Raw genomic sequence first — 115,343 nt, forward strand, 5'->3', positions numbered from 1 at the left:
GGCACCTCGTGGACGTCGGTCCACACGTCGGTGGCGACCGGCTTGCCGGACAGTGCCGCCCAGGTCGGGGCGCCCACGAAGGCCAGCGCCGCCTCGGTCGGGACGACGGTGACGTCGTGGCCCGACTCGGTGAGACGACGCAGCAGCTCGCAGGCCTTGTAGGCCGCGATGCCGCCGCCGACCCCCAGGACGACGCTCGGACGACGGACGGGCCGCGACCCCGGGGGGGGCGCGGCCTCGTCGTCGGTGGTCGTGCTCAGGCGGCCGATCCGATCACGGGACGAATCACTCGCTGTAGTTGGCCGAGGCGTCGAGCGCGGCCTGCGCGGCGGCGGCCTCCTCGGCGGCGAGCTCGGCGGGGTCGACGTCCTCGCAGGTGAGCTTGTCGTCGGCGATCTCGCGCAGCGCGATCGAGAGCGGCTTCTCCTGGACGTGGGTGTCGACGAGGGGGCCGACGTACTCGAGCAGGCCCTCACCGAGCTGGGAGTAGTAGGCGTTGATCTGCCGGGCGCGCTTGGCGCTGTAGAGGACCAGCTTGTACTTGCTGTCGGTCTTGGTCAGCAGGTCGTCGATGGACGGGTTGGTGACGCCGACGGCATCGATGTTGGGCGCAGACACGCAGAGGCCTCACTGAGTCGGGTAGATGCTGGGTGGAGCACGGTCAGGCGGACGAAGAAGTGCCCGACTCCATCAAGGCTACCAACTCGTCGGCTGCAGCGTGAACTTCGTGGTTGACGATGGTCACGTCGAACTCCCGCTCGGCGGCCAGCTCGGCCCGCGCGGTGTCGAGGCGACGCTCGCGCTCCTCGGCCGTCTCGGTGCCCCGCCCGACCAGCCGGCGGACCAGCTCGTCCCACGACGGCGGCTTGAGGAACACGAAGACCGCCTCCGGCATCGTCTCGCGCACCTGCCGCGCCCCCTGGAGGTCGATCTCCAGCATGGAGGGCCGACCGGCCTCCAGCGACGTCACGACCGGCCCGCGGGGGGTGCCGTAGCGGGCGGCCTTGTGGACCACGGCCCACTCGAGGAGCTCGCCCTCGGCGACGAGCCGGTCGAACTCCACGTCGTCGACGAAGTGGTAGTGGACGCCGTCGACCTCGCCCGGGCGGGCCCGGCGCGTCGTGACCGACACCGAGATCCAGACGTCGGGGTGCTGCTCGCGGACGGCGGCGGCAACGGTGCCCTTGCCGACGGCGGTCGGGCCGGCCAGGACGACGAGGCGGTTGCCGGTCACTGGTCGGGTGCGAACTCGCGCCCGAGCGCCGCGATCTGCTTGGTGCCGAGGCCGCGCACGCGGCGGGACTCGGCGATGCCGAGGCGCTCCATGACCTGGCGCGCGCGGACCTTCCCGAGGCCGGGCATCGACTGCAGCAGGTCGACGACACGCATCTTGCCGATGACCTCGTTGGTCCGTCCCTCGGCGACGACGTCGATGATCGAGGCACCGGAGTTCTTCAGGCGGTTCTTCACCTCGGCCCGCTCGCGTCGGGAGGCCGCGGCCTTCAGGAGCGCCGCCTGGCGTTGCTCGGGTGTCAGTGGGGGCAATGCCACGGGCACGGGTCCTTCGGTCGGGTCGGGCGGCAGGAGGAGCCGCGTCGGGCCAATCTAGTCATGAGGATCGGGCAGCGGCAACGCGCCCTGCGTCGCCGGTGCCGTCATGGCGTCAGCTCGGTCTTGCAGACGTCGCGGGACTGCTGCTCGACGTTCTCCACCGCCTCGCGCAGCGCCTCGCTGCGCACGCTGCCGGCCCCCGACTCGATGGCCTCCAGCTCCTCGGGGGTGACGCCGTCGGGCGGGTCGACCGGGTCGTAGGTCGCGGGGTCGACCCCGGCGGCCTCGAGGGCGTCGGCGAGCGTCGAGAGGCGTTGCACGACGACCGACCAGTCGTCGGCGATGTCGTCGGGGGCGGCCGCCTCGAGGCGCTCGAAGGCGGGCAGCCCCGGGAGCAGGCCGGCGGCGCCGTCGTCGGCGGCCAGCACCCGCCCGAGCTCGGCCTGCTCGTCGACGACGACGTCGCAGTAGCTCTCGAACGCGTCGGGGTCCTCGCCGCAGGCCGTGAGGGGCACGAGGAGACCGGCCAGCAGGCCCAGCGCCCGGCGTCGACGGCGCGGCCTCACACCGACCCGCGCAGCTCGCCGTTGGCCCGGCGCACGGCGGCGCGCATCGCCTCCGGGTCGGGTCCGGCACGGAGCACGTCGCGCGAGGAGCTCGGGGCGACGTGCGGGGTCGCCGCGCCGAAGATCCGGCGGACGTCGGCGGGCGTGCCGCCCTGGGCGCCGAAGCCGGGCGCGAGGATCGGGCCGTTGAAGTCGAGGTCGAAGCCCGGGTCGGCGATGGTGGCGCCGATCACCGCCCCGAACGAGCCGAGCGGCTCGGCGCCCTCGTTGAGCGCTGCGAGGTGGTCGAGCATCCGTCGTCCGACGCTCTCGCCGGTGTCGACGGTGGCGTGCTGGACCTCGGGACCCTCCTTGTTGGAGGTCAGTGCCAGCACGAACAGGCCGGCGTCGTGCCTGCGGGCGGTGTCGACGAACGGCGCCAGCGACCCGAACCCCAGGTAGGGGCTGACCGTCACGGCGTCCGCGGCGAGCGGGCTCGCGGGGTCGAGGTAGGCGTCGGCGTAGGCCTGGGACGTCGAGCCGATGTCGCCGCGCTTCACGTCGAGCAGCACCAGCGCACCGGCGGCGCGGGACTCGGCGACGACCCGCTCGAGCACCGCGATCCCGCGGGAGCCGAAGCGCTCGTAGAACGCCGACTGCGGCTTGACCATCGAGCACAGCGGCGCGACGGCCTCCACCACGGTGAGCGCGAACCGCTCCAGCCCGGCGACGTCGTCGTCGAGGCCCCAGTCGTGCAGCAGCGCGGAGTGCGGGTCGATGCCGACGCAGAACGGACCGCGGTCGGCGAGGGCCGCGTGGAAGCGCGCGCCGAAGCCTGGGGGCGTCGCAGAGGTCGTAGCGGATGTCGTCGCGGAGGTCATCAGGGCATCGTCCTCACCAGGGCGTCGCGGGTCAGGTCCGCGCGGTTCGGGTAGCCGTCGACGGCCATGATCAGGTCGGCCTCGGCCTGCAGCGCCCTGAGCACGTGGACGGCGCCCGGCACGCCGCCGAGGGCGAGCCCGTAGACGTAGGGGCGGCCGACCGCGACCGCGGTGGCGCCGAGGGCCAGGGCCTTGACGACGTCGGCGCCGGAGCGGACGCCGGAGTCGAAGACGACCGGAGCGCCGCCGCCGTGGGCGGCGACGGCGTCGACGACGCCGGGCAGCCAGTCGAGCGCCGCTCCCCCGCCGTTGGCCTGCCGACCGCCGTGGTTGGAGCAGTAGATGCCGTCGACGCCGCCGTCGAGGGCGCGGCGGGCGTCGTCGGGGTGGCAGATGCCCTTGAGCACGATCGGCAGGTCGGTGAGCGAGCGCAGCCACGGGAGGTCGTCCCAGGTCAGCGGGTTGCCGAACTGCCCGACCCAGGTGAGGACCAGGGTGCCCGGGTCGGGATCGGGGCCGGTCATCTCGTTGAACACCGGGTCGGAGGTGTAGTTGGCCAGCGCCTTGCCGCGCAGCTGCGGGAAGTTGCCGCTGGCCAGGTCGCGCGGGCGCCAGCCGGGGACCCACGTGTCGAGGGTGACCACGAGGGCGTCGTAGCCGGCCTTCTCGGCGCGGGAGACGAGGCTGGCCGCGAGCTCGCGGCTCTTCGGCGTGTAGAGCTGGAACCAGGCGGGGGTGTCGCCGGTGGCCGCGACGACGTCCTCGAGCGGGTCGCTCATCAGCGTCGAGCCGATCAGCGGGACGCCGGTCGCCGCCGACACCTCGGCGGCGTGGACGTCGCCGTGCTGGTCGGGCGTGCACAGGCCGACGACGCCGACCGGCGCCATCATCAGCGGGCTGGCCAGGCGGGTCCCGAAGAGCTCGACCGACAGGTCGCGCTCGGCGTGCGCGTTGAGCATCCGCGGCACCAGCGCCCACCGCTCGAACGCCGTCACGTTGGCGCGCTGGGTGGCCTCGTCACCCGCGCCGCCGGCGACGTAGGTGCGCAGCTCCGGCGGCAGCGCGGCGAGCGCGCCGGCCTCCAGCTCGGCGTAGGTGAACGGGTGGGCGGGCAGCACGCCGCCGAGCGCCCCGAGGTACAGGTCGATCTGGTAGTCGCCGAAGCTCACCGCGCCACCCTCGAGCTTGCGAGGGGGTGGATCACGCGGGGAGATTGAGGAGTCGCGCGAGCGACGGAGGAGCTCGCGACCGGCGTCTCGAAATCTGTCATGCGCGCAAGCCTGTCACGACCCGGCGCGGCCAGAGCGGACCTTCGTACACGAACGCCGTGTAGGCCTGCAGCAGGTCGGCGCCGGCGGCCAGCCGCTCGCGAGCGTCGCCCGGTGTGGAGATGCCCCCGACGCCGACCAGGGTGAGGTCGGGTCCGACGCGCCCCCGCAGCAGCCGCACCACCTCGGTGGCCCGGGCCGTGAGCGGCGCTCCGGACAACCCGCCCGCGCCGGCCTCGGCGACCTCGGCGGGGTGGCTGCGCAGCCCGTCGCGGCCGGTGGTGGTGTTGGTGGCGATGATCCCGTCGAGCCCGGTCGCGAGCGCCAGGTCGGCGACGGCGAGGACGTCGTCGTCGGCGAGGTCGGGGGCGATCTTCACCAGCAGCGGCACCCTGCCCCGGCCGGCGGTGGTGACCGAGTCGGCGACCGTGCGCACGTGCCGCAGCAGCGGCTCGAGCCGTTCGACGGCCTGCAGGGTGCGCAGGCCCGGGGTGTTCGGCGAGCTGACGTTGACCACGAGGTAGTCGGCGTGCGGAGCGAGCAGCCGGGTGCTGGTGCCGTAGTCGGCGAGGACGGCGGCCTCGTCGTCCTCCGGGACGACCTTGGTCTTGCCGATGTTGATCCCGAGCACCGGCCCGGCCCCGGACGCCCGGCGACCGCGGGCGGCGAGGCGCCGGGCGACGGCCTCGGCGCCGTCGTTGTTGAAGCCCATCCGGTTGACCACGGCGCGGTCGGCGACCAGCCGGAACATCCGCGGCGCCGGGTTGCCCGGCTGCGCCTGCCCGGTGATCGTGCCGATCTCGACGTGGCCGAAGCCGAGCGCCCCGAGGGCGTCGATGCCGACGCCGTTCTTGTCGAAGCCGGCCGCCAGGCCGAGGGCGTGCGGGAAGGTCAGGCCCATCGCCGCGACCGGCTCCCCGACCGGACCGGGCACCCGGCCGAGCACCGGAGCGCCGACCCGGATCGCCCGGAAGCCGAGGTGGTGGGCCCGCTCGGGGTCGATCCGACGGAAGCCGTGCTCGAAGGCCCGGCGGTAGAGCCCCACGCTCAGGCCCGGCCGGCGGTCATCGACCGCGCCCAGTCCTGCAGGCTCCGGACCCCGACGTCGCCCCGCTTCATCGCCTCGATGCCCTGCACGGCCGCGCCGAGGCCCTGCACCGTGGTGATGCACGGGACGTTGGCGCGGACGGCGGCGGTGCGGATCTCGTAGCCGTCGATGCGGGTGTTGCCGCCGTCGACGGACGCCCCCGCGCCGTACGGCGTGTTGACGATCAGCTGGATCTCGCCGTCGAGGATGAGCTGGACGGTCGTGCGCTCGCCGTTCGGGCCGGGCCCGTCGAAGTGCTTGCGGACGACGCCGCAGGGGACGCCGTTGCGGCGCAGCACCTCCGCCGTGCCCTGGGTCGCGAGGATCTCGAAGCCGAGGTCGGCCAGCACCTTGACAGGGAAGACCATGGAGCGCTTGTCGCGGTTGGCCATCGAGACGAACACCCGGCTCGCGCGGCCGTCGACGACCGGCTGGGGCAGCGGCCCGAACGCCGCGGCCTGCGACTTGCTGAACGCCGTGCCGAAGTCGCGGTCGAGCCCCATCACCTCGCCGGTCGACTTCATCTCGGGCCCGAGGACGGTGTCGACCTGCTGGCCGTCGGGGGTGCGGAACCGGTTGAACGGCATCACCGCCTCCTTGACCGCGATCGGCTGGTCGGGCGGCAGCGCACCTCCGTCGCCGGTGGCCTGGAGCAGGCCGGCCGCACGCAGGTCGGCGATCGACTCGCCGAGCATCACCCGCGCCGCCGCCTTGGCGAGCGGGGTCGCGGTCGCCTTCGACACGAACGGCACGGTGCGCGAGGCGCGCGGGTTGGCCTCGAGCACGTAGAGGATGTCGGAGCCGAGCGCGAACTGGATGTTGATGAGGCCGCGGACGCCGACGCCGCGGGCGATCGCCTCGGTCGCCTCGCGGATCCGGCCGACCTCGCGCTCACCGAGGGTGATCGGCGGCAGGGCACAGCTCGAGTCGCCGGAGTGGATGCCGGCCTCCTCGATGTGCTCCATGACGCCGCCGAGGTAGAGCTGCTCGCCGTCGAACAGCGCGTCGACGTCGACCTCCACCGCGTCGTCGACGAACCGGTCGACGAGCACCGGCGCCTCGCGGCTGATCAGCCCGGCGGCGACGTACTTCTCCAGGTAGGACTGCAGGGCCTCGTCGCCGTAGACGATCTCCATGCCGCGCCCGCCGAGCACGTAGGACGGGCGCACCAGGACGGGGTAGCCGACCTCGGTGGCGATCCGCTGCGCCTCCGGGTAGGACGTCGCGGTGCCGTGCTTCGGGGCGACCAGCCCGGCCTCGGCCAGCACCCGGCCGAAGGCGCCGCGGTCCTCGGCGAGGTCGATCGCGTCGGGCGACGTGCCGACGATCGGGACGCCGTTGGCGGCGAGTCCCTGGGCCAGGCCGAGCGGCGTCTGGCCGCCGAGCTGGCAGATCACGCCGGCGATCGGGCCGGCCTGCCGCTCGGCGTGCACGACCTCCAGGACGTCCTCGAGGGTGAGCGGCTCGAAGTAGAGCCGGTCGGAAGTGTCGTAGTCGGTCGAGACGGTCTCGGGGTTGCAGTTGACCATCACCGTGTCGTAGCCGCCGCCGGGCAGGTCGGGGTCGCTCAGCGCCAGCGAGGCGTGCACGCACGAGTAGTCGAACTCGATGCCCTGGCCGATCCGGTTGGGGCCGGACCCGAGGATGATCACCGCCGGCCGCTCGCGCGGCGCGACCTCGCTCTCCTCGTCGTAGGAGCTGTAGTGGTACGGCGTGCGCGCGGCGAACTCGGCCGCGCAGGTGTCGACGGTCTTGTAGACCGGCCGGATGCCGAGCGCGTGCCGCACGCCGCGGACGACGTCGGCGCTCATGCCGCGGATCTTGCCGACCTGGTCGTCGGAGAAGCCGTGCCGCTTGGCCCGTCGCAGGATCTCGGGCGTCAGCTCGGGAGCCGCGGTGACCTCCTCGGCGATCTCGTTGATCAGCAGCAGCTGGTCGACGAACCACGGGTCGATCCGGGTCGACTCGAAGATCTCCTCGGGCGTCGCGCCGGCGCGCAGGGCGTCCATCACCTTCTTGAGGCGGCCGTCGTGCGGCGTCGCGATCTCCGCGAGCAGCGCGTCCTTGTCGAGGTCGACCCACTCCTGGTGCCAGTCGAAGACGGCGTCCTTGCTCTCCAGCGAGCGCAGCGCCTTCTGCAGCGCCTCGGTGAAGTTGCGCCCGATCGCCATCGCCTCGCCGACGCTCTTCATGTGCGTCGTCAGCGTCGGGTCGGCGCCCGGGAACTTCTCGAACGCGAACCGCGGCACCTTCACCACGACGTAGTCGAGGGTCGGCTCGAAGGCGGCCGGCGTGCTCTGGCCGTCGGGTCGGGCCGTGATGTCGTTGGCGATCTCGTCGAGGGTGTAGCCGATCGCGACCTTCGCGGCGATCTTGGCGATCGGGAAGCCGGTCGCCTTGGAGGCCAGCGCGCTGGAGCGGGAGACCCGGGGGTTCATCTCGATGACGATCACGCGGCCGTCGGCCGGGTTGACGGCGTACTGGATGTTGCAGCCGCCGGTCTCGACGCCGACCTCGCGGATGATGCCGATGGCGAGGTCGCGCAGCTGCTGGTACTCGCGGTCGGTGAGCGTCATCGCCGGGGCCACGGTGATCGAGTCGCCGGTGTGCACGCCCATCGGGTCGACGTTCTCGATCGAGCAGACGATGACGACGTTGTCGGCCTTGTCGCGCATCACCTCGAGCTCGTACTCCTTCCACCCGATGATCGACTCCTCGATCAGCACCTCGGTGGTCGGGCTGGCGTCGAGGCCGGCGCCGGCGATCCGGGCCAGGCCGGCCTCGTCGTAGGCGATGCCGGAGCCGGTGCCGCCCATCGTGAACGACGGCCGGACGACGACCGGGTAGCCGAGCTCGACGGTCGCCTTCTCACACTCCTCGAGCGTGTGGCACACGAAGCTGCGGGCGGTCTCGCCGCCGACCTTGTCGACGATGGCGTTGAACAGCTCGCGGTTCTCGCCGCGGTGGATGGCCTCGAAGCTGGCGCCGATCATCTCGACGCCGTACTTCTCGAGGACGCCGTTCTCGTGCAGCGCGATGGCGGCGTTGAGCGCGGTCTGGCCGCCGAGCGTCGGCAGCAGGACGTCGGGGCGCTCCTGGGCGATGACCATCTCGACGAACTCGGGGGTGATCGGCTCGACGTAGGTGGCGTCGGCGAACTCCGGGTCGGTCATGATCGTGGCCGGGTTGGAGTTCACCAGGATCACCCGCAGGCCCTCGGCCTTGAGCACGCGGCACGCCTGGGTGCCGGAGTAGTCGAACTCGCAGGCCTGGCCGATGACGATCGGGCCGGACCCGATCACCATCACGGACTGGATGTCGGTGCGCTTCGGCATCAGATCGCGTCCTTCCGCTGGTCGCCGGACGCCATGAGGTCGACGAAGCGGTCGAAGAGGTAGCCCGCGTCGTGCGGCCCGGCGGCGGCCTCGGGGTGGTACTGCACCGAGAAGGCCTTGAGGCGCCCGGCGTCGTCGCGCAGCTCGAGGCCCTCGACGACGTCGTCGTTGAGGCAGACGTGGCTCACCGTCGCCTCGCCGTACGGCGTCGTGGTCGAGCCCGTCAGCGGCGCGTCGACGGCGAAGCCGTGGTTGTGCGCGGTCACCTCGACCTTGCCGGTGGTGCGGTCCATCACCGGCTGGTTGATGCCGCGGTGGCCGTAGCGGAGCTTGAAGGTGCCGAACCCGAGGGCGCGACCGAACAGCTGGTTGCCGAAGCAGATCCCGAAGTAGGGCAGGTCGCGCCCCAGCGCCTCCTGCAGCACCTCGACCTGGTGGACGGTGGCGGCCGGGTCGCCGGGGCCGTTGGAGTAGAAGAGGCCGTCGGGCCCCTCGCCACCCTGGTCGGTGCCCACGGCGAGGATGTCGTCGAGCGTCGAGGTCGCCGGCAGCACGTGCACCTCGATACCCCGCTCGGCCATCCGGTGGGGCGTCATCGTCTTGATGCCCAGGTCGAGGGCGGCGACGGTGAACCGCTTCGCACCCCACGGGCCGGGGTGCGCCGCGACGACGTACTTCGCGGCGGTGGAGACCTCGGCGGCCAGCTCGGTGCCGGCCATCTCGCCGGAGGCCCGCACCCGCTCCAGCAGGGCGCCGGCGTCGGTGCCGGTCGAGGAGATCCCGACCCGCATCGCACCGCGCTCGCGCAGGTGGCGGGTCAGCGCGCGGGTGTCGATGCCGGAGATCCCGACGACGCCCTGGTCGCGCAGGTCGTCGTCGAGGCTGCGGCGGCTGCGCCAGCTCGACGGGACCCGGGCGGGGTCGCGGACGACGTACCCGGCGACCCAGATGCGGGCGGACTCGGTGTCGTCGTCGTTCATGCCGGTGTTGCCGACGTGAGGGGCGGTCATCACCACCACCTGACGGTGGTAGGACGGGTCGGTGAGCGTCTCCTGGTAGCCGGTCATGCCGGTGTTGAAGACGGCCTCGCCGAAGGTCTCACCCTCGGCGCCGTAGGCGTCACCGTGGAACGTGCGACCGTCCTCGAGGACCAGGATCGCGGGGGCATGCGTCGGCACGCCGTACCTCCTTCTCCGCCTCACGGGACGGATCGTTAAAGGATGTTCGAGCAGCAGCGATGTTATCAGCGCGCGCGGCGGGCCGGCCCCCTGGACGGTGGCGCGGACAACGGGTCCTCGGGCCAGGCGTGCTTCGGGTAGCGGCCGCGGAGCTCGGCGCGCACCTGGGGGTAGCCGGAGGCCCAGAACGACGCCAGGTCGGCCGTCACGGCGGCCGGACGGCGCGCCGGCGACAGCAGGTGCAGGAGCAGCGGCACCCGCCCGTCGGCCAGCCGCGGCGCCGCCGCCCAGCCGAAGACCTCCTGCAGGCGCACGGCGAGCACCGGCTGGTCGCCGCTGTAGTCGAGGCGCACCTGCGAGCCGCTGGGCACGGTGACCCGCTCGGGCGCGAGCTCGTCGAGTCGGGCGGCCTGCGGCCAGGGCAGCAGCCGCCGCAGCGCCTGCGTCACGTCGAGCCTGGTCACGAGGTGCGGGTCGGTGCCGTCGAGCCACCGGGTGGCAGTCGCCAGCAGCGCGTCGTCGGAGACGTCCGGCCAGGGGTCGCCCAGCGTGCGGTGCAGGAACGCCATCCGCTGCCGCAGCGCGGTGGCGGCCTCGGTCCACCGCAGGACGCCGAGCCCGTCGCGGCGCAGCGCTTCGGCGATGGCGACCGCCACCGCCTCCCGGTCGGGATCGTGGACGGGGGTGGAGGTGAGCTCGATGCCGCCGAGCCGGGTGACCCGGCGCGCGGTGACCCGGCCGGACCGCCAGGTGACGACGTCGTCCTCGGCCCAGAGCGCGGCGGCGGCCTCGAGCGCGGTGTCCTCGTCGATCGGGGCGGCCGAGCGCACCAGCGCGTCGCGCTGCCCGGGACGGCGGTCGGCATCGGCGATCGCGAGCCAGGGCGCGCCGACCAGGGCGGAGCCCGGCGGGAGGACGGCGCCGGTGCCGCCGACGGTGGCGTACACCGTGCCGCCCCCGCTGCCGGACCGGAGCCGGGCGATGCGGGCCGGGTGGGCGAGAGCGACGACCAGCCCGACGGCCTGGTCGTCGGTGAGGCCAGGCTCCCCGCGCGCGTCGGCGACGGCACCGCTCAACCGGCGGACGCCGGCCCGCCAGGTGGCGTCGCGGCCGCGGCGGGCGGCTCGCAGCGCGGCCACCAGGTCGCCACCGGGTGCGCGGACGTCCTCGGAGAGGAGCGCCACGACCTCGGCGGCGCGCTGCGAGCCGACGACGACGGCCCCGTCGAGCAGCGCGCGCGCGAGCCGGGGGTCGGCCGGGACGCGGGCCACCCGACGTCCGCGCTCGGTGACCGCGCCCGCGTCGTCGACGGCGCCGATCGAGCGGAGAACCGCGCGGGCGGCGTCCATGGCAGGTGCGGGTGGGGCGTCGAGGAGGGCGAGGCCCTCGCCGTCCGGGCTCCCCCAGGTCGCCAGCTCCAGCGCGAACGACGTCAGGTCGGCCGTCAGGACCTCGGGGTCCGGGTGGTCGGCGAGGTGGGCGTGGTCGGCCTCCGACCAGCACCGGTACGCAGCGCCCGGGGCCTCGCGCCCGGCGCGCCCGGCGCGCTGGTCGGCGGCGGCCCGGCTGACCCGCACCGTGACGAGGCCGGCCAGGCCGCGGCGGTGGTCGGTCTGCGGGCGGCGCGCCAGCCCGGCGTCCACGACCGAGCGGACGCCGGGCACGGTGAGCGAGGACTCGGCGACGCTGGTGGCCACGACGACGCGGCGGCGGGGTCCGGGGGTCAGGGCGCGGTCCTGCTCGCGGGCGTCGAGCCGGCCGTGCAGCTCGAGGACGTCGACGTCGGCGCCGCCGAGGCGGCGCACGACGTTGCCGACCTCGCCGACGCCGGGCAGGAACACCAGGACGTCGCCCGGCTGCTCGGCGAGCGCCCGGCGCACGGTGGCCGCCACGTGGTCGAGGAAGGCCGGCGTCACGCCCCGCTCGTCGCGCGGCAGCACGCCCGGCGGCGGACCGTGCCAGTGCCGCGACACCGGGTGCAGGGCGCCGGGCACGGTGACGACGGCCGCCGGGCCCGGGCCGCCGGGGCCGCCCAGCAGGGACGCCGTCCGCCCGGCCTCGATGGTGGCCGACATCGCGACGACGACGAGGTCCTCGCGCAGGTGGCGGCGCACGTCGACGAGCAGCGCCAGGGTCAGGTCGGCGTCGACCTGCCGCTCGTGCACCTCGTCGAGGACGACGGCGGCGACGCCCGGCAGGTCGGGGTCGCGCTGGAGGCGGCGCAGCAGGATGCCGGTGGTGACCATCTCGACGCGGGTCGCGGCGCTCGTGCGGCTCTCGCCCCGCACCGTGCAGCCGACCGTCTCCCCCACCTGCTCCCCGAGCAGGTCCGCGAGGCGGCGCGCGGCGGCCCGGGCCGCGATCCGGCGCGGCTGGGTGACCACGACCCGGCCGCCGACCGCCAGCGCGACCGCCGGCGGCACCAGCGTCGTCTTGCCCGACCCCGGCGGGGCCTGCACCACGACCACCCCGCGCGCCCGGACGGCGTCCGCGACCTCGGCGAGCCCGGCGGCCACCGGCAGGTCCGGCGGGGCGTCCAGCAGGCGCCGGAGCCGGTCGAGGCCGTCGGTCATCGGCTCGGTGGTGCGGTCGGCGCCTCGGCCGGGATTTCCCCGGTCGACCGGGGAAGTCTGAACTGGGGGGCCGATATCCCGGCCGACAAGTTCAGGGATCCCCGGTCGACCGGGGAAACCTCACGCCGGCGCCCGATCATCAGGACCGCCGACAAGTCACGCGAGCGCGCCGTCGAGCACGGTCGGGACGCCGCGCAGGAACGTCGCGTGGACGCGGGCGCCGAGGGTGCGGCCGTGCCAGGGGTTGTTGCGCGAGAGGGAGACCGAGCGGTCGCGGTCGACCGTGAGCGTGGCCGCCGGGTCGACGAGCACGAGGTTGGCCGGCTGCCCGGCCTCGAGCGGCCGGCCCTGGCCCTCGAGCCCCGCGATGGCCGCCGGGGTCGACGACATGACCCGGGCGACCCCGGCCCAGTCGAGCAGGCCGGACTCGACCATCACCGTGGCCACGACGGGCAACGCGGTCTCGAGGCCGAGCATCCCGAACGCCGCGTCGACGAAGGCGTGCTCCTTGTCGTGCCGGGCGTGCGGGGCGTGGTCGGTCGCGACGGCGTCGATGGTGCCGTCGGCGAGCGCGGCGCGCACCGCGTCGACGTCCTCCTGGGGCCGCAGCGGCGGATTGACCTTGAACGTCGGGTCGTAGCCGCCGTTCTCGCTCCCCAGCAGGTCGGTGGTCAGGAGCAGGTGGTGCGGGGTGACCTCGGCGGTGACCGACCAGGAGCCGTCCCGGGCGGCCTGCGCCTTCGCCCAGCGCAGCACCTCGACGGTGCCGGCCGTGCTGGCGTGGGCGACGTGCACCCGTGAGCCGGTGTGCCGCGCGAGCATCACGTCGCGGGCGACGACGACCTCCTCGGCCACGCCCGGCCAGCCGGGCAGGCCCAGGCGGCCTGAGAGCTCGCCCTCGTGGCAGCACGCCGTCGGCCCGGCGAGCGACGGGTCCTGGGCGTGCTGCGACACGACGCCGCCGAACGCCTTGACGTACTCCAGCGCGCGACGCATCACCCGGGCGTCGGCCACGCAGCGGCCGTCGTCGGAGAAGACCGTCACGCGGGCCCGCGAGCGGTGCATGAGACCCAGCTCGGCGAGCTCCTCGCCGCCGAGCCCGCGGGTGACGGCCCCGACCGGCTGGACGTCGACCAGGCCGGCGGCCCGCCCCAGGTCGTGCACCCGCTCGGCGGCCTCGGCGGTGTCGGTGACCGGGCTGGTGTTGGCCATCGCGAGGACGGCGGTGAAGCCGCCGACCGCCGCGGCCTGCGAGCCCGTGCGGATGGTCTCGGCGTCCTCGCGGCCGGGCTCGCGCAGGTGGGTGTGCAGGTCGACGAGGCCCGGCAGCGCGACCAGCCCGTCGGCGTCGACGACGCGGGCGCCGGCGTCGCTCAGCCCGCCCGAGGTGCCGAGCTCGGCGACGACGCCGTCGGCGAGCAGCAGGTCGGCGGCGGCGCCGCCGAGCAGCCGGGCGCCCTTCACGAGGATGCGGTCGCTCATCAGTCTTCTCCAGCAAGCAGGTGGTAGAGGATCGACATCCGGACCGCGACGCCGGCCGAGACCTGGTCGAGCACGGCCGACTGGGCGGCGTCCGCGGCATCGGCGGCGATCTCGAGGCCGCGGTTCATCGGGCCGGGGTGGCAGATCGGGACGTCGGGGCCGAGCACGCCGAGCCGGTCGCGGGTCAGCCCGTAGCCGACGGTGTACTCGCGGGCGCTCGGGAAGAACGCGCCGCTCATCCGCTCGCGCTGGACGCGCAGCATCATCACGGCGTCCGCGGTCGGCAGCACCGCGTCGAGGTCGTACGACGTCGCGAAGCCCGCATCGGCCGACCAGGCGGCCACGCCGCTGGGCATGAGCGTGGGCGGCGCGACGACGGTGACCTCGGCGCCGAGCTTGCCGAGGCACTTGACGTTGCTGCGGAAGACCCGGCTGTGGGTCAGGTCGCCGACGATGACGACGTGCCGGCCCTCCAGGCCGCCGAGCCGGCGCTGCAGCGTGTAGGCGTCGAGGAGCGCCTGGGTGGGGTGCTCGTGGGTGCCGTCGCCGGCGTTGACGACGGCGGCGTCGACCCACTGGCTGACCTGGAGTGCGGCGCCGCTCGCGGGGTGGCGCACCACGAGCGCGTCGACGCCCATCGCGGCGATGGTGCGCACGGTGTCGCGCAGGCTCTCGCCCTTGCTGGCCGAGCTGCCCTTCGCGGCGATGTTGATGGTGTCGGCCGAGAGCCACTTGCCGGCGATCTCGAAGCTCGAGCGGGTGCGGGTGGAGTCCTCGAAGAACAGGTTGATGATCGTCCGACCGCGCAGGGCCGGCAGCTTCTTGACCTGGCGACGCTGCACGTCGTGCATCTCGGCGGCCGTGGCGAACAGGGTCGCGACGTCGTCGGTGCTGAGGTCGTCGACGGAGAGCAGGTGCTTCCTCATCGGGACCCCCGTGTCGTCGTCGGGTGGAGGAGCGGGGCGGTGGAGGTCGAGGACGTCGTGGGGTGCCTCACTCGATCCAGACCCCCTCGACGTCGTCGGTGTCGGCGAGACGGACCATCACGCGCTCGGTGCGGGCGCTGGGGAGGTTCTTGCCGACGTGGTCGGCGCGGATCGGCAGCTCGCGGTGACCACGGTCGACCAGGACGGCCAGCCGGACGACGTCCGGGCGGCCGAGGTCGTTCATCGCGTCGAGCGCCGCGCGCACGGTGCGCCCGGAGTAGAGGACGTCGTCGACGAGCACCACGGTCTTGCCGTCGACGCCGCCGGGTGGCACCTCGGTCGGCTGCGGGCTGCGGGCCGGGTGCCGGCGCAGGTCGTCGCGGTACATCGTGATGTCGAGCGCGCCGACCGGCACGGCCACGCCCTCGACGTCCTGGATGCGCTCGGCGATCCGCCGGGCCAGCGGGACTCCGCGGCTCGGGATGCCGAGGAGCACGAGGTCCCCGGCGCCCTTGTTGCGCTCGAGGATCTCGTGGGCGATGCGGGTCAGGGCCCGGGCGATGTCACCGGTGTCGAGGACTACCCGGCCCTCGGGGACGGCGGGCTCTGCTGGCTCTGCGGCCTCGGTGGGTGGCGCGGACACGGGGTCCCGGACCTCCTTCTCCGCCTCACGGGACGGCTCGTTAAAGGATGTCGAACGCGGCCGACCTTAGCAGTGGGTCACTCCGGCAGCGGCGGCCCGACCACCTCGAGCCCGTACCGCGGCGCGACCTCGTTCCACCGGGGGACCTCCACCTCGGGAGCCAGCCCGTCGGCCCCCGGCAGCCGCAGCTCCGCGGCCGGCAGTCCCACCTCGTCGTACAGGCCGAGGAGGCCGCCGGGAAGGGTGAGCGCGAGGAAGCGGGCCGGCTGGTCGCCGCGGATCCGGAACGCGTGGGGGACGCCGGCCGGCAGGTGCAGGAAGCACCCCGGGCGCAGGTCGAAGCGCTCCTCGCCGGCGAGGTAGTCGATGCGTCCGTCGAGGACGAAGAGCGCCTCGGCCTCGCGGGTGTGCCGGTGCAGCGGGGTGGCGACGCCGACGGGCTGCGTCACCAGCGCGACCCCGAGCGCGCCGCCGCTCTCGTGCGACTCGAGCAGGTGCTCGAAGAGCGAGGACATCGCCCACGTGCCGCGTGCCGCCCCCGGGTCCCGCATGACGACGGCGCTCGGGGGCTGCTGGGTGCTGGTGGTCATGGTGCCTCCCGACGATTCATCCGAATACCCTTCGGATGAATTGCTACGCTACGACTCGTGACGGAACCGGTCAAGAGGCGTAGCTACGACTCCCCCGCGCGGCGGGCCGCCGCCGCTCGGACCCGGCGCGCCGTGCTGGACGCCGCGGGCCGGCTGTTCGCCGAGCGCGGCTGGGCCGGCACCTCGGTCGCCGAGGTCGCCCGGGAGGCCGGGGTGTCGGTCGACACCGTCTACACCAGCGTCGGCCGCAAGCCCGCGCTGCTGCTCGCCGTCCACGACGACCTGCTCGCCGAGGGGGCCGGAGCCGGCCCCGCGACCGAGCGGGACTACGTCCGCGCGGTCCGGGCCGCCGTGGGCGCCCGCCGCAAGATCGAGGTGTACGCCGAGGCGCTCGGGCGCCTGCTGCCGCGCACCGTCCCGCTGCTGCTGGCCCTGCACGAGGCCGGCCGCGACGACCCCGACTGCCGCGCGCTCGCGACCGCCGTCTCCGAGCGGCGGGTGGCCAACATGCGCCTCTTCGCCGCCGACCTGCGAGCCACCGGCGAGGTCCGCCCCGACATCGACGACGCCTGGGTGGCGAACCTCGTCTGGTCGATGAACAGCCCCGAGTACGTCGAGCTCATGGGCCGGCGCGGTGTCGAGGGCGAGGAGCTCGCCGCCCTGCTCGCCCGGGTGTGGACGGCCACGCTTCTCTCGCCCGGCGCCCGCCCGGGCGCGTAGGTTCGCGGCATGGCCTCACTCCCGTTCCCCGACGACGTCCGCGCCCTGCTCCTCCGGGCCAACCCGGCCGTGGTGGCGACGCTGCGTTCCGACGGCGCCCCCGTGTCCGTGGCGACCTGGTACCTGCTCGAGGACGACGACCGCGTCCTGCTCAACATGGACGACACCCGCGTCCGCCTGCGGCACCTGCGCCGCGACCCCCGCGTCTCGCTGACGATCACCGACGCCGACAACTGGTACACGCACGTGTCCCTGGTCGGTCGGGTCGAGGGGATCGTCGCCGACGAGGGCCTCGTCGACATCGACCGGCTCAGCACCCGCTACGGCGGCAGCCCCTACCCGGACCGCGACAGCCCGCGCACCAGCGCCCGCCTCGTGGTCGAGCGCTGGCACGGCTGGGGCGCGGCCAAGCAGTAGGTCCCCCCGCCGGTCGAGCCGAGTGGAGCCCCCCGCACCAGAGGTCTCGACTCGCGGTGACTCCGTCCCCACGGCTCGACCACCGGACACCCCGCACCGTTGGTCGAGCCGGCGAGCGCCAGCGAGCCGAGTCGAGACCCCACACCAGAGGTCTCGACTCGCGGTGACTCCGTCCCCACGGCTCGACCACCGGACGCCCCGCACCGTTGGTCGAGCCGGCGAGCGCCAGCGAGCCGAGTCGAGACACCCGCACCAGAGGTCTCGACTCGCGGTGACTCCGTCCCCGCGGCTCGACCACCGGATGCCGCCGGTCGAGCCGGGAGCGCCAGCGAGCCGAGTCAAGACCCCCGCGCCCAGGTCTCAAGGGTCTCGACTCGCGGTGACTCCGTCCCCCGGGGTCGCCCCCGCTGGTCGAGCCGGCGAGCGCCAGCGAGCCGAGTCGAGACCCCCGCACCAAAGGTCTCGACTCGCGGTGACTTCGTCCCCACGGCTCGACCACCGGATGCCGCTGGTCGAGCCGAGTCGAGACCCCCGCACCCGGGTCTCAGGGGTCTCGACTCGCGGTGACTCCGTCCCCGCGGCTCGACCACCGCATGCCGTTGGTCGAGCCGGCGAGCGACAGCGAGCCGAGTCGAGACCTCTGGACCCGGAGCCGAGGTCAGCCGACGTCGATCAGCACCTTGCCGACCGCGCCACCCTCGACCGCGTCGTGGGCGGCGGCGGTGTCCTCCAACGGGAAGTGGTGCAGCGGGACGCCGGCGTCGTCGCCGACCCGGAGGGCTCCCGCGACGACCGCCGCGGTGATGTCGTCGGCGGCGGCGCGGAGCAGCTCGGGCCGCACGGTGTAGAGGAGGATGCCCTGGATCCGGAGGTTCTTGGCGAAGCCGGGCCGCAGGGGCAGGGTGGCCTCGTCACCGCCGTTGTTGGCGTAGAAGGCGACGGTGCCGTGCTGGGCGGCGACCTCGACGTCGAGGGCGAAGTTGTCGGCGGGCGCCACCTCGACGACGGTGTCGACGCCGTCGGGAGCGATCTCGAGGACCCGGGCAGCGACGTCCTCGGTGCGGTAGTTGACGACGTGGTGCGCCCCCGCCGCGGCCGCGAGGGCGGCCTTCTCGGGACCGCTGACCGTCGTCACGACGGTCGCGCCGGCCCACACGGCCAGCTGGATCGCCGCGTTGCCGACCGCGCCGGCACCGCCCGCGACCAGCACCGTGTGACCGGCCAGCGCCCCCGGGGCCAGGCGGTCGACACCCGACACGGTCAGCGCCCGGTGCGCGGTCACGGCCGGCACACCGAGGCTCGCGCCGAGGTCGAACGACGCGCCGTCCGGCAGCGGGACGACGTGCTCGGCGGGCTGCACCGTGAGCTCGGCGGCGGTGCCGATCGGTCGGCCGTGCTGGGCCAGGAAGAGCCACACCCGGTCGCCGACCTGGAGACCCTCGACCCCCTCGCCCACCGCCTCGACGGTGCCCGCGCCGTCCTGGCCGGGGGCGACCTCGCCCGGGATGCTCTTCATCACCGCCCGGAACTTCCAGTCGGTGGGGTTCACGCCCGCCCGGACGACCCGCACCAGCACCTCACCGGGGCCGGGGGCCGGGTCGTCGCGCTCGACGACGCTCAGGACGGAGGACGGACCGGTCTCGCTGTAGACGACTGCTCTCATGCCGGGACAGCGTCGCGGGCGCCCGTCCTGTTCCCGACCCGTCTCAGAGTGCCTCGGCCATCCCGGCGCACGCGCTGAGCCAGGACCTGCGGGTCGCCTGCGACAGCTGGGAGTACGGGACGACGGAGCCGGCGACCAGCGCCGGGTCGTAGGGCACCCGGTACACCGCACGGGTGCGCTGCTCGTAGACCGACGTCAGGTCGGCCGCGAGCTTGTTGTCGACCTGCGCCGACGGGTCCGAGAGGACCGTGACGCACTTGTACTTGAGGTTCTGGATGCCGGCGTCCTGCAGGGCGTCGAGCATCCACAGCCCGCTGTAGCCGGTGTCCTCGCGCACCGTGCTGGTCACGACCAGCAAGTCGGCCGCGTCGGCCGCGGCCAGCCAGTTCTCGGCGCGCATGTTGTTGCCGGTGTCGACCAGGATGACCCGGTAGAACCGCTCCAGCAGCTGGTGGACCTCCTTGAAGTCCTCGGCACGGATCATGCCGGTGACGTCGGGCCGCTCGTCGGAGGCCAGGACGTCGAAGTGGGCGTCGCCCTGGGAGCGGACGAACGCGCCGAGGTCGCCGATCCGCGACTGGTAGACGTCCTTGAACCGTCCGAGGTCCTCGAGCAGCTCGCGGGTGGTGTTGCGGTGCGTGCTGCGGGTGCCCCGGATGCCGAGCGTGCCGCGGGTCTCGTTGTTGTCCCACGCGACCACGCCGCCGCCGCGCACCGTCCCGAACGTGTAGCCCGCCGCGAGCACCCCGGTCGTCTTCGCGGCGCCGCCCTTGGGGTTGATGAACGCGATCGTGCGCGGCCCGTCGAAGTCACGCTGGATCAGGGACTTGTCGTGCTCGTAGGCGCGCTCCTTGGGTCCCATGGCCGGCTTGACCAGCCCGGCCGTCCAGCGCCGCACGGTGCCGCGCCAGCCCCAGGTCGCCGGCCCGAGCACCTGGTCGTTGTCGCGGCGGTCGAGGAAGTCGGTCGCCGTCATGAACCGGCGCACGTCGGCGTCGTCGCCCGGCGGGACCGGCACGACCCCCGGCACCACGGCGGGCACGGCGGCAGGCGCGGCGGCAGGCGCGGGCACCGGCATCGGCATCGGCACCGGCGACACCGGCGGGGCGGCGACCGGCGGAGTCGGGGGCGGGCTCTGCGGCGGGCCCGACGGCGGACCGGACGGTGGTCCCGACGGCGGAGGGGTGGACGGGCGCGAGGCCGGCGGCACCGAGCCGGCGGGCGGCTCGGTGGGCGGCCGGCCGAACGGCGCCGGGTCCCACGGCGGCGGGCCGGCGGGTGCCTCGGCGAGCGGCGCCGGCGCAGGTGCCGGCGCCGGTGGCTCCGGCTCCACCGCGGGCGCCGGGGCACCGCCGATCGGGTCGTTCAGCGGGTCGCTGAGGGGGTCGATCAGGTGGTCGGTCAGCGGGTTGGACGCCGCCCGCGGCGCCTCGGCAGCACGCTGGCGGGCGTACTCCTCGAGCTCCTCCGGCGTGTACAGCCGGTCGCTGGTGTCGGACGCCACGGGATCGGCCTGGCCCGGCGGGTCGACCGGGGGCGGGGGGACCTGCGTCATGCTGCACCTCCGAGAGCGTTGATCACGACAGCATCGACCCTAGGGCAGGGCGACGGTAGCCCGGCACGTGCCCGGACCGCGTCGACGGAAACGCGGTCCAGACAGGTCGGGGCCCTGGGCGGGCCTGCCGTCAGCGGTCGAGGTGGCGGGCCCAGGCGAAGCAGAAGACGCCGTACGCCGCGAACCCGAGGCCCATCAGGGTCAGCAGGACCGGGCCGAACGGCTGGTCGAGCACCTTGGTGAGCGCCTGGTCGAGCCCGCCGGACTTGTCGGGCTCGTGGGTGGCGGCGGCGTACACGAACAGCCCGCCGACGATGCCGAGGGCGATGCCCTTGGCGACGTGCCCGACGCGGCCGAGCCAGCGGTAGATCGTCCCGGTGCGGCCGCTGCGTCCCTCGGCGTCGAGCCGGTCGAGGTACTTCTCCTTCCACGCCATCACCAGCAGCGCGACCCCCACGGCGACGATGCCGAGGCCGATCGCGCCGACGATGAGCTGACCACCGGGCAGGTCCATGATCTTGGCGGTGGTGGAGTCGGTACCGCCTCCCCCGCCACCGGACCCGGTGGCCACCTGGACGGCGCTGAACGCGATGACGGCGTACACGACGGCCTTCCCGGCCGAGATCGCCCGCTTGGCGAGCCGCTTCTTGTCGTCGTCCTCGTCGCGGTGCCCGGCGACGGCCTTGACGACCTGCCACACGACGAGCAGGGCCATGCCGAGCGCGACCAACCAGACGAGCACGGCGCCGAACGGCTGCTCGGCGAGCTGCTTGAGGGCCCCCGAGCTGGACGCCGAGCCCTCCCGGTCGCCGAGGGCGAGCTGGACGGCCAGCCACCCGACGACGACGTGCACGACGCCGAGCGCGACGAGACCACCCGCGGCCAGCCAGTCGAGCGCGTCGCTGTCCTGGGCCTTGCCTGCGGCGTTCTGGGCCTGGTTCTTGGCCTGTCGGCCGGTCTGACTCATGAGAGATCCCCCAGTGCGGTCTCGATCGCTCGGTGGAACGTCGGGTAGGCAAAGATCATCGTGCGCAGGGTCTCGACCGGTACACCCGCATGGACGGCCAGGGCGAGCAGCCCGAGGATCTCCCCCGCGGCCGGCCCGACGACGCTGGCGCCCACGAGGACGCCACGGTCGGCGTCCTCGACGACCTTCACCAGCCCGCGGGCACCGGGCCCGTGGGTGAAGCCGCGCGAGGACTGCTCCAGCGGCGTGGACCCGACCCGGACGGCGAGTCCGGCGTCGCGGGCCTGCTGCTCGGTCAGGCCGACGCCGGCGACCTCGGGATCGGTGAAGGTGACGTGCGGGAGGGCGTGGTACGACGCCGGGGCGCCGTCCTGGCCGAGCAGGGCGCGCAGCGCGACCCCCGACTGGTACATCGAGACGTGGGTGAACGCACCCCGCCCGGTGACGTCGCCGATCGCCCAGAGCCCGGCGACGACCCCGTCGGGGCCGAGGACGCGGAGCCGGTCGTCGACGTCGAGGACGCGGGCGGTCGGGTCGAGCCCGACGGTCTCGAGCCCCAGGTCGTCGAGGTTGGGGGTGCGGCCGGCGGCGACGAGGAGCTTGTCGGCGACGACGTCCTCGCCGTTCACCGTGACGGTGAAGGCGCCGTCGGCGTACGCGACGGCCGAGGTCTCGGCCGAGGTCAGCACCCGCAGGCCCTCGCCGGCGAGCACGTCGGCCAGCAGCTCCGAGGCCTCGGGCTCACCGGCCGGCGCCAGCCGCGGCCCGCGCTGCACGATCGTCACCCGGACGCCGAACCGCGCGAAGACCTGCGCGAGCTCGCAACCGATCGGACCGCCGCCGAGGACGACGAGCGACCCGGGCAGCCCGGTGACGCGGACGGCGTCGCGGTTGGTCCAGTACGGCGTGCCCTCGAGCCCCGGGACCGGCGGCGCGGCCGGGCGGGTGCCGGTGTTGACGACGACGTCGGTGGCCTCGACCACGGTCGTGGAGCCGTCCGGCAGCTCGACCTCGACCCGCCCCGGGCCGGCCAGCCGGGCCACGCCGTGCAGCACGGTGGCGCCGGCGTCCTGGAGCCGTTCGACGGCGACGGTGTCGTCCCACCCGGCGGTGGCCTGCTCGCTCACCCGGGTGGCGACCGGCGTCCAGCTCGGGGTGACGGTGACGTCGCCGGCCAGGGTCGCGGCGCGGCCGGCCTCGGCCAGCGCGTCCGAGGCGCGCACCATCATCTTGGTGGGGATGCACCCGTAGTAGGGGCACTCCCCGCCGACCAGGTGCTTGTCGACGGCCACGACGGTGCGGCCGGCGCGGGCGGCGCCGCCGGCGAGGGCCTCACCCCCGGGCCCGAGTCCGATGACGACGAGGTCGGCTGTGCGGTCGGGTTCAGGGGGCGTCATGGCACCAGTGTGTCGGTTCGCCGGCGGTCGCGCTCCCCCACCCGGTCCGGACGGGAGGGATCACGACGACGCTGGGCCGGGGCCGGGCCGCGCCTTAGGAGTCGGCGACGACGCCGGAGCGCTGGATCGCGCCGAGGACGCCGTTGACGAACGTCGGCGACTCGTCGGTGGAGAGCTCCTGCACCAGGGCGATCGCCTCGGTGATGGCGACCGTGCCGGGCACGTCGTCGGCGTACAGCATCTCCCAGAGCCCGATCCGCAGCACGTTGCGGTCGACGGCCGGCATCCGGTCGAGGGTCCAGTCGCGGGAGTAGGAGGAGAGCAGCTCGTCGATCCGGTCGGTCTCCGCCGCGACACCGCGCACCAGGACGCCGGTGTAGGGGTTGGTCGGCCCCTCGCCGGCTTCGGTCGCGCGCTCCAGCGCCTCGACGGCCGACTCGCGGCGCATCTCGGCGGCGTAGAGGATGTCGAGGGCCCGGCGCCGGGCCTTGGAACGGGCCGTCATGACAGGAGGCTCACGACTTGACGCGGCCCATGTAGGACGAGTCGCGGGTGTCGACCTTGACCTTCTCGCCCTGGTTGATGAACAGCGGGACCTGGATCTCGTGACCGGTCTCCAGGGTGGCCGGCTTGGTGCGGCCGGTGGCCGAGTCGCCGGCGAGGCCGGGCTCGGTGAAGGTGACGACGAGCTCGACCGAGGCCGGCAGCTCGATGAACAGCACGCGGCCCTCGTTGGTGGCCACGACGGCCTCCTGGTTCTCCAGGAGGAAGTTGGCGGAGCCCCCGACGATGGCCGGGTCGATCTCGAGCTGCTCGTAGGACGAGATGTCCATGAAGACGTAGGAGGAGCCGTCGTTGTAGAGGTACTGCATCGTGCGGCGGTCGACGGTCGCGGTCTCGACCTTCGTGCCGGCGTTGAACGTCTTGTCGACGGTCTTGTTGGACTCGACGTTCTTCAGCTTGGTGCGCACGAACGCGGGGCCCTTGCCCGGCTTGACGTGCTGGAACTCGACGACGGCCCAGAGCTGCCCGTCGATGTTGAGAACCATGCCGTTCTTCAGGTCGTTCGTGGTGGCCATGCGCAGACGACACCTTCACTGTTCGGGTACTGCCGGGAGTGGTCGGACAACAGCGCAGGAGTCTACTGGTCGCCGCGCGGCTGCCCCGATTCGGCGGTCTGCGTCAGTGGCCGGCGGCCAGCACGGCGAGGGCCGACCGATACCCCTCGACGCCCCTCCCCGCGATCACCTCGACGGCGTGCGGGGTCACCACCGAGGTGTGGCGGAACTCCTCCGGGCGCTGGAGCGGCTCCGAGATGTGGACCTCGACCAGCGGCGCGGTGAGCTGCGAGCAGGCGTCGAACAGGGCGTAGGAGTAGTGCGTCCACGCGGCCGCGTTGAGGACGACGGGCGTGGCCTCGTCGGCGGCGATGTTGAGCCAGTCGAGGAGCTCGCCCTCGTGGTTGGTCTGGCGGACCTCGACGTCGAGGCCGAGGTCGGCGCCCCAGCCGACACACAGGTCGGCCAGCTCGGCGTGCGTGGTGGTGCCGTAGATCTCGGGCTGGCGCCGGCCGAGCCGTCCGAGGTTGGGCCCGTTGAGCACGAGCACCCTCGGCCGGTCGGCGGGGACGCTCACGCCAGGGCCCCGTAGGCCGCGCGCAGGTGCTCCTCCGACGGGCCGGCCAGCACCCGCGGGCGGCCGACGTCGTCGAGGACGACGAACCGCAGCACCGAGCCACGCGCCTTCTTGTCGACGCGCATCGCCGCCATCAGGTCGTCGAACGGCGCGGCGGCGTACGTCGTGGGGAGGCCGACCCGCCCGAAGGCGGTGCGGTGCCGCTCGACGACGTCGGCGGACAGGTCGCCGGCGCGGTGCGCGAGCTCGGCGACGAAGACGCACCCGATCGCGACCGCCTCGCCGTGCCGGATGCCGTAGGACTCGAACCGCTCGATCGCGTGGGCGAGCGTGTGGCCGTAGTTGAGCGCCTCGCGGCCGGGGTGACCCCCGGAGGCCTCCGAGCCACCGGCCTCCTTGAGGTCGGCGACGACGACGTCGATCTTCACCGCGATCGCCCGCTCGACCAGCTCCCGCAGGACCGGGGACGACGCCACGAGGTCGTCGGGGTCGGTGGTCTCGACGAGGCGGAGGATCTCGGGGTCGGCGATGAAGCCGCACTTGACGACCTCGCCGAGGCCGGCGACCAGCTCCTCGCGCGGCAGGCTCTCGAGCAGCGACAGGTCGCACAGCACGCCCGACGGCTCGTGGAACGCGCCGACCAGGTTCTTGCCGGCGGCGGTGTTGATGCCGGTCTTGCCGCCCACCGCGGCGTCGACCATCGCGAGCAGGGTGGTGGGCACGTGCACGACGCGGACCCCGCGCAGCCAGGACGCCGCCACGAAGCCGCCGAGGTCGGTGGTCGCTCCCCCGCCGAGCGTCACGACGACGTCGGAGCGGGTGAAGCCCTCCTCGCCCAGCGCCTCCCAGCAGTCGTTGGCTACCTCGGCCGTCTTCGCCTCCTCGCCGTCGGGGACGACGAGGACGGTGACCTCACGCTCCTCCAGCGACTCGACGAGCGGCGTGGCCACCTCCTCGGCGAGGTCCTGCAGGGCCTCGGGGCAGATCACCGCGACGCGTTGGGCGTCGCCGACCAGGTCGCCGAGGCGGTCGGCGAGGTGGTGGCCGACCACGACGTCGTACGGCGCGGCGCCGCCGACGTGCAGGACGGTGTCGGGCGCGTGCTGGTCGGGCTGCTGGTCGGGCTGCTCGTGCTCGCTCATGGCGTGAGGGCTTCCTGGATGCGGCGGGCGACGTCGTCGGGCGACGTCTCGTCAGTGTCGACGACCACGGTGGCCACCGACTCGTAGATGGGGGCGCGCTCCTCGAGCGTCGCCTTGATCCGGGCCCGGACGTTGCCGAAGAGCAGCGGACGCCCGGCACCGAGGCCGACCCGCTTGACGGCCTCGGCGAGCCCGACGCGCAGGAAGACCACCCGGTGCCCGGCCAGCAGCTCGCGGGTCGTCTCGTCGAGCACCGCGCCGCCGCCGAGCGACAGGACGCCGGTGTGCGACGCCAACGCGGACGCGACGGCGTCCCGCTCGAGGGCGCGGAAGTGGGCCTCGCCCGACTCGACGAAGATGTCGGAGATGCTGCGTCCCTCGGCGGCCTCGACGTCGGTGTCGGTGTCACGTGCCGTGACGCCGTAGGCCTCGGCGAGGAGGGTCGCGACCGTCGTCTTGCCGGCGCCCATCGCCCCGACGAGGACGACGAGCGGACCGGACGGCCGGCCGCTCCCCGGCCCGTCGCTCACTTGTACCTCAGGGCGTCGAGGTAGCCCTGGCAGTTGCGGCGGGTCTCACCGACGGAGTCGCCGCCGAACTTCTCGATGACCGCGTCGGCCACCACGAGGGCGACCATCGCCTCGGCGACGATGCCGGCGGCCGGGACGGCGCAGACGTCGGAGCGCTGGTGGTGCGCTGCGGCCTCGGTGCCGGTGGCGACGTCGATCGTGCGCAGCGCCCGCGGGACGGTCGCGATCGGCTTCATCGCTGCACGGACCCGCAGCACCTCGCCCGTGGTCATCCCGCCCTCGGTGCCGCCGGAGCGCCCCGAGAGCCGGCGGATGCCGTCGTCGGTGGCGACGATCTCGTCGTGCGCCAGCGAGCCGGGGGTGGCGGCGAGCTCGAACCCGTCGCCGACCTCGACCCCCTTGATCGCCTGGATGCCCATCAGGGCGCCGGCGAGGCGCGAGTCGAGGCGGCGGTCCCAGTGCACGTGCGACCCCAGCCCGGGCGGCAGCCCGTGGACGAGCACCTCGACGACGCCGCCGAGCGTGTCGCCGTCCTTGTGGGCCTGGTCGACCCGCGCCACCATCGCCGCGGCCGCCTCGGGGTCGAGGCAGCGCACCGGGTCGGCGTCGAGCCGCTCGACGTCGTCGGGACCCGGCAGGACGCCGGCCGGGGCGCGCACGCCGCCGAGCTCGATGACGTGCGACACGACCCGCGCGCCGACGGCCTGCTCGAGGAAGTTCGACGCGACCCGGCCGAGCGCGACCCGCGCCGCGGTCTCGCGGGCGCTGGCCCGCTCGAGGATGGGCCGGGCCTCCTCGAAGTCGTACTTCTGCATCCCGGCCAGGTCGGCGTGACCCGGTCGCGGCCGGGTCAGCGGCGCGTTGCGTGCCTGCGCGGCGAGCACCTCGGCGTCGACCGGGTCGGCCGACATCACCGTCTCCCACTTGGGCCACTCGGTGTTGCCGATCGTGATCGCCACCGGCCCGCCCTGCGTGCGGCCGTGGCGGACGCCGCCGTTGATCGTCACCTCGTCCTGCTCGAACTTCATCCGGGCCCCGCGGCCGTAGCCGAGACGGCGTCGGGCCAACGAGTCGGCGATGTCGGTCGTCGTCACCTCGACGTGGGCCGGGAGCCCCTCGAGGATCGCGACCAGGGACGGGCCGTGGGACTCACCCGCGGTCAACCAGCGCAGCATGCGACCAGTCTCCCAGAGCCACCGACCCGGCCGTGCCGGCGGTGGCAGGGCTGGACCGCCGACGACTCCTGCCGGTCGAGGCGGATCCCGCGCTGGTCGAGCCGGCGAGCGCCAGCGCACACTCCCGCTGGTCGAGCCGGCGAGCGCCAGCGAGCCGAGTCGAGACCCACCAACCAGCCCAGCAGGGTCTCGACTCGCGGTGACTAGGTCCCCGCGGCTCGACCAGCGGAACCCTCCGCTGATCGATTCGGCGAGCGCCAGCGGACACCCCCGCTGGTCGAGCCGGCGAGCGCCAGCGAGCCGAGTCGAGACCCACCAACCAGCCCAGCAGGGTCTCGACTCGCGGTGACTCCGTCCCCGCGGCTCGACCACCGGAACCCTCCGCTGATCGATTCGGCGAGCGCCAGCGGACACCCCCGCTGGTCGAGCCGGCGAGCGCCAGCGAGCCGAGTCGAGACCCACCCCACCCCGCCAGGTCTCGACTCGCGGTGACTACGTCCCCGCGGCTCGACCAACGGCAACCGCTGGTCGAGCCGGCGAGCGCCAGCGAGCCGAGTCGAGGCCCACCACCCAGCCCACCAGGTCTCGACTCGCGGTGACTCCGTCCCCGCGGCTCGACCACCGGATCCCCCCGCTGGTCGAGCCGGTGAACGCCAGCGGACACCCCCGCTGGTCGAGCCGGCGAGCGCCAGCGAGCCGAGTCGAGACCCACCCAGCCCACCAGGTCTCGACTCGCGGTGACTTCGTCCCCGCGGCTCGACCAACGGAGGCGGCTCGGCCACCGGAGGCGGCGACCAACGGAGGGAGCCCGCGCACCGGGCCTAGACGAAGCCGACCAGCACCCGCTCCCCCACGAGGATCCCGATCAGTGCGCCGACGGCCATGAACGGGCCGAACGGGTACTGCGCCCTCAGGTACGACGCCCTCCTCCGCACCAGCGCGAGCAGCACGCCGGGGACGGCGAGCACGAGGAAGCCGGCGTACATGCCGACGACGAACTGCGGCCAGCCCAGGTAGCCGAGCACGAGGCCGAGCAGCGCGGCGAGCCGGACGTCGCCGAAGCCCATGCCGGCGGAGTGCACGAACCACAGCAGCCAGTAGAACGAGCGGCCGACCACCAGGGCGAGCAGGCCGCGGCCGAGGTCGCTCCACTCGGCGACGAGCCCGGCGTGGACGACGGCCAGCGCGACCATCACCGCGGTCGTGGGCAGCACGATCCGCGAGGGCAGCAGCCGGGTGCGCAGGTCGATGACGCTCAGGGCGACCACGACGGGCACCAGCGGCACCAGCCCGACCAGCAGCCACGACCACCCGACGGCCCAGCCCACGAGCCCGCCCGCGACCCCCGAGACGACCATCGCGGTCGGGGCGAACCAGCCGAGGCCGGCGAGCACGGCGTAGGGCTCCTTGGGTCCCTCGGCCCGCTCGTGCTCGCTGAGCTCGTCGTCGGGACGCGCGGCCGGCTCCGGCAGGGCGCGCACCAGCGCCGGCGTCGCGAAGCCCCCGAGGGCGGCGACCACGGCCGCCAGGATGACGGCCTGGACCTCCGTCATCCGGCGCTCGTGCGGGCCGCGAGCGCCGCCGCGCCGGCCAGCCGCATCACCGGCAGCGGCCCGGGCAACCCCGTGAACGCATAGACCTGCAGCGCCGCCTGGTGCACGAGCAGGTCGAGCCCGCTCACCAGCACCCGGCCGGCGGCGTGGGCGGCGTCGGCGAGCGGCGTCGGCCACGGGTCGTAGAGCACCTCGAAGACGACGGGGACGTCGCCCAGCCACCGGTCCACGAGGTCCGGCGCCTGGGCCGCGGCCGGCACCGTCGAGACCAGCACGTCGGCACCGGACGGCGCCTCGTCGAGACCGCCGACGCTCACCTGGGGACGCGAGGCGTGCGCCTCGATCGCCGCGACCGTGTCGGCGGCGCGCTCCGGCGACCGGGCGAGCAGCCGGACCTCGCGGGCGCCGAGGTCGCACAGCGCGAGCCCGACCGAGGACGCCGTCGCGCCCGCGCCAAGGACGACGGCCGCACCGACCGGGCCGTCGTAGCGCTCCCGGACGGCCGCGGCCGCGCCCGGCAGGTCGGTGTTGTCGAGGGTGGCCCCACCCGTCGCGTCGAGGACCACGGTGTTGGCGGCGTGGGCCAGGTCGACCCGCGCGGAGCGCGCCGCGACCAGGTCGAGCACCTCCCGCTTGAGCGGCATCGTCAGCGACAGGCCGCGCCACGTGCCGGCGCCGTCGGTGCCGTCGGGGCCGTCGGGGCCGTCGGGGCCGTCGGCGCCGGAGATCGAGCCGAGGAACGTCGCCAGCCCGCCCGAGGGCACCCGCACGGCGTCGTAGGTCCAGCCGTCGAGCCCGAGCGCGTCGTACGCCGCCCGGTGCAGCACCGGGGAGAGCGAGTGGGCGATCGGGTCCCCGAGGACGGCGCACCTCATCGCCTGGACCCGGCCCTCAGCACCGGTCCGACTGCGTGTCGCAGTACTCGTCGAGCTCGGCACGCAGCTGCAGGAAGTCGGCGTAGGTGACCGCGAACTTCGTCAGACCGGACTCGAGGTTCACCGTGACGTAGAAGAACCACGGGCCGTCCGCCGGACCCACCGCGGCGCGGAGCGCGTCCAGCGACGGCGTGGCGATCGGGCCCGGTGGCAGACCCGGCTGCTCGTAGGTGTTGTAGGGATTGTCGGCCACGGCCTCGATCTCGGCGTTCGTGCGCCGGGCGACCTTGTCGCCGTAGATGAAGTCGATCGTGGCGTCGAGCTCGAGCCGTCCGGCGGTCTCGCCGCCGGGGTTCTCGAGGCGGTTGTAGATGACGCGCGCGATCTTCGACTTGCCCTTCTCGTCGAGCAGGCTGCCCTCGGCCTGGATCAGGCTCGCGATCGTCATCAGGTCGTGCTCGGAGTAGCCGAGCCGCTCCGCCGCGGCGGGGAGGTCGACCTCCTCGGCCGCGCGCTGCTGGCCGGCGACCATCTCGGAGAGGATCGAGGTGGCGGTGCTGTCCTGGAAGACGAGGTAGCTGCCGGGGAACAGGTAGCCCTCGGCGTCGTCCTCGGCGCTCGCGGGCAGACCGATGGACGCCGGGTCGTCGAGCGCCTTCTCGAAGTCGGCGCGCGCGATGTCGGTGTCGCGCGCCAGGAGGTCGACGATCTCCTCGACCGTCTTGCCGGGGACGAAGGTGAACTGCTCACCGCGCGTGGTGCCGCCGACGATGAGGTCGAGGGCGCTGGCCGCGGACATCTCCTTCCTCAGCCGGTAGAGACCCTGCTGGATCGAGCCGGACCGGTCGTCGTCCTCGGCGGCGTCGACGAACGCCTCGGCCGAGGCGACGACGTCGAGGCTCTCCAGGTTCTGCGCCATCGCCGAGATCGAGTCGCCGGCCGAGACCTCGAAGGTCACCGCACCCGAGCCCGCGCCCTCGAAGTCGTCGGGCTCCGAGCTGAACGGGTTCGCGACGTCGATCGACCTGACGAGGAAGATCCCACCCACGACGAGCAGCGCCAGCACGATCAGCATCGGCAGGCAGCCCGAACGACGCCGGGCCCGCCGGCGTCCGCTGGACCGGCTGCCGGCCGCGGTGGCCCCCGCCGGGGGCGCGTGGTCCTCGTCGGAGGAGAACAGGGGGCTGCCGCCGTCTCCGTGGTCGTGCTCAGACATCCGTCTCCTCGGCCACTGGGTTCTGGAGCCCTCGATCCTGGGGCGGCGCGACCACCTCGCCCGGCGGGACGCCGGTGGTGCGCTCGCTGTCGAGGGCGTGCTGCAGGATCAGCACCGCGGCGGCCTGGTCGACCACCGCACGTCGCTTGCTCCCCTTGGTGCCACGGTCGCGCAGCATAGCCTCCGCCGACACGGTGGTCAGGCGTTCGTCGACGAGACGCACCGGCACCGGCGCGACCGACGCGGCGAGCCGGCCGGCGAACTCGCGGGTCTTCACCGCCGCCGGGCCCTCACCGCCCGACAGCGAACGGGGCAGGCCGACGACGACCTCGACGACGCCGGACGCGGTGTCCTCGGCGATGTCGGCGATGATCCGCCGCAGCCGGCGCAGGTCGCCCCGACCGCTCGGCACCGTCTCCACCGGGGTCGCGAGGAAGCCGGACGGGTCGCTGCGCGCGACCCCGATCCGGGCGTCGCCCGGGTCGATGCCGAGCCGGGTGCCCGGCCTCACACGTGTCCCATCCCGGCGGCCCGGCGTCAGACCGCGGCCGCGGCGACGGCGGCGGTGACGGCGGCGAGGGCGTCGTCGACGCGGGTGGCGTCGGTGCCGCCACCCTGGGCGACGTCGTCCTTGCCGCCGCCCCGGCCGCCGACGAACGGTCCGACCGTGCGCACGAGGTCGTTGGCGCTGAGCCCGCGCTCGCGGGCCGCCTCGGTGGTGGCCGCGACGACCGCGACCTTGCCGTCCTGGACGCCGACCACCACGACCACGCCCGGGCGGCCCTGCGGCAGCCGGCTGCGGACGTCGAGCGCGAGCGTGCGGACGTCGCCGCCGCCCGCGCCGTCGACCCGGTGGGCGACGACCGCGACGCCGTTCACGTCCTGGGCGCCGGAGGCGAGCTCGGCGCCGCCGGCCAGGAGCTGCTGGACGCGGGCCTTCTCGATCTCCTTCTCCGCGGTGCGGAGCCGCTCGACGAGGTCGCTGACCCGGCCGACGAGGTCGTCGGGCTGGGTCTTGAGCAGCCCGGTGAGCTGCCCGACGACGTCGCGCTCCCTGGCGAGGTAGGCGAAGCCCTCGACGCCGGTGAACGCCTCGATCCGGCGGTTGCCGGAGCCGACCGAGGCCTCGCCGGTGACGACGATCGTGCCGATCTGGGAGGAGTGCTCGACGTGGGTGCCGCCGCAGAGCTCGCGCGACCAGGGGCCGCCGATCTCCACGACGCGGACCTGGGTGGCGTCGTAGGTCTCGCCGAACAGGGCGACCGCGCCCCAGTCCTTGGCCTCGGGGAGCGTCATGTACTGCCAGCCGACGGGGAGGTCGGCGCGCAGCGCCCGGTTGGAGACCTCTTCGATCTCGCGGACCTGCTCGGGCTGGAGGCCGGTGGTCCAGCCGAAGTCCAGACGCAGGTAGCCGGGCCGGTTGTAGGAGCCCGACTGCAGGGCGCTCGGCCCGAGCACCTGCCGCAGCGCCGCGTGGACGACGTGCGTGCCGGAGTGCGCCTGCCGCGCGCCGGTGCGCCACTCGGGGTCGACCTGGGCGTGCAGCTGGGCGGTCGAGCCGGCGGCGTACTCGCCGTCGACGACGCGCACCTGGTGCACCACGAGCCCGCGCACGGGACGCTGCACGTCGAGCACCTCGAAGCGCCCACCGTCGAACTCGATGATGCCGGCGTCGGCCGCCTGGCCGCCGGACTCGGCGTAGAACGGCGTCCGGTCCAGCACGATCTCGCCGATCTCACCGTGGCCGAGGGACGCCGCGGGCGCACCGCCGCTGAGCAGGGCGAGCGGGTGCGACTCGGTGTCGAGGGTCTCGTAGGCGAGCCACTCGGTCGGGCCGTGCTCGTCGAGGATGGCGCGGTAGACCCCGGTGTCGGCGTGCTGGCCCTTCTTCGACCTGGCGTCGGCCTTGGCGCGATCACGCTGCTGGGCCATCAGGCCGCGGAAACCCGCCTCGTCGACGGTGAGCCCCGCCTCGGAGGCCATCTCCAGGGTGAGGTCGATCGGGAACCCGTAGGTGTCGTGCAGCGCGAAGGCCTGCGCCCCGTCGAGCTGGGTGCCGCCGGACTGCTTCACGCCGGTCGCGGCGAGGTCGAAGATGCTGGTGCCGGCTTGGAGGGTCTTGCGGAAGGTCTCCTCCTCGGCGTACGCGACGCGCGAGATCCGCTCCCAGTCGGTGACCAGGTCGGTGTAGGTCTCGGCCATCTTGTCGCGGCTGATCGGCATCAGCTCGGGCAGCGAGGGGTCCTCGTAGCCGAGCAGCCGCATCGAGCGGACGGCGCGGCGCAGCAGCCGGCGCAGCACGTAGCCGCGGGCCTCGTTGCCGGGGGTGACCCCGTCGCCGATGAGCATCATCGAGCTGCGCACGTGGTCGGCGACCACCCGGAGGCGGACGTCGTCCTCGTGACCCTGGGCGCCGCCGGCGCCGTAGGTCTTGCCGGTCAGCTCCATGGCCCGCTCGATCACGGGGAACATCACGTCGATCTCGTACATGTTCTCGACGCCCTGCGTCATGAACGCGACCCGCTCGAGGCCCATTCCGGTGTCGATGTTCTTGCGCGGCAGCGAGCCGGCGATGTCGAAGTCCTCCTTGGACCGGACCGCGCTGAGCTCGTCCTGCATGAAGACGAGGTTCCAGAACTCGAGGTAGCGGTCCTCGGCGGAGAAGTCGCCGTCGGGGCCGTACGCCGGCCCGCGGTCGATGAGGATCTCCGAGCACGGGCCGCCGGGGCCGGGCACGCCCATCGACCAGTAGTTCTCCTTCGGGCCGAGCCGCACGATGCGGTCGTCGGGCAGCCCGGTGACCTTCTTCCACAGCGCGACGGCCTCGTCGTCGCCGTCGAGGACCGAGGGGTACAGCCTGGACTCGGCGAAGCCGAACCCGCCGTCGGCCTCCGACGTCGTGATCAGGTCCCAGGCGAGCTCGATCGCCCGCTCCTTGAAGTAGTCGCCGAAGGAGAAGTTGCCGCACATCTCGAAGAACGTGCCGTGCCGGGTGGTCTTGCCGACGTCCTCGATGTCGGGGGTCCGCACGCACTTCTGCACGCTGGTGGCGCGGTCGTACGGCGGCGTCTCCTGACCCAGGAAGTAGGGCTTGAACGGCACCATGCCGGCGTTGACGAACAACAGGTTCGGGTCGTCGAGCAGCAGCGAGGCCGAGGGGACAGGGGTGTGCCCGGCGCGCTCGAAGTGCGCCACGAACCTCCGTCGGATCTCCGCGGTGTCCATCAGCTGCGTCCTACTTCCTGCTCGGTGGTGCTGTCCCCGCCAGTGATCTGGTCGGGCGTCGTGCTGGCGAGGTCGTCGGCCGGTGCGGCCAGCTCGCGGTGGTCGTGGAGCGCGAGCCCCATCCGCTCGCGCAACCCGGTCTCGGCGTCCGCCCTGCCCTGGGCGACCTCGTCGCGGAACATCCGGACGCCGACGACGGCGGCGCCGACCCGGTCGCGGAGACCGTCGACGGTGAGGATCTCGGCGGCCCGGCGCACGCGCACGACGGCGTAGGCACCGGCCCCGACCCCCGCCGCGAACCAGATCGATCGTCCCATCACGCGGCCTGCCGGCGGGCTCGACGCACGTCGGTCCGTCGCTGCTTGCGGGACCGCTTGACCTCGCGCTTCATCGCGTGCCGGATCCGGTGCCGGGACTCCGGCGCCAGCGCGCGGCGCAGGCCCGCGGCCAGCGCGGCCCCCTGGACGGCGCCCTCCCGCAGCACGAGGTCGGCGAAGAGCGGGCCGCCGACCACGGGGGCCGGGGCCCGGTCGGGCTCCGGCGGGTCCTCGCCGAGCCGGGTGATGACGTACTCGTGCTCGTCGCGGTCGGTCCGCTCGTGCTGGCGGGTCGGTGCGGACAGCCGGGCCTCGATCGCGTCGACCTGCGCCTGCAGCGCGACGGCGTCGGAGCGCGCGGCGAGCAGGGCCGCCGTCGTCCGGGCCCGGCTGCGGAGCAGCGCGACACCGAGGCCGGCGACCAGGAGCACCAGGACCAGCAGGGTCGCGACCACGGCCCAGCCGGGCACGCTCCACTCCTGGTCCATGAGGAGCAACCCTACCGGCCCCGGATCAGGCGCCGGACCCGCTCCCAGCGCTCCCGGATCGCGGTCTCGGCGCCGATCTCCTTGGGCTGGTAGTAGCGCGCCTCGGCGACGACGTCGGGGGCGTACTGCTGCTCGGCGATGCCGAAGGGCGCGTCGTGGCTGTAGGTGTACGACGTGCCGTGCCCGAGCTTCTTCGAGCCGGCGTAGTGGGCGTCGCGCAGGTGCGGCGGCACGGGCCCGACCTTGCCGGCGCGGACGTCGGCGGTCGAGGCGGCCAGCGCGAGGGTGACGGCGTTCGACTTGGGCGCCACGGCCAGCGCGATCACGGCGTGCGCGAGGTTGAAGCTCGCCTCCGGCATCCCGATCAGCTGCACGGCCTGCGCGGCGGCCACCGCGGTGGTCAGCGCGGTCGGGTCGGCGAGGCCGATGTCCTCGCTGGCCAGCACGACCAGGCGACGCGCGATGAACCGCGGGTCCTCGCCGGCCTCCATCATCCGGGCGAGGTAGTGCATCGCGGCGTCGGCGTCGGAGCCGCGGATCGACTTGATGAAGGCGCTGGTGACGTCGTAGTGCTGGTCGCCCTGCCGGTCGTAGCGGACCGCGGCCCGGTCGACCGCCGTCTCGGCGGTCTCGAGGTCGATCAGGGTGCTGCCGCGCGACGTCGCGGCCCCGGCCGCGGCCTCCAGGTAGGTCAGCGAGCGCCGGGCGTCACCGCCGGCGAGCCGCACCAGGTGGTCGAGCGCGGCGTCGTCGATCTCGAAGGCTCCCGCCAGGCCGCGCTCGTCGGCCAGGGCCGAGGCCATCACCGCCCGGACGTCGTCGTCGGTGAGCGACTCCAGGCGCAGCAGCAGGCTCCGCGAGAGCAGCGGGGAGATGACCGAGAAGAACGGGTTCTCCGTCGTCGCCGCGACCAGCGTCACCCACCGGTTCTCCACCCCGGGCAGCAGCGCGTCCTGCTGGGCCTTGCTGAAGCGGTGCACCTCGTCGACGAAGAGGACGGTCTCCTCTCCCCCGCGCACCAGGTCGGCGCGGGCGGCGTCGATCGCGGCCCGCACCTCCTTGACGCCCGCCGAGACGGCCGAGACCTCGACGAAGCGCCGACCGGTCTGGTTCGACAGGATCGAGGCGATCGTCGTCTTGCCGGTGCCGGGCGGTCCCCACAGCAGCAGCGACATCGACTGGTCGCCCTCGATGAGCTGGCGCAGCGGCGACCCGGGGGCGCGCAGCTGCTCCTGGCCGGCGAGCTCGTCGAGGGTGCGCGGACGCATCCGGACGGCGAGCGGTGCGTTCGCGTGCGCGGCGCTCGACAGCGACCCGCCGCCACCCCGGCCCGCCGTCACGGCGTGGGCGGGCGGCGGCGGGTCAGCCGCGAAGAGGGCGTCAGGCTCGTCCAAACGTCTTCGTGTCCAGGTCGAACCAGGTGTCGTCGTAGCCGGGCTTGGTGACCAGGTCCGGGCTCGGCGTGGCCCCGGGGTCGGGGTTGCCGGCGTTGTCGACGCCGAGCAGCCGGGCGGTGATCGGCTCGGTCGGGTGCTTGTGGATCTCGCCCGGGAAGTGGCAGGCGACCTTGTGCCGCGAGCCGATCTGCAGCAGCGGCGGCTCGTGCTTGGCGCAGATGTCCTGGGCGATCGGGCAGCGGGTGCGAAAGCGGCAGCCCGACGGCGGGTTGATCGGGCTCGGGACGTCGCCCTCGAGCCGGATCCGCTCGCGGCGCCCGCCGATCGTGGCCTGCTTGATGTCGGGCACCGCCGAGAGCAGCGCCTGCGTGTAGGGGTGGCGCGGGTGGGAGTAGATGCTCTCGCGGTCGCCGATCTCGACGATCTTCCCGAGGTACATCACCGCGACCTCGGGGCAGAAGTGCCGCACCACCGCCAGGTCGTGGGCGATGAAGAGGAAGGCGACGCCGAAGTCGCGCTGGATGTCCTGGAGCAGGTTGACGACCTGCGCCTGGATGGACACGTCGAGCGCCGAGACGGGCTCGTCGGCGACGAGCAGCTTGGGGCTGAGGGCGAGCGCGCGGGCGATGCCGATGCGCTGGCGCTGACCGCCGGAGAACTCGCTCGGGTAGCGGTTGTAGTGCTCGGGGTTGAGCCCCACCACCTCGAGCAGCTCCTGGACCCGGCTGAGGACCTGCTTCTTCGGCACGATGTCGTGCACCAGCAGCGGCGTCCCGACGATGGTGCCGACGGTGTGCCGCGGGTTCAGCGAGCTGTAGGGGTCCTGGAAGATCATCTGCACCTCGCGGCGCAGCGGCTTGAGCTCGCGGTTGCTCATCTTCGCGAGGTCGTGGTCGCGGAACATCATCGACCCGGCGGTCGGGGTGTACAGCCGGGTGATCAGCCGGCCGGTCGTCGACTTCCCGCAGCCGGACTCGCCCACGAGGCCGAGCGACCCACCCTCGGGCACCTCGAAGGAGATCCCGTCGACAGCCTGGACGTCGCCGACCTTGCGCCGCACGATGCCGCCGGAGCGCACCGGGAAGTACATCTTCAGGCCGGACACCGTCAGCACCGGCGGCGCCGTCGGGTCGAGCACGGCGGCCTTGTGGGTCTGGCCCACGAGCTCGGCGAAGGTCTCGACCGGCGCGGGCTCGGCGGCGCGACCCGGCTCGGACGCCCGCTCGCTGCGGGCGGTCGCGTCGTGGGTCGGGTCGGTGTCCGGGTCGGACGTGGCGTCCGTGGCGACGGTGACCGGGCGGTCACCGCTCCCGCGGGCGCTGTCGGGGTCCTCGGGACGCAGGTGGGACATCAGCTCTCCTCGACGAGCTCGGGGGCGATCTCAGGCAGGACCTCGGCCTGGAAGATCGCGTCGGGGTCGACCAGGTGGCAGCGCTTGAGGTGGCTGGTGCCGCGGCCACCGGGCCGCATCTCGGGCAGCTTGGTGGCGCACAGGTCGCCGGGCACCTTGTCGCTGTGGGCGCAGCGCGGCTCGAACGAGCAGCCGGGGGGCTTGTTGAGCAGGCTCGGCGGCGTGCCGGGGATCGGGATCATCCGCGCGTTCGGGTCGGACGTCACGTCGGGCACGCTCGACAGCAGGCCCCACGTGTAGGGCATCTCCGGGTGCGACAGGATCTCGCGGCACGAGCCGTACTCGACGGCGCGGCCGGAGTACATCACCAGGACGTCGTCGGCCATCTCGGCGATGACGCCGAGGTCGTGGGTGATCATCACGATCGCGGAGTTGAACTCGCGCTGCAGGTCCTGGAGCAGGTCGAGGATCTGGGCCTGCACCGTCACGTCGAGCGCGGTGGTCGGCTCGTCGGCGATCAGCAGCGAGGGGTCGTTGATCAGGCCCATCGCGATCATCACGCGCTGGCGCATGCCGCCGGAGAACTGGTGCGGGAAGTCGTCGACCCGGCTCTGCGGGGACGGGATCCCGACCCGGTCGAGCATCTCGATCGAGCGCTGGCGCGCCTGTCGCTTCGACGCCGACGGGTGGTGCACCCGGTAGGCCTCGGCCAGCTGGACGCCGACCCGGTAGAACGGGTGGAGCGCGGCCAGGGCGTCCTGGAAGATCATCGCCGCGGTGTTGCCGCGCATGCTGCGCATGGCGTCCTCGCTGCGGCCGACGATCTCGTCGCCCCCGACCTTGATGGAGCCGGTGACGCGGGCCGACTTGGCGTCGTGCAGCCCGAGGACCGCCATGCTCGACACCGACTTGCCCGAGCCGGACTCCCCCACGATGCCGAGGGTCCGGCCCAGCGCGACGCTGTAGCTGAGGCCGGAGACGGCCTCGACCAGCCCGTCGGCGGTCGGGAACTTCACGGTGAGGTCGGTGACCTCGAGGTAGGGCTCGCCCGAGGCCGGACCGCCGGCGGGAGCCGGGTCCTTGCTCAGGCTCGTCTCGCGTGCGGTGTTGGTCATCCCAACCTCACTCTCGGGTCGAGGAATCCGTAGACGACGTCGACGATCAGGTTCGACAGCACGATGAACAGCGCACCCACGAGCACGGTCGCGGTGAGCACGGGCAGGTCGAGCGGTGCCTGGAGGGCCTGGAGACCCCAGCGCCCGATGCCGTCGATGCTGAAGATCGTCTCGGTGAAGATGGTGCCGGCGAGCAGGGCGCCGAAGTCGAGACCGAAGATGGTCACGATCGGCACGATCGCAGCGCGCAGGGCGTGGCGGAACAGCACCGTGCGGCGCGGGAGCCCCTTGGCGGTGGCGGTGCGGATGTAGTCGTCGCCGAGGGTCTCGACCATCTGGCCGCGGGTGTAGCGGGCATAGCTGGGCGAGGTCGCGACGCCCAGCACCAGGCACGGCAGCAGCAGGCCGCCGAAGGTCTTGAGCGGGTCCTCGGTGATCGGGAAGTACCCGGTGTCCGGGAACAGGCTGGTCTGCAGCGTCAGGAAGATCCACGCGAGCAGGCACACGAGGTAGTAGGGAACCGAGGAGACGAGCAGGCTGCCGCTCACCAGGAGCCGGTCGCCGGCCGAGCCGCGCCGGGCGGCGGCGGCGATACCGATGCTGACACCGACGACGAGGAACACGATCGAGCCGCCGACGGCGATCAGCACCGTCGGGACGATGCGTTCCTTCAGCTCGTCGGTCACGGGGGTGCGAGTGCCGAAGGAGATGCCGAAGCAGGGCGCGTCGCAGTCGTACTGCGAGGCACCGAAGTCGATCTCGCGACCCTTGACGATGCCGCCCATGAACTCGCCGTAGGCCGAGACGACGGGCTTGTCGAGCCCCATCTGCTTCTCGATCGCCTCGAGCCGCTCCGGGGTGCAGCGGCCGCCGGCGCCCTCGCAGATCGGCTGGGCCGGGTTGCTGGGGCCGAGGTAGAAGATGGCGAAGACGACGAACGAGGCCAGCCCGATGACCAGCAGCGACGACAGCAGACGTCGCACGATGAAGCCCAGCATGCACGTTCCTCTTCACGGGAGTCGATGTCCGGCGGTGGCCCGCCGGCGACACGGATGTGCCGGACACGCCGGTGACGGGTCCACGGACCCGCCACCGGCGTGGGTGGCGCCGAGCCGTCACACGAGGTGACGGCCCGGCGCCGGCGTTGCTACTGCGTCACTGGGTGACCCAGAGGTTCTTCCAGGTCGGCTGGCCGATCGTGTTGTCGACGAAGTGACCGTTGATCTTCGAGCCGTGCGCCTGCGCCACGCCGCCGTAGCGGGTGACGAAGAGCGGGAAGTACTCGGTCATGACCTCCTCGTCGAGCTCACCCCACGCGGCGGGCTGCTCGTCGACCGGGAGGAGCTGGATGTCCTCGATGCGCTGGTCGATGGCCGGCTCGTTGAAGGCCGCGTAGTTGGAGCCGAGACCCTCCTTGTCCAGGTTGGTGCTCTGGATGACCGGCGGGAACCAGGAGCTGCCCGAGGGCCAGTCAGCGATCCAGCCGGGGCTACGGACGTTGATGTCGGCGTCGGGGTCGGCGCGGACCGTCGACAGGTCGGCGACCGTCGAGGGCACGGGGGTGGCCTTGAAGCCGGCCTCCTCGAGCGCCTTGACGATGACGTCCTTCTGCTTGACCAGCTTCGGGTCGTCCTTGGCGTAGAGGAACTTGATCTCGTAGCCGACGGCGTCGGCCTCCTCGAGGAGGGCCTTGGCGGCGGCGGGGTCGGTGACGCCCGGCTCGTGGTCGGGCAGCGGGCTGAACTCCTTGCGGCCCGAGGTGCCCGGGGGCATCAGGGTCTCGCCGGGGATGGCCGTGACGCCCTCGATCAGACCGGCGGAGAGGTAGGCGTCCTTGTAGGGGTAGGCCCAGGCCAGCGCCTGCCGCACCTTGATGTCGGTGATCTTGCGGTAGTCGGGCGCCCAGTAGCTGGTCAGCGGGAAGCCGCCGACGACGAGACGGCCGGAGGCGTCGAAGTCGCGGTAGTTCTCGTTGAGGACGTCGTCGTAGGTGAGGGTGGTCTGGGCGTCGCCGGAGTCGGACAGCAGCAGCTGGTCGATCTGGGCGGACTCGACCTGCAGGTCCATCTCGTAGGAGTCGGGGTACTGGGTGCGGCCCGGGTCGGTGTTGGTGTCCCACTGGTCGTTGCGGACCAGCTGGAGGGTCTTCTCCGGGGTGTACTCACCGAACTTGTAGGGACCGGTCGCCATCGGGTGGCGCGCGTAGGCGGCCGGGTCGGCAGCGGCGGTCTCGTTCATCGGGCTCATCGCCGGGAAGGTCAGCCAGTACGGCATGTCCGGGAACGGCTTGCGGGCCTTGTAGGTGATCGTGTTGCCCTCGACCGTGACGGCCTCGAAGCCGTCGAGCGTCTTGCCGGCGGTGAAGTAACCCTCGTAGGTGTCGCCGCTGACCAGGTAGTCGTTGGAGTAGGCCGGGCCCTCCGGGAACTGCGTCCGGTCCATCGAGGCGGCGGTCGAGAAGATGAAGTCCTCGGCCTTGACGTCGGTGCCGTCCTCGTACTTGATGCCGGGCTTGAGCTCGAACTTCCACTCGGTGAAGTCCTCGTTCGGCGTGCCGAGGTCGGTGGCGAGGTCGGGGATGAGGACCATCGACTTGGTCTCTTCGTCGTAGACGTACTGCGTCAGCGCACGCGTCACCAGACCGCTCAGGATCGTGGACGTGTTCTGGTAGTACGCCTCGCTCGGGTGCATGGTGTTGAGGCCGGCCACCGAGATCACCTTGATGGTGCCTCCGGGCGTGGCGCCCTCGATCTCGACCGGACCGTCGACGCGGGTCGCGTCCTGGGCGTCGCCGGTGTTGCCACCCTCCTGCGCCGCACCCTCGCCTTCCTGGTTGCCTTCGCTCGTCCCGCTGCCGCCGTCGTCACTACCGCCACAGGCGGCGAGCGCGAAGAGGCCGGCGACGGTCACGGCGATGATCGGTTGCTTCAACCGCATCGTGTACCCACCCTTCTCTTTCCTTGTTGTTTCTCCCGGTGCCAGGGGTCTGGTCATCGGCGAGTCTTGGGGTCGAAGGCGTCTCGCACGGAGTCGCCCAGGAGGTTGAGCGCGATCACGAGGACCATGATCGTTCCGACCGGCACCCACAGGTAGAGCGGGTACTTGTCGTAGTAGCCGTCGGCGGCGTTGATCGTCTTGCCGAGCGACGTGCCCTCGCTGAGGCCGATCCCGAGGAACGACAGGCCGGCCTCGGCGGCCACGAACCCGGGCAGCGCCAGCGAGATCGCCACGACGATCGGGGCCACCAGGTTCGGGAGCAGCTCCTTGAAGAGGATCTGCCGGGTCGGCACGCCGATCACGCGGGCGGCCAGCACGAACTCGCGCTCACGCAGCGAGAACACCTGACCGCGGATCAGCCGCGCCAGTCCCATCCAGCCGAACAGCACCAGCACCCCCACCAGGGTCAGGAACTCGGCCCGGCCCAGGGTGGAGCTGTTGGCCCCGAACCGGGTCGTGATGATCGGCGCCAGCGCCAGCGCGCCGAGGATGAACGGGAAGGAGAGCAGGAAGTCGATGACGAACGACATCACCGCGTCGACCGCGCCGGTGGCGTAGCCCGCGACGAGTCCGAAGGTCACGCCGACGATGGTCGAGATCAGCGTGGCGAGCACCGCGATGAACAACGAGGTGCGCAGCCCGTAGAGGAGCAGCGACAGGTTGTCGAGCCCGGTGCCGGGCTCGATGCCCAGCGGGTGGTCCCAGGTGAAGGGGTGCAGCGGCGGCCCGACGCGGGGCAGCCCGTCGAACTCGAGCAGATCGGTGAGCGCTGCCTGGCCCGGGCCGATCTTGTGGTAGAGACCGAACGCGTTGCTGATCACCGGCGCCAGCAGGGCCATCAGGACCATGACGAACAGGATGGTCCCGCAGATGACGGCGACCTTGTCGTGGGCCAGCCGGCCCATCGCGATCCTCGTGGGTGAACGACCCGCGAGCTCCTTGACCGGTTCGGGCTTCCCGGGCTCGGGATCGAACCCTTCTTCCATCACCTCGGTGTTGAGCGACGTCATACCCACCTCGGGGAGCCACGGCGCGTGGCTCCATCCTCGTGCCAGACCGACAGTTCGAGCACCGCCGGCGCGCTGCGCGCCGTCAGGGACTCTAGGCGACCCGATCACGATCGAGGGGTACGCCGCGGTAACGATCTGGTCTCGACCAGTGGGACGCTCCGCCGACGATCAGCCCTCGGACGGGAGATTCTTCGCCGCGACGGCGTCCACGCCCGCTTCCTTGCGCTGCTGGGCGGTGATGGGCGCAGGCGCCGCGGTCAGCGGGTCGTAGCCGCCGCCCGACTTCGGGAAGGCGATGACGTCGCGGATCGAGTCGGTGCCGGCGAGCAGCGAGACGATGCGGTCCCAGCCGAACGCGATGCCACCGTGCGGCGGGGCGCCGTAGCCGAAGGCGTCGAGCAGGAAGCCGAACTTCTCCTGCGCCTCGGCCTCCTCGATGCCCATGATCGCGAAGACCCGCTTCTGCACGTCCTCGCGGTGGATACGGATCGACCCGCCGCCGATCTCGTTGCCGTTGCAGACGATGTCGTAGGCCCAGGCCAGGGCGTTGCCGGGGTCGGAGTCGAAGGAGTCGAGGTCCTGCGGGGAGGTGAAGGCGTGGTGGACCGCGGTCCACGCGCCGCTGCCGACCGCGACGTCGCCGGCGGCGGTCGCCTCGTCGGCCGGCTCGAAGAGCGGTGCGTCGACGACCCACAGGAAGCTCCAGGCCGACTCGTCGATCAGGCCGCCACGGCGGCCGATCTCGAGGCGGGCGGCGCCGAGCAGCGCCCGGCTGCTCTTGACGGCTCCGGCGGCGAAGAAGATGCAGTCACCGGGCCGGGCGCCCACGTGGGCGGCGATCCCGGCGCGCTCGGCGTCGGTGAGGTTCTTCGCGACGGGGCCGGTCAGCTCGCCGTCCTCCTGGACCAGCACGTAGGCCAGGCCGCGCGCGCCGCGCTGCTTGGCCCACTCCTGCCAGGCGTCGAGCTGCTTGCGGGGCTGGCCGGCTCCCCCGGGCATCACGACGGCGCCGACGTAGGGCGCCTGGAAGACGCGGAACGTGGTGTCGGCGAAGAACTCGGTGCACTCGGTGAGCTCGAGGCCCATCCGCAGGTCGGGCTTGTCGGAGCCGAAGCGGGCCATCGCCTCGGCGTAGGTCATCCGCGGCAGCGGGGTCGGCACCTCGTGGCCGACCAGCGCCCACAGCGCGCTGAGGATCTCCTCGGCGACGGCCAGGACGTCGTCCTGCTCGACGAAGCTCATCTCGATGTCGAGCTGGGTGAACTCCGGCTGCCGGTCGGCGCGGAAGTCCTCGTCGCGGTAGCAGCGCGCGATCTGGTAGTACCGCTCCATCCCGGCGACCATGAGCAGCTGCTTGAACAGCTGCGGGCTCTGCGGGAGGGCGTACCAGCTGCCGGGGGCGAGCCGGGCCGGCACCAGGAAGTCGCGGGCGCCCTCGGGCGTGCTGCGGGTCAGCGTCGGCGTCTCGATCTCGACGAAGTCGTGGCGGTCGAGGACGTCGCGCGCGGCCTTGTTGACCTTGCTGCGCAGGCGCAGCGCCTGGTTGGGACCGGTGCGGCGCAGGTCGAGGTAGCGGTGCTTGAGGCGGGCCTCCTCGCCGACGTCGACGTGGTCGCTGATCGGGAACGGCAGCGGTGCCGAGGCGCTGAGCACCTCGACGTCGGCGGCGACGACCTCGATCGCGCCGGTGGCCAGGTTGGGGTTCTCGTTGCCCTCCTTGCGGGTCACGACCTCGCCGGTGACCTTGAGGCAGTACTCCGCCCGCAGCGCGTGCGCGACCTGCTCGTCGCGGACGACGACCTGGACGACGCCGCTGGCCTCGCGCAGGTCGATGAAGGCCACGCCCCCGTGGTCGCGGCGGTTGGCCACCCACCCGGCGAGGGTGACGGTCTGGCCGGCGTGCTCGGCGCGGAGGGCGCCGGCGTCGTGGGTGCGGATCACTGTGTTGACTCCTTGGAGGTTGTGCTCGACGAAACCACCTGCGGTCGCAGGTCCTCGGTGGGTGGGGTCCAGGTGGCCGGGTCGGCGTCGACCTGGTCCCCCGATCGGATGTCCTTGACCTGGTGGCGCTGCCCGCCGTCGTCGTCGGCCCGGGTGAACCAGACGTACGGGATGCCGCGCCGCTCGGCGTTGCGGATCTGCTTGCCGAACTTCTGCGCCGATGCCGCGACCTCGCACGGGATGCCGCGGGCGCGCAGCGCCGTGGCCACCGCGTCGCCCGTGGCCCGCGAGGCGTCGTCGACCAGGGCGACGAGCACGGCGCTGGGCACCTTGCGGTCGGCGGTCAGGCCGGTGCGCGCCAGCAGGGGGACGACGACCCGGCTGACGCCGAGCGAGATGCCGACGCCGGGGTAGGTCGAGCGGACGTCGCTGGCGAGGGCGTCGTACCGGCCCCCGGAGCAGATCGAGCCGAGCGACTCGTAGCCGTCGAGACGGGTCTCGAAGACCGTGCCCGTGTAGTAGTCGAGGCCTCGCGCGATCGACAGGTCGGCCTCGACCCGCACCCGGTCGGTGACCAGGCCGGCGCACGACTCGACGAGCTCGGCCAGCTCGGCCAGCCCCTCGTCGAGGAGCGGGTGCCCGACGCCCAGCCCCCGCACGACGTCGACGAACGAGGCGTCGCTCGCCCGGATGGTCGCGAGGGCGAGCACCCGGTCGGCGGTCGCCCGGTCGATCCCGGCGTCCGCGACGAGCAGGTCGCCCACCTTGTCGGCGGGCAGCTTGTCGAGCTTGTCGACCAGCCGCATCACCTCGTCGACCTGGTCGCCCTCGGCGATGCCCAGCCCGGCGTAGAAGCCCTGGATCAGCTTGCGGTTGTTGACCTGGAGGCGGAAGCCGGGCAGGAAGTCGAGCCGGCTGAGCGCGTCGACCATGACGCGGGTGACCTCGACGTCGTGGTGGAACGGCAGGACGTCGCGCCCGATGATGTCGATGTCGGCCTGCGCGAACTCGCGGAACCGGCCCTCCTGGGGCCGCTCGCCGCGCCACACCTTCTGGATCTGGTAGCGCCGGAACGGGAAGTCGAGCCTGCCGGCGTTCTCGAGCACGTAGCGCGCGAACGGCACCGTGAGGTCGAAGTGCAGGCCGAGGCCGGCGTGGCCCTCGGCGGACTCCTCGTGCAGCCGCCGCAGCAGGTAGACCTCCTTGGAGGTGTCGCCCTTGCGCAGCAGCTGGTCGAGCGGCTCGACGGCGCGCGTCTCGATGCCGGCGAAGCCGTGCAGCTCGAAGGTGGCGCGCAGCGTGTCGATGACCTGCTGCTCGACGAACCGCTGCTCGGGCAGCAGCTCGGGGAACCCGCTCAGCGGGGTGGTCTTGGCCATGTCACAGGTCCTGGAGGAAGGGGTTGGTCGCGCGCTCGCGACCGATGGAGGTCTGCTCGCCGTGCCCGGGGAGCACCACGATGTCGTCGCCGAGCGGGAGGACCTTGTCGCGCAGGCTCCGCAGCATCGCGGGGTGGTCGCCGCCGGGCAGGTCGGTGCGGCCGATCGAGCCGGCGAAGAGCAGGTCGCCGGAGAACATCACCTCGGAGATGTCGGCCCGCTGCTGCTGCCCGTGCTGGCCGTGCTGCTCGACGTACGGCGTGCGGAAGGTGACCGAGCCCTCGGTGTGTCCCGGCGTGTGGTCGACGACGAAGCTCAGCCCCGCCAGCTCGAGGGTCTGGGCGTCGGCGAGCTCGCGGACGTCGTCGGGCTCGGCGAAGGTGTGGTCGCCCCCGAGCAGCATGGCGGTGGTCTCCGCCGACATGCCCTGCATCGGGTCGGCGAGCAGGTGCCGGTCCTTCGGGTGGATCCAGGCGGTGGCGTCGTAGGTGCCGGCCACGGGAGCCACGCACCACATGTGGTCGACGTGGCCGTGGGTGACGAGCACCGCCACCGGCTTCAGCCGGTGCTCGCGCACGACGTCGATGACCCCGGGTGTGGCGTCCTTGCCCGGGTCGATCACCACGCACTCGGTGCCGGGTCCGGTGGCCGCGACGTAGCAGTTGGTGCCCCACGGTCCTGCGGGGAAGGCGGCGATGAGCACTGCCTCAGGGTAGCGACGTCGGGGCCGGTCGGCCGCCCCGGTGTCCGACAGGGTGGTGACCCGTCCCCTAGGGTAGGGGCCGCGCCAGCCGTACGAATTGGCCGACGAAGAGGATACGCAGTGACGAGCAGCGAATGGGGCCGCGTCGACGACGACGGCACCGTGTACGTGAAGACCGCCGACGGCGAGCGTTCGGTGGGGTCCTACCCCGCCGGAACGGCGCAGGAGGCACTCCAGTTCTTCACCGAGCGTTACGACGCTCTCTCCTTCGAGGTCCAGCTGCTCGAGCAGCGGGTCAACGCGGAGAAGCTCACCCCCGAGGAGGCCGCCGAGTCGATCAAGACCGTACGGGCCCAGGTGACCGACGCGAACGCCGTCGGTGACCTCGCCTCGCTCGGCGCGCGCCTCGACGCCCTCGCCCCGGTCCTCGCCACGCAGCGCGAGGCCCGCCGGGCCGAGCGCGCCGCGAAGGCGGAGGAGTCGAAGGCCGCCAAGGAGCAGATCGTCGCCGAGGCCGAGAAGATCGCGACCGGCACCGACTGGCGCAACGGCGCCAACCGCCTGCGCGACCTGCTCGAGTCCTGGAAGGCGCTCCCCCGCATCGACCGCCCGTCCGACGACGCGCTGTGGAAGCGCTTCTCGGGTGCGCGCACGGCGTACACGAAGGCCCGCAAGGCGCACTTCGCCGAGCAGGACGAGAAGCGCGAGGGCGCCCGCGTCGTCAAGGAGCGCCTGGCCAAGGAGGCCGAGGCCCTGGCGACCTCCACCGAGTGGGGCCCGACCGCCGGCCGATACCGCGACCTGATGCGCGACTGGAAGGCCGCCGGCCCGGCGCCCAAGGACGTCGACGACGCCCTGTGGAAGAGGTTCCGCGGCGCCCAGGACCAGTTCTTCGGGGCCCGGGACGCCGAGAACGCCGCGCTCGACGCGGAGTTCGCCGCCAACGCCGACGTCAAGGACGCCCTGATCGTCGAGATCGAGGCCCTGCTCCCGGTCCAGGACCTGGAGGCCACCAAGAAGGCCTTCCGCGACCTGGCCGACAAGTGGGAGGCCGCCGGCAAGGTCCCGCGCGACCGGATGCGCGACCTCGAGGGCCGGATGCGCGCCGTCGAGAACGCGCTGCGCGCCGCCGAGGACGACGCCTGGAAGCGCTCGGACCCCGAGAAGTCGGCCCGCGCCAACGACATGGTCACCAAGCTCGAGGACGCCATCGCCAAGGTCGAGTCCGACCTCGAGAAGGCGCGCGCCGCCGGCAACGACAAGAAGGTCAAGGAGCTCGAGGACAACCTCGAGTCCCGCCGTTCCTTCCTCGACATGGCCCGCCGCGCGTCGGAGGACTTTTCCGGCTGATCCCGCCGATGGGTGACGTGACGGGGGCTGACCGCCCCTGACGCGTCCGCGTGCGCGCCTTCGGCGCGGAGGCCGCCGCCTTCGGCGGCGGGGTGGAGAGGGCTCGCTCGTGCGGGGGTGGGTCGGGTGCGGCCGGGGGCTGCGGCCGGCTCCGGGCCCGGGAACTCGGGGCGGCGCGTCGCTCGGACGGCCTGGGCGGAGTCCTGGCCTGGGCTGCCGGCGCCGCGGCCAAGCCCCTTGACGCCTCCCGGACCCGGCCCGTCCTCCGCCCCCGTCCCCACCCGACCCGCAGGACCCCTTCAGCGCTCGGTCGGATGTGGGTACAGAAAGTGAGGGTGGCTCACGTCCGAGCCTGGCTCGACTACGCGGTGACGCGGTAGGCGTCGAAGACGCCTGGGACGGACCGCACGGCCTTGAGGACGTTGTCCAGGTGCTTGGCCTCGGCCATCTCGAAGGTGAACCGGGACTTCGCGACGCGGTCGCGGGTCGTGGAGAGGTTGGCGGAGAGGATGTTCACGTGGGCGTCGGAGAGCACCATCGTGATGTCGGAGAGGAGCCGGGCGCGGTCGAGGGCCTCGACCTGGATGTTGACGAGGAACATCGACTGCGCGGTGGGGGCCCACTCGACCTCGAGGACCTTCTCGGGCTGGCGCCGCAGCTCGGAGGCGTTGGTGCAGTCGTGGCGGTGCACCGAGACGCCGCCGCCCTTGGTGACGAAGCCCAGGATGTCGTCGGGCGGCACCGGGGTGCAGCACTTGGCGAGCTTGACCCAGACGTCGGGTGAGCCCTTGACGATGACGCCGGCATCGCTGCCGCCGCCGGCGTTGGAGCGACCGCGGCGGCCGGTGATGGTGACGGCCTCGGAGAGGTCCTCCTGGGCGCCCTCGTCGCCGCCGTGCAGCTCGATGACGCGACGGACGACGGCCTGGGCGCCGAGGTTGCCCTCGCCGACCGCGGCGTACAGGGCCGTGACGTCGCCGAGCTTGAACTGGGTGGCGACCAGGGTGAGCGACTCGTGGGTCAGCAGCCGCTTGAGCGGGAGGCCCTCCTTGCGCATCAGCTTGCCGATCGCGTCCTTGCCGCGCTCGACGGCCTCCTCGCGGCGCTCCTTGGTGAACCACTGCCGGATCTTCGACCTGGCCCGCGGGGACTTCACGAAGGTCAGCCAGTCGCGCGAGGGGCCGGCGGTGGCGGACTTGGAGGTGAAGACCTCGACGACGTCGCCGTTCTCGAGGGTGGACTCGAGCGGGACGAGGCGCCCGTTGACGCGCGCGCCGATCGTGCGGTGGCCGACCTCGGTGTGGACGGCGTAGGCGAAGTCGACCGACGTCGAGCCGGCGGGCAGCGCGATGACGTCGCCGCGCGGGGTGAAGACGTAGGTCTCGGCGCGGTTGATCTCGAAGCGCAGCGACTCCAGGAACTCGCCCGGGTCCTCGACCTCGCTCTGCCAGTCGAGCAGCTGCCGGACCCACGACATGTCGCCGTTGGTCTGCGGGGACTCGCCCTTGCGCTCGGTGTCGCGGCCCTCGCGACCGTCCTCCTTGTACTTCCAGTGCGCGGCGACGCCGTACTCGGCGCGGCGGTGCATGCTGAAGGTGCGGATCTGCATCTCGACCGGCTTGCCCTGCGGCCCGATGACGGAGGTGTGCAGCGACTGGTACATGTTGAACTTCGGCATCGCGACGTAGTCCTTGAACCGGCCGAGCACCGGGTTCCAGCGTGAGTGGAGCACGCCGAGGACGGAGTAGCAGTCGCGGTCCTCGTCGACGAGGATCCGGATGCCGACCAGGTCGTAGATGTCGGAGAACTCGCGGCCGCCGACGATCATCTTCTGGTAGATCGAGTAGTAGTGCTTCGGGCGGCCGGTGACGGTCGCCTTGACCTTCGCCTCGCGCAGGTCCTTCTCGACCTGGCTGATCACCTCGGCGAGGAAGCTGTCGCGCGAGGGCGCCCGCTCGGCGACCATCCGCACGATCTCGTCGTAGATCTTGGGGTGCAGGGTCGCGAACGCGAGGTCCTCGAGCTCCCACTTGATGGTGTTCATGCCGAGCCGGTGGGCCAGGGGGGCGTAGATGTCGAGCGTCTCGCGGGCGGTGCGCTCCTGGCTCTTCAGCGGCACGTAGCGCAGGGTGCGCATGTTGTGGAGCCGGTCGGCCAGCTTGATGACGAGCACCCGGATGTCGCGCGACATCGCGACGATCATCTTGCGGATGGTCTCGGCCTGCGCCGAGTCGCCGTAGACGACCTTGTCGAGCTTGGTGACGCCGTCGACCATCTGCGCGACCTCGTCGCCGAAGTCGGCCCGACACTGCTCGAGGGTGTAGGGCGTGTCCTCGACGGTGTCGTGGAGCAGCGCCGCGACCAGCGTCGCCTCCGTCATGCCGATCCCGGCCAGGATCGTGGTCACGGCGAGGGGGTGGGTGATGTAGGGGTCACCGCTCTTGCGCATCTGGCTGCCGTGCATCGTCTCGGCGGTCGTGTAGGCCCGCTCGAGGAGCGCCAGGTCGGCCTTGGGGTGGTTGGCGCGGACGGCGCGGAACAGCGGCTCGAGGACCGGGTTGACGCCGGGACCGCGGGTGCCGATCCGGGCCAGCTTGGCGCGCATCCCGCGCCCCGCCCCGGGAGGGACCGAGGACGGGTCGGTGGGCACCAGCTCGGTGCGCGGCGTCGCGGTCCTGGGGGTGGGCGCGACCCGCCCGGTGCCTGCGGCCGCGCGCTCCTCCGTCATGTCGCCAGTGTAGGTGCGGGCACCGTCAGCAGGTCAGACGGTCGACAGCGCGGTCACGGCGACCTCGTCGCCGACGCCGATCGTGGCGCGACCCGGGAGGAACGACAGCTCCATGAGCACCGCGATCCCGGCGGTCGTGCCTCCGCAGGCGCCGACGAGGTCCCGGGTGGCGGCGAGGGTGCCGCCGGTGGCGAGGACGTCGTCGACGAGCAGCACCCGCTCCCCCGGAGCGATCGCGTGGCGGTGCACCTCGAGCGTGGCCTGGCCGTACTCCAGGTCGTAGGAGACCGCGTGGACCTCCCCCGGCAGCTTGCCGGCCTTGCGGACCGGCACGAAGCCGACGCCGAGGGCCAGGGCGACCGGGGCGGCGAAGATGAAGCCGCGCGCCTCCATGCCGGCCACCTTGTCGACCACTACGGCGCCGTCGGCGTCGCGGCCGGCCTCGGCCAGCGCGGCGACGACCGCGGCGAACCCGTCGGGGTCCGCCAGCAGCGGGGTGATGTCCTTGAAGACGATCCCCGGCTCGGGGAAGTCGGGGACGTCGACGACGAGCCGGGCCAGCGCGTCAGCGGCCGCCGTGGCGGCCGCCGACGCCGGGGTCGTGGGCACGCGCTACTTCCCGCGCTTGGACCTGGACTGGCGAGAGGGCTGGTTGCGTCCCGCGCTCCCGCTCGGTCCGACCGGACCGCGCGCGGGCGGGACCGTGCGGCCGCGGCCGGTGGCCTCGGGGCGCTTCGTCAGCGTCGGGGTGCTCGGCTCGAGGTCGTCGTCGAGGTCGTCGAGGTCGTCACCCTCGTCGTCGACGCCGTCCTGCTCGGGCATGTCGTCGGTGAACACCGGGACGGCGGCGTAGCGGTCGGCCTGCGCGCGCTCGCGGGCCTTGGCCCGACGCTCGGCGAGCTTGACCTCGCTCTCGTTGCTCTTCAGGTGCACCAGGACGCGGGGCGCGAGGATCACCGAGGAGTACACGCCGACGGCCATGCCGACGAACTGCGAGAGCGCGAGGTCCTGCAGCGAGCTCGCGCCCAGCTGCGCGGCGCTGACCCACAGGATCGCGCCGATCGGGATGAGCGCCACGATGCCGGTGTTGACCGAGCGCACCAGGGTCTGGTTGACCGCGAGGTTGGCCGCCTCGGCGTAGGTCTGCCGGTTCTTGCGCATGTCGCGGGTGTTCTCGCGCACCTTATCGAAGACGACGACGGTGTCGTAGAGCGAGAACCCGAGGATCGCGAGCAGGCCCGTGACCGCCGAGGGCGTGACCTGGAAGCCGGAGAGCGCGTAGACGCCGACGGTGATGACGACGTCGTGGATCAGCGCGACGAGCGCGGCGACCGACATCTTCCACTCACGGAAGTAGGCGCCGATGAAGAGCAGCACCAGGACGAGGAAGACCACGACACCCAGGACGGCGCGCTGGGCGACCTCCTGGCCCCAGCTGGCGCCGATGTCGGAGTTGGAGACGTCGTCGAAGGCGACGCCGAACGACTCGGCGAGATCGGTGCGGATCTCGATGGCCTGCTCGTTGGTGAGCTCCTCCACCTGGACCAGGACGGCGTTGCCGGCGGTGTTGGCCGTCGGCGCCTCGGTGCCCTCGATGCCGGTCTCGGCGACGACGTCGGCGGCCTGGTCGGCCTCGACCTGCGAGGCGTTGGACACCGGCACGCGGAACTCGTTGCCGCCGGTGAACTCGATGCCGAAGTTCAGGCCCTTGAACAGGATGGCGGCGAAGGCCAGCAGCACAATGCCGCCGGTGATGGCGTACCAGAGCGGCCGGCGGTGGACGAAGTCGTAGGACTTGCGGCCGGTGTAGAGGTCGTTGCCGACCCGCGAGAACTTGCCCATCAGGCCTTACCTCCTGCGGGGACGACGGCCACGCGGCCACCGCCCGGACCGTCGATGCCCAGCGTGCCGGCGCTGAGGCCGGACAGCCGGTGACCGCTGTTGAAGAACCGGAACCGGGCCAGCCACGACACCATCGGCTTGGTGAACCAGAACAGGATCGCGAGGTCGACGATGGTGGTGAGGCCGAGGGCGAACCCGAAGCCCTTCACCGCGCCGGTCGCGAAGATGTAGAGCACGAGCGCCGAGAGCAGCGACACGACCTGGGCCGCGAGCCGGGTGACCTTGGCGCGCTTCCAGCCGGTCTCCACCGCGACCCGCATCGACTTGCCCTCACGCATCTCGTCGCGGATGCGCTCGAAGAAGATGATGAAGGAGTCGGCGGTGACACCGACGGCGATGATCAGGCCGGCGATGCCGGGCAGGGTCAGCGTGAAGCCGGCCGTCTCGCTGAGCAGCAGCACCAGGGCGTAGGTGACGGCGGCGGCCGCGAGCAGCGACGCCACGACGACCAGGCCGAGGCCGCGGTAGTACAGCAGGCAGTAGATGAGGACGAGCCCGAGCCCGAAGGCGCCCGCGAGCAGACCGGCGGAGAGCTGGTCACCGGCCAGCGAGGGACCGATGTTCTCGCTGTTGGAGTCGAAGGAGATCGGCAGCGAGCCGTACTTGAGGCTGGTGCTGAGGTCCTTGGCCTGGGTCTCGGTGAAGTTGCCCGAGATCTGGGCGGAGCCGTCGGTGATGACGCCGTCGAAGTTCGGGTAGGTGATCACCGTGCCGTCGAGGACGACGGCGAACTGCTCCTCCTTGTCGACCATGTCGCGCGACGCGGCGCTGAAGACGTCGCGCCCCTCGCCCTGCAGGTCGAGGGTGACGACGTACCGCACGGCGTTCTGCGGGATCCCGTAGCTGGCGTCCTTCAGGTCGGTGCCGGCGATCACGGCCGGCGACATCAGGAACTTGTACGACGGCGTCGCGGGGGTGTCGCCGACGGCGTCCTCGGGCGGCGAGCAGGCCACCAGCGGGGCGAGCGGGTCGTCGAGCGGGATGTCGGGCAGGGCCGCGAACGCGGCCGGGTCCATGCCGGCCGGCGCAGCGTCGACCTTCGAGATCAACGCGTCGCCGCTGCACTGGTAGGCGTTGTAGGTGTTGTAGTCCTCGAGCGTGTAGCCCCCGCGCATGAACGCCAGGCCCTCCTCGAGCGGGATCACGGCGTTCGGGTCGCTGCTGTCCTCGGCGGCGCCCTCACCCGGGGCCGGCGACGTCGGCGCGCCGGTGGCCGGCGCGTCCGTGGCCGGCGCGTCCGTGGCCGGCGCGTCCGTGGCCGGTGCGTCCGTGGCCGGTGCGTCGGTGGCCGGCGGGGTGGTCGTGTCCTGGCCGAAGCCGGGCGCGACCCGGTTGCTGCCGGCCGGGGCGCTCTCGCTGGTGGCGCCGGTGGGGCCGGCGGAGGTCGTCGGGACCTCGGCGGGCGGCTCGGTCGCGGCGGGGTCGGTCGCGGCGGGGTCGGGGGTGCTGCCCTGCGGGGTCTCACCGGCAGGCGCGGTGGCAGGCGGGGTGCACCCGCCGGTGCCGTCGTAGCAGGCGACGAGGCGGAAGCGCAGCTGCGCCTGCCGCTCGACGACCTCGACGAGCTCCTGACGGACGTCGCCGGGGATCTCGACGACGACGTTGCTGCCGCCCTGGGTCAGCACCTCGGCCTCGGAGATGCCCGAGCCGTTGACGCGCTGGTCGATGATCGAGCGCGCCTCGTCGAGGCTGTCGGCGCTCGGGTCGCCCTGGGCGTTCAGGGTGATGCGGGTACCGCCCTGGAGGTCGAGCCCGAGGGCCGGCTTCCAGGAGCCGGCCAGCGCCACCAGGCCGTAGAGGATCGCCGTGCCCAGGAGGAACACCACGAGGGTGCGTCCCGGCCGGGCCTGCTTCTTCGCCATCTCAGTTGTCTCCAGGACGGGGGTCGTGCGACGCAGGGGCGTCGTCCGTGGTCTTCTCGAGGCGCGGCGGCTCGCCGGCCGCGCTCTCCTGCACCGACGGCGCGTCGCCGTCGAGGTCGTCGGTCGGGTCGCCCGTCACGTCGTCGGCCGCGTCGTCGTAGGACTCCGTGACCCGGTTGGCGATGGCGCCGCGCACGACCGTGACGACGACGTCGGGCGCGATCTCGACGTCGGCCTTGTCCTCGATGAGGTCGGTGACGGTGCCGAAGAAGCCGGAGGTCAGCATCACCTGGTCGCCGACCTGGATCGAGGACTGGAGCCGCATCGTCTCGCGCTGCTTGCGCTGCTGCGGACGGATGATGAGCAACCAGAAGACCAACAGGATCGCGACGATGGGGAGGAACCCCACAAGCCCTTCCACGAGACGCAGACCTCAACAGTTCACTAGGGGGAGCCGCCGGTCGCAGAGCGCGGACCGGCCGACGGGCGAGTCTAGCCGTTGAGTTGTTCCCACAGACCAATCGCCACCGAACACCCAACGACTCAGGTGTCGAAGAGAGTTCCCGCACCGTCGGTGTCGTCCCGACCGGTGGGACCGGCGGGGGCGGCGAGCCCGAGGTGGTCCCACGCCGCCCGGGTCGCGACCCGGCCGCGGGGGGTGCGGGCCAGGAAGCCCATCCGCACCAGGAACGGCTCGGCGACCTCCTCGACCGTCTCGCGCTCCTCCCCGACCGCGACGGCGAGCGTGGAGACGCCGACCGGTCCCCCGCCGAAGCGCCGGCACAGGACGTCGATGACCGCCTTGTCGAGCCGGTCGAGGCCGAGCTCGTCGACCTCGTACAGCTCGAGGGTGCGGTGCGCGACGTCGAGGCTGACAACGCCGTCGGCGCGGACCTGCGCGTAGTCACGGACCCGGCGCAGCAGCCGGTTGGCGATGCGGGGCGTGCCGCGCGAGCGCGACGCGATCTCGGCCGCGCCCTCGTCGGTCAGGCGGACGCCGAGCAGCCCGGCCGAGCGGTGCACGATCAGGTCGAGCTCGTGCGGCTCGTAGAACTCCAGGTGGCCGGTGAACCCGAACCGGTCGCGCAGCGGCCCCGGCAGCAGCCCGGCGCGGGTGGTGGCCCCGACGAGGGTGAACGGCGGGATCTCGATCGGGATCGCCGTCGCGCCCGGGCCCTTGCCGATGATCACGTCGACCCGGAAGTCCTCCATCGCCAGGTAGAGCATCTCCTCGGCGGGGCGCGACATCCGGTGGATCTCGTCGATGAAGAGGACGTCTCCCTCGTTGAGCCCGGACAGGATCGCGGCGAGGTCACCGGCGTGGGTGATCGCCGGACCGCTGGTCAGCCGCAACGGCGCCGACATCTCGCTGGCGATGATCATCGCCAGCGTGGTCTTGCCGAGCCCGGGCGGTCCGGACAGCAGCACGTGGTCGGGGGCCCGCCCGCGTCGGCGGGCGGCCTCGAGCACCAGCCCGAGCTGCTCGCGCACGCGCGCCTGCCCGACGACCTCGTCGAGCGTGCGCGGACGCAGCGCCGCCTCGATCGCGCGCTCGTCGCCCTCCGCCTCCGCGGCGGTCACCGAGCCGGAGCCGTCGGCCCCGCCGCCCGTCATCGCGGCGAGGTGGCGCTCCTCGGCGGCGGTCAGCTCGTCGTCGTGTCCCCGGGTCATCGGGTCAGGCCTTGCTCAGCGAGCGCAGGGCCGCACGCAGGAGGGCGCCGACGTCGGGCACCGCACCCGCCTCGGGCGCGACCGCGTCGACCGCCTTCTCGGCGTCGCGGGTCGTCCAGCCGAGGCCGACGAGGCCCTGGTGCACCTGCTCGCGCCACGCCTCCGCCGGGGACGCCGCGACCGAGCCGGACCGGACGCCGGTGGGCGCGCCGATCCGGTCCTTGAGCTCGAGGATGATCCGCTGCGCGCCCTTCTGGCCGATGCCGGGCACCTTGGTCAGCGTCTTGACGTCGTCGGAGGCGATCGCGCGGCGCAGGTCGTCGGGCGCGAGCACGGCGGTGATCGCCTGCGCGACCTTGGGTCCCACCCCGGACGCGGTCTGGACGAGCTCGAAGATGCTCTTCTCGTCGTCGTCGACGAAGCCGAACAGCGTCATCGAGTCCTCGCGCACGATCATGCTCGTCGGCAGCGTGGCGGTGTGGCCGGCGCGCAGGGTCGCGAGGGTGCCGGGGGTGCACATGACCTCCAGGCCCACTCCCCCGACGTCGACGACGGCGCTGCTCAGGGTGACGGCGGCGACCTGGCCGCGGACGTAGGCGATCATCGGGTTCTCCTGCCGGCCGCGGCGACCGCGGCGTCGATCCGGGACTGGGCGCCACCGCGCCAGATGTGGGTGATGGCCAGCGCGAGCGCGTCGGCGGCGTCGGCGGGCTTGGGCGGCGTGTCGAGCCGCAGGATGCGGGTGATCATCGCGCCGACCTGCGCCTTGTCGGCGCGACCGTTGCCGGTCACGGCCGCCTTGACCTCGCTCGGCGTGTGCAGCGCCACCGGCAGCCCCCGCCGCGCGGCGACCACCATCGCGATGCCGCTGGCCTGGGCGGTCCCGATGACCGTGCTGATGTCGGAGCGGGCGAAGACGCGCTCGACCGCGACGGCGTCCGGGCGGTGCTCCTCGATCCAGGCCTCCACGCCCTTCTCGATCGTCACCAGCCGCTCGGCCACCGGCAGGTCCGACGGCGTGCGCAGCACGTTCACGTCGACCAGCGTCAGCGGACGCCCGACGCTGCCGTCGACGACCCCCATGCCGCACCGGGTCAGCCCGGGGTCGATGCCCAGCACCCGCACCTGCTCAGCCCCTCGCGTCTCGAACGTGTGTTCGGAGCCAACCGTAACCGCCCCCACCGGCCTCGCCCCGCTGCGACACACCTCCGTCCCGCCGAGTCGGCGCGGAGGTGGAGTCGGAACGCGTCGAGTCGGCGTTCGCGCTCAACGCGAACGCCGACTCGACGCGACCGGGGGCTAGGCGTCGAGCTCGGCCATGACGTCGTCGGAGACGTCGAAGTTGGCGTAGATGTTCTGGACGTCGTCGAGGTCCTCGAGGACGTCGAAGAGGCGGAAGAACTTCTCGGCGCCGTCGGCGTCGAGCTCGACCTTGTTGTCGGGGACGAACGACGCCTCGGCGGAGTCGTAGTCGATCCCGGCGGCCTGCAGGGCCGTGCGGACCGAGACGAGGTCGGTGGCCTCGGAGACGACCTCGAAGGCCTCGCCGAGGTCGTTGCACTCGTCGGCGCCGGCCTCGAGGGTGGCCTCGAGGACGTCGTCCTCGGTGACCGTCCTGCCCTCCTGCTCGGCGGGCACGATCACGACGCCCTTGCGGTTGAACAGGAACGACACCGAGCCGGGGTCGGCCAGCGAGCCGCCGTTGCGGCTCATGGCGGTGCGGACCTCCATGGCGGCGCGGTTCTTGTTGTCGGTGAGGCACTCGATGAGCAGCGCGACTCCGGCGGGGCCGTAGCCCTCGTACATGATCGTCTGGTAGTCGGCGCCGCCGGTCTCGGCGCCGGAGCCGCGCTTGACCGCGCGCTCGATGTTGTCCTTGGTGACCGACGACTTCTTGGCCTTCTGGATGGCGTCGAAGAGCGTCGGGTTGCCGGCGGGGTCACCGCCGCCCATGCGGGCGGCGACCTCGATGGTCTTGATCAGCTTGGTGGTCAGCTTGCTGCGCTTGGAGTCGAGCGCGGCCTTCTTGTGCTTGGTGGTCGCCCACTTGGAGTGCCCTGACATGCCTACCTCTCTCAACGGTGTCGTGCGTCAGGTGCTGGCCACCAGCTCGACGAAGAGTCGGTGCACCCGGCTGTCGTCCCCGACCTCCGGGTGGAAGGAGGTGGCGAGCAGGCGGCCCTGACGGACCGCGACGATCCTATCCGCGGCCGGTCCGTGCTCGACGCGTGCCAGCACCTCGACGTCCGGACCGACCTGCTCGACCCACGGCGCACGGATGAAGACGGCGTGCACCGGGCCGTCGACGCCGGCGACGTGGAGGTCCTCCTCGAAGGAGTCGACCTGGCGGCCGAAGGCGTTGCGCCGCACGGTGATGTCGAGGCCGCCGACGGTCTCCTGGCCGGCGGCGCCGTCCTCGATCCGGTCGGCGAGCAGGATCATGCCCGCGCAGGTGCCGAACACCGGGAGCCCGTCCTCGACCCGCCGGCGCAGGGGCTCGACCAGGTCGAAGATCCGGGCCAGCTTGGCCATCGTGGTCGACTCGCCGCCCGGGACGACGAGCCCGTCGACGGCGTCCAGCTCGGCGGGACGGCGCACGGGCACCGCCCGGACGCCGAGGGAGGTGAGGGTCCGCAGGTGCTCGCGGACGTCGCCCTGCAGGGCGAGCACGCCGATCGTCGTCACCGGGCGATCCTAGGGTCGACCCTCGGGCCGAGCGTCGGGTCGGGGCACCGGTCGGGCCGCCCCTCTACCCTCGGCGCATGAGACCGCAGCTCGGGGTGGCTCGGCTGGTGGCCGCCCTCGCCCTCGTCGTGACCCTGGGCGTCGTGGCGCTGCTGACCTACGCGGTCCTCCCCCGCGCCGACGACCCCGCCACCGACGAGCCCGGTCCCTCCGAGGCGGCGTCCGGTCCGGCGGCGACGCCCACGGACGGGTCGACCTCCGCCCCACCGTCCCCGACCGCCGGCGACTGGCCGAGGAGGGTGCAGCCGTTCGTCGACGTCGTCGAGCGGGAGCGCGGCCTGCAGTTCACCGAGACGGTGCCCGTGGTCTTCCTCGCGCCCGAGACGTTCCGCGCGAAGGTCACCCGGGACCAGGGCGACCTGACCGCGGAGGAGCGGGACGAGGTCCGCCAGGACACCGCCTTGTTCCGTGCGCTCGGCCTGATCGGCAGCGACGTCGACCTGTTCGACGAGGTGCAGGAGCTGAGGGGCGTCGGCACGCTCGGCTACTACTCCAGCGACGACGGGCGGATCCGGATCCGCGGCACCGACCTGACGCCGGCGGTGCGCGCGACGCTGGTGCACGAGCTCACCCATGCCCTCCAGGACCAACGCTTCGAGATCGGCGAGACCTCGGAGAGGCTCGGGAAGCAGGAGTCCGGCTCCGCCGGGAGCGCCTACGACGCCCTGGTCGAGGGCGACGCCTCCCGCGTCGAGACCGCCTACGTCCAGGGGCTCCCGCAGGAGGAGCAGGACGCCTGGGCCGACGACAAGGCCGAGGAGACCGAGACGTTCGAGGAGCGGTCCCGCGACATCCCCCCGGTGCTGTCGACGCTCGTCGGAGCCCCGTACGTGCAGGGCGAGCAGCTGCTCCAGATGGCCACCGCGCTCAGCCCCGTCGGCGACGCCAACGCCGCGGCCGACGCGCTCTTCGCGGACCCGCCGACCACCGAGGAGCAGCTCCTCGACCCGTGGACCCTGCTCGTCGACGAGGACGCCGGCGCGGTGGTCGACACCCCGACGCCGCGTCTCGGGGCCGGGGAGGAGGAGCTCGACTCGGGCACGTTCGGGGCGTTCGGCTGGTACCTCGTCCTGGCGCAGCGGCTCGACCCCAGGACGGCGCTCGAGGCCACGGACGGCTGGGGTGGCGACGCCTACGTGGCCTACGAGGAGCGCGGGCGCAGCTGCGTGCGGGTGGCCTACCGCGGCGACACGCCCGGTGACGTCGACCAGCTCGCCGACGCCCTCGCCACGTGGGTCGCGCCGAGCCCTGCGGCCCGGGTCGAGCGCGACGGGGACGGACTGCTGTTCTCGGCGTGCGAGCCCGACACCGACGTCCCGGCGATCGAGGGGCAGGAGCTGATCCTGCAGCTGCCGCTGACCCGCACCGCGATCACCACTCAGGTCCTCGGGCAGGGAGGTGAGCCGGACTTCACCCGCTGCTACGTCGAGCAGGTCGTCGACGTGCTCACCCTCGAACAGCTCCTCGACCCGGAGCAGGGCGGTTCGGCGGAGGTGGCGACCCTGGTCCAGGAGGTCGCCGAGCGCTGCGGCGGCTGACGCCGGCGGCTGCCTACCAGCCGCGCTCGGCGAGCCGGTGCGGCTGCGGGATCTCCTCGACGTTGATGCCCACCATGGCCTCGCCGAGGCCGCGCGAGACCTTGGCGACCATGTCGGGGTCGTCGTGGAACGTGGTGGCCTTGACGATCGCCTCGGCCCGCTGGGCCGGGTTGCCGGACTTGAAGATGCCCGAGCCCACGAAGACGCCCTCGGCACCGAGCTGCATCATCATCGCGGCGTCGGCCGGGGTCGCGATGCCGCCGGCGGTGAACAGCACGACCGGCAGCTTCCCGGTCGCGGCCACCTCCTTGACGAGGTCGTAGGGCGCCTGCAGCTCCTTCGCGGCGACGTAGAGCTCGTCGTCCTGGAGCGAGGCGAGCCGGCGCAGCTCGCCGAGGATGGTGCGCATGTGGGTGACGGCGTTGGAGACGTCGCCGGTGCCGGCCTCGCCCTTGGAGCGGATCATCGCCGCGCCCTCGGTGATCCGGCGCAGGGCCTCGCCGAGGTTGGTGGCGCCGCACACGAACGGCGCGGTGAAGGTCCACTTGTCGATGTGGTTGGCGTAGTCGGCCGGGGTCAGCACCTCGGACTCGTCGATGTAGTCGACCCCGAGGCTCTGCAGCACCTGCGCCTCGGCGAAGTGACCGATCCGGGCCTTGGCCATCACCGGGATCGAGACCGAGGCGATGATCGAGTCGATCATGTCGGGGTCGCTCATCCGCGACACCCCACCCTGGGCGCGGATGTCGGCGGGGACCCGCTCGAGCGCCATCACGGCGACCGCGCCGGCGTCCTCGGCGATCTTCGCCTGCTCGGCCGTGACGACGTCCATGATGACGCCGCCCTTGAGCATCTCGGCCATGCCCCGCTTGACGCGGGTGGTGCCGGTTCCAGGGGTGTCGACGGTGTTCTCCATAACCGGCAACTCTAGGCCTGGGGGGCGGGTCCTGCCGATTCGCCAGCAGGGGGTCCGGTCGGGGATCCGGCCGGGGGTACGTCGGCGGCGGTGGCCGCGTCGAGGACGACCGCCTGGCGGCGCACCTTCAGCACCCGGAAGCCGACGGTGTAGGTGCTGGCGAAGGCCAGGACCCACAGCGCGACGTACATCAGGACCGGCAGGTCGAAGATCGCGCCGAGCCCGGTCATCACGAGGATCGCCACGAGGCGGTCCGCGCGCTCGGCGATGCCGCCCTTGGCGTCCATGCCGAGCGACTCCGCGCGGGCCCGGGCGTAGGAGGTCACCGAGCCCATCACCAGGCAGTAGAGCGAGACGCAGAGGTAGAGGTAGCTGTCGCCGACGCCGGCGAAGTAGAGCGCCAGCCCGCCGAAGATGGCGCCGTCGCCGAACCGGTCGAGGGTGGAGTCCCAGAACGCGCCGAACCGGGAGCTGCGGCCGAGCTCGCGGGCCATCTTGCCGTCGATCAGGTCGCTGAAGACGAACGCGGTGATGACCAGGACGCCGATCAGCAGCTCGCCGATCGGGAAGAAGACCAGCGCTCCGGCGCAGACGCCGACGGTGCCGACGAACGTCACGGTGTCGGGGCTGATCCCGAGCTTGATGAAGAGCCTGACGAAGGGCATCAGCACGACGCCCTGCCAGAACCCCTTGAATCTCTCCAACATGTCGCGAGCAGGCTACCGGTCGGCGGCCCTTTCCCGGCACCGACCCTGGACACCCGGCGTACTGTCGCACCACGAGCCCGTCCAGGGTCTCCCCCAGAGAGCAGTCCCCATGAGTGACAAGTCGCCGCGTCAAGGAATGTCGAAGTCCGGGAAGTCTCTCAAGGAGAAGCGCGCCGACAAGCGGGGCAAGGCCGACGGCGCCACCGCGTCGCCGGTCGAGCAGGCCAACACCAAGCGGCGCTGACGCCAGGTCGAGGCCTGGTTGCCGCCTTGCTGGGTCCGGCTGACCGACCGGGGGCGTCAGGCCCAGGCGTCGGCGAAGAGCGCGCGGGTGTCGGTGAGCAGCTCGGGCAGGGTCTTGGTGCGTCCGATGATCGGCATGAAGTTCTGGTCGCCCGGCCACCGCGGGACGACGTGCTGGTGCAGGTGGGCCGCGATGCCGGCGCCGGCGACGTGGCCCTGGTTCATGCCGATGTTGAACCCGCCCGCGCCGGAGACCGCGCGCACCGTGCGCATCGCGGCGCGGGTGAGGTCGACGATCTCGGCCGCCTCGGCGTCGGTGGTCTCGGTGTAGTCGGCGATGTGGCGGTAGGGGCAGACCATCAGGTGCCCGGGTGCGTACGGGTAGAGGTTGAGGACGGCGAACGCGAGCTCGCCGCGCCGCACGACCAGCCCGGCGGCGTCGTCGAGACCGGGGATGCGGCAGAACGGGCAGGCGCCGGACGTCGCGTCGGACGGCTTGTTCTCGCCGCGGACGTAGGCCATCCGGTGCGGCGTCCAGAGCCGGTCGAGCTCGTCGGGGTCGCCGACGCCGTCCTGGTGCACGGACTCGCCCGTCACGTCGCCGCTCACGGGGCAGCTCCCTCGGTGGCGAAGAGCTCGCCGATCGGTCGGTCGGGGTCGAGCTCGAGGCCGATCCGGCGGGCGTGCCCGTCGACCAGGCTCCAGACCGACTGGCTGAGCAGCCCGACCAGGCGGGCGGCGTCCGGCTGGCGGGGCTCGCGGGAGACCCAGTGCCGCACGGCGCCGAACACCGCGCCGACCAGGCCGTGCGCGATGGGCTCGAGGAGCACCCGCTCGTCGTCGTCGAGGTCGACCTCGAGCAGGCGCAGCGCGCGCTGGAGGACCTCGACCAGTGCGCCCGCGATCCGGTCGGTGCCCTGCTCGAAGGGCCCGCTGATCTCCTGGACGGCGAACGTGTGCGCCGCCGGGTGCGCGGCGACCCACTCGACGTAGGAGCCGACGATGCGCCGGATGATCTGGCGGATGGTGCCGTCGAGGCTGACCGTCGGGATGAGCACGGCGGTGAGGTCGTCGAGGACGTGCGCGCGGATCGCGCGGTCGAGGTCGGCGCGGTCGTCGAAGTGGCGGTAGACGACGGTGCGGTTCAGGCCGGCCCGGACGGCGATCTGCTGGACGTGGAACTCGTCGCCGGGGCGGCCGGCCTCGATGACGACCAGCGCGGCGTCGAGGATCTGCTGGCGGCGCTGCTGGTTGTGCTTGTCCCAGCGGGCCTGACGGCCGTCCTTCGCCATGCCCGTCCCTCACCCATGTGTCGGGCGCCCCCTCGCGGAGCGCTCACCGAAGGGTAGCCGCGGCCCGACCCGCGCTCGGTGGGTGGAGGGCCGGTCAGGACGCGGCGCTAGTCGGTCGCGAGGCGGGGCGGGAAGCCGCCGGTCGCGATCGGACCCCACCGGGTGGGGGTGATGCGGAGCAGCGACTTGCCCTGCTCGCGCATCGCCTGGCGGTACTCGTCCCAGTCGGGGTGCTCGCCGGAGATGCACCGGAAGTAGTCGACCAGCGGCTCGACGGAGTCGGGCGGGTCGATCACCTCGCACGTGCCGTCGACCTGCACCCACTCGGCGTCGAACTCGTCGCTCATCACCAGCACGCTCACCTCCGGGGTGCGCCGCGCGTTGACGGCCTTGGCGCGATCGGGGTAGGTCGAGACGACGATGCGGCCCTCCTGGTCGACTCCCCCGGTCACCGGGCTGACCTGGGGACTGCCGTCGGCGCGGTGGGTGACGAGCACCAGGTGGTGACGGGTGCGCGCGAAGTCGAGCAGCTCGTCGAGCTCGACCCTGGTCGTGGTGGCGATCTTGCGAGGCATGGGTCCACCTCAGCACACGGGCGGTGAGCGAGTGCCGTACGCAGGTGTCAGCCGGTGGCACCTGCGTACTGCGCTGAGGTCGGCGCACACCTCGGGCACGGGGTCGGGGCACCGCTCCACCCGCGCCGGGCGAGCAGGACGCCCACCTGGCGGGCGGTGGCGCACGGTCGGCCGAACACCTGCCCCCCCCGAGCCGGACGGTCGTGCGGCCACCGACAGCCGCCGCGAGGTCACGGTCGAGGTCGGCGTCGCGGGCGCGGGCGTTGTCGTGGAACAACCTGCCGTCGAGCTCGACGACGAGCCCGGCCTCCACGTACTCGACGTCTCGGTAGAGCGGGGCACTGCTCGCGGTCGTGGCCTGGCGACGCGCAGGCGGTAGACCGTGGGGCCGTTCGACCCGGTCGAGGTAGCCGTGCTCGAGGACCGAGCAGGTGCCGGCGGCGACGTCGTCGAGCACGGCGGCGAGGAAGGCGCGGCGGGGCACCCGTTGCCGCGCGTCGAGGGCGGAGCGCAACCGTGCGGCGGTGGTGCGGCGCGCCTGGACGGCGTCCGCGAGCACCGCGACGGCGGCGAGGTCTCGCGTGCCTCGGCGGCGACGTCGAGGCACGCGTGCTCGAACCGGACGCGGGGCGGGTCGGCGTTCCACAGCACCCTGTCGTGCAGGTGGGCGAGGTGGTGGAGGCGGACGCCGGGTGGCGCGGCCGGTGAGCGGGTGCGGTCGACCGCGACGTGGATCACCCCCTCCACGGGCACCCGCCCCGGGCCGTCGGCCGCGCGCAACGCCGAACGGTGCGTCAGTGCCGCCGGCTCGAGCGCCAGGACCGCCGTCCAGGCTCGCTGCAACCAGGTGGGGTCGCCGGTGTGGTCGAGGTAGACGCCGGGCACCGCCACGACGAGCTCCCGACGACGGAGCAGCCGACGGACCTCGGTCGGCGTCAGACCGAGGGCCAGCAGCTGGCGGCGCGACACCACGCCCGACTGGAGGGCGAGGAGGTCGTCGACGCAGTGCACGGCGACGATCCTGCGGGCACCGGCGCCACGGTGCCAGCCGGTTCCCGAGGCCTGTGGATCGACGCCGTGCGCAGGTGTCAGCCGGTGACACCCAGGTACGGCGCCGACCGCCGTCCAGGGGTCGCGCTCAGACCTGCTCGCGGGCGTTGACGGCGGTCGCGACCCGGGCGATAGCCTCCTCGATCGGGACGCCGTTGTCCTGACGCCCGTCGCGGTAGCGGAAGGAGACCGCGCCGGCCTCGATGTCGTCCTTGCCGGCGATCATCATGAACGGCACCTTCTGCAGCTGCGCGTTGCGGATCTTCTTCTGGAACCGGTCGTCGGAGTGGTCGACCTCGACCCGCAGGCCCTGCAGCCTCATCCGCCGGGCGACGTCGGCGAGGTAGTCGCCGGCGAACTCGGCGACCGGGATCGCCTGCACCTGGACCGGGGCGAGCCACGGGGGGAACGCGCCGGCGTAGTGCTCGACGAGGACGCCGAGGAACCGCTCGATCGAGCCGAACTTGGCCGAGTGGATCATCACCGGCTGCTTCCGGGTGCCGTCGGCGGCCTGGTACTGGAGGTCGAAGCCCGCGGGCTGGTTGAAGTCGTACTGGATCGTCGACATCTGCCAGGTGCGCCCGATCGCGTCCTTGGCCTGCACCGAGACCTTCGGGCCGTAGAACGCCGCGCCGCCCGGGTCGGGCACCAGCTCGAGCCCGGACTCCTCGCAGGCGACCCGCAGCACGTCGGTCGCCTCGTCCCACTGCTCCTGGGAGCCGACGAACTTGTCGGGCTTGGAGTCGTCGCGGGTGGAGAGCTCGAGGTAGAAGTCGTCGAGCCCGAAGTCGCGCAGCAGCCCGAGCACGAAGTCGAGCAGGTGCTTGATCTCGCCGGGCGCCTGCTCCTCGGTGACGTAGGAGTGCGAGTCGTCCTGCGCGAAGCCGCGCACGCGGGTCAGTCCGTGGATGACGCCGGACTTCTCGTAGCGGTAGACGTGCCCGAACTCGAAGAGCCGCAGCGGCAGCTCGCGGTAGGACCGACCGCGCGAGCGGTAGATCAGGTTGTGCATCGGGCAGTTCATCGCCTTGAGGTAGTAGTTCGCGCCCTCGAGCTCCATGGGCGGGAACATGCCGTCGGCGTAGTAGGGCAGGTGCCCCGAGAGGTGGAACGTCTGCTCCTTCGAGATGTGCGGGGTCCCGACGTAGTCGAAGCCCTCCTCGATGTGGCGCCGGCGGACGTAGTCCTCCATCTCGCGCTTGATGACGCCGCCCTTGGGGTGGAAGACCGGAAGACCGGAGCCGATCTCGTCGGGGAAGCTGAACAGGTCGAGGTCGCGCCCGAGCTTGCGGTGGTCGCGCTTCTCGGCCTCCGCGATCCGCTCGAGGTGCGCCTCGAGTGCCTCCTTGGACTCCCAGGCGGTGCCGTAGATGCGCTGGAGCTGCTTGTTCTTCTCGTCCCCACGCCAGTACGCCGCCGCCGAGCGCATCAGCTTGAACGCCGGGATGCGCTTGGTGGTGGGCAGGTGCGGGCCGCGGCACAGGTCGCTCCACGCGACGTCGCCGCCCCGACGGACGTTGTCGTAGATCGTCAGCTCGCCGGCGCCGACCTCGACCGAGGCACCCTCGGCGGCCTCCGCGCCGCCGCCCTTGAGGCCGATCAGCTCGACCTTGTAGGGCTCGTCGGCGAGCTCGACCAGGGCGTCGGCGTCGGTGGTGACGCGTCGGGAGAACCGCTGGCCCTCCTTGATGATCTTGCGCATCCGGGTCTCGATCTTGTCGAGGTCCTCGGGCACGAACGGGGTCGCGACGTCGAAGTCGTAGTAGAACCCGTTCTCGATCGGCGGGCCGATGCCGAGCCTGGCGTCCGGGAACAGCTCCTGGACGGCCTGGGCCATCACGTGCGCAGTGGAGTGCCGCAGGATGTCGTGACCGTCGGCGGACTCGATGAGCACGCCCTCGACCTCGTCGCCGTCGGCGAGCTCGTAGGAGAGGTCCTTGAGCTGGCGCTCGCCGCCGGCGTCCGCCGCCAGCACCCGGGCCGCGATCACGTCCGGGTGGTCGGCGAAGAGCTCCCAGGCCTTGGTGCCCGTCGCGGTCGTCCGCTCCTCGCGCTCATCGGCGTGGACACGGACGACGTTGATCTCAGACACCATGGGCGGATCGTATCGACCGCCCCCGGCCGCCCGCGCCCCGATATGCGTCAGGCGGTCTCGTCGTCCGTGTCGCGGTAGCGCTTCGCCTCAGCGAGCAGCGGCGCCAGGGACTCGTGGGTGGCGGCGTGCGGGTGCGCGAAGTCGCCGTCCGCGACGTAGGCGCCGACGTAGGCCGCGGTGTCGCGCTGGAAGCGCCAGCCCTCGGCGAGCGGGCCGACGTCGTGGGCGTCGTAGCCGAGGGAGTCGAGGAACGCCGTCACGGACTGCTTGGCGGCGGCGTCGTCGCCGGCGATGGCCAGGACGCTGCGCTCGGGGTCGCCGGCGGGCCGGGCCAGTGCGCGCAGGTGCTCGAAGTAGATGTTGTTGAAGCCCTTGACGACCTTGGACGTCGGCAGGTGGGCCTGGAGCAGCTCGGACGTCGTCGTCGACTCGTCGTCGAGCTCGGCGATCTGGCCGTCGCGCTGCGGGTAGTAGTTGTTGGTGTCGATGACGACCTTGCCGGCGAGCGGCTCGACCGGCACCTCGCGGTAGGCCTTGAGCGGCACGGTGACGACGACGACGTCGCCGGCCGCGGCCGCCTCGGCGGCGGTCGCCGCCCGGGCGCGCGGACCGAGGTCCGCGACGAGGTCGGCCAGCGTCTCCGGCCCGCGGCTGTTGCTGAGGACGACGTCGTGACCGGCGTCCACCGCCAGTCGCGCGACGGTGCTGCCGATGTTGCCTGCTCCGATGAGTCCGATGGTGGTCATGCAGGGCTCAGCACCGGGTCCGGCCACGTTGTTCCGTGCCGCGAGGTGGTGTGACGTGCCGAACGCCGACGGCCGGGCTCCGAGGGCCGGGCTCCGAGGGCCGGTGTCAGCAGCCGTCGAGCATCAGCCCGGGCTTGAACCGGGTCCGGACGCCGACCAGGGTGACCTCGTCGCGCCCGCGCAGCGGGCGGTCGGCGACGAACGCCTCCCCGAACAGGAACCCGATCCACCGGCGCTCGGTGCCGGTCCCCTTGCGGACGAAGCGGCCCCACTGCCCGAACCCGACCTCCACGGGCGCGGACAGCCGGGCGCCGTAGACCTGCTTGACCTCGCGGTTGGTCGAGCCCACGCCGAGGCCCTGCACGGTGCGCGGCCGGGTGCCGAACACGGCGATCTCGGCGATCCGGTCCTGCTGGTTCACCAGGACGGCGTACTGGTGGCGCCAGACGCCCTTCGGGCGCAACCGGATCGGGTCGCACGGTGGGGCCGGGACGTCGGCGTCGAACTCGCCGGTGGCCAGGGCCTCGGTCGCCGTCATCCCGGCGACCGCCTGGCCGACCTGGCCCGGCTTGATCACCCGTCCCGGCGCGGGAGCGGGGGTCTCGGCGGACGCCGTCGCCGCGACGAGGGTGGTGGAGCAGACGGTCGCCGCGACGGCGGCGGCCAGGACGGAACGCAGGGTGCTCATGGTGAGTCCTCCTAGAGCTTGTCGATACGGATCTTGCCGGGCATGACGCCGATCTGCGGCTGGCACTCGAGCGCCGGTGGGACGACGGCGTTGGCGCAGCCCCACACCCCGTTCTCGTAGCCGACCGCGGAGCCGGCGAACTTCATCGCGCCGTCCTCGCCGCCGGTGATCCCGGTGATGCGGAAGCTGCCGTCCCGCTGCGTGGTGGCGGTGAGCGGCTCCTTGCCGTCGGGGGTGAAGGTGACCCTGACGCCGCGGACGCCGAGCTTGGTCTGGGAGTCGACGACGACGCCCCGCACGAAGGCCGGGACGGCGACGACCGTGCCGAGCGCGGCGTTGCCGGCGTAGGTCCCGGCGTGCTTGAGCGCGCTCTGGAACGCCTTCGGGTCCTGGCCGGCCCAGCCCCTCTGGTGCGAGCCGGCGACCAGCTCCACGTAGTAGGAGCCGCTCGGCGATCCCCCGGCCAGCGAGAACTGACCGCGCCCGTTGGTGGTCGCCGTGCCGACGACCGGCCCCAGCCCGATCCGCGCGACGGCCCGCAGGCGCACGGTGGCGCCGGCCACTGCGGCGCCGTCGAAGGAGACGACCCGCCCGGTGACCGCGGCCGGTGCGACCCCGACCTCCGGCGCGGACGCGTCGGCCCGGGCGGTCGGGAGGCCGGACAGGCCGAGGAGGAGCAGGGCCGCGACGAGGACGGCGAGGTACGGGCGGGGGGCGCGCGGTGGGCGCGTCGGGTCCAGGAGCATGCGCCGGAGGCTAGTGAGGAGGCGTTTCGGAACGCTTCGGGAATCCTGTGAGCGCCTCGGCGTCGGCCGCGGTGAGAGGATGACCGCCGTGCCAGCCGACCTCCCGCACGCGCGCCGCCCTCCGGGTCTGGTGCTGTTCCTCACCGGCCCGTCGAGCGATGACACGGCCGCCCTGGCCCGCGCGCTGGAGGCCCGCGTCCGCCGGCAGGACCCGCGCACGACCACCGGCCTCGACGGCGACGAGGTGCGCCAGCACCTCTCCCCCGGTCCCACGGACTCCGACGCCGACCGGGAGACCCACCTGCGTCGCCTCGGCTGGGTCGCCGCGGAGATCGCGCGGCACGGCGGCGTGGCCGTCCTCAGCCCGGTCGCGCCGCTCGAGGCGACCCGCCGTCAGGTCCGCGCCCTGGTCGAGGACGCGGGCGGGGCGTTCGTCCTGGTCCACGTCGGCCGCACGTCCTCCGTCGGGCCCGCCGACGCCGACGTCCGCGTCGACCCCACCGACCGCACCGTCGACGACGCCCTGGCCGACGTCGTCGAGGCCCTCGCCGCGGCCGGCCACGTCGACCTGCGCGGGTCCGTGCCCGCCGAGCGGGTCGGAGCCCGGCGCGAGCCGGGCCCGGGGCCGCGGCCTCTCGACGTCCTCTTCGTGTGCACCGCCAACATCTGCCGCTCGCCCTACATGGAGCTCGCGGCGCGCCAGGTGGCCGGGCCCGGCGTCCGCTTCACCAGCGCCGGCACCCACGGGTGGGTCGACCACGCGGTGAGCCCCGAGATGGCCCGGCCCCTCGCCGAGCGCGGCGTGGACCCGAGCGGCTTCCGAAGCCGCCGGCTGACCCGCCAGATGGTCGAGGACGCCGACCTGGTGCTGACCGCCGAGGCGAGCCACCGCTCCTTCATCCTCGACGACTCCCCCGCGGCGTTCCGCAAGGTCGTCACGCTGGGACAGGCCGGCCGGGCGATCGGCTCCCTGCCGGGCGACCTGAGCCCGGCCGAGGTGCTGGGCGCGCTGGCCGAGCACCGCGGCCCCGCCGACCCGGCCCTCGACGTCGCCGACCCGTACGGGCGGGACGCCGCCGCGGCGGACCGGGCGGCCGAGCGGATCGATGCGCTCCTGCGCGTCGTCCTGCCTGCCCTCACGCGCTGAGCTGGATCAGGCGCGGCGGTGACCGCCGCGATCGTCGCCCGAGACACCCTTCGCCGAGCGGATCTTGCCGGACTTCTTGTCGACCTTGGGCGCGTAGCTGTAGCCGTACCCGTAGCCGTAGCTGTAGGAGCGGTCCGACTTCTTCGACGGCGCTAGGTTGACCACCACGCCGACCGCCTTCGCGTCGACCGCCTCGACCCGCTCGAGGGCGTGGCGCAGCTGGTCCTGGTTGGTCTTGCCGTGCCGGACGACGACGAGCATGCCGTCGGACTGCGCGGCGAGCAGCGCGGCGTCGGTGACGGGCAACAGCGGCGGCGCGTCGAGCAGGACGACGTCGAACCGGTCGCGCAGGTCGCTGATCAGCCCCGCCATCGCGTGCGACTGGAGCAGCTCGGAGGGGTTGGGCGGCCGGGGGCCGCACGTCAGCACCTGCAGGCCGGTGTCGGCGTAGCTCTGCAAGGCGTCGTCGAGCGCGATGCGCCCGATCAGCACGGACGTCGTCCCGACGGCGTCGTCGAGGCCGAGGCGCTCCGCGATCAGGGGACGGCGCAGGTCGCACTCGACCAGGGCGACCCGCTGGCCGGCCATCGCCATGGTGATGGCGAGGTTGACCGCGGTCGTCGACTTGCCCTCGGCGGGCAGCGAGCTCGAGATGACGAAGGTGCGGTGGTCGTGGTCGACCTCGACGTACTGCATGTTGGTGCGCAGCACGCGGAACGACTCCGCCCACGGCGTCGCCTCCGAGAGCGCCAGGGCGGGCTGCTTCTTGATCGCGACCGTGTCGACGTTGATGTGCCCGAGGATCGGGGTGTCGGTGATCGCGGCGATGTCGTCGCTCGAGGTGAGGGAGGTGTCGAGGAGCTCGCGGAGCACGGCGAGGCCGACGCCGACCAGCAGCCCCAGGACCAGCGCCAGCCCCAGGTTGCGGGGGGTGTTCGGGCTCACGGGCGAGCTCGTCGTCTCGGCGTTGTCGACGATGGAGGCGCGGATCGGCGCCTGCCCGCCGCCGTCGGGGGTCTCGATGTCGGCGATCAGGTCGATGAGCGACTCGGCGTAGGCCTGGGCGATGTCGCGGGCGACCACGGCGTCGGCGTCCTGGGCGGTCACGACCAGCGTGACGGTCTCGGGCACGACCTGCGCCGAGATGGCGGCACGCAGCTCGCTCGGCTCGAGGTCCCCGCCCAGGTCGGTGGCCACCTGCTCCGACAGCTTGCGGGTGTCGACGAGGTCGACGTAGGAGGTGACCCGCTGGGTGGCGAAGAGCCCGCCGCTGTAGGCCTCGCCGGCGTCGGCCGGCGCGGTGGAGACGAAGAGCTGCGCGCTGGAGGCGTAGAGCGGCGTCGTCTGCCAGGTGAGCAGACCGGCCGCCCCCACGGCGAGCGCGACACACGCCACGATCATCTTCCAGCGACGACGGAGCGTCCGCCAGTAGTCCCGGAGCTCCACGAACGTCCTGTCTGTTGCCGAATTGTGACAGCGCCACCATAGGGGAGGAGCACCGTCGAGCGAGACATCGGCGCGGGGCGTCGGCGGCGCCGCGACGAGGGCGTCCATGGCGTGACCACCGACGTGCGGTGGCGGGCGTGGTCGTGTCTACACTCTCGCCTGGGGACGGCACACGAGATCGGAAAGCAGCATGACTTCGCACGTGGGCGACCCCGTCCTCCTCTCCACCCCGGACGTCGGTGACCTGGAGCAGCAGTACGTGCTGCGAGCCCTCCAGTCCGGCTGGGTGGCCCCCGCCGGTCCCGATCTCACCGCCTTCGAGGACGAGGTCGCCGCCCGCGTCGGCGCCGCCCACGCCGTGGGCCTGTCCTCCGGCACGGCGGCGCTCCACCTGGCGCTGGTCTCGTGGGGTGTCGGGCCGGACGACGTCGTGCCGGTGTCGACGTTCACCTTCGCGGCCACGGTCAACGCCATCCGCTACGTCGGCGCCGAGCCGCACTTCGTCGACTGCGACGAGGAGTCGGGCAACATCAGCCCGACCCTGCTCGCGCAGGCCGTGCAGACCCTGCAGGACGCCGGTCGCAACGTCCCGGCCGTCGTCCCGGTCGACATGCTCGGCAAGTGCGTCGACTACGACGCCATCACCGAGGTCGCCGACGCCGCCGGGGCCCGCCTGCTGTGCGACTCGGCCGAGGCGTTCGGTGCGACGTACGACGGCCGGCCGGCCGGGTCGTTCGGGGACGCCTCCGTGCTGTCGTTCAACGGCAACAAGATCATGACGACCTCCGGGGGCGGCATGCTGCTCACCGACGACCAGCGGCTGGCCGACCACGTGCGCAAGCTGTCGACCCAGGCCCGGGAGCCGGTGGCGCACTACGAGCACACCGAGGTCGGCTACAACTACCGGCTCTCCAACATCCTCGCCGCCCTCGGCCGGGCGCAGCTGGTGCGCCTCGACGACATGCTGAAGCGTCGCCGCGGGTGGCGCGAGCGCTACCGGCGTCTCTTCGCCGACCAGCCGGGGGTCCGCATCCTCGGCGGCGCGGAGGACGCCGGCGACAACTGCTGGCTCACCGCGATCGTCGTCGACCCCGACGTGTCAGCGTGGAGCGCCGGCGACCTCGCGTCGGCCCTGGGCGACGCGGGCATCGAGTGCCGGCCGGTGTGGAAGCCGATGCACCTCCAGCCGGTCTCGGCCGGGCTGTCCGGGACGCTCGACGGCTCCTCCGAGCGCATCTTCGCCCAGGGTCTCACCCTGCCGGCCGGCTCCGCGCTGACCGACGCGCAGTTCGAGCGCATCGAGGCCGCGATCGTCGGGGTCGTCGGCGCGTGAGGGCCTACGACCCGGTCAAGCGGGTGATCGACGTCGTCGTGGGCGGGACCGCTCTCCTCCTCTCCCTCCCCCTGCAGGCGGCCGTCGCCGTCCTGGTCCGCCTCAAGCTCGGCTCGCCGGTGCTGTTCCGGCAGCCACGGCCCGGCAAGGACGAGCGGATCTTCGAGCTGGTCAAGTTCCGCACCATGCTCGAGACGGACAGTGCCCGTGGGCTGGTCACCGACGAGGAGCGCATGACGTCGTTCGGCTCGTTCCTCCGCTCGACCAGCCTCGACGAGCTGCCCACCCTGTGGAACGTGGTGAAGGGCGACATGAGCCTGGTCGGCCCTCGCCCCCTGCTGGTGCGCTACCTGGACCGCTACACGGCGGAGCAGCGTCGGCGTCACGACGTCCGACCGGGGGTGACCGGTCTCGCGCAGGTGAGTGGCCGGAACGCCCTGACGTGGGACGACAAGTTCGCCAAGGACGTGGAGTACGTCGAGCACCGCAGCCTGCGCCTGGACGCCTCGATCATCTGGCGCACGGTGGCCCAGGTCCTCAGGCGCGACGGCATCAGCGCCGACGGGGACGTCACCATGCCCGAGTTCACCGGGAGCCAGCGTGGCTGCTGACCTCGTCATCATCGGGGCAGGGGGTTTCGGCAGGGAGACGCTGGACGTCGTCGAGGCCATCAACGCCGCGGCACCGGAGCCGGTTTGGAACGTCGTCGGCGTCGTCGACGACGCGCCGTCGGCGACCAACCTGCAGCGCCTCGAGGCCCGTCAGACGTCGTACTTCGGCACCGTTGCGGACCTGATCGCATGGGCCCACCGACCGTCCTACGTCGTGGGAATCGGATCCCCCTCCGTCCGGCGGACGCTCGTCGAGCGGCTCGACGCGGCCGGCCTGGACGCCGCGACGCTGATCCATCCCGCCGCGACCCTGGGCAGTGCTGTGGAGGTGGGCTCCGGCACGGTGATCTGCGCGGGCGCTCGGGTCACCACCAACATCACGCTGGGCCGGCACGTGCACCTCAACCCGAACGTCACCGTCGGCCACGACACGACGCTCAGCGACTTCGTGAGCGTCAACCCGGCTGCCTCGATCTCGGGCGACTGCACGGTCGGCCCGGGCGTACTCGTGGGGGTCGGGGCGGTCGTGCTGAACCAGCTCACCGTCGGAGCAGGCGCCGTCGTCGGGGGCGCAGCCTGTGTGGTCAGGGACGTGCCGGGCGGCGCCGTCGTGAAGGGGGTCCCCGCACGATGAGCACTCGCGTCGCCTTCGTCTGTCAGTGGTACCCGCCCGAGCCTGTCGAGATCCCGGCCGGCATCGTCGCCGCCCTCGGTGATCAGGGGCTGGACGTCGAGGTCCTGACCGGCATCCCCAACTACCCGTCCGGCAACGTGCGGGAGGGCTACCGGGCCGGCTCTCGCACGACCGAGGAGCACGCTGGCGTGGTCGTCCACCGCACCCCGCTGTATCCGAGCCACGACGCGAGTGCGCGCGGGCGATTGATGAACTACGCGTCGTGGGCGCTGAGCAGCGCGCTCCTCGGCCAGCGCCTGCTGCGCCGGAGCGACGTCGCCCTGGTGTACTCGTCGCCGGCAACCGCCGCGCTGCCGGCCATGGCGGGCAAGGTGTTGTGGGGCACGCCGTACGTCCTGCTGGTCCAGGACGTGTGGCCGGACTCCATCTTCGCGTCGGGATTCCTGACGGGACGCGCCTCCCGCCTGGTCGAGCGCGCCGTCGACGTGTTCGTGCGCCGCGCGTACGCGATGGCGTCCCACGTCGCCGTCATCTCCCCCGGCATGATCGACCTGCTCGGCTCGCGCGGTGTGCCGGACGACAAGCTGTCGCTGGTCTACAACTGGCTTCCCGACGCCGAGCTCGCCGTCGCCGACGACGACAGCGCGACCGAAGGTCTCCGTGTTCGTCTCGGTATCCCCCCGGCCGAGTCCGTGTTCCTGTACGCGGGGAATCACGGCAAGGCGCAGGCGCTGGAGCCGCTGGTGGACGCCTTCGTCGAGCAGGTGACAGAGCCTTCCCACCTCGTGCTGATCGGGTCCGGGGTGTCGAAGGCTGACCTGGTCGCCCGCGCCTCCGGGTCCGACCGGGTGCACTTCCTGGACCCCGTGTCGCGGGCGGAGGCCGCACGGTTGACCGCCTCCTCGGACTTCCACGTGGTCTCGCTGGCCGACGAGCCGTTGTTCGCCGTGACGATGCCCAGCAAGGTCCAGTCGGGGTTGGCGGCCGGGCGTCCGATGCTGGTCGTGTCCCGCGGCGACTGTGCCGAGCTGGTGTCCACCGGCGGAGCCGGCCGCGACGCCCAGCCCGGGAGCCGGACCGCGATCGCCTCGGCCGTGGTCGAGCTGGCGGCTCAAGACCCGGAGGAGCGTGCCGACATGGGACGCAGGGGCAGGGAGCTGTACGGCCGACTGATGGCGCGCGAAGTGGGATCGGCGCGTCTGGCCGAGCTGCTCCGGTCGGCGTCGAGCAAGCCCCGTGGTCGCGGACGCGTCCGCGGTGAAGTCTCCACCGATCAGAGAAGGAACGCGCAGTGACGAGTTCTCAGGGTCCGGTCCTGGTGACCGGGGGCACGGGGTCGTTCGGCTCCACGATGGTCCGGCGGCTGCTCGACACCGACATCGAGGAGGTGCGCATCCTGAGTCGGGACGAGTCGAAGCAGGACACCATGCGCCGCGAGCTCGCCGACGGTCGGGTGAAGTTCCACGTCGGCGACGTTCGGGACACCCGGAGCGTCGAGGACGCCGTCAACGGAGTCCGCCACATCTTCCACGCGGCCGCGCTGAAGCAGGTGCCGAGCTGCGAGTTCTTCCCGCAGCAGGCGGTGCTCACCAACGTCAACGGCAGCGACAACGTCATCCGCGCCGCCGAACGCGCGGGGGTCGAGTCGGTGGTGTGTCTCAGCACCGACAAGGCGGTCTACCCGATCAACGCCATGGGCATCTCGAAGGCGATGATGGAGAAGGTGGCCCAGGCGCACGCGCGCCATCGCGGTGTCAACGGTCCGATCGTCTCCATCACCCGCTACGGCAACGTGATGTACAGCCGCGGATCGGTCATCCCCGTCTTCATCGAGCAGATCAGGCAGGGCAGGCCCCTGACGGTCACAGACCCGAAGATGACCCGGTTCCTGATGTCGCTCGACGAGTCCGTGGACCTCGTGGAGTACGCCTTCACCCAGTCCGAGCCCGGGGACCTGTTCGTGCGCAAGGCGCCCGCGTCGACGGTCGAGGACCTCGCGCGCGCCGTGGCCTCCCTCTTCGGCGACGACGACCCCGAGATCCGGGTGATCGGCACCCGGCACGGCGAGAAGCTCTACGAGTCGCTGCTGAGCCGCGAGGAGCTGCAGAAGGCGGACGACCACGGCGACTACTACCGGGTCCCGCTCGACGCCCGCTCGCTCGAGTACGAGCTCTTCTTCGACGAGGGCGAGACGGAGGTGGTCGACGACGACTACACCTCGCACAACTGCGAGCGGCTCGACGTAGCCGGCGTGAAGCGGCTCCTCCTCCGGCTGCCACCCGTGCGCCGCGCGCTGGCCGAGTCCGGTCGCGATCCGGGGCCGCAACCGTGAGGGTCGCGATCACCGGCGGACACGGTTTCCTGGGCTGGCACACCGCGTGCCGGTTGCGGGCGCTGCACGGTGTCGACGCGGTTCGGCTGGGCCGCGGCGAGCTCGACGATCCGCAGGCACTCGGCGACCTGCTGTCCGACGTCGATGCCGTCCTCCACGTCGCCGGCGTCAACCGTGCCGGCACCGACGACGAGGTCGAGCAGGGCAACGTCGCTCTCGCCGAGACCCTGGCCGCAGCCCTGGCGGCGGCGGGGCGCCCGGTCGGCGTCGTCTTCGCGAACTCGGTCCAGGCAGAGCTCGACAACCCGTACGGCCGTGGCAAGGCCCGCGCCGCAGAGATCCTCAGCGGCGCGGTCGGCGCCACCGGGGGCAGCTTCGCCGACCTCCTGCTGCCCAACCTCTACGGGGAGCACGGACGCCCGGGCTACAACTCTTTCGTCGCGACCTTCGCCCACGAGGTGGCCGCTGGACGGACGCCGCACCTCTCCGGCGACCGCGAGATCGCGCTCCTCCACTCCCAGGACGCGGCCGCGGCGCTCATCTCCGCGATAGGGACGGACACCCGCACGGTGGTCGGTGCCGAGTCGATCGGCATCGGCGAGGTCCTGGCACTCTTCCAGGAGTTCCACGACCTGTACGTGCCTGCGGCAGAGGTGCCCGACATCTCGACCCCGATGCGACGCAACCTGTTCAACACCTACCGCGCCGCGGCGTTCCCGGACATGTGGCCGGTGTCGCCGCAGGTCCACGCGGACAACAGGGGGGACCTGTTCGAGACCGTCCGTGCCCACGGCGGCACCGGGATGGCGTTCATGTCGACGACGCACCCCGGCGAGAAGCGCGGCGAGCACTACCACCTGCACAAGGTGGAGCGCTTCTTCATTGTGAAGGGCGAAGCAGAGATCCAGCTGAGACGTCTCCTCCACGACGACGTGGTGACGTTCCGACTCAGCGGCGACACGCCGTCGTTCGTGGACATGCCCACCCTGTGGGTGCACAACATCCGCAATGTCGGTGACACCGAGCTGATCACCATGTTCTGGTCGGACCAGCTGCTCGACCAGGCCAACCCGGATCAGTTCCCCGAGACGATCGCCCAGGAGGCACTCGCATGAAGGTCATGACGATCGTCGGCACGCGACCCGAGATCATCCGACTGGCCTGTGTCATCGACCGCCTCGACAAGACGGCCGGCATCGAGCACGTGCTGGTCCACACCGGACAGAACTACGACTACGCCCTCAACCAGGTCTTCTTCGACGACCTGGACCTGCGGCCGCCGGATCACTACCTCGGCGTCGACACCAGCAGCCTCGGGGCCGTGCTGGGCGGCGTCCTGATCGGAACCGAGAAGGTGCTGCTCGAGGAGAAGCCGGACGCGCTGCTCGTCCTGGGCGACACCAACTCGTGCATCGCCACCGTGATGGCCAAGCGCATGCGGATCCCGACGTTCCACATGGAGGCGGGCAACCGCTGCTTCGACGAGAACGTCCCCGAGGAGACGAACCGTCGCCTCGTGGACCACGTCGCTGACTTCAACCTCGCCTACACCGAGCACGCCCGGCGGAACCTTCTGGCGGAGGGCCTCCACCCGCGTCGGGTGATCGTGACCGGCTCCCCGATGCGCGAGGTGCTGGAGAGGTTCCGCTACCAGATCGACGCCTCAGACGCGCTCGAACGGCTCGGCCTGACCCGAGGCGAGTACTTCCTGGTCAGCGCGCACCGCGAGGAGAACGTCGACCTGCCCGAGCGCCTGCAGATGCTCCTGGACTGCCTGGTGGCGGTCCGGGACGAGTTCGGAAAGCGCATCGTCGTCTCCACTCATCCCCGGACGCGCAAGCGCCTCGAAGCGCTGGACACCGACTTGGACCTCACCGGAATCGACTTCATGGAGCCCTTCGGATTCCACGACTACAACAAGCTCCAGCTCGAGGCAGCCTGCGTCCTCTCGGACTCGGGCACCATCTCGGAGGAGTCGTCGATCCTGGGCTTCCCAGCGATCACCCTCCGTGACTCGATCGAGCGTCCGGAGGCGCTCGAGAGCGGCGCGATCATGATGACTGGGCTCGTGGTCGAAGACGTCCTCCGCTCACTGCTAATTGCTACTGAGCAGCACTCGGCTGGAGCCGGAAGGCCCGACGCGTACGACGTGGGAGACGTCAGTACTCGCGTGGTCCGGTTCATATCCTCGACTGCCGGGCGCCACCACAGATGGTCAGGAATCCGGAGGGCAGAACTGTGAGCCTGAGACGTAACGGAAGGGTCTACGAGGTGCTGAGCAGCCTTCGAAGGACTGGGATACGCCGCTTCAAGCGCCTTCACGGGGTTCACGACACTGCGTACGTTCATGCTGCCGCCAATGTGGCCCGCGACCTCAGAGCCGAGGAGTGGGTGTTCGTCGCAGCGGCGGTCCACATCGATCCGATGGTCTCCATCGGGCGCTACAGCATGCTCGCCCATGGCGTAGCCATCGTTGGCGATGACCACAACTGGGACATCCCAGGATCACCCATCCAGTTCACGGGTCGCCCACCGCAGCAGCCCACGAGGATCGGTCGCGACGTTTGGGTTGGTCGGGGTGCCCTCGTGCGTCGAGGTGTCACCATCGGCGACGGTGCTGTCGTCGGAGCTCGATCCGTGGTGACCCGGGACGTACCCCCGTTCGCCATCGTTGCTGGCGTGCCGGCCAAGATCATCAACTACCGCTTCGACGAAGCCGGGAGGCGAAACCACCAAGCGGCCCTTGACGGTCCTGTTCTGCCTAGAGTCGCTGCCGACCGCCTCGACCTAGGCCTATGAACGGCAATTCCAACCCAAGGGTGGCGATCGTCTACCCGCACCTGCCTCACTACCGCTACGGGGTATTCAGCGAACTAGACCAGCGGCTGGAGGAGGTCTTGTTCGTCACTGGCGGAGATTCACGTGACGGCAGCATTGAGACAACTCCGCCACGGTCCTTCTCACACGAAGCCCTGGTACGCAACCGATGGTGGGGACGGTTCCTTTGGCAGCAGGGACTTGGGAAGGTACTCGACGACTTCGACGCAACCGCCGTCGTATTCCTGGGTGACTTCGCCCACCTCTCGACATGGGTTCAGGCAGCACGCTGTCGGGTGCGTGGACGACGCGTCCTCTTCTGGACGATTGGCTGGCATCAACCAGAATCTGGAGTTCGCAAGCAGGTCCGGAAGATCTTCTACCGATTGGCGCACGTCCTGCTCCTCTACGGCAATCACGGTCGAGCTCTAGGCGTGCGAGCCGGCTACCCTGCCAACCGGATGCGGGTGATCTACAACAGCTATCAGTCGAGGGTTGTGAATTCCCAGACCAGCGCTTCGAACGATTCACTGCCGTCCGGCGATCGACCAGTCATCGGTGCGGTGGTCAGGTTGTCGAGCTCCAAGGGTCTCGACCAGATCATCAAAGCTGCGGCCGATCTCAAGAACAAACATTCCATAGATGTTGACTGCTTGATCGTCGGTGAAGGTGACGAACGCGCCGGTTTGGAAGACGTCGCCGCGAGTTTAGGCGTGCGTCTGTTTCTCCCCGGGGCCATGTATTCCGAGGGCGAACTGCAAGACGTCTACCGACGACTGACAGTAACTGTGATCCCGCGCGCCGCAGGCCTCACCGTGCTCCAGAGCTTAGGTGCAGGAACGCCCGTGGTGACGATTGCAAATCCGTTCGAACAGATGCCTGAGTTCGAAGCGATCACTGACGGCGTGAATGGATCGTTGGTAGAACAAGCAGACGGTCAGCACTTGGCGACCGCGTGTGCTACATGGATTGAGCGCACCCAACTCGACCCTGAGCGAGTAGCCCAGGACTGTCGCGCCGCCGTGGTCTGGAACTGGTCTTCTCATCGCCAAGCGTCGGCGATCATCCGAGAACTCGTACCGGGCGCACAACGACCAAACCAAATATGACACGGTTATTGAAGATCGTTGGCCGCTTTCGCGGCGGCTCACGCCTGTCCGGCGCCTACCTCATCGGTATGGTGATGTCGACCGCGGGAACCCTGGCCAGTGCGGGGATTCTGCCGATGTCTCAGTTTGCTGCCCTGACGGCGGCAGTGATCATTTGCACGATCCCTCCGTTGCTATTCATGTGGGGGATCCCTGACACTCTCACGTTTGACCACCTTCGCGGCCGGCCACGAGAGGGTGAAAACGAGTTTGCATCCGCGATTGCTGCCACAAGCTTGCTTACACTCCCCGCCGTCGGCGTTGCCGCCGCCTTGGCATTGCGAGCCGACTTCGACCCTCACCTCGTTGGATCGATCTGCGTGCTCGTCGTGGCTGCAATGTTCAACTCAGTCCTTCAAGGCTGCGAACTAGCAACCGAAAACCTCGACCAAGTAGCTCGATTCGTTCTTGCACTTGGAGCCGCAACGCTGTTCTCGACGCTGCTCGCTCTTCTCCTTACGGCTCCCACAGCCGAGGGGGTACTGACCGCCAGGGCCGTCGCCACAGCCACCGTGACGGTTTGGCGCGCCCTTGCCACAATCAAGGGCGCCAGCCTCGTGGCCCTGAGCCTCGACTCAATTGGGCACATGCTCCGACGAGGAACCCATATTCACGTGACAGCCCTCCTAGCCGCCGGCGGTTATCGCCTTGAGCAGGCGTTCGCTCTTGAACTCTTCAATGAGGCACAGCTCTCGCTCTACGGACTAGCGATGCCTGTCGTCGCTGGGGTCAAGGTCGTGCAGTACGGCTTGGGGACAACGACCGCAATCGGGCTCGCCAAGAGTGGCTTCACGGGACTAGGGCGCGCATTTTCGCAGACACTCCGACTGGTGCCAGTCAGTCTTCTATTCGGCGCCGTAGGTTGTGTAGCGATAACCGCCTACATCCACTGGATCCTTCCCGACTCGCGACAATCGATCGCCCCTGTTTGCGCCCTGATCTTGAGCGGGGTGATGCTTGGAATCCTGGACGTTGCCGTCAGATGCATGAGAGCCGTCGGCGCGGTCGGGGAGGGCATTCTTGGACGACTCATTGCATTGGCAGTAACTGTGACAATTGGCCCCTTGCTCTACGCTCGCGGATTACTCGACTCCGCGGCGGTCGGAGTGGTTGCCACGATACTCGCTCTCTCCGGAATGATACTGATGGCAAATGTGGTGACTAGACGATGGGTAGAATCGTGAATAATCAATGGACCGTCATCGGAAGCTCCAACGGATCGTCCAACTACGGCGACGAGATGATGTGGCTGAACCTGGTCGGGGTGATACGAGAGATCGACCCGGACTGCACGGTCGTGACCGACGCGTTTCCGGGCTGGGCACCCCCACTTTCCGGCGTCAAGACGCTTCCCTTTCTGCATGAGGGACTGCTTCGATACGTGATGAGGCCGTCGCCCACTCGGCTCAGCAACAAGGTCAAGGCTGCCTGTGGCCTGATCCTCAACCGCGGTTCGACTGTTCGTGGCTACCGCCGCAGCGAGCAGATCACCGATGGCGCTCCCGCGCGCGGCGTCGAAGCAGTTTGGGAAGCAGAGCTCAAGGTGAGTCGCGGGCTCGTTTTCTCAGGCGCAGGAGGAGTGACCGATCGCTTTGCTCTCCACGCCATCGCAGCGTGGGGCATCCTGGTGGCGCTTGCGAGGCGGAATGGCGTTCCAGTCCTCTTTGTAGGGCAGGGCATTGGTCCGGTAGTTGACGCCGCCGCCAGTCGCGCAGCAGGTCGAATGCTTGCCGGCGCAGACAAGGTCGGCGTTCGCGACCACATCTCTGCGACGACCGCGAGACAGCTGGTCCCCGGCGCAGCAGTGGAAGCGCATCTGGACTGGGCAGTCGCCACTCCGACTCCGCGCGGGGTTGACGAGGATGTCGAGAGCTGGATGCTCGGTATGGGACTCAACAACTTCATTGCCGTCTCGATCCATGACTGGACGAGTGCAACGGACTCGCTCAGGCAGCGCGTCCGCTCGGTTCTGGCTGAGGCTGCCCAGCACGCCCACAACACCGGCAGACGGGTGCTGTGCGTGCCCAACTGCGTCGGACTCCAACGAGCAGATGACCGTCAGTTCATGCAGACGGTGATCGACGATCTCGAGCCACACCTGGCGGACTTGTGCGTGCAGACACCGACGAGTTTCGGCGCCTACCAGACGCGACGGGTGTTGAGAGAGGCGGAGTATCTCGTCACAACCCGGTACCACCCTCTCGTGTTTGCGATGGCGGAAGGAACTCCGTCCGTGGGCGTCGCCTACGACGACTACTACCTGCAGAAGCATCGGGGGGCGCTCGCTTGGTACGCAGATGACGCGATGATTCTCGACGCACAGCGCGAGTATCCGAGTGAGGACTGGTGGCGCCACGTAGATGTCGAGATGTCCCGTCTGTCAGATCGTGATCTGCTTGGACGGACTGCGGCCTTGCGTGCCCAACCTGTCGAGTTCCTCACCAGCTGGCTCCGAGAGGTTGCTCCCGATGTTCCATGAGCGCTGGGCAGCATCTTGACCTCGCCCGTCGTCGACAACCGGCGTCCGACCAGGACTCTCGGACGAGGGTGGAAGGTTGCCTTCGTCGTGCTTCTCGTCGAAGTGACCCTCCACCCATGGATCGTGAGCGTCGTCGGTACACCTACATTTGTGATCAGGTTTGCGCTCGCAGCCGTCTTGATTCTTGGCTCCCGGCAGTTCAACCGTCACGATGTCGGACTTCTCGGAGCGACGATGACCGGGTATGGCGTGCTCGGGATTGCGAGTATGACCTGGTCAGCAAACTCAATCGCCACCGGACTAGCTGCCGCTGACTTGCTCCTAATGACGGCGGCAATGCTCTATTCTGGTTGCGCGTTGCGAAGTAACGAGTTGCTTGAGTTGCTGGCGCGTGCCATGTCCATTGCCATGGTGGCCCATTGGATTGGCCTTCTCGCGATAGCTGGAAGCCGTGTTGATGACTTCGGATCTCTCGGCTGGAGCGGTCTCCTACGCAACGAGAATGATTTCGGCCGGCAGGCCGTGTTCGCGTCGATCGTATTGTTCAGTGCTTCGAAGTCGGCTCGACCTGGCTATGCGGTCCTAGCCATGCTGTCGGTGGCAAGTGCATTGATGTCCGGCTCTGTCCAAGTCATCGTCGTCCTCACGTTCGTGATCATGGTCGTTCAGATCTCCCGGTTCGCGAACGCGGTCGGAACTTTGAGGAACACGGTCGCATGCTTGCTACTGGCCTCAGTCGCAGTCATAGCATACTTAGCCAGAAACGGGGTGAATGCTGCGTTGACGGCCTCCGGGAAGGACTCGACTCTGACAAGTCGAGTCCCCCTGTGGCAGGCACTGCAGCCCCAGATCGAGTCTCATTGGTTAACTGGATTCGGGCTCAACAACGTGTGGGATCGCCCGGAGGTCTGGTACCCGTTGACCTTCCAAGCTCAGTTTCGGCCTTTCCAAGCGCACAACTCATACTTGGAGGCCGGGATGCAACTAGGAGTGCCGGGCATGGTCCTACTCATCACTGCCCTCGGGGTGGCCGGTCGCATTGCCTGGCTCGGACTCGCAGTTGATCCGACGTTGGGGTCGCTATCGGTCGCAATCGTCTCAGCCGGAGTCCTTTACTCGTTTTCAGCGTCCATCTTCGGCCGCGCACCCGTCGAGATCTATTGGCTCCTACTGGCAGTGGTTGTCACATGCATGCAGTCCCAGATCAACACCGTAACCGAAGTGAGGAAATGATGTCGACGATGGGATTGTCTTTCCTAGTGCTCACGAGGAACCGTCGCGAGGATCTACGGCGGTGTTTGGATTCCATCATCTCGCAAGCGCCAGCAGGGGCGCCGCTGCTAGTTCTCGTCAACGGCACCGAGGACGACACCACCGAGATGCTGGCTCGGGACTATGGACATGTGCGTGTTGAGGTACAGGCTGAGAACCTTGGCTGCCCCGGCGGCCGGAACTTGGGAATTAGGTTGGCCGAGACCGAGTGGGTGATGTGCGTCGACGACGACGGGTGGCTGCCCGAAGGGTCCGTCGAGGCGGCGCTGGACGCAATATCCCGGGTGCCTTCGGCCGCCATCATCGGCGGCCCTGTCATCGAGTTTCCCAGTGAGCGGCCAACCGGCGACCTGCAGCGAACGGGCCTGTTCACCGGTGGGATTTGTGTGGCGCATCGGGGGAAGTTCTTGTCGCATGGTGGCTACCACGAGGACGGACTTCGTCAAGGCGAGGAGTCCGAGCTTGCAATTCGTCTTGCGCAGGGAGGCGAGGAAATTTGGCACTCGCCCCAGATGAGATTGGTGCATGCGACAGACCGTTCGCCTGAGAAGCGCCGCGAGATCATCCGTTCCGGCACCCGGCAAGCCATCCTGACTGGGATCAAGTACGCGCCGCTGCGGGTGCTGCTCCCATACCTCGCCATCCGCTGGCTCAGCTTTGCGAAGGTAGGAGTGCGTTGGGGCATCCCGATGTCCGTAGTCAAGGGTTCGGTCGACGCCTTCCGCTTGGCCGTGCCTACGTGGCGACGAAGAAGCCCCGTAAGCATGCGCGCACTGCTCGCCGTTTCCGGCCGATTCCCGAGCAGGGACCGACACCAGCCGTCCTAGACACTGCACACGGTTTCTGTTGATCAATCGTTCAACTAGTCGTTCCTGCGGACGTATGGCTTAGTCAGCCGAGCGGCCGCCTTTAGGCGCATGTTGTAGGCGACGGCCGAGATCGTGACGCGCGATGCTCAAGATGAGCAGCTACTTCTGAACACGCCTCCTGCAATCCCCGACACCACGCTGGGGGTCACACCTAGCTCACCGTCGCCAACCTGACCGGGCCCGCTCTCCATGGTCCAGTTGATGACGGCGTCGTCCAAGGTGGAGAGCTCGGTGACGACCGTGACGACCTGCCGGTCCTTGACCCGGACGTTCTGCTCGAAGGGCTCGACCTTCCGTCCGTTCAGGGTGATGTCGCCGATCGCGCCGCCGGCCGGGCTGTAGATCCGGATGGAGACGACCTGGGAGCCGGCGTCGACACCGCGGACCCCTCCCCCGGTCACCGACACCGGGAGCTCGGCCGCATCCGCCGCGGTGATCACCTGGTTCAGCGTCATCTGGGCCGCCAGTTGCTGGCGGTCGTTCTCGCACGACATCGACTCCACCGTGACGCGGTAGCGCAGGTAGTAGGACATCTTCGACCCGGTGGCGTCGTTGAGGCCCACGTCGACGTGTGGGGTCCGCTGGTCGTCGCCGGCGAGCTCCCCCAGCACCCGGCTGTCGGCCAGGAGCGCCTGGTCCTCCTCGTCGAAGGAGGCGACGAGGAAACGGCCCTCGCGGGCGGCCCGCTCGAAGCCGTCGACGAGCGAGACGGGCGACCGCACGTCGGTGGACGCAGCATCGAAGATCGCCCGGGCGGCACCGCCGAAGAACACGTCCTGCTCCTCCGGCTCGAGCTCCAGGTAGGGCCGGCTGAGCAGCTCCTCGACGAGGTTCTCGCTGGTCAGGCTCCGCCCGTCGACCGTCACCGGGCCGGTGCCCTCGAGCAGGTAGGACATGCCGACCGGGTCAAGCGCCAGCACCCCGTCGAGGTCGACGTTGGGGAACCGCCTGTCCCAGTGGGCGTCCCACATCTGTGCGGCCCGCGGGAAGTCGGGGGCGAAGCCCGGGTTCTGGAAGAACACACCGATCTCCTTCCCGTAGACCTCGACCTCCTCGGGGGTCAGCGGCACCACGGGCGTGTCGGCGGTCGGGAAGTCACCGGCCACCCCCTGCCGCGCCATGTCGATCCGCCCGTCCTCGGCGTGGATGAGCGCCCACGCGCCCGGCATGCCGCCGGTCGCCCGGACCTCCGCGTTGTTCTGGAAGAGCAGCAGGTAGTCGCGCGGCCCGTCGGCGCCGACCATCCTGGGAAGGACGCGGACGGCTGTGTCGGCCGAGCGCAGGCTGACCGCCGCCCGTTCCAGCTGGTCGGCGTAGTCGTCGAAGCGGCGGTCGAGGACGCCGACGAACCCCGACGAGTCGACCGCCTGGACCTCCGTCGCTGCCGCGGTGAGCGCCTCGCTGGCCCGACCCACCGGTTCCTGCATCGACTCGACGGCGGCGAGGTCGATCCGGCCGCCCTGGTAGACCCCGTCGAGCGCGTCGACGGTGCTCGCGATCGGTGCGACCGCGTCCGTGGCGACCGACGACAGCGTCCGGCTCAGGACGCGCACGCCGTCGGCGTCGTCGCCGACGAGCGGGACGTGAGTCATCACGCTCCACCACGCGCCGTCGGTTCGGTTCTCGGCCGAGCGCGCCGCGTCCTGCAGGTCGGCGATGGCCCGGTCGCGCGCTGCGGCGTCGTCCCCGTTCAGCGCTTGCCGGAGGTCCGAGACCGCCGCCTCGGCGTCACCGAGGTCCTGCTGCACCTGATAGGTCAGCCAGACGGTGTAGCCGACCACCGCGACGATCGCGGCGGACACGGCGGAGATGATGACGCTGCGTCGGCGAACCGCCACGGGTGGTGTCTCCTTCGGGGAAGTCACGGACGGGGGCCGTCGGACGCTGCCGGACGACAAGGTCCCTGGACGCGACAAGGGTCCGATGCGCCTCGCATCGGACCCCCGTCTCGCTCAGTTGGTCAGCGACGTGCCTTCACCCGGACCGTCGTGGAGTCCTGGCTGCGCTTGTAGATGCTGTTCTTCGCCGGGACGTAGGTCGCAGTCACGCGGTACCTGCCGGGCTTGAGGCCGCTGAAGGTCACCGTGGAGGCGCTGCGAGCGTCGCGGGTGGCCGAGCGGGTCTTGCCCGGGCCCGTGACGGTGATCTTGACCTGGCCCTTGGGCCGGGCGTCGCCGGCGGTGCGCACCGTGGCACGAACCCGCAGATTGCGGGCGGCAGGGGACGTGGCGTTGACCTGCGTCGACGTCTTGACGCAGCCGGTGTAGGGGCAGTCGACGGCCGAGGCCGTGCTGCCGCTGAAGGCCACCAGACCCGATCCGAGGAGCACCGAGAACAGCAGGCCGACGATCAGTTTCTTCATTGTGTTCCTCAAACGTGTGGGGGCCCCCAGAGGGCGCCAGTTAATCACGGCGCTCCTGCGCCCGCCAATTGCCGAAATAGCAGCGACGGGGTGTCTCAGACACCGTACTGAGATCGGTCGAGACGTTTTCGCGAGAACGCGGCAAAAACCGTCAAGGCATGATATTCAAGGCGGTGGGGACATTCGTACGTGGGAGAATTCGTGCTCGTCGAGCAGCTTCGTAACAATCGTGTCGTCGTCTCCATGACGGTCGACACCGCGGCGTGGCTTGTCAGCTTCGTCGCCTTCACCTGGCTCCGGTTCGACACGACCGGCACCGACGCTCCATGGGGGCAGGTGGGCGTGGTCGCCGTGGTGACCGTCGTCCTCTACCTGGCCGTCGGCTGGGCGACCCAGCTCTTCCGAGGTCGCGCCAAGGTCGCCAGCCTGGACGAGATGCTGCTGCTGGGGGCGACGATCGGGCTGGTCGGAGGCCTCGTCTTCTCAGCCAACCTCGTCTTCCAGTGGGCGCCGCGCAGCGTGCCCGCTGGCGCCGCGCTCGGGACGCTCGTCCTGGCCGCCTGGGCGCGGGCCGCGTGGCGACGTCTCGGCGAGCGGGACGCGGAGCGGCGTCCGGGCGGCGCCGACACCCGCCGCGTCCTCGTCGTCGGCGCCGGCGAGGCAGGGAACGACCTGGTCCGCTCGATGCTGCACGACGTCAACCGCACCTGGCGACCCGTGGGGTTCCTCGACGACGACCCGCGCAAGCGCCACCTGCGGTTGCGAGGCGTCCCGGTGCTGGGGACCACCGACGAGATGGCCGAGACGGCTGCCCGTCTCGAGGTCGGCACCGTGATCCTCGCCCTGCCGAGCGCGGACGCCGCCACCATCAGCCGGCTGCGCGTCGCCGCGGGCCGCGCCCGTCTCGGCGTCAAGGTGCTGCCCGCCAACACGCAGCTGCTCAGTGACCAGGTGGGCATCCGCGACCTCCGCGACATCAACCTCACCGACGTCCTCGGCCGCCACCAGCTCGACACCGACGTCGACGCCATCGCCGAGTACCTGCGCGGTCGCCGCGTGCTCGTGACCGGCGCCGGGGGTTCGATCGGCGCCGAGCTGTGCCGTCAGATCCACCGCTACGGGCCGGCCGAGCTGATGATGCTCGACCGCGACGAGTCGGCCCTGCACGCGGTGCAACTGTCGATCCACGGCCGGGCACTGCTCGACACCGACGAGGTCATCCTCTGCGACATCCGCGACGAGGCCGCCGTCAACCAGCTCTTCCTGGCCCGCCGGCCCGAGGTGGTCTTCCACGCGGCAGCGCTCAAGCACCTCCCGATGCTGGAGCAGTACCCCGCCGAGGCGGTCAAGACCAACGTCATCGGCACCCGCATCGTGCTCGACGCCGCCGTGCGCGTGGGAGTGACGACCTTCGTCAACATCTCGACCGACAAGGCCGCCAACCCGTGCAGCGTGCTCGGCTACTCCAAGCGGATCGCCGAGCGCATCACCGCCCAGCGGGCGGAGATCGCCGACGGCACCTTCCTCTCGGTGCGCTTCGGCAACGTGCTCGGCAGCCGCGGGTCGGTCCTGACGTCGTTCGCCAAGCAGATCGCCGGCGGCGGCCCGGTCACGGTCACCGACCCGGACGTCACGCGCTTCTTCATGACCATCGAAGAGGCCTGTCAGCTGGTCATCCAGGCCGCCGCGATCGGCAACCCCGGCGAGGCGCTGGTGCTCGACATGGGCGAGCCGGTCCGGATCCTCGACGTCGCCCGCCAGCTCATCGAGCAGTTCGGCACGCCGGTCGACATCGTCTACACCGGTCTTCGTGAGGGCGAGAAGCTGCACGAGGAGCTCTTCGGGGACGACGAGCCGCGTGACCTGCGCCCGATACACCCGATGGTCTCGCACGTCCCGGTGCCGGGCATCGACGAGGACGAGATCACCGCGCTGCCGACGAACGGTGCCACCGACGACGTCCGTCGGTCGATGGCGCTGCTCTGCGTCAACGACTGCCCGCTGGTCCCCTCCCCCGTTGCCTCCCCCGCCACAGCTGGGTCGGCGACGGGGTGACTTGCTAGCGCGACGAGGCCGGTGACGTGGTCGCCGCGCGAGCGACGTCCTGAGCGTGGGTCCTCGACGCGGAGCCATGGTGCGTCCGAGCTGCAGGGCGGCTCGCAGCTTGTCCGCCCCTGCGAGGCGACTCGGCTCGGGTGGAGCTCGCGGGGTCGGCTCTTTTGGCGAGGTCCACCGCGAACGGGACCATCGCGACGTCCATGCCCATCCACTCGGCCACGTCGTCCGGGAGCGGCTGCCACCCATTTGTCATCTGACGATTACACGCCATCAACCTGAACGTCACGTTCACGTTCGATCCACATCTTGGTAGGTCCTCGGCGGTTCCAACCCGTCTGCATCTGCCAGATCCGTGACATTTTGCCGGCGTTTGGACGGAGATTCGCTTCGCCCTATTGCCGAATTCGAGAAGGCGATACTGGGTTCGAAGTTTTGAGAAGCGGGTTCGGCTCAGGACTAGTTCTGAGCCAGATTGCCGTAAACTCCCAGGTCAGAGGACGTTTTGGCCGACGACAGATGCGGACACCTCCGGACAAATTAGGACCCCGTTATTCCTCGTTGTTCCTCGTATGTTCCTCGAAACCGACCTGAGAGGGACCAACATGACGAAGAAGCGTGCGAGCAAGAGGCGAGGATTCGGCCGAGTGGAGCGGCTCGCCTCTGGCCGGTACCGGGCCGCCTACACCGGCCCCGACGGCAACCTCTATCGCGCTCCTGAGACGTTCGCATCCAAGGACGACGCGATTGCGTGGCTAACCGCGCGACGCGCCGAGATCAGCCTAGAGCTCTGGGCGCCCGAAGCCGCCGCTCGCGCCGCCAGGCAGAAGGCGATCCCCACCCTGCGTGAATACGCCGACGAGTGGCTCGAGACGAGGAAGACCCAGGGCCGCGCACTGCGGCCCACAACGCGGCAGCAGTACCGGATGCTCCTCGACACGTGGATCTACCCCACGTTCGGCGACGAGCGCATCGACAGGATCTCGGCCGACGACGTAGACACTTGGTACGACGGCGTCGCGCCCGGACGCGAGACCATCCGCGCCCAGTCCTACAGCCTGCTCCGCACAGTCTTCGCCAGCGCCGCCTCCGAGCGCCCGTATCCGCTGGTGCCCTACAACCCCGCCCACATTCGTGGAGCCGGCAGCGCGAAGCGAGCCCACCGTGTTCAACCAGCCAGCCTCGAAGAGCTCGAGACGATCGTCGAGGCGATGCCAGACCGCTACCAACTGATGGCGCTGCTGGCCGCATGGTTCGCCATGCGCTTCGGCGAGCTGACCGAGCTGCGACGCGGCGACATTGACCTCCGTACCGGACGAGTGAAGGTCCGCCGGGGCGTCGTCCGCGTCGACGGCGAGTTCATCATCGGTCCACCCAAGACCGACGCCGGCGTCCGCGACATCGCGATCCCGCCTCACCTCCTGCCGTTGGTGGAGGGCCACCTCTCCGACCACACCGCGCCCGGCAGGGAGTCGCTGCTCTTTCCAGCCGCCGGCGACAGCAACCGCCACATGGCGCCCGCAACTCTCTACAAGGTCTACTACCCGGCCCGTGAGGCCGCTGGCCGTAAGGATCTCCGCTGGCACGACCTCCGCCATACCGGCGCCGTCCTGGCCGCCCAGACCGGCGCGACGCTTGCGGAGCTCATGGGCCGCCTCGGCCATACGACACCGGGAGCCGCCATGCGCTACCAGCACGCAGCTGCCGACCGCGATGCCGAGATCGCGCGACGGTTGTCGGAACTTGCCGGCTCATAGGCGGTGTGGCGCCTCTGCACATGCACACGCGGGCTCAGTCGCTATCGTGGTGAGTGCCAAAGGGCAGGAGGTAGTTCATGGAGCTGACGTCGGTCGTTTGCTTGGCAAACTCTAAGAAGCAAGGCGGAAACTGCTTCGCCGGAATCGAACTGGACGACGGTTGGCCAGCGGGTTGGGTCCGACCGATCGGACGTGGCTCCGGCCACGGAGTGTCCGTTCGAGAGCGGCAACTTGCTGACGGACGCGAGCCTCGTCCTCTCGACGTGATCAGCATCGCGCTCTCGGGTCCCGCTCCATGGGGCCATCAAGGCGAGAACTGGGATCTGGACCCATCGGTTGCTTGGGAGAAGATCGGAACGTGGGCGTACGACGACCTGGATGCGTTGGTTGATCCACCAGACGCACTGTGGACCGACGCAGAGTCGTCCAGCGTTGGCACGAGGGACCGAGTGCCTGTTGAATGCCTGGTTCCCGCTGGGGAGTCGATTCACCTCATCCGGCCGGGGCAAGCAGAGTTACGCGTTGCCAGGAACCCCTACAGTCGCACCGGCGAGATCGAGGTACGCGTTTCGTTTGAATACGCGGAGGCGCACCACCTCATCAAGGTCTCCGACCCGATCTACAAGGATTGGTACCTCCGAGAAGGCATTGGCACCTATGAGTTGCCCGAGACTTATCTGACGGTGAGTCTGGCTGAGCCCTGGGCACATACGCCGGGAGATCCTCAGTACTCGTACATCGTCGCGGCAGCGATCATCGAACCAGACGGCCTCCCTGGGGCCAGCAGGTGAATGCGCAGCATCCGATCTTCACGCTCGGCCACTCGACACATTCGATCGAGGCCTTCCTCGCTCTGGTTCAACGGCACGCGATCTCCGCGATTGGCGACGTTCGATCGACACCGGCGAGCCGTTTTAACCCCCAGTTCAATCGGGTCGCGCTAACCCGTTCGCTCAAAGCGGTCGGCGTTGGATATGTCTTCCTTGGCAGCGAGCTGGGTGCTCGATCAGATGACCCGAACTGTTACGTCGACGGCAAGGTCAAATACGCGCGGCTTGCCAGCGCTCCAGCCTTCGCCGTAGCGATTGAGAGGTTGAAGAGGGGTCGCATGGATCAGCGCATCGCGATTATGTGCTCCGAGCGGGACCCGCTCGACTGCCATCGAACACTGTTGGTCGCGAGGCACCTGGCGGAGCAAGGTGTCGAGGTATTGCACATCTTGGCGGACGGTTCGGTTGAACCGCACGCGGCCTCAATGATGCGCTTGAGAGACCTATTCAATCTTGCTGAAGCAGATCTACTTCACAACGAAGAAGAGCTCCTCCTGGCGGCGTTGACCCTGCAAGAGGATCGGATCGCCTACGTAGCCGACGAGGCTCTTGAGCCAGAACAAGGGACGGCATGAGGATCTACACAGTTGGGTTCACAAAGAAGACAGCGCGAACCTTCTTCGGCTTGCTAGGAGATTCGGGCGCAACATCTCTAATTGACGTCCGACTCAACAACGTGTCTCAGCTCGCAGGCTTCGCGAAGCGCGACGACTTGTCCTTCTTCTTAACGGAACTGTGCGGAATGCACTACTCCCACCAAATAGCGCTAGCGCCGACCCAACAGATGCTCGATGACTACAAGAAGCATGGGCTAAGCTGGGCCGAGTACGAGTCGCGCTTCCGAGGACTGATGAGTGAGCGACAGATCGAAGAATCCCTCTCACCAAGTGCCTTGGACAACGCAGTGTTGCTGTGTAGCGAAGACAAGCCCCACCAGTGCCATCGCCGTGTCGTGGCGGAGTATCTACAGGAATATTGGGAAGGTGTCGAGATCGTTCACTTGGGTGAGCTAAGTTCACCGCCCAAACGTCGGGCGACGAGACCAGCTGCATGCCCGCCAGACTCTGTTTCTACCTGGGCCGAAGATCTAACCTGACATGGCGCTGAAGAGACTAGCCCGTCTCGCCTTCGGACGACCCGATCGACTTCTTTCCTTTAGGCAAGGTCGACACCTTTCGGCGCGGAGCTGAGCCGACGGTCTCTCGGTAGCCGGCCTCGGTGCTAAGGAGGTCCACGAGCTTCTGCACGTACGCGGGTGTGTAGACGTATTGGGACATTGCCGGAACCCATACGCAATAGTGAGCCAGGGTCTTCTCGGGGGTCTTGCTGTTGCCGCCAGGGCGCACGTTCAAGATCTTCCAAGTGCGCGCGAAGTGGTTCGTCCTGAATTCGAACGGGATCTGCCCTTCTACTGCTTCGGCTGCCGCCTTCGGCAGCATCTTGTCCAGCAAACCGACTTCACGCTGCTTCTCAGTGACGAACACCGTGCCTGCCTTACCGCCCGTCTTTAGTTCCTCGAGTTCATCCTCGGTCAACTCCTTCTGGCTCACGAACGTGATGGCCATATCCGCTTCGCTCTTCGGCCCTTTGATCGGAGTGAGCTCCACTCGATAGGCAAACCTTTCGGAACCAGCAACGGCTGGATCTAAGTTGGCTTCGAACGTTGTTATATACGTCCGCGCGGCCTTTGGGAGTCTCTTTCGCTGCTTGTTGTGTGCGTCGACTGCCTCAGGCGTCAACGCTTGGACAAAAACCGGGAACCGCAGTTCGTCTGACAGGCTTTGCTCTTTGCCGAACCGCTTAGTCAACTCGGCCTCGAAGTTGATGACATATGCGTGTGCATGCGGGCCGGTAGTCGCCATGAACGCATCTTGAAATCGATGCTCGATCTTGTTCCTCAGCCCAATAAAGAACGCAATATTCTGGCGGATCGGATCCGCATCGGTGTATTCGTGCTTCAGGCATTGAGCCAGGTCCCAGGTCTTCCGCGTGCCATCTGGATTCTTCTCGTAGCGCCCGTTCCTCTCTCTATAGAAGATCGTCTCGCTCCGCCGCACGCGGTCGCCGTGAAGCAGGTTCTGCCAAGCCAGGTGCATATGCACCACGAAATCCAAGTAACTCCGCCGGTCGCCAGGGCGGTTATAGAAATCGATCGCCAGACAGGCCTGCCGGCGCGCTTCCTGCATCGTGTGGTGCCACTTCGGTCTCGCTGCCATTGAGGTCTCCTGAGATGAAGCGCCACGTTTGCACGCCTGGCACCGACCCACAACCAGTTTTCGGTGCGTGTTGGCACCCAAACTGAAGCGAGTGTTCTGCAAATGCGCCCCGCACGACATCTGTCGGTGATCCGTTCTAGTGTCACGACTCGCCGCCTCAACGAGCTCATGACAAAGGGAGCGCACGAGGATGCCCACACACCACGCGTCGAGGTGGAGGCGAGCGGTGTCGATCGCGATGCTCGGGTCGTGGATGTCGCTCGTCATGTCCATAGTGAGCTGCCAGTCGTCCTGCGTGCGGTGGAGCATCTCGCCGAGCTGAGTAGCTACCTGAGGGAGCGCGGCGCCGCGTCCGCGACATGGGCGATGACGAGGTCGATGTCGGCTGGGGTCAGGCCCGGTCGGTCGACAGTGGTTCGGGCGAGTCGGCGGATGGCGTCCTCAGCCTCCCGCGCGCAGTCCAGGATGTCGTCACGCATCGGGTTCACAGCCGGGCCGAGGGAATGCGGCGCAGCGCGGATTCCAACTCGTCGAGCCGTAGCCGGATGGAGCGGCGCCCGCACTGATAGGCGGGGATCGTGCCGTCGCTGATGCGGCGTCGAATGGTGCGGGTCGACAGCGACATCATCTCGGCGGCTTCTTCGAGGCTGACGTAGACGGGCAGTTCGCGCTTCCTGGTCATCGTTCAGCTCCGAGCCGTGGACGTGGCGGTAGCGACGAAGCGACGTGCCTCGGCGACCTGAATGTAGAGGCGGCCGCATCCCTCGAACCTGGCCCACCGGGGTCCGACGCCGCGTCGGCGCCAGTCCCGCACGGTGCGTTGCGGGGTGTGGATGAGGGTGCAGAAGTCCTCGAAGGTGAGGAGTCCGTGGTCGTGCCATTCCTCGGGGATGTGGATCTGTTCCATGGTGTCCTCCGGTCGTCGAGGACGAGGCCGCGCCGGTCGAGTCCGGTGCGTTCCACCGTTGGCGGCGGATGTCCTCTCATATAGACCAAGGGAGAAAACAGCCGCCTGGCGATCACTTCGACCCAAACTCGTCACTATTCGTCACCGGCCGACACCCCTGGCCGGGGGTCGGGGCGCCGGTGGTGCCAGGAGTGCCGGGCGACGATGCCTTGGCTGGATGTCGTCCGGGCCGTACGACGTAGGCGGTGGCTGCGACCCGTACTGGTCAATCGCTTCGATCGTGCGCTCGGCGGCGTGTGCGGGTCCGAGGTCGGCGCGGTCGCGGCTGAACACCTCGATCCATCGTGCGCGTGCTTCGTCAAGGTTGTCTGCGACGAGGTGGGCAGTGTGGCTGTGCCGGCCGCGGGTCATGCCGACGTACGCCGACGCGGCTCCGGTCGTCTCGCCGATGAGCAGGTGCGAGTGGTCGACGGTATCGCCCTGGGCGCCGTGCACCGTGGTGGCGAAGGCGAGCTCGACGTGGCGGCTGGCGTACTCGGCGGGCAGCGACCGTTCGCCGCACCGGCCACGTACGAGGAGGGAGCCGCCTTCGCCTACCGCTGCGACCGTCCAGGTGTCGCGGTTGGCCACGCCGAGGTCGCGGTCGTTTCGACGGGTCGCGACCCGGTCGCCGCGGCTGACCTGTTCGCCGGCGGAGGTCGTCATGGTCGTCGCTCCGGCCACGTCGCCGTCGTTGTTGCCGGCCCGCCGTTCGTCGCGGATGGCGACGTTGAGCAGACCCACCTGTTCGCGGGTGTCGGCGATGAGCAAGGGAGCCGCACTCGGGTCGTTGACGGCAACTGCAGTGACCGCCGCGAGGCGCTCGACCTCGGTCGGGTGGATGACTATCTCGCCGCGGTCGACGAGGGTGTCGAACACCTCGCCGCTTCGTTCGCCGGTGCGCATCCGGAGGGTGAGGTCGGCGTAGGTGTCGTCGACGAAGCGGTGGACGGTGTCGAGCTCGACGAGCGCCTCGTCCGGCGCCCACCGGATGGCGAGGTCGAAGGCGCCACCGCGGCCGACGGCGGGCACCTGGTGCCGGTCACCGACGAGCGCGACGCGGGCGCCAGACTCATCGGCCACTGTCAGCAGCGCACGCATGACGTCCTGGCCGAGCATGCCGGCCTCGTCGACGAGCAGGACGTCCCCGGGCAGCAGCCGCGCAAGTGGGTCTGGCCCCGCGAGGTCCGCGGCGTTGAGACGGTCCCAACGTCCGTCGTCGTCCCACCGGAAGCCGTGCTGGTGCACGAGCCACGCGGCCGAGAACGCGTCACAGCCGACCTGCTCCCCCGCGACCTGCGCGGCCTTAAGAGTCGGGGTAGCCACGACCAGTCGGTACCCGTCGCTCTCGAGTCGTTCGCTCGCCGCAGCGAGGGTGGTGGTCTTGCCGGTGCCAGCCGCACCCTCGACGACGACTAGACGGGATGTGCCGAGGAGCGCGCCGACGACGTCTCGCTGACCTCGGTCGAGCTTCCGCCGAGCCACGGCGGAACCGACCTTGACCGGTACGCCTGGGTGCTCGGCTCGCGCGACCAACCGGGCGACGATGTCGAACTCGACAGCGACCACCTCGCGGGAGGTGAGAGCGCGGACATGGCCGGGCACGTCGTCGCGGTCCAGGAGCGGACGCGACGCAGCGACCGCGCGAGCGGTGAGGTCCTCAGCCAGCTCGCGGCGTACGACGCCGTCGACGATCACGCCGACGTCAGCGAGGATGCGCTCGCACTCACCGCGCAGGTCGGCGGCGTTCCAGCTGGAGCGTTTGGCCCCGAGCCGGACCAGTGCGAGCTCGACGACAGCGTCGCGGTTGATGCGCGCGATTGGGATCGCGGCCGGGATCGACACGGTCTGGTCGGCGGGTGCGGCCGGAGGACGGAAGCCGAGGTCGTTCAGCTCGTCGCGCCACCGCTGCGCGAGGTCGGTGCCGGACTCCGGCACCACCTTGTCGGGTCGGGCTTGCGCCCAGGCACGGCGATCCCAGGATCGTCGCTGGCGCGGTCCGGGCTCCTGGTCCGGGTTGTCCGTTCGCCACGCCGCTTCGTACCTGTCGACGTTGCGGTTGATCTGCGCGGCGCGTGCGCTGAACCTGCCGGCGTACGGTTCGAGCTCGGTGATCTCTCCGGACCCGGCGTCGAGCGTGTAGCCGTACGCGGCGAGCGCACGGCGGAACTCGGGGTCGCAGACGACTGCGGCGTGACCGATCCCGTTGATGGCCTCGATGCTGTCGACGACGCCGACGGAGTGCAGTCCGCGCCACGCGGCGTGGGCGAACACGCGCGCGTTGATCTGCAGGTGGAGGTGTCGGTGCGGGTCACCAGCACGGGACGTGTGGTGTCGAACGACGGCTGCCTCGATCCGCTCGACCGGCACCTGCACCTGTCGACCGCGTGGCCCGACGCGCGTCGTGGCGTGGTCGGCGACCCAGCCGATGATCTCGCCGGCAGCGCGTTCCTGGGCGGCGTCGTAGGCGTCGGCGATGGCGGGGTGGATCGCGGCCGCGAGGGACCAGGTCTTGGGCCCGTTGACCACGACCTCGACGAACCGAAGCCCGTGCTCGTCGGTGCGGAGCCGACCCTTCGCGGCGCCGGTGGCGACGTCGTAGCCGGCGACCCATCGCTCGTAGCTGTCACCGTCGAGCACTCCTGCCACCTCGACGCCGGCGCCGGCGGTCGGTGTCGCGACGTAGTGGGTGGCGAGTCCGGTGCCCTCTGCCAGGTAGTAGTCGTCGACGCGTGACCGGTCGGACTCGACGTACGAGCGCGCAGCAGCCGCGGCACCGCGGTAGAACTTCACCCCGCCATGCATGTCGTCCACCGCCGCTCGTCATTCGTCGTCACTTGGCCTTGAAATGGCGCTCGGCCCGCTCCGGGGGGAACGGGCCGTGCTGATCGATCTACGGAACTTCGTAGCATGCGTGCCGCAGAGTTCCTAGAGGCTCTGAGGCCATATGGAGCTGGAGATTCCGGGCTCGTCACTGGTCGTCACGGTCTTCAGTGCTGATGCGGATTCTGAGACGCAGTCGTGGCAAGAGACGTAGCGTTCCTCGCGTCAGTGCGGCGTGGGCTCCTGACGAGAAGCGCATGCGTCTGCGCCACTCCGGCACATGCGGTGCGTATGCCGTGACGCTCCCGAAGGGAGCGACGCAGTCCACGAACGACGCTCGAATCGGGTGCGCTGCGTCACCTGTGTCGCGACTCTGGTCGACGCTGCGACGGAGCCGATAACCACGACCGAACGAGCGCCGCAGCGGGCGACCCCGCGACCTACCCCTGAACAGGCCGCTCGTAGTGCTCGAGCAGTTCGGCCACCAAGGCCACCGCCCCCGGCAGTACCTCCGCCCCCGTCGTCAACACCCGGGACGCCTGCCCGCTGGCCAGCATGAGCAGACCCACCCGCCGGTCGACAGGCGGCAGCATCTCGAGGTCCGCCTGGAACGTCTCCTCAGACTCCGCGCCCGGAACGACATGCACCTTCTCGGCATACATGTCAGCAGCCCACCGCGCGTCCTGCCCGAGCTCCATCCGGACTGTCGTGGTGCGCCGCTGGCGCTCGAGTAGGGCGGCGACGTCAGCGGGCGGCTCGAACGTCTCGGCCAGCACCTCGACCTCCCGCATGTTCGACACCAGGTAGGTGCGCAGGCTGTCGTCGTCGGCGACAGGCCCGGCGTCGAGCTCCCATCCCCGTTTGGTTTGCACCAGCCGGAGCGGGTCAACGACGCGCACGCCGACCCCCTCGTGCCACGCGCGCGAGTAGACGATCCGCACCCGACGTCGGCTCTCCTGGGCTTGCTGGAGGGGCGCGACGAACCGGTTCCATCCTGCCGGCGTCGGCACGGCCGAGCCCTCGCCTGTGGTGGTCGACGCGACTACCTCGAGGGCCGCGACGAGAGCCTCGTTGTCCGGCTCGACATCCAGCAGTGCGAGTCCCGCCGTGTAGACGAGCGCGAGTTCGCCGGCGTCAACGTGCTCGATGCCGAGGCCTGCCGACCCGCCGAGCATCCGGACGACGGTCGCGTCGTCCCGGTCCTCGTCCTCGCCCCAGACGAACTCAAGAACGGGCGGTCGGAAGATGTCGACGCCCCACCCCCACGACTCGGTGTCGAGGTAGGCGGTGAGATCCTCGCGGAGGGTCTCCTCCCCCACGCTCACCAGAGCAGCCAGCTCAGCAAGCGGTAGGCCGTCTGGATAGCCGCTGAGAGTCTGCAGAACCTCAGGCAGCCGTGCCACGCGCTGCACGTACTTAGGCGCCGCCATCACCCACTCACCTTCTGCAACTCGGTGAGCAACTCGTCGCGGACGTCGTCGGGCGACACGAGGCGCACCCTGTTGCCTAGCGCGTAGAGCCGCGAGCGCAACGCCGCCCGGTGCGTCACGGTGTAGGTCATGTCGACATCACCATCGTCGCGTGGCGACCGGGAGTCGGGCTCCCGGAGCAGCCGGACGACGTCCGGCACGTAGTCCGCCGGCGCCCGCAGTTTGACCTGCGTGGGCGCATCCACCTCCCACAGCAATGGGTGCAGCGGGATCGTACCGGTCGCCTCGAGCGGCTCGGCGCTCCCGGGCACGTCGAGAGTCGGGTCGCTCATGCGGCTCACCACGAAGTGTTTGAGGAGTCCGCTGTCGAGATCCGCGTCCTCCACGGCGCTGAAGTACCACTGCCCGTTCTGGAAACGGACCGAAGCCGGGTGCGCGAGTCGCTGGGTGCCGAGGTAGCGGAAGCGCAGCCGCGACCGCACCCGCAACGCCTTCATGCACAGCGACAGCTCGACGCTTGCGTCGTGCGGGATCACGGCGCTGCCGACGCTCGCCGGGATCGTGGCAGTCTCAACCGACAGCCGCTTCGCAAGGTCTGCCCGGTCCGCCAAGATCATGGCCCGCTGCAGCGCCGCTACCTGAACGGGCGACAAGGCCAAACGCAGCCGGTTGTCGCAACTCACCATCCGGTACCTTGCCGGCTCCCCCTGCCCCGCGATGTTGTCGATCTGCCATCCCTGCTTGCGCAGGTGCTTGAGATCCTTTCCCAGTTGCGTGACCGGGTCCGAGTCGCCGTAGCCGCCCACCTCGATCAGACGGTCACCAAGCACACCCACGCGACCCGCGTTGTCCAGCGTCATCATCAGCCGCACGATTCGCCGCATCGGCTTCAACTGGTCGCGCCCCGCCCCTGGAGACATCGTCGTCGCCCCGATCTGTCGACTATGCGGGCCATCGTGCCCGGCCATGGCCGATCGCGCAGCCCCTCGACGAACTTCGACGCTCAGGAACGGCACCCCTCCGCCTGCGAGGTCACGTGAACGCCGAGGCACCCAGGGCAGTCGTACGCGCGGACCGCGCGGTGCGTGGTCGCTGATCCATCGAGTTCAGCGCAGTGCCGTGCGTTCGACGCGTGGTGCAAGGACGCCACCGCCTCTTCGTGGTCACGAAACCGGACCTTGCCACCGCACGATCGAACGCGGGGGCGACGGGTTTGGCGAGGACGACGCTCGTAGGTTTGAAGGCTCACGCTGACACGATGCGCCAAAGGTCCGAATCAATGCTGTGGCAGGCGGAGAGTTCTACGGAGGTGACACGTCGATCCGTAGGGCGGCGACCGCCGTCGGATCGGCGCCGACTCCGCGCCTTCGCAGGATGTCCAGCATGTCTTCTTGGCGCGGCTGACCGAAGGTCAGCCGGTAGAGGGCGACATCGCGCCTCATGCGGTCATACCGGTCGAGGTCTGTACTGAAGCGGAAGGGCGACACGTGCCGCTCGTCCGGTTCGGGCCCGGGTAAACCCAGCCAGGCGAGAAGTCGCCCAACTCGGCCTGGAGATCCTTGCTGAGCTCGTAGACGCCCTCCCACGGGTGCTCGGGGCTCCCGGGATGCCTACGCGTACGGACGGGCTCCCCCGCGCGTCGCGGGCTCCTTGTCATGGATGATGGGCGAATGGCAAACACTCGGCCGAGCGATGACCTTCGCAGCGTACTGAACCGGCTGGTGGGTGAGTCGGTCGCTCAGCTTCAGGTCCTAGGCATCAACAGCCTCAAGTCCTTTGCCCCGTCGCCACGCGACTTGATTGGGTCGGAGATCACCGGCGTTGAGGTGGCAGACCGCGTCCTAACTCTTGCTATAGGAGCCTTCGTGGCTACCGTCGACTTGCAGCGAACCGGCCGACTGGACTGGCTGGACCATGCCGAACCTGCGCAGATCGGGCGCCCGGCCCTTCCCACCGTCCGCCTGCTCCTCCGATCCGGGTCTGGCCTCGACTTCAGCGAGCCAGCGAAGACAAAGCGGATCGCGGTCACGCTCCATGTCGCTTGATCTCCACAGGGACGGATGCGCCCCTGGTTCTCCACAGGTTCGCATTTCACGGTATGCCGGGGCTCTTCGAGCAGCTACTCTTGCTCAGGTCGATCACTTCACGAGGAGGCCGAAGTTGACTGCCAACGCCCAGGGCCAAGAAGGCCTGCTGGTTCCCTCCCACTTCATTCGGGCTGTGCGGGAGTCTGGCTACCTGAGCATCTCAACAGCGCTCGCCGAACTGGTGGACAACTCATTGCAGGCGAAGGCGAGCGAGGTCGCGATCACGATCAGCCGTCTAACCTCGGATGCCCTGCCTGAGATCACCGTGCAGGACAACGGCATCGGCATGACCAAGCCGGAACTTGAACAGTGCTTGCGCTTCGGCGGATCTTCTCGCTTCGACGCCCGCCAGTCGTTCGGCCGATTCGGTATGGGTCTTCCGGCTGCGAGTCTCAGTCAGGCTCGACGAGTTGAAGTCACCGCATGGCGGAACGCCGGGTTCGAGCAAACGGTCTCGCTCGACGTAGACGAGATTATGGCGGGATCGGTCCCAGCACTCGTTGCTCGCCGAGGAGGCCGAGGTACAGGTGCATCCGGCTGCCGCGTTCATTGGAGGGAGTGTGATAGGATCGAGTATCGGCGACTGGCATGGCTTGAGCGGGCGCTACACCGCGACCTTGGCCGTTTGTACCGCCGCTTCATCGCTGACGGGCTCTCGATTAACATCAACGGTTTCAGGATCGCGGCAGTCGACCCTACGCTCCGGACCACCAAGCTTGAGGGCGCGTCAGCCGTACTTGCATTCGACGAACTACGCTACGAATTGGAAGCCAGCGATGGCCACACGTCTGTGGTCACGGTGCGCTTCACGATGCTTCCAGTTCACAGTTGGCAGGGCCTCGACAACGTTACCAAGCGCCGCATTGGCATTGTTGGTGGCGGCGGCGTTTCCATTCTGCGCGCCGGGCGCGAAATTGCGTCGGGCTGGCACTTGATGGGCGCCAAGCGCCGAGAAAACTATGACGACTGGTGGCGCTGCGAGATCGAGTTCGATCCCCGCCTAGACGAACACTTTGGCATCACGATCAACAAACAGGGCATCCGCCCTTCCGCCGTTCTGCGTGAGGCGCTCGAACCCGACCTTGAATCGGTTGCTCGGCTCCTCAATGCGCGGGTCCGTCAGGCCTTTGAGGACGTGAAGTTTCAGGCAGCAGCCGAGAAATCGTGCCGGATCGCGGCGGCTGCCGATCCGGATCTACCCCTGATTTCGTCGCGTGGACCCAGTGGCGCCATCAATTACCGGATCGGCTCGGACGCGCTGCCGATGAAGGCGATGTTCAGGTCAAAGCTCGCTCAGCGGACACTTGACCTCACGCTCAACGTCGACCACCCCGCATTTGCTGCGCTATACCAGCCGCTACAAGGCATCGAGGGTGACGTCGCAGCCGAGCTTCGGACATCGATCGAACTCTTTCTGCTTTCCTTTGCCAGGAGCGCCGCGCAACTAGAACGAGACGGACAACGCATCGACGATCTGCTGGAAGCATGGAGTGATACGTACAGGCGGATGCTTCAGAAGTCATGAGCGACGACTCGAAGTACATCCCTCTGGCGCTCCCCACGGGCGCGTCCACCAACGAACGCCGGGGCTTCGTACGGCTCTGCACACTGCTCTCGCGTGCCCAGCTTGATCCCGACATGCCGCTCGATCACGCGTTCTGGCTCGCGGCAGCCGAACTCGGCGACCTCTATAACAAGCCTCGCCTGGCTGCGGCGGCCCACACGTTGATCGACCTCGCTGACCAAGGCTGGGCGGTTCAGGTCGATAAGCTCGGTCCGCTGTTGAGCCCTCCCGATTCTCACCTCGACCGCGAGACCGAGAAGGCGCGCATCCGGAGACAGGAACACCTGCGACGGGACGCCCAACTTCGTCAGCCAAGCGTCCGACGGTTCGTCACGAATATGGAGCGGTCACACCAATGTGGCGATCGACTGGTGTCGATCTTCAACCTGATGCGGGACGGTCGCGAACTGGCAGACGCGCTCAAATCGGCGGGCGAGGAATCCCATGTCATCCAGCCGTATGTGCAGATCGCGGATAGCTCACTCACCTGCGAACTGACCGGCTTCAACTTGCACGATATCTGGCGCTACTTCCGCCACACATGGACCAACGCCTACTCGACAGTCCCCGGCCGGTCTACGCCCATCCTGATCCGTGACGCGGCCACTGATTTCCACGCCGTGATCGGACTCGCAGCTATCTCCAGTCCCGTCGTGCAGATCGCCGAGCGCGACAACTGGATGGGTTGGGACACCAAACGACTCGTCGCGGATATCGAGGCCACTCCGACCGACAAGATCGCTCGGTGGCTGGCCCGACGCATTAAGACGCAACGGAGTGAGATCTACATCGATGACTTGCTCCGCGATGGCGTCCTACAGCCGAATGACATTAAGGCGCCGACGCAGGAGGTTGTCGCCCGCCTACGCGCTGATGCCGAGCGACACCGGGCCAAGCATCACCGCGGTGGGCCGATCCGTGAGGTCCGCAACATCGCGACGGATGCGTGGATCGAGCGAGCCGAAACGCACCTGTTCCGATCAAAGCGATCCTCGGTGCTTGCCGAAACGCTGGAGATCCAGAGCCTGCTCGGTGCATACCTAGGAGCGAGCCCGTCCGCTGCGGGACTTCGAAAGGCCTTAGCCGACCCCAAGGCGAAGACGCAGATCGGTCGGATTGCCCGACGCGCGCGTGGCGAACGTGTCGGAACGGTCATCGCTGACCTCACGGTGTGTGGCGCGGTCGCGCCTTACAACTCCCTCGCGGCGGGCAAGCTCGTCGGCGCACTTGCGGTCTCGCCGACCGTCATGGCTGCATACCGCGCCAAGTACGCCCGACCCAGCGAGATCGCCTCAGCGATGGCAGGTCGACCGATTACGCGTGAAGCCAGGCTGTCGTTCGTCGGGACGACCTCGCTGTACGGCACAGGATCGAGCCAATACAACCGGCTCTACTGGCCCGCATCGGCCATGGGCGGCGCTGCCGATCGACGCATGGGCTTCCACCAGTTGGGGCGCTCCAAATCGTTCGGCACCTCGCACTTCTCAGACGTGACCGTCGAAGCGCTGGTCCGGCTGTCGGAGCAGACTGGCGGACTCATCCGCGTCAACAGCTTGTTCGGTGAGGGTGTGAGCCCGCGGCTACGCAAAGTGCGACTCGGGCTGGCGGCGCTCGGTTGGCCGACCAACGAACTGTTGAAGCACGGGCGCGAGCGGATTCTGTACGGCGTGCCTCTCGTCAAGAATCTGCGGGACTACTCACTCGGTATCGACGCCGAGCCGGACTATCTGCTCGACCCTGAGCCAACGGACAGTGGGACGGCCGTTGCTGCGTGGTGGACCGAACGGTGGGCCCTGAATCGTGCGAGCCAGGAGAATGTACTTGCGGCGATGCGCGAACATCGGCTGGTACGGCCCGTAAGGCATGGCGCGCGAGTCCCGCTGCCAATTGACGACGAACTACTTTCCGCGGTGAGGGCCGCCGAAGCGGGAGCCGAGGCCGCTCAGTAGTCGCCGTCTCCTATCACGACGAAGACTTCGGAGGTCTGTGTCAGAACAGCGACCACGGCGTCAGTATCTGGATCCTCGTCGCGCCGCAGTCCGAGTAGCCGGAGACGCTGCCCGGGTTCGAACACCTGATACGCCGACGTCGTCCTCAGCAGCATCGCGTTCTTCGTGGGGCTTAGGTCGTGCAGCCACCAGCTCTTGATTCCGTTGCGCTCAACGACCGTCCCTTCGAAGTCGAACCAGGTCCCGCGCTTCAAGCTGGCCGGATCGGGTGAGGTCGACCAGTAGGCGTTGCAAAGCGGACGCACCGAGCAGAAGCTGCAGTAGTCGCCCGGCTGTGCTGAAGGCTCATCGGACCGAACGAGGCGGTCGGCGCTGGTGACCCGCGTCTTGAGTGCGTCGACTAGCCCCTGCAACTGCGCCGTATCGGGAGCGTCAATTGTCACCTCGCGGCTCGGATAGGACGCGCCTAGCGTCCCGAGCGGGGTTCGGCCCGGGTTCGAGACGCTGTCTCGATCCCACAGCACCGCGTAGAAGCGCAACTGGTCAAGGTGGCTCTCGTCCTCGGCGCCGGTCTTGTAGTCCGTGACGTCCACCCGATCGACACCGACGGTCAGCAAGTCGATGCGGCCCCACAGGCGAAGGTCATCGGCCTGCAACGTTGCCTCGGGATGCGAGCCAACGTCCCGCGCGTGTCGTGGGCTACCGCCGCCGGATCCCGATCCGGCGCCTTCCCTCGGAGTAAGCGTCATGCGGTGCAGGTAGTGCTGGACCTCCTCGCGCGCCTCGGGAATCCGGTGCTCGAGCTGATCTTGCAGACGTTCACGGCCGCCCGCCGCCAGGCGTGGGTTGCCGTCCAGCCTGGTGAGCCGCTTCGCGAGCATGGTCTTGACAACCTTGGAGTACCCACCCAGATCTTTGAGTACAGCGATGGCTTCCGGTCCGCTGGCGGAGGTGCAGCCGTGGTTCGCCAGCGCGCGCACAATCACCTCCAGCGAGTCGTGCACCACGTCGCCGAACAATGCAGCGGCGCTCGGTACCTCGGGATAGCCCGAGCGGTCCCACAGGTCGGGGTACCTGGAACGGCTCAACATATATCGACGTGGGCAGGTCTCGACTGCCTTGAGGGATGAGTAACTCCATACATCCGGCGCGTCGGGCAGCACAGCCACCGAGTTGCTCACGCCGGGATCGAAGGTTCGTGGCTCGCTCAAGACAGCCGCCGGATGACGTCACTCGTCGCAAATGGCAGGTTGCGGCTAATGATCAGGTCGTCCACAAGCTTCACCGGGACGCCGTACTCCTTGGCCTCGTGCAGTTCAGGAGTCGGCGCCAGATCGAGCGTCAGCGGGCCGTGCACCCCAATGATGAGTTGCTTGTCGCCCTTGGTAGCCAGGATCGGTACAGGCACTGCTCCAATACCAGGGATGTCGACCGTGACGCCCCGTTCAAGGACAACGTCGCTCAAGTCCCGGCCCTCCAGGTCCGCGAAGAGCTTGTCGGCGGATAGGTCCAGACGCGCGGCGTCCAGCTTCGGCACGTCGCCGTCAAGGAGGTACCGAAGCAGGCTGGCTCCCACCTTGCGGTCGAGCAGGCCGTGTTCAAAGCGGTTTCTGAAGCTGCGCAGGCACTGGTAGCAGGACTCGTCGCAATCGGCCGGGCAGTGCTCCAGACGATCGAGCGCGGCGCGGAAGACGGCCTCCCCGAAGTCGAAGACTCGACGAGTGAAGCCAGCGCCTCCGGCCAGCGTGTCGTATAGGTAGATCTCCGACTCCAAGCCGCGATGCCCGAGCGGCGTAAGGGCTGGGCGGTACTCGGCTTGCAACTCGGTCGCGTCGACGCCGAGCTTCTGAGTGGCGGCGATGGTCAGCGCTTCGGCGATGGTGCGCAACACCACCTCGGTGGCAAGGCGACCGGGAAGGAGCCGCACCGGTTCGTCAACACGGAACCGGAGCAGGAGCACGTCCGACTTGAAGTCCGTGCCGAGCACCAGCCCCCGCGTCGGGATCATGCTGTGACACTCGCGTTCACGGTCGGGATAGGGCTTGAGGTGTTCCCCTCCCAGTACGCCACTGGCAGTCGCCATCGGCTCGATCAAACCGCAGTAGACGCAGTACCTGTACCCCTCAGATCCCGGTCCGGTGTTCGTCACCAGCAGCGTGTGCCGGTCATAAGACTGCGAAATACGGTGCTTGACTGAAGACCACTCGCCCTCCTGCTCCGGCCCCTCCGCCACCAGCTTGGCGCGCGTGGCGTAGCTCTTGGCGGGTGCGTCGTCCGGGCTGGTCCCCGGATCGGTGTAGGCCCGGTGAGCGAATCCCGGCGGACGCATCCAGTTCATGGCTGGGTTCATTTGCGACCCGCACGCGCGACATTCGCGCTCTTCCCGAACCTCAGCCTGGTCGCCCGGGACATGCATCGCGTAGTGACAGATCGGGCACTCGAAGTAGAGCCAACGCTCATTCCAGGCACGTGTGCGGTCCCGCTTCATGGGCGAGTAGATCGCTCCTGACGTCCACTCGCGGTTGTCGATCCAGACCACCTTGCCGGGCGCGTACTGGCTAAGCCCCACGTTGAGGCCTTGGCTCGGCTCGTAGCGGAACTCCGTCCGGAAGGCCTCGGAGCGCCCTTCATCAAAGACGTGGAAGGTGACGACGTCTGTGGGGAAGGCATAGCGAGGCAGGACGCCCTCGTAGAGCAAGCGGTCAAGCAGGTTCGTTTCAGCACGGATCTCGGCGGGCAGTTCCGCGCCGTCCTCCGCTGGTCCCTCACCCTCGACTTCAGACTCCTGCGGGGGTGCGTCGCCCGCCTCTGGCGGAGGCAATTCACCGTTACCCTCCACCCGGAGTGCCTTGTCCAGGATCTCTATCGTGTCCGGGACTAGGCGGTCCAAAATAGCAGCGCGCCGCGGTCCCAGCTCGGCCGGTAGCCAACTGTCTACTTCGGCCGTAATCACCGCCTCGTTCTCGCCCATCCACGCGGCGAGGTCCGTGCGGTTCAGCGGCGAGACAGTGCCGACAAAGCCGGGCACGGTGCCCAGTACCTCGAAGAGCTGCGGCTGCGATTCAGGAGCGATGTCCGGCAGACGGTCTTGGTGGTAACGCTGCAGCAGGTAAGCCGAGACGTGTCGGCGGGCGATCTCGTCGTTGTCCATGGTGAGCGCTGGGTCATCGACGTCGCCCCGGATCATGGCGGCGGGTTCGCGGAAGTATTGGTCGTCGTGGGTGTCGGCGCTTCCGAACGCCACCACCGTGGCCACAGCGTTGCCGCGTCGTCCGGCACGACCAGCGCGCTGCTGGTAATTGGCCCGTGACGGTGGCATGTTGCGGAGCGCGACCCCAGACAGCGACCCGATGTCGATGCCGACCTCCATCGTGGTCGTGCATGACAAGACATCGATTGCCGGTTGCTCGCGATCTGCTTGATTTGGCAGCGTCACGCTGACGTCTTGGAACAGCAGCTCGTACTGCTCGGCGCGAGAGAACACTTCGTCCGATTGGGCGGCACTCAGCTGTGCGGTGTGCTCCCTGGCGATGATGCTCATGGGCGTCATATCGGACTCCAGCGCCCGCACCGTGCTGGCGCGGTAGTAGCCCTTGCGCGCTTGGAAGACGTCGTCCGTATCCGGGTCGAGGACACGCACGTTGTCGGTGCGGCAGTTGACGCATCGCGCCACTCCGGGGAACGGCCGCTGGGTGTACCGACAGTGCTCGCAGTAGCCCCAGTCGTCGGTCGTGTCGAGTGCAACGTTGCGGGCCAGCAGGCGGTACTTGCCGTCCTTCGCCTCACAGAGTTCGCGGAGGAGGATAGGCAGCCAGCTGTCGGTGAACTGCTTTCGTCTCGGGGCATCAGGCAGCCACTTGGTGAGGTTGCCGAACCTGCCCGTGTGCGGGAGGACGCCGCGCGAGACATTCCACCACTCGCCCTCTTGCATCGCGCTGAACCAGATGCCCTTGGTTATCCAGAAGCCAAGCCACATCCGGACTAAGGCGAGCTTCTCCTCGTCCGTCGCGGCAACGCCCGAGATGGACGGCAGATCTGCGAGGAGCTTGGCGGTCTTCACCCCAGTCTCCTTGATCGAGGCCAGCCCGAGCGAGTTCAACCCGTAGTAGCGGTCGGTCAGGGTGGCGTACATCCCCTTGAGCATCGAATGCGGGGGCTCGTCCTGCAGCATGATCAGGCCGATGAGCTGGCTCAGGTCGTCGCTCGTGAACGCGCCTCCTTCGACGGCAGTCGTTACGGCACGCATGACATCCATTGACTCGGCCCCCCGGAGCTCCGGCCGGAGACGCACCTTGAGGATCGCTGCGCCGACCATGGTCGCGAGGAACAGATTCTGCAGACTGAGCTGGTTTCGGATCAGGTCCTTCGACGACAGTTCAGCCCATCCACGGATAATCAGCGGGCGGATCACATCTCGCATCGAGTAGGTCTGGAGGTTCGGCGCCAACCGTGCCGCGACCTGCCGCGAGTCGGAGAACGCCAGGACCTTGCGTCCGCGCAGCGGCGCGAAATCGGAATATGCCTTGCTCGGAGGCTGGACCTCGATCTGTCGGGTGACCAACGCCTGGAAGGGCTGGTCGCCCTTGGTCTGATGATCCTGCACGGACGAACGACCGAACCCGGCGTGGCGACCGCAGACGCCGCACGGGCGGAACTCACCGTTGGCCTCGACATCCTCCGGCTCGTCGTCCTCGTTCTCGGAGTGAACCGTCTGACCGGCTCGGTTGTGCGGGATATAGACGAGTCGGTGCCGCTCGCCGAGACGCTCGGGGTCGAGAGCACCAGTCACCAGGTCAATATCTGCGCGCTGTACTTGCTCCGTGGGCTCCTCCAACAGGAGATCCAGTGCCTGCAGCTTTTGAACCGCCCCGGCTGCTGCCTGAAACGCACCGCCCTGCTCATGCCAGAGAAAGCTCGGATCCGCCGCATCGTCGGTGTACGCCCGAACGTACGAGGTGCCGCAGTGCCGACAGGTGTAGTACTCGAACACCCGCGCCCCGCATCCACACGTGGCTCGTGGTTGCCAGTAGAGCTTGCCAATAGGCCCGCCGCGAAGTGTTTCATCGAGTTCCGAACACTCGGTGTCGATGCAGGCCCACAGTCCGGGCAAGCCGCGGAAGAACCCATGCACTCGGCACGGCAATAGGCCGGCCTCTTCAGGCTTTTCACGAGCCGCGCTGCCGAGCGCCACCAGCGTGGTCACTGCTGCGTCGGCTACTTCTGAGTCGACGCTAGGGAATAGCGTCGGCCCCAGTTCGCTCACTGGCTGGGCCTTGTCCATCGTCTCGTTCACGAGCTGGTTCATCGGGCCGTAGTCATGCAGCGCGTCGAAGAGAAGAGCGGCGACTCCGCGGTCGTCATTCGTGACGCCGCGGGCAGCCAGGAATTCCGCCACTGCAGTGCTCTTGGCGGGATCATCATCGGCGTCGTAATAATCGCGGAGCGGAACGGAACTCAGGAGCGCCGCGTCTGCTGGTGTTCCGGTAGTCGCGTGCTCCCGGTACTTGCGCTTGCCTTCGATAGTGCGGAAGTCGCCGACGTCCTTGCCACTCAGTTGGGCCGCAAATCGTCGGGCGTACTCGGCGTCGCTAAAGCTTGCGCTAGTGGTAATGATCTGCAGCCGGTCCGGGCTGATCCCTAGTCGCGTACGGAGGCGGCGTAGGAGCAGCGCCACCTCGGCGCCAGCTGACCCTCGGTAAAGGTGGGCTTCGTCGACGATGAGCAGGAACCGCGCGTCCGGGTTGTCTGCGAGCCACTGGCGAGTGTGATCAAAGATCGGCCGCTCCAGCGGCCGCATCAGCATGTATTCCAACATCGAGTAGTTCGTGATGAGCACGTCCGGCGGCGCAGCCAGGACCTCGTGGCGTGTCAGCAGTTCGGGATCGCTGGGCAGGGTGACGCCCCGCTGGAAGTTGCCGCTGGCGTCCTTCCACCGCATGTTGGGAGCGCCCCACCAGTCACGGATGTTCGGCTTCGCCGGCCACTTTCCTCGAGCGGCGAGCCTGCTCCGGAGCTCCGTAGCTTCGTGGTGGTACTGAGCGCTGGGGTTCTCCGCGCGGTCATGGATGTCGACGTAGAAGTCTGCGATCGGCCGCAACCGCCGATCATCCCGCTCGCGAGTGCGGATGCCCGGATAGAGCGTGCGGCTGGTGTACCGAGCAAAGCGAGCAGGCCGACCTGCCCAGGCATCGAACTGAGCGGTGACGCGCGGATCACCCAGCAGCAGGCGGAGGCGCCCAAGCTGGTCGTTTACCAGGGCATTCATGGGATAGAGAATCATCGCGCGCACGGCCGGTGCTGCGAACGACTCCGGGTGGTGCGCCGCCTCGGTCGCAAGCTTGGCCACCATTGGAAGAAGGAAGGATTCGGTCTTACCTGAACCAGTACCCGTCGTGATCGCCAGGCTCGAACCGTCGCGCGACGCGTACTCAAGCGCTTCCGCCTGATGGGTGTACGGCGGGTCGAAGAGCAACGAGTCCAGGCCGCCGATCTTCTGGGTCAAACTGCCGAAGAGCGTCTGAACTACGGGATCGAGGTCGAGATCTGCGAACCGTCGGTCTGTGCGGTAGCGCGGCGTGCTTTCAATGAAGGGCTCGCGGTAGATCACGCCCTCGGTCTCCAGCAGTTGCCGCCGCTGCTCAATCACCAGGGGGTGCCCGACGTGGTACGTGGCCTCGATGTAGTCACGCAGCGACGCCCTGATCTCGTCGACCGTCTCTGCGATGGTTGGCGTATCATCAGTCGTCATTTCGTCTCCTTGGGGACCGGCTCCAGCCAGAGCAGTTCTGTAAGCAATTGGATCAGATCAGGCATAGCGGCCTCCGGCACTCGGAAGGCAAATAGGGCGCCAGATGTCACGGCAATCGGCATCCCGACCAGTTGCAGGTACCGCTCGGCGAACCCGGGGATTGGCGAGAAGAACCTGATGAGGCTCGAGCCGCCACCGGCCGTGGGCTCAATGGCGTACCGCTGCGGACGACCACGCTCGGCGTCGATCGCTAGTTGGAGTCGCCAGGCCTCATCCCGCGCGGGAACGACCGGGTCGTCCACTGGGAACTGAAAGATCTTGGTGGCAACACCATCTTCCATCCGAACGGCGCTCCACAGATCGGCGCCATAGGCCTGCGGTCTTCGCGCGACAAAGTCGCCACTATCGGTTGGCCCCGGCTCCCGCCAACGACCTCGGTAGTAGCGAACCGGTGCGATCGGATCGAGGATCTGAAGCCCCTCGATCTCGCCGCCCCTACCAGCAACCTCGAGCCGCTCGGAGGTCCGGCGCACTAGGCTGGCTGCGGGCTCGATACCGGGACTGGCCACCCAGCGCTGTCGATCGAGCCGCAGCAAACCAGCGGCCTTGAGCGTTTCGGGCGCAATCGCCGGGTTCAGCTCAATCACCCGGGTGTGACCCTCACGAGTGGCTTGCGCTGCCAACTCGGAGTTCACGAGCCATGCGCCAAACGGTCGAACGCCGAGCAGCATGTACGTACCTGGTGCCCGCTCGATGTACGAGGGCGGGCCGAGGTAGACGAGGCGGACCATGCGCCCTTGCAACTCCTGGCGAAGCTCCAGCAGATCGCCCGACGCGGTGAGCAAGTCAAGGAGATCCGCGACCTCGTCACGGCTAAGGTCGCCGTCGGTCAGCGGTCGCACGGCCGCCAGTACGGCGTCGATTAGCCGATTAGGGCTCGTTGGGCACAGGAACGATGCGGCGCGACGCAACGAGGCGGCCAATCCCTCTGGGCTGTGCAGGCCAACGAAGTCAGGATCCATGCCGAGCGTCCTCACGCTGAGCGCGGAAGCATCGTCCGGGGTGAGGCTCGAGAGCGTCATCAGAAACCTCGCTGCGCTTCGTCTGGCTCGGCGTAGGCGCGGGACCCGATCACTGCGTAACGGGCAGTTCGCAGCAGCACCGGCGACAGTTTGAGCCGGTCCAGTAGGAAGTTGCGATCCGGCGCGGACCACTGCTGGGTGATGTAACCGAGACGACCGGCCATCGTCAGCAGGAATCGTGCGGCAGACGGGTCCTCGATACCTGACTCCCGGAGGCTGGGCGCGATGACCTCGGCGAAGCCAGGAAGGATCTTCTCGGGCGCCGACCAGTCGTAGAGGTTCAAGCTGATCCGCTTGGCGAGCGCGATATGTCCCGAGGAAACGCCAATCGCGTGCTCCATGTCGTCGAGGTGATCGAGCACCCACTCAGCGTCCGCCGTCGCCAACTTGCGCTCAATCGCGGCCCAGTGCCCTCCGGAAAGCAGCATCGAGGTTGCGCGGGTGATCGCGCCGAGCGCTACCTGCTGCTGGCTCACCGCAAACGGATCTGCGGGTAGGTCGGCGCTCATCCACAGCCAGTGAGCTTCCGCCAGACGCATGATGCCTGCGGTCGACCGGTCCCCGTACGGAACGTGCGGACTTATTGTCCCGAGGGCAAAGACCTGATTGGGCTGCGTCGGCGCTAGGACGGCGGTCGTCACGCCCTCCGCCGTCGCGCGCAGCAATCCACCGCGAGGCGGCAGCGGGATGTCCATACCTTGCTCGTAGTTGGTCGCCGCAAGGGGTTGCTCGACGTCGAAGAATTCGACCGTGGTCTTCTCGCCGTCGGTCTGATCGTGCAGCCGTGCGACGTAACTGCCGTCATGCTCCTTGCGAAAGCGCCAGCGGAGCGGTTGGAAGCCCCGTTCACAGCTAAGCGAGGCCACACCAACGCCGTCACGCTGGACGGTGACCACACACCACTGCGCGTCGTCATAGTGAGCCTTGAACGCGTTCTCGCTCCGGATCCCGCGAGCGAGCGCCGTCCACACATCTTCATCGATAGGCAGCGTTACCTTGCGCCGAACCATGCCTAGTTCGAGGCCGCCTTTGTCGAGTAGAGCGACGACCATCTCGGCGTTCGTCTCCGGAGGGCCGTGAACGGTGACAATGGCGCGCTCGTCCCAAAGCTCAGCCATGGTGGGGCGGGCAGGAGACGCCAGCAGGCGGATGCCCTCGCCAACCGTGGCGTTCTCCGGGCGCACCTGAGGGTCGCGAATGGTGATGACCAAGTCGCCCCTGGTCAGTTCCTTGTTCTCCGCCCCAATGAGCGTTGCGGCAACGAAGTGCGAGCCCACGTCGAGAGAGTCCAGCGAGAGGATCAGTTCGGACTGGCCGGTTGGCCACGATACGAAGTGCGGGTCGCCATCGATCGTGACGAGGCAGCGCTGAGGGGCGACCTCGGCACGAATGCCGAGGATTGCCGGTTCGCCGGCCAACGACTCGACGGCGCCCTCTCCATCCCACGCGCTGGCTACGAGGCCGACCGGTCGAATAGCAACGGTTGCCAGCGAAGACAGACCATGTGCGAGGAGCGCCCGAGCATCGATATCGGGGAGTGGATCCGGGACGTCTAGGCGCCATCCCTTGACGCTTCCCACCGCGAGTGTGGTCGGAGTGCACCAAGGCACGCCGGGGGGTTCTCGGTCAGCTGAGCCAATTAGGACGTACTGGACTCCGGGCCGGAGAAAGCGGCCCTTCACCTCGACAGCGGTGCCCGCTGCCTGCTGGCGGAAGACCCACCAC

100 protein-coding genes (2 of these 100 cut by a window edge) are annotated in these 115,343 nt (G+C 70.2%); 26 read left to right on the forward strand and 74 right to left on the reverse strand.

The genetic code is table 11. The features are described from left to right. The 15 genes from coaBC to E4623_RS20095 form a co-directional block, all read right to left on the reverse strand. On the reverse strand, nucleotides 1–188 hold the beginning of the coding sequence (gene coaBC / locus E4623_RS20025) for a bifunctional phosphopantothenoylcysteine decarboxylase/phosphopantothenate--cysteine ligase CoaBC (RefSeq protein WP_245155198.1). Its footprint begins 1,024 nt before the window's first position; 188 of the gene's 1,212 nt are visible here — the first part of the coding sequence; it begins with the start codon at nucleotides 186–188; the stop codon falls past the left edge of the window. A 97-nt stretch (nucleotides 189–285) separates the two neighbouring features. Further along, nucleotides 286–618 (reverse strand): DNA-directed RNA polymerase subunit omega, encoded by a 333-nt coding sequence (gene rpoZ, locus E4623_RS20030; RefSeq protein WP_134768346.1) that lies wholly within the window; start codon nucleotides 616–618, stop codon nucleotides 286–288. Nucleotides 619–661: 43 nt separating this feature from the next. Further along, complete coding sequence (gene gmk, locus E4623_RS20035; protein ID WP_134768347.1) at nucleotides 662–1,234, reverse strand: guanylate kinase; 573 nt, start codon at nucleotides 1,232–1,234, stop codon at nucleotides 662–664. After that, on the reverse strand, nucleotides 1,231–1,551 hold the full coding sequence (gene mihF, locus E4623_RS20040) for an integration host factor, actinobacterial type (RefSeq protein WP_134768348.1): 321 nt from the start codon (nucleotides 1,549–1,551) through the stop codon (nucleotides 1,231–1,233). The genes gmk and mihF overlap by 4 nt, the downstream gene beginning before the upstream one ends. A gap of 104 nt (nucleotides 1,552–1,655) precedes the next feature. Continuing rightward, nucleotides 1,656–2,117, reverse strand: a complete 462-nt coding sequence (locus E4623_RS20045) for a hypothetical protein (protein ID WP_134768349.1) — start codon at nucleotides 2,115–2,117, stop codon at nucleotides 1,656–1,658. Then, nucleotides 2,114–2,977 (reverse strand): orotidine-5'-phosphate decarboxylase, encoded by an 864-nt coding sequence (gene pyrF, locus E4623_RS20050; RefSeq protein ID WP_134768350.1) that lies wholly within the window; start codon nucleotides 2,975–2,977, stop codon nucleotides 2,114–2,116. Before pyrF ends, E4623_RS20045 begins: the two co-directional genes overlap by 4 nt. Continuing rightward, nucleotides 2,977–4,146 (reverse strand): alpha-hydroxy-acid oxidizing protein, encoded by a 1,170-nt coding sequence (locus E4623_RS20055; protein ID WP_134768351.1) that lies wholly within the window; start codon nucleotides 4,144–4,146, stop codon nucleotides 2,977–2,979. The genes pyrF and E4623_RS20055 overlap by 1 nt, the downstream gene beginning before the upstream one ends. Nucleotides 4,147–4,243: 97 nt before the next feature. Then, nucleotides 4,244–5,290: a quinone-dependent dihydroorotate dehydrogenase gene (locus E4623_RS20060; protein WP_134768352.1), complete on the reverse strand. Its 1,047-nt coding sequence runs from the start codon at nucleotides 5,288–5,290 to the stop codon at nucleotides 4,244–4,246. Nucleotides 5,291–5,292: 2 nt separating this feature from the next. Further along, nucleotides 5,293–8,667: a carbamoyl-phosphate synthase large subunit gene (gene carB, locus E4623_RS20065; RefSeq protein WP_134768353.1), complete on the reverse strand. Its 3,375-nt coding sequence runs from the start codon at nucleotides 8,665–8,667 to the stop codon at nucleotides 5,293–5,295. After that, the gene (carA, locus tag E4623_RS20070; RefSeq protein ID WP_134768354.1) at nucleotides 8,667–9,845 is read right to left on the reverse strand and encodes a glutamine-hydrolyzing carbamoyl-phosphate synthase small subunit; all 1,179 of its coding nucleotides are present in this window, start codon (nucleotides 9,843–9,845) and stop codon (nucleotides 8,667–8,669) included. Before carA ends, carB begins: the two co-directional genes overlap by 1 nt. Before the next feature lie 65 nt (nucleotides 9,846–9,910). Next, nucleotides 9,911–12,418, reverse strand: coding sequence for an ATP-dependent helicase HrpB (hrpB, locus tag E4623_RS20075; protein WP_134768355.1), 2,508 nt, complete (start codon nucleotides 12,416–12,418; stop codon nucleotides 9,911–9,913). Between the two features lie 156 nt (nucleotides 12,419–12,574). Then, nucleotides 12,575–13,900, reverse strand: coding sequence for a dihydroorotase (locus tag E4623_RS20080; RefSeq protein WP_134768356.1), 1,326 nt, complete (start codon nucleotides 13,898–13,900; stop codon nucleotides 12,575–12,577). After that, complete coding sequence (locus E4623_RS20085) at nucleotides 13,900–14,826, reverse strand: aspartate carbamoyltransferase catalytic subunit (protein WP_134768357.1); 927 nt, start codon at nucleotides 14,824–14,826, stop codon at nucleotides 13,900–13,902. The genes E4623_RS20080 and E4623_RS20085 overlap by 1 nt, the downstream gene beginning before the upstream one ends. Before the next feature lie 67 nt (nucleotides 14,827–14,893). Beyond that, nucleotides 14,894–15,469 carry a bifunctional pyr operon transcriptional regulator/uracil phosphoribosyltransferase PyrR gene (gene pyrR / locus E4623_RS20090; RefSeq protein ID WP_134768358.1) on the reverse strand — a complete coding sequence of 192 codons (576 nt, stop codon included), beginning with the start codon at nucleotides 15,467–15,469 and terminating at the stop codon, nucleotides 14,894–14,896. A gap of 77 nt (nucleotides 15,470–15,546) precedes the next feature. After that, entirely contained in the window at nucleotides 15,547–16,059 is a 513-nt protein-coding gene (locus E4623_RS20095; protein ID WP_134768359.1) for a cupin domain-containing protein, read from the reverse strand. Between the two features lie 57 nt (nucleotides 16,060–16,116). On the opposite strand from E4623_RS20095, the gene E4623_RS20100 reads away from it, so the two are divergent. Beyond that, entirely contained in the window at nucleotides 16,117–16,779 is a 663-nt protein-coding gene (locus E4623_RS20100) for a TetR/AcrR family transcriptional regulator (protein ID WP_167736770.1), read from the forward strand. A 9-nt stretch (nucleotides 16,780–16,788) separates the two neighbouring features. Next, a complete protein-coding gene (locus E4623_RS20105; protein WP_134768361.1) occupies nucleotides 16,789–17,196 on the forward strand; it encodes a PPOX class F420-dependent oxidoreductase in 408 nt (135 codons plus the stop codon). A 658-nt stretch (nucleotides 17,197–17,854) separates the two neighbouring features. Here the strand turns inward: E4623_RS20105 and E4623_RS20110 are convergent. From E4623_RS20110 to E4623_RS20235, 26 genes are all read right to left on the reverse strand, one after another. Further along, on the reverse strand, nucleotides 17,855–18,859 hold the full coding sequence (locus tag E4623_RS20110; protein ID WP_134768362.1) for an NADPH:quinone reductase: 1,005 nt from the start codon (nucleotides 18,857–18,859) through the stop codon (nucleotides 17,855–17,857). A gap of 43 nt (nucleotides 18,860–18,902) precedes the next feature. Then, a complete protein-coding gene (locus E4623_RS20115) occupies nucleotides 18,903–20,414 on the reverse strand; it encodes a hypothetical protein (protein ID WP_245155192.1) in 1,512 nt (503 codons plus the stop codon). A 130-nt stretch (nucleotides 20,415–20,544) separates the two neighbouring features. Further along, nucleotides 20,545–21,381 (reverse strand): DUF1206 domain-containing protein, encoded by an 837-nt coding sequence (locus tag E4623_RS20120; RefSeq protein ID WP_134768363.1) that lies wholly within the window; start codon nucleotides 21,379–21,381, stop codon nucleotides 20,545–20,547. Then, the gene (locus E4623_RS20125) at nucleotides 21,378–22,778 is read right to left on the reverse strand and encodes an NAD(P)/FAD-dependent oxidoreductase (RefSeq protein ID WP_134768364.1); all 1,401 of its coding nucleotides are present in this window, start codon (nucleotides 22,776–22,778) and stop codon (nucleotides 21,378–21,380) included. The genes E4623_RS20120 and E4623_RS20125 overlap by 4 nt, the downstream gene beginning before the upstream one ends. Before the next feature lie 94 nt (nucleotides 22,779–22,872). Further along, complete coding sequence (nusB, locus tag E4623_RS20130) at nucleotides 22,873–23,283, reverse strand: transcription antitermination factor NusB (protein WP_134768365.1); 411 nt, start codon at nucleotides 23,281–23,283, stop codon at nucleotides 22,873–22,875. 10 nt (nucleotides 23,284–23,293) lie between these two features. Beyond that, nucleotides 23,294–23,857 carry an elongation factor P gene (efp, locus tag E4623_RS20135; RefSeq protein WP_134768366.1) on the reverse strand — a complete coding sequence of 188 codons (564 nt, stop codon included), beginning with the start codon at nucleotides 23,855–23,857 and terminating at the stop codon, nucleotides 23,294–23,296. Nucleotides 23,858–23,960: 103 nt separating this feature from the next. Then, a complete protein-coding gene (locus tag E4623_RS20140; RefSeq protein WP_134768367.1) occupies nucleotides 23,961–24,413 on the reverse strand; it encodes a type II 3-dehydroquinate dehydratase in 453 nt (150 codons plus the stop codon). Next, on the reverse strand, nucleotides 24,410–25,555 hold the full coding sequence (gene aroB / locus E4623_RS20145) for a 3-dehydroquinate synthase (RefSeq protein WP_134768368.1): 1,146 nt from the start codon (nucleotides 25,553–25,555) through the stop codon (nucleotides 24,410–24,412). Before aroB ends, E4623_RS20140 begins: the two co-directional genes overlap by 4 nt. Continuing rightward, nucleotides 25,552–26,085 (reverse strand): shikimate kinase, encoded by a 534-nt coding sequence (locus E4623_RS20150; protein ID WP_348537303.1) that lies wholly within the window; start codon nucleotides 26,083–26,085, stop codon nucleotides 25,552–25,554. The genes aroB and E4623_RS20150 overlap by 4 nt, the downstream gene beginning before the upstream one ends. Beyond that, nucleotides 26,082–27,260, reverse strand: coding sequence for a chorismate synthase (gene aroC / locus E4623_RS20155; protein ID WP_134768369.1), 1,179 nt, complete (start codon nucleotides 27,258–27,260; stop codon nucleotides 26,082–26,084). Before aroC ends, E4623_RS20150 begins: the two co-directional genes overlap by 4 nt. Before the next feature lie 821 nt (nucleotides 27,261–28,081). Then, a complete protein-coding gene (locus E4623_RS20160; RefSeq protein WP_167736771.1) occupies nucleotides 28,082–28,813 on the reverse strand; it encodes an A24 family peptidase in 732 nt (243 codons plus the stop codon). Further along, complete coding sequence (locus E4623_RS20170; protein ID WP_134768370.1) at nucleotides 28,810–29,688, reverse strand: shikimate dehydrogenase; 879 nt, start codon at nucleotides 29,686–29,688, stop codon at nucleotides 28,810–28,812. The genes E4623_RS20160 and E4623_RS20170 overlap by 4 nt, the downstream gene beginning before the upstream one ends. 16 nt (nucleotides 29,689–29,704) lie before the next feature. Next, nucleotides 29,705–30,904, reverse strand: a complete 1,200-nt coding sequence (mltG, locus tag E4623_RS20175) for an endolytic transglycosylase MltG (RefSeq protein WP_134768371.1) — start codon at nucleotides 30,902–30,904, stop codon at nucleotides 29,705–29,707. Further along, a complete protein-coding gene (gene ruvX, locus E4623_RS20180; protein ID WP_134768372.1) occupies nucleotides 30,897–31,415 on the reverse strand; it encodes a Holliday junction resolvase RuvX in 519 nt (172 codons plus the stop codon). The genes mltG and ruvX overlap by 8 nt, the downstream gene beginning before the upstream one ends. Before the next feature lie 26 nt (nucleotides 31,416–31,441). After that, nucleotides 31,442–34,129 carry an alanine--tRNA ligase gene (gene alaS / locus E4623_RS20185; protein WP_134768373.1) on the reverse strand — a complete coding sequence of 896 codons (2,688 nt, stop codon included), beginning with the start codon at nucleotides 34,127–34,129 and terminating at the stop codon, nucleotides 31,442–31,444. Further along, on the reverse strand, nucleotides 34,129–34,446 hold the full coding sequence (locus E4623_RS22825; protein ID WP_167736772.1) for a DUF6167 family protein: 318 nt from the start codon (nucleotides 34,444–34,446) through the stop codon (nucleotides 34,129–34,131). Before E4623_RS22825 ends, alaS begins: the two co-directional genes overlap by 1 nt. Continuing rightward, entirely contained in the window at nucleotides 34,446–34,934 is a 489-nt protein-coding gene (locus tag E4623_RS20190) for a hypothetical protein (RefSeq protein WP_134768374.1), read from the reverse strand. Before E4623_RS20190 ends, E4623_RS22825 begins: the two co-directional genes overlap by 1 nt. An 11-nt stretch (nucleotides 34,935–34,945) precedes the next feature. Further along, nucleotides 34,946–36,274, reverse strand: coding sequence for a replication-associated recombination protein A (locus E4623_RS20195; RefSeq protein ID WP_134768489.1), 1,329 nt, complete (start codon nucleotides 36,272–36,274; stop codon nucleotides 34,946–34,948). Nucleotides 36,275–36,314: 40 nt separating this feature from the next. Further along, nucleotides 36,315–37,493 carry a dipeptide ABC transporter ATP-binding protein gene (locus tag E4623_RS20200; protein ID WP_348537306.1) on the reverse strand — a complete coding sequence of 393 codons (1,179 nt, stop codon included), beginning with the start codon at nucleotides 37,491–37,493 and terminating at the stop codon, nucleotides 36,315–36,317. Between the two features lie 188 nt (nucleotides 37,494–37,681). After that, nucleotides 37,682–38,797, reverse strand: coding sequence for an ABC transporter ATP-binding protein (locus tag E4623_RS20205; RefSeq protein WP_134768376.1), 1,116 nt, complete (start codon nucleotides 38,795–38,797; stop codon nucleotides 37,682–37,684). Then, a complete protein-coding gene (locus tag E4623_RS20210) occupies nucleotides 38,794–39,795 on the reverse strand; it encodes an ABC transporter permease (RefSeq protein WP_134768377.1) in 1,002 nt (333 codons plus the stop codon). The genes E4623_RS20205 and E4623_RS20210 overlap by 4 nt, the downstream gene beginning before the upstream one ends. 157 nt (nucleotides 39,796–39,952) lie before the next feature. Further along, a complete protein-coding gene (locus E4623_RS20215; protein WP_167736773.1) occupies nucleotides 39,953–41,734 on the reverse strand; it encodes an ABC transporter substrate-binding protein in 1,782 nt (593 codons plus the stop codon). Between the two features lie 53 nt (nucleotides 41,735–41,787). After that, nucleotides 41,788–42,804 carry an ABC transporter permease gene (locus E4623_RS20220; RefSeq protein WP_134768379.1) on the reverse strand — a complete coding sequence of 339 codons (1,017 nt, stop codon included), beginning with the start codon at nucleotides 42,802–42,804 and terminating at the stop codon, nucleotides 41,788–41,790. Nucleotides 42,805–42,972: 168 nt separating this feature from the next. Further along, on the reverse strand, nucleotides 42,973–44,745 hold the full coding sequence (gene aspS, locus E4623_RS20225) for an aspartate--tRNA ligase (RefSeq protein WP_134768380.1): 1,773 nt from the start codon (nucleotides 44,743–44,745) through the stop codon (nucleotides 42,973–42,975). Further along, entirely contained in the window at nucleotides 44,742–46,124 is a 1,383-nt protein-coding gene (gene hisS, locus E4623_RS20230; RefSeq protein ID WP_134768381.1) for a histidine--tRNA ligase, read from the reverse strand. Before hisS ends, aspS begins: the two co-directional genes overlap by 4 nt. A 1-nt stretch (nucleotide 46,125) precedes the next feature. Beyond that, nucleotides 46,126–46,827, reverse strand: a complete 702-nt coding sequence (locus E4623_RS20235) for an MBL fold metallo-hydrolase (RefSeq protein WP_134768382.1) — start codon at nucleotides 46,825–46,827, stop codon at nucleotides 46,126–46,128. A gap of 120 nt (nucleotides 46,828–46,947) precedes the next feature. Here E4623_RS20235 and E4623_RS20240 point away from each other — a divergent pair, with 120 nt between their 5' ends. Continuing rightward, a complete protein-coding gene (locus E4623_RS20240) occupies nucleotides 46,948–48,177 on the forward strand; it encodes a DUF349 domain-containing protein (RefSeq protein WP_134768383.1) in 1,230 nt (409 codons plus the stop codon). A gap of 361 nt (nucleotides 48,178–48,538) precedes the next feature. Here E4623_RS20240 and E4623_RS20245 read toward each other — a convergent pair whose 3' ends face one another. From E4623_RS20245 to pdxT, 10 genes are all read right to left on the reverse strand, one after another. Further along, nucleotides 48,539–50,782: a bifunctional (p)ppGpp synthetase/guanosine-3',5'-bis(diphosphate) 3'-pyrophosphohydrolase gene (locus tag E4623_RS20245; RefSeq protein WP_134768490.1), complete on the reverse strand. Its 2,244-nt coding sequence runs from the start codon at nucleotides 50,780–50,782 to the stop codon at nucleotides 48,539–48,541. Nucleotides 50,783–50,938: 156 nt separating this feature from the next. Then, nucleotides 50,939–51,514 (reverse strand): adenine phosphoribosyltransferase, encoded by a 576-nt coding sequence (locus E4623_RS20250; protein WP_209020796.1) that lies wholly within the window; start codon nucleotides 51,512–51,514, stop codon nucleotides 50,939–50,941. Nucleotides 51,515–51,517: 3 nt separating this feature from the next. Further along, complete coding sequence (secF, locus tag E4623_RS20255; protein ID WP_134768384.1) at nucleotides 51,518–52,747, reverse strand: protein translocase subunit SecF; 1,230 nt, start codon at nucleotides 52,745–52,747, stop codon at nucleotides 51,518–51,520. After that, a complete protein-coding gene (gene secD / locus E4623_RS20260) occupies nucleotides 52,747–54,669 on the reverse strand; it encodes a protein translocase subunit SecD (RefSeq protein ID WP_134768385.1) in 1,923 nt (640 codons plus the stop codon). The genes secF and secD overlap by 1 nt, the downstream gene beginning before the upstream one ends. A gap of 1 nt (nucleotide 54,670) precedes the next feature. Continuing rightward, the gene (gene yajC, locus E4623_RS20265; protein WP_167736774.1) at nucleotides 54,671–55,078 is read right to left on the reverse strand and encodes a preprotein translocase subunit YajC; all 408 of its coding nucleotides are present in this window, start codon (nucleotides 55,076–55,078) and stop codon (nucleotides 54,671–54,673) included. Between the two features lie 134 nt (nucleotides 55,079–55,212). Further along, nucleotides 55,213–56,283: a Holliday junction branch migration DNA helicase RuvB gene (gene ruvB, locus E4623_RS20270; protein ID WP_134768492.1), complete on the reverse strand. Its 1,071-nt coding sequence runs from the start codon at nucleotides 56,281–56,283 to the stop codon at nucleotides 55,213–55,215. 61 nt (nucleotides 56,284–56,344) lie between these two features. Further along, complete coding sequence (gene ruvA / locus E4623_RS20275) at nucleotides 56,345–56,944, reverse strand: Holliday junction branch migration protein RuvA (RefSeq protein WP_134768387.1); 600 nt, start codon at nucleotides 56,942–56,944, stop codon at nucleotides 56,345–56,347. Further along, nucleotides 56,941–57,456: a crossover junction endodeoxyribonuclease RuvC gene (gene ruvC / locus E4623_RS20280; protein ID WP_245155200.1), complete on the reverse strand. Its 516-nt coding sequence runs from the start codon at nucleotides 57,454–57,456 to the stop codon at nucleotides 56,941–56,943. Before ruvC ends, ruvA begins: the two co-directional genes overlap by 4 nt. Nucleotides 57,457–57,639: 183 nt before the next feature. Continuing rightward, nucleotides 57,640–58,404 (reverse strand): YebC/PmpR family DNA-binding transcriptional regulator, encoded by a 765-nt coding sequence (locus E4623_RS20285; RefSeq protein WP_134768389.1) that lies wholly within the window; start codon nucleotides 58,402–58,404, stop codon nucleotides 57,640–57,642. A 27-nt stretch (nucleotides 58,405–58,431) separates the two neighbouring features. Next, complete coding sequence (pdxT, locus tag E4623_RS20290; protein ID WP_134768390.1) at nucleotides 58,432–59,025, reverse strand: pyridoxal 5'-phosphate synthase glutaminase subunit PdxT; 594 nt, start codon at nucleotides 59,023–59,025, stop codon at nucleotides 58,432–58,434. Between the two features lie 77 nt (nucleotides 59,026–59,102). On the opposite strand from pdxT, the gene E4623_RS20295 reads away from it, so the two are divergent. Beyond that, entirely contained in the window at nucleotides 59,103–60,623 is a 1,521-nt protein-coding gene (locus E4623_RS20295) for a hypothetical protein (protein WP_134768391.1), read from the forward strand. Between the two features lie 13 nt (nucleotides 60,624–60,636). Here E4623_RS20295 and pdxS read toward each other — a convergent pair whose 3' ends face one another. Then, on the reverse strand, nucleotides 60,637–61,539 hold the full coding sequence (gene pdxS / locus E4623_RS20300) for a pyridoxal 5'-phosphate synthase lyase subunit PdxS (protein ID WP_134768392.1): 903 nt from the start codon (nucleotides 61,537–61,539) through the stop codon (nucleotides 60,637–60,639). A gap of 11 nt (nucleotides 61,540–61,550) precedes the next feature. Then, nucleotides 61,551–62,246 carry a phosphatidylinositol phosphate synthase gene (gene pgsA / locus E4623_RS20305; RefSeq protein ID WP_134768393.1) on the reverse strand — a complete coding sequence of 232 codons (696 nt, stop codon included), beginning with the start codon at nucleotides 62,244–62,246 and terminating at the stop codon, nucleotides 61,551–61,553. Between the two features lie 109 nt (nucleotides 62,247–62,355). On the opposite strand from pgsA, the gene E4623_RS23400 reads away from it, so the two are divergent. Further along, nucleotides 62,356–62,490, forward strand: coding sequence for a hypothetical protein (locus tag E4623_RS23400; RefSeq protein ID WP_280633682.1), 135 nt, complete (start codon nucleotides 62,356–62,358; stop codon nucleotides 62,488–62,490). Nucleotides 62,491–62,546: 56 nt separating this feature from the next. On the opposite strand, the gene E4623_RS20310 is transcribed toward E4623_RS23400, so the two are convergent. The 7 genes from E4623_RS20310 to E4623_RS20345 all read right to left on the reverse strand — a co-directional run bounded on the left by E4623_RS20310 (nucleotide 62,547) and on the right by E4623_RS20345 (nucleotide 69,681). Then, the gene (locus E4623_RS20310; RefSeq protein WP_245155193.1) at nucleotides 62,547–63,098 is read right to left on the reverse strand and encodes an HIT domain-containing protein; all 552 of its coding nucleotides are present in this window, start codon (nucleotides 63,096–63,098) and stop codon (nucleotides 62,547–62,549) included. Then, nucleotides 63,095–63,781 carry a TetR/AcrR family transcriptional regulator gene (locus tag E4623_RS20315; RefSeq protein ID WP_134768394.1) on the reverse strand — a complete coding sequence of 229 codons (687 nt, stop codon included), beginning with the start codon at nucleotides 63,779–63,781 and terminating at the stop codon, nucleotides 63,095–63,097. The genes E4623_RS20310 and E4623_RS20315 overlap by 4 nt, the downstream gene beginning before the upstream one ends. A gap of 107 nt (nucleotides 63,782–63,888) precedes the next feature. After that, complete coding sequence (locus E4623_RS20320; protein WP_134768395.1) at nucleotides 63,889–64,356, reverse strand: PPOX class F420-dependent oxidoreductase; 468 nt, start codon at nucleotides 64,354–64,356, stop codon at nucleotides 63,889–63,891. Nucleotides 64,357–65,494: 1,138 nt separating this feature from the next. Next, a complete protein-coding gene (gene thrS, locus E4623_RS20330) occupies nucleotides 65,495–67,498 on the reverse strand; it encodes a threonine--tRNA ligase (protein WP_209020808.1) in 2,004 nt (667 codons plus the stop codon). Nucleotides 67,499–67,548: 50 nt separating this feature from the next. Beyond that, entirely contained in the window at nucleotides 67,549–68,274 is a 726-nt protein-coding gene (locus E4623_RS20335; RefSeq protein ID WP_280633683.1) for an NAD(P)-binding domain-containing protein, read from the reverse strand. 79 nt (nucleotides 68,275–68,353) lie between these two features. After that, nucleotides 68,354–68,935 (reverse strand): hypothetical protein, encoded by a 582-nt coding sequence (locus E4623_RS20340; protein WP_134768398.1) that lies wholly within the window; start codon nucleotides 68,933–68,935, stop codon nucleotides 68,354–68,356. 11 nt (nucleotides 68,936–68,946) lie between these two features. After that, on the reverse strand, nucleotides 68,947–69,681 hold the full coding sequence (locus E4623_RS20345) for a carboxypeptidase-like regulatory domain-containing protein (protein WP_134768399.1): 735 nt from the start codon (nucleotides 69,679–69,681) through the stop codon (nucleotides 68,947–68,949). Between the two features lie 88 nt (nucleotides 69,682–69,769). Between E4623_RS20345 and E4623_RS20350 the strand changes: the two genes are divergently transcribed. Then, nucleotides 69,770–70,828 (forward strand): adenylyl-sulfate kinase, encoded by a 1,059-nt coding sequence (locus E4623_RS20350; protein WP_245155194.1) that lies wholly within the window; start codon nucleotides 69,770–69,772, stop codon nucleotides 70,826–70,828. A gap of 6 nt (nucleotides 70,829–70,834) precedes the next feature. Here E4623_RS20350 and E4623_RS20355 read toward each other — a convergent pair whose 3' ends face one another. After that, on the reverse strand, nucleotides 70,835–72,274 hold the full coding sequence (locus E4623_RS20355; RefSeq protein WP_167736775.1) for a polysaccharide biosynthesis tyrosine autokinase: 1,440 nt from the start codon (nucleotides 72,272–72,274) through the stop codon (nucleotides 70,835–70,837). Nucleotides 72,275–72,464: 190 nt separating this feature from the next. Here E4623_RS20355 and E4623_RS20360 point away from each other — a divergent pair, with 190 nt between their 5' ends. The 13 genes from E4623_RS20360 (at nucleotide 72,465) to E4623_RS20420 (ending at nucleotide 85,727) form a co-directional block, all read left to right on the forward strand. Beyond that, on the forward strand, nucleotides 72,465–73,607 hold the full coding sequence (locus E4623_RS20360; protein WP_134768402.1) for an aminotransferase class I/II-fold pyridoxal phosphate-dependent enzyme: 1,143 nt from the start codon (nucleotides 72,465–72,467) through the stop codon (nucleotides 73,605–73,607). Further along, nucleotides 73,604–74,218: a sugar transferase gene (locus tag E4623_RS20365; RefSeq protein ID WP_134768403.1), complete on the forward strand. Its 615-nt coding sequence runs from the start codon at nucleotides 73,604–73,606 to the stop codon at nucleotides 74,216–74,218. The genes E4623_RS20360 and E4623_RS20365 overlap by 4 nt, the downstream gene beginning before the upstream one ends. After that, nucleotides 74,208–74,852, forward strand: coding sequence for a NeuD/PglB/VioB family sugar acetyltransferase (locus E4623_RS20370; RefSeq protein ID WP_134768404.1), 645 nt, complete (start codon nucleotides 74,208–74,210; stop codon nucleotides 74,850–74,852). Before E4623_RS20365 ends, E4623_RS20370 begins: the two co-directional genes overlap by 11 nt. Then, a complete protein-coding gene (locus tag E4623_RS20375; RefSeq protein ID WP_134768405.1) occupies nucleotides 74,849–76,147 on the forward strand; it encodes a glycosyltransferase family 4 protein in 1,299 nt (432 codons plus the stop codon). The genes E4623_RS20370 and E4623_RS20375 overlap by 4 nt, the downstream gene beginning before the upstream one ends. Then, complete coding sequence (locus E4623_RS20380; protein ID WP_134768406.1) at nucleotides 76,144–77,184, forward strand: polysaccharide biosynthesis protein; 1,041 nt, start codon at nucleotides 76,144–76,146, stop codon at nucleotides 77,182–77,184. Before E4623_RS20375 ends, E4623_RS20380 begins: the two co-directional genes overlap by 4 nt. Then, a complete protein-coding gene (locus E4623_RS20385) occupies nucleotides 77,181–78,299 on the forward strand; it encodes an NAD-dependent epimerase/dehydratase family protein (protein ID WP_134768407.1) in 1,119 nt (372 codons plus the stop codon). The genes E4623_RS20380 and E4623_RS20385 overlap by 4 nt, the downstream gene beginning before the upstream one ends. Continuing rightward, the gene (gene wecB, locus E4623_RS20390; protein WP_134768408.1) at nucleotides 78,296–79,426 is read left to right on the forward strand and encodes a UDP-N-acetylglucosamine 2-epimerase (non-hydrolyzing); all 1,131 of its coding nucleotides are present in this window, start codon (nucleotides 78,296–78,298) and stop codon (nucleotides 79,424–79,426) included. The genes E4623_RS20385 and wecB overlap by 4 nt, the downstream gene beginning before the upstream one ends. A gap of 29 nt (nucleotides 79,427–79,455) precedes the next feature. Further along, on the forward strand, nucleotides 79,456–79,983 hold the full coding sequence (locus tag E4623_RS23405; RefSeq protein WP_280633684.1) for a CatB-related O-acetyltransferase: 528 nt from the start codon (nucleotides 79,456–79,458) through the stop codon (nucleotides 79,981–79,983). Between the two features lie 20 nt (nucleotides 79,984–80,003). Continuing rightward, nucleotides 80,004–81,110, forward strand: a complete 1,107-nt coding sequence (locus E4623_RS20400) for a glycosyltransferase family 4 protein (protein WP_167736776.1) — start codon at nucleotides 80,004–80,006, stop codon at nucleotides 81,108–81,110. Nucleotides 81,111–81,226: 116 nt separating this feature from the next. Continuing rightward, entirely contained in the window at nucleotides 81,227–82,333 is a 1,107-nt protein-coding gene (locus tag E4623_RS20405) for a hypothetical protein (RefSeq protein WP_134768411.1), read from the forward strand. Then, nucleotides 82,318–83,628 carry a polysaccharide pyruvyl transferase family protein gene (locus tag E4623_RS20410; protein ID WP_134768412.1) on the forward strand — a complete coding sequence of 437 codons (1,311 nt, stop codon included), beginning with the start codon at nucleotides 82,318–82,320 and terminating at the stop codon, nucleotides 83,626–83,628. The genes E4623_RS20405 and E4623_RS20410 overlap by 16 nt, the downstream gene beginning before the upstream one ends. Nucleotides 83,629–83,715: 87 nt before the next feature. Then, the gene (locus E4623_RS20415; protein WP_134768413.1) at nucleotides 83,716–84,861 is read left to right on the forward strand and encodes an O-antigen ligase family protein; all 1,146 of its coding nucleotides are present in this window, start codon (nucleotides 83,716–83,718) and stop codon (nucleotides 84,859–84,861) included. An 8-nt stretch (nucleotides 84,862–84,869) separates the two neighbouring features. Further along, entirely contained in the window at nucleotides 84,870–85,727 is an 858-nt protein-coding gene (locus tag E4623_RS20420) for a glycosyltransferase (RefSeq protein WP_280633685.1), read from the forward strand. Between the two features lie 128 nt (nucleotides 85,728–85,855). Here E4623_RS20420 and E4623_RS20425 read toward each other — a convergent pair whose 3' ends face one another. Together E4623_RS20425 and E4623_RS20430 are read right to left on the reverse strand one after the other, a co-directional pair. Continuing rightward, complete coding sequence (locus E4623_RS20425; protein ID WP_134768415.1) at nucleotides 85,856–87,571, reverse strand: DUF4012 domain-containing protein; 1,716 nt, start codon at nucleotides 87,569–87,571, stop codon at nucleotides 85,856–85,858. Nucleotides 87,572–87,729: 158 nt separating this feature from the next. Further along, on the reverse strand, nucleotides 87,730–88,131 hold the full coding sequence (locus E4623_RS20430) for an Ig-like domain repeat protein (protein ID WP_134768416.1): 402 nt from the start codon (nucleotides 88,129–88,131) through the stop codon (nucleotides 87,730–87,732). Between the two features lie 243 nt (nucleotides 88,132–88,374). On the opposite strand from E4623_RS20430, the gene E4623_RS20435 reads away from it, so the two are divergent. From E4623_RS20435 to E4623_RS20455, 5 genes are all read left to right on the forward strand, one after another. Beyond that, on the forward strand, nucleotides 88,375–90,186 hold the full coding sequence (locus E4623_RS20435; protein WP_134768417.1) for a nucleoside-diphosphate sugar epimerase/dehydratase: 1,812 nt from the start codon (nucleotides 88,375–88,377) through the stop codon (nucleotides 90,184–90,186). A 605-nt stretch (nucleotides 90,187–90,791) separates the two neighbouring features. Further along, nucleotides 90,792–91,943 (forward strand): site-specific integrase, encoded by a 1,152-nt coding sequence (locus E4623_RS20440; RefSeq protein ID WP_134768418.1) that lies wholly within the window; start codon nucleotides 90,792–90,794, stop codon nucleotides 91,941–91,943. 77 nt (nucleotides 91,944–92,020) lie between these two features. Then, nucleotides 92,021–92,734, forward strand: a complete 714-nt coding sequence (locus E4623_RS20445) for a hypothetical protein (RefSeq protein ID WP_134768419.1) — start codon at nucleotides 92,021–92,023, stop codon at nucleotides 92,732–92,734. Then, nucleotides 92,731–93,348, forward strand: a complete 618-nt coding sequence (locus E4623_RS20450; RefSeq protein WP_209020799.1) for a DUF488 domain-containing protein — start codon at nucleotides 92,731–92,733, stop codon at nucleotides 93,346–93,348. The genes E4623_RS20445 and E4623_RS20450 overlap by 4 nt, the downstream gene beginning before the upstream one ends. Further along, a complete protein-coding gene (locus tag E4623_RS20455; RefSeq protein ID WP_134768420.1) occupies nucleotides 93,345–93,869 on the forward strand; it encodes a DUF488 domain-containing protein in 525 nt (174 codons plus the stop codon). The genes E4623_RS20450 and E4623_RS20455 overlap by 4 nt, the downstream gene beginning before the upstream one ends. Nucleotides 93,870–93,885: 16 nt before the next feature. Here E4623_RS20455 and E4623_RS20460 read toward each other — a convergent pair whose 3' ends face one another. The 7 genes from E4623_RS20460 to E4623_RS20490 form a co-directional block, all read right to left on the reverse strand. Continuing rightward, the gene (locus E4623_RS20460; protein ID WP_209020800.1) at nucleotides 93,886–95,256 is read right to left on the reverse strand and encodes a DUF3644 domain-containing protein; all 1,371 of its coding nucleotides are present in this window, start codon (nucleotides 95,254–95,256) and stop codon (nucleotides 93,886–93,888) included. 217 nt (nucleotides 95,257–95,473) lie between these two features. Continuing rightward, nucleotides 95,474–95,671 (reverse strand): helix-turn-helix domain-containing protein, encoded by a 198-nt coding sequence (locus E4623_RS20465; RefSeq protein ID WP_134768421.1) that lies wholly within the window; start codon nucleotides 95,669–95,671, stop codon nucleotides 95,474–95,476. A gap of 3 nt (nucleotides 95,672–95,674) precedes the next feature. Further along, a complete protein-coding gene (locus tag E4623_RS20470) occupies nucleotides 95,675–95,896 on the reverse strand; it encodes a hypothetical protein (RefSeq protein WP_134768422.1) in 222 nt (73 codons plus the stop codon). A 141-nt stretch (nucleotides 95,897–96,037) separates the two neighbouring features. Further along, entirely contained in the window at nucleotides 96,038–98,740 is a 2,703-nt protein-coding gene (gene mobF / locus E4623_RS20475; RefSeq protein ID WP_134768496.1) for a MobF family relaxase, read from the reverse strand. 458 nt (nucleotides 98,741–99,198) lie between these two features. Next, nucleotides 99,199–100,161, reverse strand: coding sequence for a WYL domain-containing protein (locus tag E4623_RS20480; RefSeq protein WP_167736778.1), 963 nt, complete (start codon nucleotides 100,159–100,161; stop codon nucleotides 99,199–99,201). A 26-nt stretch (nucleotides 100,162–100,187) separates the two neighbouring features. Then, a complete protein-coding gene (locus E4623_RS20485; protein WP_134768424.1) occupies nucleotides 100,188–101,204 on the reverse strand; it encodes a WYL domain-containing protein in 1,017 nt (338 codons plus the stop codon). Nucleotides 101,205–101,489: 285 nt separating this feature from the next. Beyond that, nucleotides 101,490–101,675 carry a hypothetical protein gene (locus tag E4623_RS20490; RefSeq protein ID WP_134768425.1) on the reverse strand — a complete coding sequence of 62 codons (186 nt, stop codon included), beginning with the start codon at nucleotides 101,673–101,675 and terminating at the stop codon, nucleotides 101,490–101,492. Nucleotides 101,676–102,348: 673 nt separating this feature from the next. On the opposite strand from E4623_RS20490, the gene E4623_RS20495 reads away from it, so the two are divergent. Both E4623_RS20495 and E4623_RS20500 read left to right on the forward strand, forming a co-directional pair. Next, nucleotides 102,349–103,800, forward strand: a complete 1,452-nt coding sequence (locus E4623_RS20495) for an ATP-binding protein (RefSeq protein ID WP_209020801.1) — start codon at nucleotides 102,349–102,351, stop codon at nucleotides 103,798–103,800. Continuing rightward, nucleotides 103,797–105,788, forward strand: a complete 1,992-nt coding sequence (locus E4623_RS20500) for a Druantia anti-phage system protein DruA (protein ID WP_134768427.1) — start codon at nucleotides 103,797–103,799, stop codon at nucleotides 105,786–105,788. The genes E4623_RS20495 and E4623_RS20500 overlap by 4 nt, the downstream gene beginning before the upstream one ends. On the opposite strand, the gene E4623_RS20505 is transcribed toward E4623_RS20500, so the two are convergent. The 4 genes in view from E4623_RS20505 to E4623_RS20520 are tightly spaced (at most 26 nt apart) and all read right to left on the reverse strand, a layout consistent with a single transcriptional unit that may run on beyond the window. After that, nucleotides 105,782–106,969: a PD-(D/E)XK nuclease family protein gene (locus E4623_RS20505; RefSeq protein WP_167736779.1), complete on the reverse strand. Its 1,188-nt coding sequence runs from the start codon at nucleotides 106,967–106,969 to the stop codon at nucleotides 105,782–105,784. The two genes, E4623_RS20500 and E4623_RS20505, sit on opposite strands and share 7 nt — an antisense overlap. A gap of 26 nt (nucleotides 106,970–106,995) precedes the next feature. Beyond that, nucleotides 106,996–112,536 (reverse strand): DEAD/DEAH box helicase, encoded by a 5,541-nt coding sequence (locus tag E4623_RS20510; RefSeq protein ID WP_134768429.1) that lies wholly within the window; start codon nucleotides 112,534–112,536, stop codon nucleotides 106,996–106,998. Further along, complete coding sequence (locus tag E4623_RS20515) at nucleotides 112,533–113,618, reverse strand: hypothetical protein (protein ID WP_134768430.1); 1,086 nt, start codon at nucleotides 113,616–113,618, stop codon at nucleotides 112,533–112,535. The genes E4623_RS20510 and E4623_RS20515 overlap by 4 nt, the downstream gene beginning before the upstream one ends. After that, nucleotides 113,618–115,343: the 3' portion of a hypothetical protein gene (locus E4623_RS20520; RefSeq protein WP_134768431.1), read on the reverse strand. Its footprint extends 1,133 nt past the window's final position; only the last 1,726 of its 2,859 coding nucleotides appear in the window; its start codon lies off the right edge, out of view; it ends in the stop codon at nucleotides 113,618–113,620. The genes E4623_RS20515 and E4623_RS20520 overlap by 1 nt, the downstream gene beginning before the upstream one ends.

The sequence above is a fragment of the Nocardioides sp. 1609 genome, assembly GCF_004522105.1.
Lineage (GTDB): Bacteria > Actinomycetota > Actinomycetes > Propionibacteriales > Nocardioidaceae > Nocardioides.

Coding starts and splice junctions, on each gene's coding strand:
- pyrF (WP_134768350.1), bottom strand. CDS start 2,977: ATGACCTCCGCGACGACATCCGCTACGACCTCTGCGACGCCCCCAGGC.
- carB (WP_134768353.1), bottom strand. CDS start 8,667: ATGCCGAAGCGCACCGACATCCAGTCCGTGATGGTGATCGGGTCCGGC.
- hrpB (WP_134768355.1), bottom strand. CDS start 12,418: ATGACCGACGGCCTCGACCGGCTCCGGCGCCTGCTGGACGCCCCGCCG.
- E4623_RS20080 (WP_134768356.1), bottom strand. CDS start 13,900: ATGAGCGACCGCATCCTCGTGAAGGGCGCCCGGCTGCTCGGCGGCGCC.
- E4623_RS20085 (WP_134768357.1), bottom strand. CDS start 14,826: ATGAGGAAGCACCTGCTCTCCGTCGACGACCTCAGCACCGACGACGTC.
- E4623_RS20095 (WP_134768359.1), bottom strand. CDS start 16,059: ATGACCACCAGCACCCAGCAGCCCCCGAGCGCCGTCGTCATGCGGGAC.
- E4623_RS20105 (WP_134768361.1), top strand. CDS start 16,789: ATGGCCTCACTCCCGTTCCCCGACGACGTCCGCGCCCTGCTCCTCCGG.
- E4623_RS20110 (WP_134768362.1), bottom strand. CDS start 18,859: ATGAGAGCAGTCGTCTACAGCGAGACCGGTCCGTCCTCCGTCCTGAGC.
- E4623_RS20115 (WP_245155192.1), bottom strand. CDS start 20,414: ATGACGCAGGTCCCCCCGCCCCCGGTCGACCCGCCGGGCCAGGCCGAT.
- E4623_RS20120 (WP_134768363.1), bottom strand. CDS start 21,381: ATGAGTCAGACCGGCCGACAGGCCAAGAACCAGGCCCAGAACGCCGCA.
- E4623_RS20125 (WP_134768364.1), bottom strand. CDS start 22,778: ATGACGCCCCCTGAACCCGACCGCACAGCCGACCTCGTCGTCATCGGA.
- nusB (WP_134768365.1), bottom strand. CDS start 23,283: ATGACGGCCCGTTCCAAGGCCCGGCGCCGGGCCCTCGACATCCTCTAC.
- efp (WP_134768366.1), bottom strand. CDS start 23,857: ATGGCCACCACGAACGACCTGAAGAACGGCATGGTTCTCAACATCGAC.
- aroB (WP_134768368.1), bottom strand. CDS start 25,555: ATGAGCGAGCACGAGCAGCCCGACCAGCAGCCCGACCAGCACGCGCCC.
- aroC (WP_134768369.1), bottom strand. CDS start 27,260: ATGCTGCGCTGGTTGACCGCGGGTGAGTCCCACGGCCCGTCCCTGGTC.
- E4623_RS20160 (WP_167736771.1), bottom strand. CDS start 28,813: ATGACGGAGGTCCAGGCCGTCATCCTGGCGGCCGTGGTCGCCGCCCTC.
- E4623_RS20170 (WP_134768370.1), bottom strand. CDS start 29,688: ATGAGGTGCGCCGTCCTCGGGGACCCGATCGCCCACTCGCTCTCCCCG.
- mltG (WP_134768371.1), bottom strand. CDS start 30,904: ATGTCTGAGCACGACCACGGAGACGGCGGCAGCCCCCTGTTCTCCTCC.
- alaS (WP_134768373.1), bottom strand. CDS start 34,129: ATGGACACCGCGGAGATCCGACGGAGGTTCGTGGCGCACTTCGAGCGC.
- E4623_RS22825 (WP_167736772.1), bottom strand. CDS start 34,446: ATGGGACGATCGATCTGGTTCGCGGCGGGGGTCGGGGCCGGTGCCTAC.
- E4623_RS20190 (WP_134768374.1), bottom strand. CDS start 34,934: ATGGACCAGGAGTGGAGCGTGCCCGGCTGGGCCGTGGTCGCGACCCTG.
- E4623_RS20205 (WP_134768376.1), bottom strand. CDS start 38,797: ATGACCAACACCGCACGCGAGACGAGCCTGAGCAAGGACCCGGCTCCC.
- E4623_RS20210 (WP_134768377.1), bottom strand. CDS start 39,795: ATGCTGGGCTTCATCGTGCGACGTCTGCTGTCGTCGCTGCTGGTCATC.
- E4623_RS20215 (WP_167736773.1), bottom strand. CDS start 41,734: ATGCGGTTGAAGCAACCGATCATCGCCGTGACCGTCGCCGGCCTCTTC.
- E4623_RS20220 (WP_134768379.1), bottom strand. CDS start 42,804: ATGACGTCGCTCAACACCGAGGTGATGGAAGAAGGGTTCGATCCCGAG.
- hisS (WP_134768381.1), bottom strand. CDS start 46,124: ATGGCCAAGACCACCCCGCTGAGCGGGTTCCCCGAGCTGCTGCCCGAG.
- E4623_RS20245 (WP_134768490.1), bottom strand. CDS start 50,782: ATGCGCGCCAAGCTGGCCCGGATCGGCACCCGCGGTCCCGGCGTCAAC.
- secF (WP_134768384.1), bottom strand. CDS start 52,747: ATGGGCAAGTTCTCGCGGGTCGGCAACGACCTCTACACCGGCCGCAAG.
- secD (WP_134768385.1), bottom strand. CDS start 54,669: ATGGCGAAGAAGCAGGCCCGGCCGGGACGCACCCTCGTGGTGTTCCTC.
- ruvB (WP_134768492.1), bottom strand. CDS start 56,283: ATGACGGGCGGCGGGGCCGACGGCTCCGGCTCGGTGACCGCCGCGGAG.
- ruvA (WP_134768387.1), bottom strand. CDS start 56,944: ATGATCGCCTACGTCCGCGGCCAGGTCGCCGCCGTCACCCTGAGCAGC.
- E4623_RS20285 (WP_134768389.1), bottom strand. CDS start 58,404: ATGTCAGGGCACTCCAAGTGGGCGACCACCAAGCACAAGAAGGCCGCG.
- E4623_RS20295 (WP_134768391.1), top strand. CDS start 59,103: ATGAGACCGCAGCTCGGGGTGGCTCGGCTGGTGGCCGCCCTCGCCCTC.
- pdxS (WP_134768392.1), bottom strand. CDS start 61,539: ATGGAGAACACCGTCGACACCCCTGGAACCGGCACCACCCGCGTCAAG.
- pgsA (WP_134768393.1), bottom strand. CDS start 62,246: ATGTTGGAGAGATTCAAGGGGTTCTGGCAGGGCGTCGTGCTGATGCCC.
- E4623_RS23400 (WP_280633682.1), top strand. CDS start 62,356: ATGAGTGACAAGTCGCCGCGTCAAGGAATGTCGAAGTCCGGGAAGTCT.
- E4623_RS20315 (WP_134768394.1), bottom strand. CDS start 63,781: ATGGCGAAGGACGGCCGTCAGGCCCGCTGGGACAAGCACAACCAGCAG.
- E4623_RS20320 (WP_134768395.1), bottom strand. CDS start 64,356: ATGCCTCGCAAGATCGCCACCACGACCAGGGTCGAGCTCGACGAGCTG.
- E4623_RS20340 (WP_134768398.1), bottom strand. CDS start 68,935: ATGAGCACCCTGCGTTCCGTCCTGGCCGCCGCCGTCGCGGCGACCGTC.
- E4623_RS20345 (WP_134768399.1), bottom strand. CDS start 69,681: ATGCTCCTGGACCCGACGCGCCCACCGCGCGCCCCCCGCCCGTACCTC.
- E4623_RS20360 (WP_134768402.1), top strand. CDS start 72,465: ATGACTTCGCACGTGGGCGACCCCGTCCTCCTCTCCACCCCGGACGTC.
- E4623_RS20375 (WP_134768405.1), top strand. CDS start 74,849: ATGAGCACTCGCGTCGCCTTCGTCTGTCAGTGGTACCCGCCCGAGCCT.
- wecB (WP_134768408.1), top strand. CDS start 78,296: ATGAAGGTCATGACGATCGTCGGCACGCGACCCGAGATCATCCGACTG.
- E4623_RS20405 (WP_134768411.1), top strand. CDS start 81,227: ATGTCTCAGTTTGCTGCCCTGACGGCGGCAGTGATCATTTGCACGATC.
- E4623_RS20410 (WP_134768412.1), top strand. CDS start 82,318: ATGGGTAGAATCGTGAATAATCAATGGACCGTCATCGGAAGCTCCAAC.
- E4623_RS20420 (WP_280633685.1), top strand. CDS start 84,870: ATGGGATTGTCTTTCCTAGTGCTCACGAGGAACCGTCGCGAGGATCTA.
- E4623_RS20430 (WP_134768416.1), bottom strand. CDS start 88,131: ATGAAGAAACTGATCGTCGGCCTGCTGTTCTCGGTGCTCCTCGGATCG.
- E4623_RS20435 (WP_134768417.1), top strand. CDS start 88,375: ATGACGGTCGACACCGCGGCGTGGCTTGTCAGCTTCGTCGCCTTCACC.
- E4623_RS20440 (WP_134768418.1), top strand. CDS start 90,792: ATGACGAAGAAGCGTGCGAGCAAGAGGCGAGGATTCGGCCGAGTGGAG.
- E4623_RS20445 (WP_134768419.1), top strand. CDS start 92,021: ATGGAGCTGACGTCGGTCGTTTGCTTGGCAAACTCTAAGAAGCAAGGC.
- E4623_RS20455 (WP_134768420.1), top strand. CDS start 93,345: ATGAGGATCTACACAGTTGGGTTCACAAAGAAGACAGCGCGAACCTTC.
- E4623_RS20460 (WP_209020800.1), bottom strand. CDS start 95,256: ATGACGAGCGACATCCACGACCCGAGCATCGCGATCGACACCGCTCGC.
- E4623_RS20465 (WP_134768421.1), bottom strand. CDS start 95,671: ATGACCAGGAAGCGCGAACTGCCCGTCTACGTCAGCCTCGAAGAAGCC.
- E4623_RS20470 (WP_134768422.1), bottom strand. CDS start 95,896: ATGGAACAGATCCACATCCCCGAGGAATGGCACGACCACGGACTCCTC.
- mobF (WP_134768496.1), bottom strand. CDS start 98,740: ATGCATGGCGGGGTGAAGTTCTACCGCGGTGCCGCGGCTGCTGCGCGC.
- E4623_RS20500 (WP_134768427.1), top strand. CDS start 103,797: ATGAGCGACGACTCGAAGTACATCCCTCTGGCGCTCCCCACGGGCGCG.
- E4623_RS20510 (WP_134768429.1), bottom strand. CDS start 112,536: ATGACGACTGATGATACGCCAACCATCGCAGAGACGGTCGACGAGATC.
- E4623_RS20515 (WP_134768430.1), bottom strand. CDS start 113,618: ATGACGCTCTCGAGCCTCACCCCGGACGATGCTTCCGCGCTCAGCGTG.